Below are 112,290 nucleotides of genomic sequence, written 5' to 3'. Positions count from 1 at the left end.
ATCGGCGAAATCTGCGCGGCGATGAAGCTGACCAAGGGCGCGATCACCGCGGAGGCGATCCCGGTGCTGCGCGATGAACTGCTGAAGGCCAAGCGCATCGAGGACATCCTGTTACCCGGGCTGTCGTCGGAACGCCGGCCGATCATCGCCGGCGGCATCCTGGTGCTGGAGGCGGCGTTCCAGGCACTCGGACTGGAGAGGCTGATGGTCAGCAAGGCCGCGATGCGCGAAGGCATCCTCTACGACATGCTCGGCCGCGGCGGTGCGGACGATCCGCGCGACGGCTCGGTGAGCGCACTGATGCGGCGCTACGGCATCGACGAGAACCAGGCCGACCGCGTCGCCGCCACCGCGCAGCGGTTGTTCGATCAGGTCGCCGAGACCTGGACGCTGGATGCCGACGACGCACGTACGCTCGGCTGGGCCGCGCACCTGCACGAACTGGGCCTGATGATCGCGCACAGCCAGTACCACGTGCACGGCGCCTACGTGCTGGAGAACTCCGACATCCCCGGTTTCTCGCGCCAGGAGCAGCAGGTACTGGCGGCGCTGGTGCGCACGCACCGCCGCAACGTCTCCAAGACCGCATTCGACGCCCTGCCCGACCGCCTGCTGCTGGCGGCCAAGCGCAAGGCCGCGCTGCTGCGGCTGGCGGTGCTGCTGCATCGCGCCCATGAATCGGACCCGATCCCGACCCTGGAACTGCAGGCACAGGACAACCAGCTCTCGCTGATCCTGTCGCAGAGCTGGATCGACTCACGCCCACTGCTGCGCGCCGACCTGCTCGGCGAAGTCGAGGGCATGGCGGGATTGGGGATTGCTTTCAAGCCGTTTGTGGCTTGAAACGGCCGGGATTGGGGAGCCGGGATTGGGGATTCGCAAAAGCGCTTCTGCTCTGACGAATCCCCAATCCCGACTCCCCAATCCCGGCCTGTCACTCAACAGACGCAAAAACGCCACATCGCTGCCACCGCTCCCCGCCAAGCTTGTGCAAACGGAGAACGGCCATGCGCTACGCGATCGTCACCGAAACCTATCCTCCTGAGGTCAACGGCGTCGCCCTGACCGTGCACGGGCTGGAAACCGGCCTGCGTGCGCGTGGCCATCAGGTCGAGGTGGTGCGGCCGCGCCAGGTGGCCGATCAGGATCCGGAAAACACCTTGCTGGTGCGTGGCGCGGGGCTGCCGCGCTATCCCGGCCTGCGCTTCGGCCTGCCGGCCACCCAGCGATTGACCCGTCATTGGCGAGATACCGCGCCGGATGCGATCTATGTGGCCACGGAAGGCCCCTTGGGCTGGTCGGCGGTGCGTGCCGCGCGCCGGCTCGGCATCCCGGTCGCCACCGGCTTCCATACCCGTTTCGACGAATACCTGCCCGAGTACGGCGCGGCCTGGCTGCAGGGCGCTGCACTGCGCTGGATGCGGCGCTTCCACAACCAGGCCATGGCTACGCTGGTGCCGACCCGCGAGCTGCAGCAGTTCCTCACCGAGACCGGTTTCGAGCGCGTGCGCCTGCTGGCACGTGCGGTGGACAACCTGCAGTTCGATCCCGTGCGCCGCGATCCGGCGCTGCGTGCCGAATGGGGCATCGAGGGCGAAGGCTTCGCGGCAATCTACGTCGGCCGCATCGCCGGCGAGAAGAACCTGCCGCTGGCGGTGCGCGCGTTCCGCCAGCTCCAGCAGATCCGTCCCAAGGCCCGCTTCGTCTGGGTCGGCGACGGTCCGCTGCGCGAGAAGCTGGCGCACGAGAACCCGGACTTCATCTTCTGCGGGATCCAGCGCGGCGACGCACTGGCGCGCCACTTCGCCAGCGGCGACCTGTTCCTGTTCCCCAGCCGCAGCGAGACCTTCGGCAACGTCACCCTGGAAGCGATGGCCAGCGGCGTGGCCACGGTCGCCTTCGACTACGGCGCCGCGCGTGAGCACCTGCGCAACGGCATGACCGGTGCGACGGTGGACAGCGACGAGGCCTTCATCGAGGCCACGGTGCGACTGACCGACCAGGACGAGTTGCGCCGCTCGATGGGCGCAGCGGCTCACATCGCGATGAAGAAGCTGCATCCGGACCGGGTCGTCGCTGACTTCGACACGATGCTGCAAGGCCTGCGTGGGCCGAGGGGGCACTATGCTGTCGACGCCGCTTGAACTGCTGCGCGGGCGCGAAACGCGCTGGTGCCGCCTCGCCAATCGCTGGTGCCGCCGGCAGCGCGTGCGCCGCTTCTTCGCCGCGGTCAGCCGGCTCGGCGACGGGGTGTTCTGGTATGCGCTGATGGGCCTGCTGATCGTGGCCGATGGCCTCGACGGCATCGGCGCCTCCGCACACATGGCCGCCACCGGCGTGGTCGCGCTGACCTTGTACAAGACGCTCAAGCGCTGGACGCGCCGTCCGCGCCCATATGCCGCGCACCCACGCATCCGCGCCTGGGTGGCCCCGCTGGACGAGTTCAGTTTCCCGTCCGGGCACACGCTGCACGCGGTGTCCTTCAGCATCGTCGCACTGGCCTACTACCCGTGGCTGGCGCCGCTGCTGGTGCCGTTCACCGCCTGCGTGGCGCTCTCGCGCGTGGTGCTGGGGCTGCATTATCCGAGCGACGTGCTCGCCGCGACCGCAATTGGCGCGTTGTTGGCGGGACTGTCGCTGTGGCTGCTGAGGATGTGACGGGGGGGCAGGGGCCGGGGAAAAGCGCGCTCCCCCGGCTTCTGACCTCTGGTCCCTGGCCCCTGCCTTACAATGCCCGGATGACCACCCTGTTCATCTCCGACCTGCATCTGGATCCGGCGCGTCCGGCGATCACCGAGCTGTTTCTGAAGTTCCTGCGCGAGGAAGCCTTCAGCGCCGATGTGCTGTACATCCTCGGCGACCTGTTCGAAGCCTGGATCGGCGACGACACGCCCTCGCCCGCCGCCGATGCGGTCGCCACCGCACTGCATGAAGTCGCCGATGCCGGCGTGCCGGTCTATTTCATGCCGGGCAACCGCGATTTCCTGGTCGGCGAGGATTACGCGCGCCGCGCCGGCTTCCGCATCCTGCCCGACCCGACCGTGATCGATCTGTACGGCCAGCCGGTGCTGCTGTTGCACGGCGACCTGCTGTGCACCGACGACACCGCCTACCAAGCGTTCCGCGCGCAGACCCGCGATCCGGCCTTCATCGCGCAGTTCCTGGCGCAGCCGCTGCCCGCGCGTATCGCCTTCGCGCAGCAGGCGCGCGCCGCCAGCCAGGCTCGGCAGTCCGAGTTGAAGCAGGACAGCAACGCGCAGTTCGAGACCATCACCGACGTCGCGCCGGCCGAGGTCGAGGCCTGGTTCGCGCGCTATGGCGTGGAGCGGATGATCCATGGCCACACCCATCGCCCGGCGATCCATTCGCTGACGGTCGTCGAGCTGCCGCGCACGCGGATCGTGCTGGGCGACTGGTACGAACAGGGCTCGGTGCTGTACGCCGATGCCGATGGCCTGCGTCTGGAAGCGCTCGGCGCCTGATCCGCATGAAGCATGCGCCCGGCACTGCGAGGTGCCGGCGCTCGCTGTTGGCGCAATCTCCCCAGATGGGGAAGACAACAAACCCACGCATCACCCGCCCAGGCGTGCGCGCAGAAACTCGATGAAGCGTTGCGTTTTCGCCGGCAGCAATCGGGTTTCGGTGATCGCGTAGACCGGCATCGGCTTGCCGTGCCATTCGGGCATGACCCGGCGCAGCGTGCCCCGTGCCAACTCATCGGCAACGACTTCTTCCGGCATCAGGATCACCCCCATATCCAGCGTCGCCAGACGCCGGATCATGCCGACGCTGTTGATCACGAAACGCCCGCCCACCGACACCGTATCGGCACGCTTGCCATCGTGCAGCGTCCACGAACCGTCCTTGAGGATGTTCAGACACTCGTGCCGTTGCAGATCGGCCGGCTTGCCCGGCTCACCGGCGCGCATGAGGTAACCCGGCGAGGCGTACAGGCGTGGCTTGAGTGAGGCCAACGGGCGCGCGATCAGCTGCGAGTCCTCCGACTCGCCCATGCGGATCGCCACATCGAACGGCTCGCTGACCAGATCGACCCGGCGCGGCGTCAGATCGAAGTCGAAAGTGATGCCGGGATACAAACTGGCGAACTCGGTGATCAACGGTGCCAGATAGGTCACAGCGAAATCCACCGGCAACGAGGCCCGCAGCACCCCGCTTGGCTGGGCGAGCATCTCGCCGAGCTGCTCGTGCGCCAGCCGGGCTTCATCAACGATGCGTTTGCAACGCTCGAAGTAGATCTGGCCGGCCTCGGTCAGTTCGATCTTGCGTGTGGTCCGGTGCAGCAGGCGCAACCCGATGGCTTTTTCCAGCACGCTGATCCGTCTGGACACCGTTGAGTTCGGCATCCCCATCACCTCGGCGGCATGCCGGAAGCCCTTGGCTTTGACGACCTCCACGAACAAGGCCATGTCGTTCAACAGCTCCATTACATTGCTCCACTGAAGGATCAATGTTCTGCAAATTATCATATTTATCCCGCATGGGAAGCGGACGATGATGCCTGCATCCGACATCAGAGGCTGTCGGCGTCAGCTCCCCAGCCCGCCTCTGTCATCCATCACATTCAGAGGATTTCATCGTGAACAGCTTGTTCGATTCCATCCGTGTTGGCCGCTACACCCTGCGCAACCGTCTGGTCATGGCGCCGATGACGCGTTCACGCGCGCAGTACGACGGCACGCCGGGCGAGCTGGCCGCCGACTACTACGGCCAGCGTGCCAGCCTGGGCCTGATCGTCAGCGAAGGCACGCAGCCTTCCGACGATGGCCAGGGCTACCTGACCACGCCAGGCATCTACACAGACGCGCACGTCGCCGGTTGGAAGAAGACCACCGACACGGTGCATGCACGAGGCGGCCATCTCTTCATCCAGTTGATGCACGCCGGCCGCATGTCGCATCCGGACAACACCCCGCATCACCGCCAGGGCGTTGCGCCGTCGGCGATTGCGCCGGGCACGGGGATGTTCACCGCCACCGGCATGCAGGACATTCCAGCACCGCGCGCGCTCAGCACTGAAGAAGTACGCCAGACCGTGCAGGACTTTCGCCATGCCGCCCGCCGCGCGATCGAAGCCGGCGCCGACGGCGTCGAAATCCATGGTGCGAATGCCTACTTGATCCAACAGTTCTTCGCGCCGAGCGCCAACACACGCAGCGACGCGTACGGCGGCTCGATCGAAAACCGTGCCCGCTTCGCGATCGAAGTCGCAGCGGCGATTGCCGAGGAAATCGGCGCCGACCGGACCGCGATCCGCCTCTCGCCCGGCACCACCTTGTGGGGCATCGATGAAGGCGCGCAAGGCCCGGATCTGTATCGCTATCTGGTCGCCGAACTGGACAAGCTGGGGCTGGCCTACCTACACGTGATGCATCAAGGCAACGAGCCGCTGCTGGCCGACATCCGCACGCTCTGGAAGCGCACGCTGATAGTGAATCGCCCGGGTCGCCTGCGCGAGCAGGTCGGCGCCGACGTGGCCTCAGGAATGGCCGATCTGGAGGCTTACGGCCAGATGGTGCTGGCGAATCCGGATTTCATCGAACGCTTGAGGACCGATGCAGCGATGAACGAAGCCCATCGCAATAGCTTCTTCGGCGGCAGCGCACAGGGTTACATCGATTACCCGACGTTGAGTGCGGCCCAGAAGACTGAGTCCAACGTTCTTTCATGAGCCCTCGCTTCTACCCCTTCTCCCACAAACGAGAGAAGGGAAGAAGCCGAGCTTTCGTCGAGGAAGGGCAGTCGCTACGGTGAAACCTCTCCCATCCCACGACCGACCAGAACGGCCGGCCGTGGGACCATCACTCAACGGAAGCCGGCAATCGTGGCCTTGGTGTTGACCAGCACGCGCTGGTTGTCGGCCGTGCTGGCATTGCCCATCGGCACCCCGCCATAGGAGATGTTGGGGTTGGACCAATAGTTCAGACGCGGGCAGCTGCTGGTGCAGTCGTACGCCATGATCGTGCGCCAGCTGTTGCCATAGCGATAGCCATGGCCATACGCATACGGCGTGGTGCTCGAATCACTGGCAGCGTCATGCCGTGCACTCTGCAGGTGCCCGATCTCGTGCGCGAAGCTGTAGTAGCCGGTCGCGCAACCCCAGTACACCGAAGCGAACGCGGTGGCGGCGGTGGAACCGATCCCCGATGCCAGGCCGCAATAGCTGGTGTTGTTGAGCACGATCACCGCCACGTCGGCGGCGACGGTGTTGCGGCTGGTGTGGATGCTGTCCATGTAGCCATCGCTGGTGCCGCGGAAGCGCGCCAGATCGGTATCAAAGCTGCCGGACTCGGTGTAGCTGGTGGTCTCGTAACCCGCCAGTTCCAGGGTGATGCCGACGTTGCTGTTGATGTAGCCCTGGTTGGACTCGGCCACCGCCAGCTGCACCAGCGACTGCATGTTGCCGCCGTATGCGGCCACCGCCTGGTTGGTCGCCACCACCAGCACGCGGATCGTGGCCGGCGTGCCCGACGAAGCCGCGGCGATACCGATGCGATCGTTCTCCGGCATCGCGATGGTCGGCAACAGCGCGTACTCGGCCGGATGCTCGGCCGGCATGCGGCTCTCGTCGACTTCGACCAGCACGTGACGGCCATCGGCGAGCGGACGCAGGCTGTAGAGCTTGCCGCCACTACGGATGGTGCCGGTGATGGTGTCGCCGGCGCGGACCAGGATCGCCGAGTTGAGCGGATCGATGCCGGACAGACCGCGCATGCGCGCACCTGCCGACGTGGACAGGTTGCCATACCAGACGCTGTTGCCGCCTTCCAACGCCTCGACCTTGGCCTGGGTAGCGGTGATGGTCTTGCCCAGCAATTCGAACTGCAGCTGCTTTTCGCCCTGCGTCACCGCACCGGCGTCCACTTGTACCAACTGCACGGCGGCAGTGGACGGCGAGGACAACAGGTTATCCAGCGCCGGCTCGGCGAGCGCGGTCGTGCTGGCGCGGCTGACATAGGCAGTAGGTTGGAACAAGGGTTTGCCTGCGGCAGCGGCCGATCCGGCCAGGCACATTGCAATCAATCCCATGGCATTGCACATCGACTTCGACGTCATGTCACCTCTCCTTGGATCCTTGGATGAAAAATCGTGGATGTGAAACTCCCGCCCCTGACGGGCTCGCCATTAAGACGCGATATAGGCATGTGAAATCAAGTCGCCCGGCGTCACAAAACGGGGAAATGTGACAGAACGTCGTGATGTTCGATCGACTGATCAAGACGATGTGAAAATCGCCTGCCGCGCATGGGCGGGAAGATCGGGGACAGCAGAGCTGGATGGTGCGTGGAGTCGGTTGCACGCTTGCCACGCCCTTCCAGGGAGAAGGGAATGGAGCAATCTCGAAGCGCTCGAACTCAGCCGGCTTGTTCGACCAGGCTCGCGAGTTCGTCTTCGTCGAAGCCGGCCAACAGCCGCGCTTCGATGTTGAACGGGCCGTGCAGGTAACCGCCGGCGTACTCGCGCAGCAGTTCCTTGAAGCGTGCACGCGGCTCGATCCCGGCGCGCTCGCAATACCAGCGGTACCAGCGCGAACCGGCGGCAACGTGCGCCACTTCCTCGCGCAGGATCAGTTCCAGCACCTGCGCGGTGGCTTCATCGCCGAGCGAGCGCAGCTTGACGATCATGCCGGGGGTGACGTCGAGTCCGCGCGCTTCCAGCACGCGCGGCACCAGTGCCATCCGCGCCAGTCCGTCATGCGCGGTTTTCTCGCACATTTCCCACAGGCCGTTGTGCGCATCGAAGTCGCCGTAATCGCAGCCGTAGTCGTGCAGGCGCTCGCGCAGCAGCATGAAATGGCGCGACTCGTCCGCGGCCACCGCCACCCAATCGGCATAGAACTGCGGTGGCAAGCCACGGAAGCGGTAGACCGCATCCCAGGCCAGGTCGATCGCGTTCAACTCGATGTGAGCAATCGCGTGCAGGAACGCCGAGCGACCTTCGGGCGTGCCCAATCCGCGGCGCGGCAGTTCACGCGGATGCACCAACGCCGGTCGCGACGGCCGGCCCGGCATGCGGATCGGCAACGGCTCCAGCGCCTGTTCCGGCAGCACCAGATCGCCGGCGCGGAACGCGGCGGCATGATGCTGGGTGAGCGCAACCTTCTCGACCGGGTCGGCGGCGTCGAGGCAGGCGCGGGCGGCGTCGAACAACGAGGTCATGGATCAGGGGCCAGAGGTCAGGGGCCAGGGAAAAGCGAGACGACGGGCCAGTCCTCTGGCCCCTGGTCCCCGACCCCTGCCTTCAAGCCCGGCGCTTGCGCTTGGATTCATCCGAGCGCAACTGACGGATACGTTCGAAGTAACCCGGTTCGATACCGGTGGTGTACTCGCCGTTGAAGCACGACGAATCGAACTGCTTCAGCTCCGGATTGCCCTCGCGCACCGCCGATTCCAGGTCTTCCAGATCCTGGTAGATCAGCCAGTCGCAGCCGAGGAATTCCTGGATTTCCTGCTCGCTGCGGCCGTGTGCGATCAGTTCCTCGGCCGCCGGCATGTCGATGCCGTAGATGTTGGGGTAGCGCACCGGCGGCGCGGCACTGGCCAGGTAGACCTTGCGCGCACCGGCTTCGCGCGCCATCTGCACGATCTGGCGGCTGGTCGTGCCGCGCACGATCGAATCATCGACCAGCAGCACCACGCGATTGCGGAATTCCAGATGGATCGGATTGAGCTTGCGACGCACCGATTTCACCCGCTCGCCCTGCCCCGGCATGATGAAGGTGCGGCCGACGTAGCGGTTCTTGACGAAGCCCTCGCGGTACTTCACCCCGAGCACATTGGACATCTCCAGCGCGGCATCGCGCGAGGTGTCCGGGATCGGGATGATCGTGTCGATGTCGTGATCCGGGCGCAGCCGCAGGATCTTCTCGCCGAGCTTCATGCCCATGCGCATGCGCGCCTTGTGCACCGAGACGTTGTCGATCATCGAGTCCGGGCGCGCGAAGTACACATACTCGAAAATGCACGGGGTGTGATCGGTGTTGGTGGCGCAGACCTCGGAGAACAGCTCGCCGCGCGCGGTGATCACCAGCGCCTCGCCGGGACGCACGTCGCGCACGCGCTGGAAGCCGAGGATGTCCAGCGTCGCCGATTCGGAAGCGACCACGTACTCGTCGCCCTCCGCACCCTCGCGCTTGCCCAGCACCAGCGGACGGATGCCGTGCGGATCGCGGAACGCCACCAGGCCCAGGCCCAGCACCACGCTGACCACCGCGTAGCCGCCCTTGCAGCGGCGATGCACGCCGGCCACCGCGCGGATCGCCGCTTCCGGCGTCAGCATGCGCTGCGCATCCAGCTCGTAGGCGAACACGTTCAGCAGCACTTCGCTGTCCGAGTCGGTGTTGACGTTGCGGCGGTCGGCCTCGAACACCTGCTGGCGCAGCGCCTCGGTGTTGATCAGGTTGCCGTTGTGCGCCAGCGCGATGCCGTAGGGCGAGTTGACGTAGAACGGCTGCGCTTCGTCCATGCCTTCCGAACCGGCGGTCGGATAGCGGCAATGGGCGATGCCGACGCGGCCTTCCAGCACCGCCATGCGCTTCTCGTCGAAGACGTCCCGTACCAGGCCGTTGGCCTTCTGCACGCGCAGCCGGGTGCCGTCGGCAGTTGCTATACCCGCCGCGTCCTGGCCGCGATGCTGCAGGACGGTCAGGCCGTCATAAAGCTGCCCGGCGACGTTCTGGTTGCCGACGATACCGACGATGCCACACATGTTGCGCGTCTCCGCTTGAGCTGGCGCTCTTATTGGGAAGGTGGCCGTGCCTGGCCATGGGATTCGATCCGTTTCGGATCGCTTTCCCCGGCGCGGACCTGCGCCGGGTCTATGTTGCTGGGCAGTACCTGCGCCGGATCACCCTGCGGGACGCTGTCGCCGGCCGGTGTCCGGCCCAATGCACGCTGGATCGTCTCCTGCATTGCGGAGACCGAAAGTGTCTTGTCGAGGCCGACATTATCGCCTGTAATCGGCAGCTTGCCCAAATCCATGTTCGGCAGATTCCGCAGATTCACCTCCGGCATGGACCAATCCGGCAGTTGCGCGCGCATCCAGTTCGCACCGGGCTGCAGCAGCGGCAACACGCGCGACTCGCGCCAGGCCGGCTCGCGTGTGAGTGGCGTGAAGCTGCCCAGCAGCACCAGCACGCAACCGAAAAACGCGCCGCGCACCACGCCCAGGCCGAGACCGAGCATCCGGTCGGTGCCATTCAGCCGCACCGCGTCCACACCGGCGCGGATCACCATGCCGACCACCGCCACGATCACCAGCACGCCGACGAACACCAGCGCATAGCCGCCAAAGGACTCGGTGGTCGAAGGATGCGCGCCTTTGGCCAGCCAATGCCCGGCCGCGCCACCGAACTGGAACGTCGCCCAGCCGGCCAGCAGCCACGAGACGGTGCCGACCACGATGCCGACGAAGCCGCGGAACAGCCCCAGCAACGCCGACAGGCCGATCACCACCAGCAGCACCATATCGATCATGCCGGCACTCCGGTGCCCACGACGGGCCGCGTGTTCTTGATATCCAGCCCGGTATCCAGGTTCATGCGTCTACCCTCTCCATGGGTGCTGCGTTGCGTCCGCTCAAGGATGCGGACGCACCATGCCCGTGATACCGACCTTGGCCGCCACCTGCGCCTTCAGCTGCTCGGCGTCGCCGCGATTGGCCACCGGCCCGACCCGCACCCGGTTCAGGGTGCCGTTGTCGGTACGGACCTGCTCGACGAAGGCGCTGAAGCCAGCCGCGCGGACCTTGTCGCGCAAGGCGTTGGCGTCCTCGACGCGACCGAACGCCCCCAACTGCACGGCGAAACCGACACCGCTGGCGGCCGGGGCCGCAGGTGGCGCGGGCTTGGGCGGCTGCGGCTTGGCGGGTTCGGGCTTGACCGGGGCCGGCACCGGCTTTTCGACCGGCTTGCTGACCGCGGCCACCGGCGTTGCGGCCACCGGCTTGGCCGGCTGTGCCGGCAACGGCTCGATCCTGCTCGGCGCGGGTTCGGGCGCTGCTGTCGTCGGGGCCGGGGCAGCCGGCTGCGCGTCGAGCGTCACCACCTGGGCGTTGACGTCGCTGCGCACCTTGACCGCCTGCAGGCGTACCGCCTCGGCCTGGGCCTGGCTGGCATACGGACCGATCCGCACCCGCCATGCCGGCTTGCCACCGATCTGGGCCGGCTCGCTGAAGCCCGGCAGCTGCGATTGCTTCAACCGCGCGATCACCTTGTCGGCATCGGCCTGGCTGGCATAGGCGCCGAAGTTCACCGCGTAGTTGCCGGCGGCCGCGCTCGGCGGCAAGGCCTCGCCCGGCGCTGCCGCCAGATCGGCCGCATCCGGGTTGTCCTGGACCGGCGCCGGAGCGGTCGGTGCGCTGCCGGCCATGCCGACCGCGCCACCGGCCGGGGTATTGCCCGGCGTCACCAGCGGCAGTTCGCGGGTCTCGAACTGGCCATTGGACGGCGCCGCGGGTGCGGTGATCGGCACATCGGATACGCCGCTGTCGGGCGCCGGGCCCTTCACCAGCATGGGCAGGAAAATCACGGCAAGCGCCACCAGGACGGCGGCGCCAATCAGACGCTGTTTCAGGGTCGTATCCACGTGGGAATCGGCAACGCGACGGAATGTGCGGCGATTATAAGGCCAGGGCGCGGGTCACTCCGGCGAGTATCGATGCGTTCGTTACAAACCCTGAACAGGCGTGTTGCGGGAAGCTCCTGGACCGATGTCGGGGGTGATCGTGCTTTGCGCGGAAGGCTGTCACGACTGAAGTCGCTCCCACAGGGCGGCGGGGGCGATGCGCTTACTCCGCGCCGACGGGTGGATGCGACATCGCTCAGCCGGTCGAACCCAGCAGCGGCAGCGCTTCGGCCACGGTATGGAACGAACCGAACACCAGCACGCGATCGCCGGGCGCCGCGTGGGCCAGCGCATCGTCCAATGCTTCGGCGACGCTGCCGAAACGGGTCGCGGTCCCGGCGGGTGTGCCCTGCAGGCGCGCGGCCAGTGCGTCCGCGCTCTGGCCACGGGCACCGTCGAGTCCGGCGATGCGCCATGCGTCGACCCGCTCGCCCAGGGCCTCGGCCACGCCGACCACGTCCTTGTCGGACAACGCTGCGTAGACCGCATGGGTGCGGCCGGTGGCTGGGCGCGCCTGCAACGCCGCGGCCAGCGCGCGCGCCGCCTGCGGGTTGTGGCCGACATCGACCAGCACCTCCACGTCCCCCCGATGGAACGCCTGCAGGCGGCCGGCGATGCCGGCCTGGGCGACGCCTTCGGCCCAGGCGGTGCGTGGAATCGGCTCATCCAGTGCGCGCAGCGCGGCGACCGCGCTGGCGGCGTTGGCCAGTTGCACCGGCGCCTGCAGCGCCGGCATCGGCAACTCCATCTGCAGTGAAACGTCACGCCAGCGCCAGCTTTCCGCATCGATCGGCTCGGCGAAGAAATCACTGCCGAAGCGGATCGCGTTGGCACCAAGCAGATAGGCGCGGCGCAGCACGCTCGACGGCGGATCGATCTCGCCCAGGATCACCGGCTTCCAGCCGCGGATGATCCCGGCCTTCTCCTCGCCGATCGATTCCCGGTCGCCGCCGAGCCAGTCGGTGTGGTCGATGTCGACGGTAGTGATCACCGCGACATCGGCATCGACGATGTTGACCGCATCCAGACGCCCGCCCAGGCCGACTTCCAGCACCGCCAGATCCAGGTCGGATTGACTGAACAAGTGCAGCGCGGCGAGCGTGCCGTATTCGAAGTAAGTCAGCGGGATCTCGCCGCGTGCAACCTCGACCGCAGCGAATGCGGCCACCAGCGCCGCATCCTCGGCCTCGCGCCCGTCGATGCGCACGCGCTCGTTGTAGCGCAGCAGATGCGGCGAGGTGTAGGTGCCGACCTTCCAGTCGGCAGCACGTGCGATCGCCTCGATGAAGGCCACCGTCGAGCCCTTGCCGTTGGTGCCGGCGACGACGATGGTTTTTTTTGCGATCGGCCTGCCCAGATCCAGCCGGGCCGCGACGTCGCGCACGCGCTCCAGCCCCATCGCGATCGATTGCGGATGCTGGCGCTCGATGAAGGCCAGCCATTCGGAAAGGGTGTTGGTTGCGTTCACAGGGCAGAGATGGGCGGAAAACTGCGCCATTATCGCGGTTTTCGCGCGTCACTCAGAAGCGGGCGCGTCCCGCCGCCTTGGCCACGTACATGGCGCGGTCCGAGGCGCCCATCCAGTCGTCGAGACCACGATGGTGCGGCGCCAGCAGGGCCACACCGATGCTCACGCCGACCTGCACGTCGGGCCAGCGCGGCAATTCCAGCGCGGCCACTGCGTGGCGCAGCCGCGCCGCCGCCGCTTCGCCTTCCGACAGGCCCACCGGCAGCAGCAAGGCGAATTCGTCACCGCCGATCCGCGCGGGAAATCCCTTGGTTCCGGCCTGTTCGCGCAGCAGACGGGCGACTTCGCGCAGCACCTCGTCGCCGGCACCATGGCCGTGCCGGTCGTTGATCGCCTTGAAGCGATCGACATCGAGCAGCAACAGCACCGTCTCGCCCTTGCCGGCCCGCGAGGAAGCGACCAGATCGCCGGCGCGCGCGTTGAAATAGCGCCGATTGGGCAGGTCCACGCCGGGATCGGTCAGGATCAGCCGCTCCAGTTCACGGTTCTGCTGCGCGATCCGGCGCGTCAGCTGATGACCGACGTGGCTCAGCGCCAGCATGTACACCACCACCGACGGCAGCGCGAGCAGCATGGTGCGCACCGACGCCTGTGGATGGAACGGCCAGCCGAGCATCCAGCCGCTGATGAGGAAGCTGACCACGCCGGCCAGCGTCGCCCGCAACAGCAGCGGCCAACTGCCTGCCGCCAGCCGATCGGCCGCCAGGATGCTGATCATCGCCGCCGCCGGCACCAGGCTGACCTTGGAAGCGGCGATCCAGAACGCGCCGAACGCTGCGTCGATCACCAGATTGCGGAATTCGGCCTTCATCGGGTCGCGCGCCGAGTACGCGCGCAGGAACGCCACGTGCGGCCACACGAGCACGTTCAACACCACCAGAATCCAGTACGGCCACGCCGCGCCCTGCTCGTGAAGCACGGAGGCATACGGCAGGGTCAGCAGCAGCAAGCCCAGGTTGCGCATCGGATAGACACGCTTGACGAACGCCAGTGCGCGCACCCGGGGATCGTCGTTGGCCGCGATGAGGTCTTTTTTATTGTGACCATAGTCACGATAACTACCATGGTCGCTGGCACGGTCTTCGGAAAACAGCGGAAGCGGAGCGCTCATGCCCGTGCCTGTACCCGTGTGATGAGGCGATATATACGCCGATTCCCGCCATACGATGCGTGCAGTCGCGTCGACGAATTGCGACGAACACGCTCGACCACCAGAAACGACAACTGCGAAACGACCCGGCGCCTGATCATCATCGCGTCGGGTAGACCCGTTCGAACCGCGTACCCAATGCGGAACGCTTCCCTGCGAGCATCATCGAAACCTGCTGTTCGGGATGACGCCGATAGAAGCTTTCGTCGATGCAGCGATAGTCAGGAAACGCGTGCTCCACCGGCCCACCGCGCAACCGACAGTCGCAGGAACGCCGGTGTTGGTGATGCACATGCACGAACAGCCGTGCGGCAAGCGCGATACCGAGCAGCAGCCACTGCCGGCCGTACAGAAACGGCGCGGACAGGAAATCGACGAACAGGCCCAGCATCACCAGGCCCAACACGACAAGCACCGCGAGCACCCTGCCCGCTTCGCTGCGCGAGGGCTCTGCCGACCCGACCCATGTTTTCTTCCAACCCATCAACCACCTCCCTGTGGCTTGACTCAAAGCGCGCGGTGCTTGGCCTCGCCGAAGAACGGGGTGTGGTGCGCGCAATCATTCAGACGCACCACTTCCAGGTTTTCCACGTCGCTGCCTTCGAGCAGGTTGAGCGTGGTCGGGGCCTGGCGGAAGGTCCACAGCCGCGACAATGGAATGCCGAGCACCTTGCACAGGATCACGCGATTGACCGCGTCGTGGGCGACGACCAGCAGCGTGTCCTCGTCACCGAGTCCTTCGGCAGCGCGCGCCAGACCGCGCCAGCTGCGCTCAAGTACCTGTCGCAGCGATTCGCCGCCGGGCATCAACACGGTATCGGGTTCTTCGCGCCAGGCACGCAGGCGCGCCGGATCCTTGTCGTGGATCTCGCTGGCCAGCAGACCTTCCCATTCGCCGTGCGCGATTTCCTGCAGCTCGGCATCGAGCTGCAGCATCGACTCGCGTGCCGGCCCGAGTGCGAAACGTGCGGTGGTCTGCGCGCGGCTCAGCGGCGAGGCCACCGCGCGCGCGATCGGCAGATCCTTCAGGCGCTCGCCGAGCGCTTTGGCCTGACCCTCGCCGACCGGCGAAAGCGGAATGTCGATCTGGCCCTGGTAGCGGCCCTCGGCGTTCCACGGCGTCTCGCCGTGTCGGGCAAGCAGGATGCGCATGCTCGGGAAGTCCTCGTAGACGTGGGGATGAACGTGGGGGACCCGATCGCCGACGGCGACGGGAGCGGCATCATACCCGCTCGCTCCGGTTGCAGCGGAAACCACGGCGTCTGTCCACAGAGGCCCTGCAGCCGTCATTCCCGCGAAAGCGGGAATCCAAGGACGTGACTCGCAAGCATCAACGTCCATGGATTCCCGCTTTCGCGGGAATGACGAGCAAAAACCCGTGGAACATCTCCGCGGATGCCAGATAGCACGAAGCCGCCCGTAGGCGGCTTCGTGGAACGGCAATCGCTGGTTCCGGCTCAGCGCACCAGATTCAGCTCCTTCAGCAACTGCGGCGCCGGCGCGACCTCGGTCATGATCCACTGCAGGTAGCGCGAATCGACCGAGATCATCCGGGTCATGCTCGGGTCGAACACCCAGTTGCTGCTCACCGACTCCCAGTTGCCGTCGAACGCCAGGCCGACCAGCTTGCCGTGCGCGTCCATCACCGGCGAACCGGAGTTGCCGCCGGTGATGTCCAGGTCGGACAGGAAGTTCACCGGCACCGAGCCGAGGCGCTTGTCTTCCAGGCCGGCGTAGCGCTTGGCCTTGACCGCATCCAGCAGTGCCTTCGGCGAGTCGAACGGATCGACGCCGGTTTCCTTGGCCGCCACGCCTTCGAGTGTGGTGAACGGGGTGTACGCCACGCCGTCCTTGGGCGTGTAGCCCTTGACGTTGCCGAAGGTGATGCGCAGCGACAGGTTGGCGTCCGGGTAGACGAACTCGCCCTGGCTCTTCTTGTAGTCGGCCAGCGCCTGCAGGTAGATCGGGCGGTTCTTGAGCAGTTCGCCGGTTTCGATCTTGTCCTGCTTCTCCATCGCCAGCAGTGCCGGCGTCACCGCCACTGCGTACTGGATCGCCGGATCGGTGCTGCTCTCGAACGCGGCGCGATCGGCCTTGAACCACTTCAGGCGCTCATCGGTACTGCCGAGGCGGGTGCCGTCGAGCTTGCTCACTGCCGCATCGACTGCGCTGGCGTTGCTGCCACCCAGCCATTGATCGACCGCTGCGACGCGCTGGCTGGCCGGCAGCTTGACGTACTCGCTCAGCCAGTACTGCTGCAGCTGGCGATCCATCGCCGGGACGTAGCGGCGCTCCATCTGTTTCACCGCGCCTTCGATCGTCGGCAGGTCACGCTCCTGATAGCCGGACTCGCGCTCGGCATCGGGCTTGGCGCGCTCGATCGACAGGCGATACAGCATCACCGCCGCGCCGATCGTGCCGGTACGGTCGAACTGGCCCAGCACCAGATCGCGTTGCTGGGTGCTCTTGCCGTCCTCGACCAACTTGACCAGCGCATCGTGCGCGGCCAGCGCCGGCTTGCCGGCGGCACCCTGGCGCTTCAGCCAGGCCAGCGCGGCGGCTTCCTCGGCCTTCTTCTGGGCTCCGGCGTCGATGCGCTTGAAGCCTTCCAGCTGGCCCTCGTAGTTCTTGCTGGTGTTGTTCCAGCCCGCCATGGTGCTGGCGTACTTCACCTTGATGTCCGGGTTCTGCTTGCCGGCGGCGTCGACCAGCGCGATCAGGTTCTTGTAGTGACGCGCCACGGTCGGGTAAGTCCAGTTGGCGGTGTTCTCGAATTCGGCCACCAGCGCGTAGCGGTTGGTGCGTCCCGGGTAGCCGGCCACCATCACGAAATCCCCGGCGCCCAGCGGCTGGTCGGCGAACTTCAGCCAGTGCTTGGGCTGGTACGGCACGTTGTCCTTGGAAAACGCCGCCGGCTTGCCATCCTTGCCGACGTAGGCGCGGTAGAACGAGAAATCGCCGGTGTGGCGCGGCCACATCCAGTTGTCGATGTCGCCGCCGAACTTGCCGACGCTGCCGGGCGGCGCGTAGACCAGGCGCACGTCCTTGATCTCCAGGTTCTTGAACAAGCGGTAGGCGTTGCCGCCGGAGAAACTGAAGACCTGGCAGCGATAGCCACCGCCCGCCTCGCACTGGGCGACCTGGGCCTTGTTGAATGCTTCCAGCGCCTGGGTGCGCTTGAGCGGATCGTTGCCGGCGCTGGCCATCGCGGCCTTGGCCTGGGCAGTGACGTCGGTGATGGCGTCGAGCACGTACACGCGGGCGTTCGGACCGGCGCTCAGCTCGTCGCCTTCGGTCGGCGCGTTGAAGCCGTCCTTGATCAGGTTCTTCTCGGCCGTGGAGTTGAGCTGGATCGCGCCGTAAGCGCAGTGGTGGTTGGTGACCACCAGGCCCCGCGGCGAGACGAAGCTGGCGGTGCAGCCGCCGAGCGCGACCACCGCGCCCATCGGATCGCCGGTGAGGTCGGCGAGCTGCTCAGGCGAGAGCTTCAGGCCGGCCTTCTGCAGCGGGCCGGCGATCTCCGGCAGTTGCTGCGGGACCCACATGCCTTCGCCGGCGTGAGCAGCACTGGTCGCGCCCAGGGCGGCGACAACGGAGAAGGCGAGCAGCTTCATGCGCATTGGAATGGCTCCATATGTAAGGACATAACAATTCTAGCGATGCCCTTCCGATACCGATCCATGACCTATGGCACGGTCGCGGGGATATGCCCCCGCAGAGCCGAGCTTGTGCTTGCATCCCTTTTCGGGGCTCGGCGGGGGCTTTCCCGGGCAACGCTCCAGCCAAGCAAACTCGGCTCTACCTGCGCCCCAGCGCCGGATCGCTGCGGCTGGCCCGGCCGGTTTCCAGATGCCCGGCCAACCGGCGCCGGAAGGTGCCGTCCGACGAAGCCACCTGCAGGTCGTACCAGTGATCGCTGGCGACCGGGTCGTAGCGGAACTCGGTGCGTCCGCCCGCGGCCAGCGTCACTTCGTGCGGCGCCGGGTCGCCGTAGTCGAGCGCGCGCACCTGCAGCGTGCACGACGCGCTGCCGCGATTGCCGAGTGCGATCACCAGCGTGCCGTGCTCGCTGCGCGCTTCCAACCAGGGCTGTGCACCGCCACCCGCCTTGCTGCGATCGCCGGACAACTCACGCAGGAAACCGTTCGGCCCGTGCACCGCCAGCGCATACGTACCCTCCGTCGGCAGGCCATGCGGCACGTCTTCCAGCGCGCTGCCCGGCAGCACCGTGTAGTACCACGGCCCGGCTTCGCTGCCCGGTGCGTAGACGTTGAAGACCGCGGCAGCCGAACCTGCATTGACGAAGCGCAGTCGCAGCGCGTTGTCGTGCATGGTCTCGGCATGCACGTGCAGGTCGTACGGCAGCGCGCGCGCCGGCCGCTGCCCCGGCTCCTGACGCGGCATGTCCTCGTGAAGCGGCGGCTTCGGATCGGGCAGTTTCGCGATCGCGGCGGTGCGTTGCCGGTAATCGGATACGTCCGGCAGTGCCGACAGCGCCGCGCGATCCGGGTCACGGAAATCGAACACGCTGGCGAGATCACCGGTCACCGCGCGTCGCCACGGGCTGATGTTGGGCTCGGCGACGCCGAAGCGTGTTTCCAGCAGGCGCAGTACCGAGGTGTGATCGAACACCTGCGAGTGCACCCAGCCGCCGCGCGTCCACGGTGACACCACCAGCAACGGCACGCGGATACCCAATCCGACCGGCACGCCGTGATAGGCCTCGCCGCGCGTGTCCACCGCGCTGCGGCCCATCCGTGCATCCAGCGCCGGCAGCGGTGCCGGCACGTGATCGAAGAAACCGTCGTTCTCGTCGTAGTTGATGATCAGCGCGGTCTTCGCCCATACCTCGGGATTGGCGGTGAGTGCGTCGATCAGGCGCGCGGTCAGCGACTCGCCATAGGCCGGCGGCGCTTCCGGATGCTCGCTGTAGGCGGTCGGCGCGATGATCCACGACACCTGCGGCAACCGGTTGGCCTGCACATCGGCGGCGAACGCGGCGACGAGGTGATCGGCGGTGGTCTGTGCGGCGTTCCCGGCGGTCGATCCCGGCACCCAGGCGCGCGCGCGGCGATAACGCTCGTCGCTGGTGTCCAGGCCGCGGTAGTGCGCGAAGTACGCCAGCGAGTTGTCGCCGAAGTTGTCGTACTCCTGGTACACGCGCCAATCGATGCCGGCCGCGCTCAGGCGCTGGCTGTAGGTGGTCCAGCGCATCGCCGCGTAATCGGGCTTGTCGCGCGCCATGTCGGCGGTCCAGTTGCTGTCGTCGGCGTTCTCCACCGCCTGCAACCGATCATCGCCGACGCTCAGGCCGCTGGTGCCTGAGAACAGGAACATCCGGTTCGGGTTGGTCGGCCCGTGGATCGAGCAGAAGTAGCCGTCGCAGATCGTGAATGCATCGGCGAGCGCGTGGTAGTACGGGATGTCGCTGCGCTGGAAATAGCCCATCGTCAGCGGGCCCTTGTACGGCGCCCAGCAGTCGTATTCCTGCCAGCGTCGCGGATCCTGGTCAGGCGCGCCCTTCCACGAGTGATCCAGGCTCTTGATCAGCGGCGCACGCGTGTCGGGGAGAAACCGGAACGGCGCGATCCGGCGCCCGTACTCATCAAGCTGACGCCACACCGGCGAACCGTCGCGCAGGGTCAGCGCACGCGTGTCGTCGAAGCCGCGCACACCGCGCAGCGTGCCGAAGTAATGGTCGAACGAGCGGTTCTCCTGCATGAGGATCACCACGTGTTCGAGATCGGCCAGCGTGCCGGTACGTGATGCGGCCGGCAGCGCCAGCGCGCGGCCGATGGAAGCCGGAATCGCACCGGCGGCGGTCAACGCGGCGAGGCGTCCGAGGAAGTCGCGGCGGGACAGGGCGGCAGTCATGGGGGTAGTCCTGTGGCGGAAATGGAACGACTCCGCCGGGCTCGGGCGGATCGACCGGTATAGACCGCGATTACGACAGTTCCGCGACAACCGCACTGTCGCATCAGCGTCATCAACCTTTCATGCAGCGACGACACGCTGCGCGACTTGCAGTCATGAAACGGCAAGACCGCGCTTTTTTGTGACTCCCTCACAAAACCGCCGCACGTCCCTGTGCGGGTGTCTTCAATTTTTCGCCGCGCCACGAAATCAGGACTCTCCATGCATTCCCCCCGTCCCGCTCTTCGCCCGACCCTGCTCGCCTTCGCCCTGTGCTGCGCCCTGCCCGGCTTCGCCCATGCCGCCCCGGCCGACGATGCCGATGCCGATGCCGCCGCGACACCGACCACCACCAACGCCACCCAGCTCGACGCGATCTCGGTCGTGGCCCAGGGCAGCACCCGCCAGGTGCAGCGCATCACCAAGCAGGACATCGAACGCCTCTCGCCGGGCAGCAGCGCGCTGAAGGCGATCGACAAGCTGCCGGGCGTGCAGTTCCAGGCCGCCGATCCGTGGGGCGCCTACGAGTGGTCCACACAGATCACCCTGCACGGCTTCGACCAGAGCCGACTCGGCTACACGCTCGACGGCATTCCGCTGGGCAACATGAGCTACGGCGTCACCAACGGCCTGCAGGTCACCCGCGCGATCACCTCCGAGAACATCGGCTCGGTCGAACTGGCGCAGGGCGCCGGCGCGCTCGGCACCGCCTCCAACACCAATCTCGGCGGCACCATCCAGTTCTACTCGGCCGATCCGGACAGCGAACCGGGCGTGCGCCTGTCACAGACCCTCGGCAGCGACGCCACCCGCCGCACCTTCGTGCGCGGCGACATCGGCGACCACGACGGCGTGTCGGCCTACCTCTCCTATGCCAACGCCACCACCGACAAGTGGAAGGGCTACGGCGACCAGAAGTCCGAGCAGGCCAACCTGAAAGCGCTGTACCAGTGGGGCGAAGGCAACCGCGTGAGCCTGTTCCTGGACACCTCACGGCGCAAGGAATACGACTACATGGACCTGTCGCTGACCAGCCAGAAAGCCCTGGGCTGGAACTGGGACTACCTGCAGCCGGACTGGGCCACCGCCGTGCAGATGGCACGCGCCTACCAGAGCACCGGCCAGTATGGCGGCACCGCCAACGGCTATCCGTCCTCGCTGGCCGCGCTGCCGGCCGATTACGACTGGCTCGATTCCACCTACTATGCCGGCGGCGGCATCCGTCGCGACAACCTGGCCGGCCTGAGCGGCAGCTTCGTGCTGGCCGACAACCTCTCCCTCGACGCCACCGGCTACTACCACGGCGCACGCGGCGAAGGTCAGTGGGCCACGCCGTACCTGGCGACCTCCAGCACGGTGCCGCTGGCGATGCGCACCACCGACTACGGCCTGGACCGCTACGGCGCCACCGGCGCGCTGAAGTGGACGCTGGGTCATCACGACATCCAGGCCGGCTTCTGGGCCGAGAACGCGCGCACCACGCAGGAGCGCAATTACTTCGCCCTGGGCGCCGACGGCTACACCTCGCTGTACAACTTCTACGAGAGCCAGACCCCGTTCGCGCGCGGCTTCCTGCAGCGCTACACCACCCAGAGCCGCATGTTCTACCTGCAGGACAACGTGCGCCTGCTCGACGAACGCCTGACCCTGAACTACGGCGCCAAGGCGGTCTCGACCCAGACCAGCGCGCAGTCACTGGTGACCACCAGCTCGTTCGCGCAGGGCACGATCAAGGCCGACGACAGCTTCCTGCCGCAGGTGGGCGTCAACTACAAGCTCGATGAGCGCCAGGATGTCTATGCGTCGTACAGCAAGAACATCGCCGCTTATGGCTTCACCCCGTTCGCGACCTCGCAGGCCAACTTCGACAGCAACAAGTCCAAGATCAAGCCCGAGGAATCGCAGACCTTCCAGGCCGGCTACCGCGTCCAGGACGCGCAGTTCCAGGCGTCGGCCGACGTCTACTTCACCAAGTTCTCCAACCGCCTGCTGGTGACCTCACCGTGCAGCGCGATCCAGACCTGCGCCTCGATCCTCAACAACGTCGGCGCGGTGCACAGCACCGGCGTGGACCTGGCGCTGATGTGGAAGCCGGCCGAAGGCTTCAACTGGCTCAACTCGCTGTCGTGGAACACCTCCAAGTACCAGGACGACTACCTCAACAACGGCGTGGTCGCGACCTCCGGCAAATACGTGGTCGGCATCCCGTCGTGGATGTTCTCCTCCAGCGCCAGCTGGCAGCTGGGCAACCTGCGCCTGGACCTGGACGGCAAGTACCTCGGCAAGCGCTACATCACCTACCTCAACGACTCGCAGGTCCCGTCGTACTGGCTGTTCAACGCCGGCGCCCGCTACGACTTCGGCCGCATCGGCGCACTGAGCGACGTCGCACTGGCACTGAACATCACCAACCTGACCGACAAGCACTACTTCGCCAGCACCGGCACCAACGGCTACGTAGCCTCCGACCCGGACGGCTACAACCAGACCCTGATGGCCGGCGCACCGCGGCAGTATTTCCTGAGTCTGGATGTGCGGCTCTGAGGCGAGTGTTGAACGAGTAACAGCCTGATCGGGCCAATCGACCCGAGGCAATGCGAGGTGGTTGCTTGCTGTTGCTGTTGCTGTTGCTGTTGCTGTTGCTGTTGCTCGTGATTTTGACTTTGCAGTTGCCTTGGACTTTGACTTACCCGGGGCCCCCATCCGCAGCGACGGAGCCAGCGGGAAAAACCCGCAGGGCGACGTGCATGGATGCACGTCGTTTTCTGCCGCGGCATGGATGCCGCGTCAGAAAATCCCGCTGGCGCAGTGCACCCGTAGCGCAGCGAAGGGCGCGAGGACTGGGGCGTGCTTTCTTTGGGTTACGTTTCTTTGCACGAGCAAAGAAAGGTAACTCGCTCCGAAGGAGCGAAAGCTGTTGCTGTTGCCGTCACTGCAACTTCAAACCTAGAAGAAACGTCCATGGATCCCCGCTTTCGCGGGGATGACGGTAGAGAGATGGCGCGGAAGTCGCTGGGTCCCCGCCTGCGCGGGGACGACGGTAGCAAGATGGCGCGGAAAGACAGCTCCCAGCCTATCCGAGCGGAGACAGCGGCACACGGACCGGCAGAAAGCCCCCGCCCCCACCCGCACAAACCCAACCAACACCCACCCCCAAGCTATCCGCCCGCCCCCCCCACCCCACCCCCACATCGTAAGTTGCGCCAGCAACTATAATCAGCGCCCATTTCCTTACCCGCCGGCAGGCGATCAATGGCAGAGATGATGAAAGCGCTGGTCAAGCGCCAAGCCACCAAGGGCATCTGGCTGGAACAGGTGCCCGTCCCCGTCCCTGGCCCCAACGAGGTGCTGATCAAGCTCGAAAAGACCGCGATCTGCGGCACCGACCTGCACATCTACCTGTGGGATGAATGGAGCCAGCGCACCATCAAGCCCGGCCTGACCATCGGCCACGAGTTCGTCGGCCGCATCGCCGAACTGGGCTCGGCAGTGACCGGCTACCAGATCGGCCAGCGCGTCTCGGCTGAAGGCCACATCGTCTGCGGCCATTGCCGCAACTGCCGCGGCGGCCGCCCCCACCTGTGCCCGAACACCGTCGGCATCGGCGTCAACGTCAACGGCGCCTTCGCCGAATACATGGTGATGCCGGCCAGCAACCTGTGGCCGATCCCCGACCAGATCCCGTCCGAGCTGGCCGCGTTCTTCGATCCCTACGGCAACGCCGCGCACTGCGCGCTGGAGTTCAACGTGATCGGCGAGGACGTGCTGATCACCGGTGCCGGCCCGATCGGCATCATCGCCGCCGGTATCTGCAAGCACATCGGCGCACGCAACGTGGTGGTCACCGACGTCAACGACTTCCGCCTCAAGCTGGCCGCCGACATGGGCGCCACGCGCGTGGTCAACGTCGCCAACACCTCACTCAAGGACGTGATGAAGGATCTGCACATGGAGGGCTTCGACGTCGGCCTGGAAATGAGCGGCAACCCGCGCGCGTTCAACGACATGCTCGACTGCATGTACCACGGCGGCAAGATCGCCATGCTCGGCATCATGCCCAAGGGCGCCGGCTGCGACTGGGACAAGATCATCTTCAAGGGCCTGACCGTGCAGGGCATCTACGGCCGCAAGATGTACGAGACCTGGTACAAGATGACGCAGCTGGTGCTGTCCGGCTTCCCGCTCGGCAAGGTGCTCACCCATCAACTGTCGGTGGATGAATTCCAGAAGGGTTTCGACCTGATGGAACAGGGCAAGGCCGGCAAGGTCGTGCTGAGCTGGAACTGAGCAGGCTGCTACTTTCTTTGAATCCCCGCACACGGATGTGCGGGCTCCTGCGAAGGACTCGCATAAAAGAACTCGCACAAAAACAAAGGGCGCCTTGCGGCGCCCTTCGTTGTTTTCGCTCAGTAGATTCGCTTACAGCGCGACCGTCGCCGTCACCACCACGCGGCTACCCGCATTGTCGCCGCCGACACGCTCGCCGGCCTTGTCGGTATCGATATAGGCCACCGACAGCGCCAACGGACCGAAGGTCTTGCCGAGGCTCACCGAGTAATCCGAGTAATCCTCGATCCCGGCCTTGTTGCTGAACATGCTGCGGCCATAGCTGGCACCGATCGTGAAGTCGTGCGGCAGCGCCCAGCTCCCGCCGAGCGCGGCGTAGTAACCGTCTTCGTTGGTCGCCCACGAATCGTTGGAGTACGCCAGCGTCAGGCTGTAGGTCTTCAGGAACGTGGTCTTGGTGATCAGCTCGTTCCAGTTCAGGTCGCTGGCACTGCTGTAGGTGTAGCGGTTGACCATGACATCGAAATTGACCTTGTCACCAATGTCGGTGTTGTAGCCGATGAAGAAGTCACGCTCCCAGTTCGGATCGCCCCCGCCGAAATCGACGTTGGACGTCCAGGCGCCGGCGTAGATGCCGACCTTGGAGGTGTAGGTGGCGCCGGCCTGGAACGCCGGATCCTCGCTGGTCTGGGAGATACCGCGCCACACGTAATCGGTGGTCACAGCCAACGTCGCGCTGAAGGGCTTGTATTCGGCAGCGGCCTCTTCGTCCTGGGCGAAAGCGGCAGTGGAGACAGAGGACAGTGCAAGCAGCAGGGCACAAGCGAGTGTGGACGTCTTCATAGGGCCTATATCTCCTTGGGGGCGGTGGGCAGGGAAACTGCACCTCGGGGACAGCGCGACATGTCGCTGCTTCACGGATTTTTAACCGAGCAATCGCTGCAGCGCAACAACCGTTGCATCGGTTACCGTCATTGCCTGTCCTGACCTGTTATAGCCAGGACGCTGCGCTGTCCGCGCTGCGACCGCTCAGGCTCCCGCCGTGACCGGGAAGATCCCGTACCGGCGCGCGGAAAGCGTCAGCCGCTGTCCCGCCGCATAGCTGCCGACACCCGAGGGCAGTTCCAGCTCCACTTCGCCGGCCTGCTCCAGCTGGGCACGTACGCGCAGCCGCGCGCCGCTGCGCTGGGCCGAGACCACCGTGGCCCGCCAGCCTTCGACGGCCGGCACCAGATCCTCCGGCCGCACGTACAGCTCCACCTGCCCCGCGGCGACATCTGTTTCCAGCGGCAGCGACAGGCCGGCCACGTCCAGAAAGCCGCGTTCGACCCGCCCCGCGATACGGTTCACCGCCCCGACGAACGAGTACACGAACGGCGACGCCGGCTGGTCGTAGACCGCCGCCGGGCTGTCGAGCTGCTCGATCCGACCACCGTTGAGGATCGCCACGCGGTCGGCCAGCTCCAACGCCTCTTCCTGATCGTGGGTCACGAACACCGTGGTCAGACCGGTCTGCTCGTGCAGTTCGCGCAGCCAGCGCCGCAGGTCGCGCCGCACCTGCGCATCGAGCGCACCGAACGGCTCATCGAGCAGCAGCACGCGTGGCTCGATCGCCAGCGCGCGCGCCAGCGCCACGCGCTGACGCTGGCCGCCGGAAAGCTGGGTCGGATAGCGCTTTTCCAAGCCTTGCAGTTGCACCAGCGCAAGCAGCTCGCGCACGCGTTCGCCGATGCGTGATTCGGGCAAACGCTCCTGGCCACGACGCACGCGCAGGCCGAACGCGATGTTCTCGTACACGGTCATGTGCTTGAACAACGCGTAGTGCTGGAACACGAATCCGACCCGGCGCGACTGCACGCTCATGCTGGTGGCGTCCTCGTTGCCGAACAGCACCTGGCCCCGGTCGGCGTATTCCAGGCCGGCGATGATCCGCAGCAACGTGGTCTTGCCCGAACCGGACGGACCGAGCAGCGCCAACAACTCGCCGGGACGGATGTCGAGGTTGATCGCGTCCAGCGCAGTGAAGTCGTCGAACTGCTTGCGCAGGTTGTGAATGCGGATGCCGATGCTCATGCGAGGGTTCTCAGTGACGGTGGTTGGCGGCCAGCGATTCGCCGTGGCGCCATTCCAGGTAGGTCTTCAGGGCGAGCGTCAGCAACGCGCTCAACGCCAGCAGCGAGGCGCAGGCGAACGCCGCGCTGTAGGCGTATTCGTTGTAGAGGATCTCCACGTGCAGTGGCAGCGTGTTGGTGCGACCGCGGATGTGGCCGGACACCACCGACACCGCACCGAACTCACCCATCGCGCGCGCGCTGCACAGCAGTACGCCGTACAGCAGGCCCCAGCGGATGTTCGGCAGCGTCACCCGCCAGAACGTCTGCCAACCACTGGCGCCGAGACTGAGCGCGGCCAGTTCCTCATCGCTGCCCTGCTGCTCCATCAGCGGCATCAGCTCGCGGGCGATGAACGGGAACGTCACGAACGTGGTCGCCAGCACGATGCCCGGCAGCGCGAACACGATCTTCGGCAACTGGATCAGGGTCTCGCCCAGGATCGGCAGGTGCACATGCCAGCCCTCGTCGATCAGCGGCCATGCCCAACCCTGGCGCCCGAAGATCAACACGAACACCAGACCTGCCACCACCGGCGAGACCGAGAACGGCAGGTCGATCAGGGTCACCAGCAGACGCCGGCCGGGGAAGCGGTGCTTGCTCACTGCCCATGCCGCCGCCACGCCGAACACCAGGTTCAACGGGATCACGATCACGGTGACCAGCAGCGTCAGCCGGATCGCCGCCAACGCGTCCGGATCGCTGATCGCCTTCCAGAACACCTGTACCCCGCCGCGCAGCGCTTCGGCGAACACCAGCACCAGCGGCAACAGCAGGAAGAACAGCAGGAACGCCATCGCGCCACCGATCAGCAGCCAACGCGCCCAACCCGGCTCGGTGGTGGCGGAGGCAACGATGTCGCGTGACCGGCTGGCCGGCATGGCCTGCTCCTGCAGGGACGTAGGGAGGGAGGATACGACCTGGCTCATGCTGCCCTACTCCCTGCCCTTGCGCTGCAAACGGCCCTGCAGCCCGTTCACCAGCACCAGCACCACGAACGACAGCAGCAGCATCGCCGCGGCGATCGCGGTGGCGCCGGCGTAATCGAATTCCTCCAGCCGGATCGTGATCAGCAACGGCGCGATCTCGGTCAGGTTCGGCATGTTGCCGGCGATGAAGATCACCGATCCGTACTCGCCCACGCCGCGCGCGAATGCCAGCGCGAAGCCGGTGAGCAGCGCCGGCCACAGGCTCGGCAATACCACCCGGAACACCGTCTGCCAGCGTCCCGCGCCGAGCGTGGCCGAAGCCTCTTCCAGCTCACGCTCGCTCTCGGCCAGCACCGGCTGCACCACGCGCACCACGAACGGCAGGCCGACGAACACCAGCGCCACCACGATGCCGAGCTGGGTATAGACCACGCGCACGCCGCCAGCGCCGCTGGCCTGCATCAACAGGCCATAGCCCAGCAGCAGCAGGATCGTCGCCAGGCCTAGGCCAGCTCCCACCGCCAGCCATCCGGCGAGCGCACGCAACACGGCCGGAGCGCCACCGGCCACCCGGCGCAGCACCAGCCAGACCAGCCCCGCACCCAGCGTCGCCGCCAGCAACCGGGGCGAGGCATGCGAGAACGCCGGCAGGCTCTCCTGCAGCGCCTGCGTCGGCTTCTCCAGCCAACGGCCGATCCAGCCATTGCCGCCGTACAGCGCCGTCAGCGCGATGCCGGCCACTGCGGTCGGCAGCGCGAACGGCAGATCGATCATCGCGTCGAACAGGCGCTTGCCGGGGAACGAATAACGCACGAACACCCACGCCACCCACGTTCCCATCAGCACATTGAACGCGGCCGCCGCCAACGCCGTGATGAAGCTCACCTTCAGCGCGGCCAGCACGCGCGGCTCGCTCCATACCTGCCAGATGCCGGCCCAACCCAACCCGCTGGTCTTGATGAACACACCCAGCAGCGGGATCAACACGATCAGCCCGAGCCAGACAAGCGTGATCCCCAGGCTCAGTCCGAGCCCGGGGATCACACGGCGGCGCAGTCGCCTGCGCGCCCAGAAAACCGCACCTGCCAACATGAAATACCCTACTTGCTCGCCTGGATCTGGTCGAAGATCCCGCCATCCGCGAAGTGCTCGGCCTGCGCCTTCTGCCACGATCCGAATGCCTGATCGATCGTCACCAGCTCCACCTTCGGGAAGCGCGCGATGTCGTCCTTGTCGGCGTACTCGGGATGGCGCGGACGGTAGTAGTGCTTGGCCGCGATCTTCTGCCCTTCCGGCGAGTACAGGTACTTCAGGTACTCCTCGGCGACCGCGCGCGTGCCGTGCTTGTCGACGTTCTTGTCGACCAGCGCGACCGACGGCTCGGCCAGGATCGACAGCTTCGGCACCACGATCTCGAACTTGTCCGGACCCAGTTCTTCCTGCGCCAGGAACGCCTCGTTCTCCCAGGCCAGCAGCACATCGCCGATCCCACGCTGGACGAAGGTGGTGGTCGCGCCGCGCGCACCGGTATCCAGCACCGGCACGTTGCGGAACAGCGCGGTGACGCTGCGCCGGATCTTGTCCTGGTCACCCTTGAAGATCCTGTCGAAGTACGCCCACGCGGCCAGATAGTTCCAGCGCGCGCCACCGGAGGTCTTCGGGTTCGGCGTCACCACCGACACACCCGAGCGCAGCAGGTCCGGCCAGTCCTTGATGCCCTTCGGATTGCCCTTGCGCACCAGGAACACGATCGTCGAGGTGTACGGCGCGCTGTTGTCGGGCAGGCGCTTCTGCCAGCCCGGATCGATCAGCTTGGCCTTCTCGGCAATCGCATCGACGTCGTAGGCCAGCGCCAGCGTGACCACGTCCGCCTCCACGCCATCGATGACCGAGCGCGCCTGCTTGCCCGAGCCACCGTGCGAAGTCTCCACCGTGACCTTGTCGCCGTTCTTTTCCTGCCAGTACTTGGCGAAGGCGGTGTTGTAGTCGCGATACAGCTCGCGGGTCGGGTCGTAGGACACGTTGAGCAGTTGCACATCACGCGCGAACGCGCCGCCGACGAATGCGGTCAGCAGCAGCGCGCCGATCCAGGTACGTGCGACGCGCGGGGATACGAGCCAGTTCTTCATTGCGTTCTCCGCCATCAGAAGGAAACCTGCAGCCGGGAGAACACCGTCTTCTCGTCTTCCCGGTCTGCGCCTGCCGCAGCGCCGCCATCAAAGCGGGTCTGCGAGTAATTGACTACCAGCTTGAGATTGCTGGTGAGGTACCAGTTGACGCCCAGCGTCCATGCCGCGGCCCGGCGTGCGGACGATGCGGCATCGGCGAACAGCGGGAATGCCCCATCGTCCACCTCCAGTACACCATACCGTCCCACCACCTCCCATGCACCCCAACCCTCGCCACCGGCGACATATGGCCGCGACGGTTTGACAACACCGCGATAGCCGGCGTCCTCACCGGTCAGCACGTAGCTGCCAGTGGCCTGCCACGCCTTGTTTTCGAGATTCGCCCGCGCGGTCGTGGTCGCCACTTCCTGGCGCGAGACGATGTACTCGGCCTGCAACCCGAAGCTGTTGCGGTAGTAGTAACCCTGCGGCGACCAGCGGGTGCGGTCGCCATCGGCCAGTACCGCGCTGCGATAGCTGAAGAACGTCGCCTGACCGGGCGTGCGATAGCGCGGCAGGAAGTTGTTGCCGCTGCCATGCGTCTCACCGGTACTGGCACCGAGGCCGAAACCCAGTCCCGACCATGCCCCGACGCTGTTCTTGAACGGCTCGAAGAAGATCCGCCCGGCGTACTCGAAATCGTTGTCCGGATTGCTGGTGATCGCGTCACGGCCATCGACCGCGCCGTTGAACACACCCAGCGCATAACTGACCGTCCCGACCTCGCCCTGCACCTGCACGCCGATGTCACGATTGGGTGCCAGCTCGCTCGGCAGCGCGCGTTCGGTATCAGCCAGCGCCGAGGACGACTGCAACCGCTCCAGCCCCACCGGCGAGGTGAACTTTCCCACCCGCACCGTGTACGCCTTGTCGAAGCGCAGATCGGCATAGGCATCGACGATGGTGGCGCTGTCGCCGGCGAACTCCGGCGTCAACCGGAACGCCACCAGCTTGCCGAGCGAGCCTTCGATGATCGGACGCGCGGTGCGGATCAGGAAAGTGTCGTTCTGCGGCTGCTGCTTGTCGTCGATATAGAAGCGGCCATCGCCCTGCAACAGGCCGCGCAACCGGATTTCGTAGGCACCGTCGGCCGACTTGAACGAAGCGCCCTTGTCATTGACCGTCACCACCGGTGCCGACTTGGCCGCCGCAGTGCGCTCCTCGTCCTGCAATTCCAGCCTGCGCTCGATGATGCGCAGGCGCTGGTCCAGATCGGCGACACCGCCATCGGCCGTGGCCGACGTGGTCGGCGCGACCGGCTCGGCGCCCAGGCGGCGTTCGAGCGCCTCCAGACGGCGCTGCAGCTCCTCCACCGTCGGCTGTCCGGCCTGCTGTGCCCACGCCGGCGCGGTCGCCAGCACGCAAGCCAAGGCGAGCAGACTGCGCACTGGTGCCCCGACGCGATGTTTCGTTCCCCTTGGCTCTTGCATGAGTCGGTGATCTCCGTTGCTTCGGATGAAGCCCCCTTCATCCGGGACGCAGATGCTGCAGATGCACATCGGCAGCCGGAAATGACCAATCCGCAGTCGCTTATAGCCATTGCGCATGACGCGCCGGCTCCGGCGGACCGCGACGGGTAAAATCAGGCCTTTCCCCGACCGACACCGCCATGACCGACGCCGCCCCGACCCACCGCTACGCCGAGGAACTCGACGCCATCCGCGACCAGGGGCTGTTCAAGTCCGAACGCATCATCACCGGGCCGCAATCGGCCGAGATCACCCTGGCCGACGGCCGCCGCGTGCTGAACTTCTGCGCCAACAACTATCTCGGCCTGGCCGACCACCCGGACCTCATCCAGGCCGCCAAGGACGCGCTGGACAGCCATGGCTTCGGCATGGCCTCGGTGCGCTTCATCTGCGGCACCCAGGACCTGCACAAGCAGTTGGAGCAGACCATCGCCGACTTCTTCGGCACCGAGGACACCATCCTCTACGCCGCCTGCTTCGACGCCAACGGCGGCCTGTTCGAACCGCTGCTCGGCGAGGACGACGCGATCATCTCCGACGCGCTCAACCACGCCTCGATCATCGACGGCGTGCGCCTGTGCAAGGCCAAGCGCTTCCGCTACGCCAACTGCGACATGGCCGACCTGGAAGCGCAGCTGCAGGCCGCCGACGCCGCCGGCTGCAAGACCAAGCTGATCACCAGCGACGGCGTGTTCTCGATGGACGGCTTCATCGCCCCGCTGGATGAAATCACCGCGCTGGCGAAGAAGTACGGCGCGCTGGTGCACATCGACGAATGCCACGCCACCGGCTTCCTCGGCGCGACCGGCCGCGGCTCGGCCGAGGTCAAGGGCGTGCTCGACAAGATCGACATCTTCACCGGCACCCTCGGCAAGGCGATGGGTGGCGCGCTCGGCGGCTTCACCACTGCCAGGAAGGAAGTGATCGAGCTGCTGCGCCAGCGCTCGCGTCCCTACCTGTTCTCCAACTCGCTGCCGCCGCACGTGGTCGCCGCCGGCATCAAGGCGTTCGAGATGCTGGCCTCCGCCGGCGAGCTGCGCGAGACGCTGGCCGCCAACACCGCCTATTTCCGCGAAAAGATGGCCGCCGCCGGCTTCGACCTGAAACCCGGCGTGCACCCGATCAGCCCGGTGATGCTCTACGACGCGCCGCTGGCACAGCGCTTCGCCGAGCGTTTGCTTGAAGAAGGGATCTACGCGATCGGCTTCTTCTTCCCGGTGGTGCCCAAGGGCCAGGCGCGCATCCGCACCCAGATCAGCGCCGCGCACACCCGCGAGCACCTGGACCACGCGATCGACGCCTTCACCCGCATCGGCCGCGAGCTGGGCGTGATCGCCAGCTGAGGCCTCGCCTCAGCCGCCGGTTCCGGCGGACGCCAGGTTGCTCGGAGCGGTCGCCTTGGTGGCGGCCGCTTTGGTTTTAGCAGCCGCCTTCTTGCCCTTCTTGCCCTTCTTGGCCGCACTGTCGGCCGGAGTGCCCGTGGCAATGCGGATGCCATTGGCCTTCATCCAGGCATCGAACTCATCGGCGGTCATGCGCTTGCCGTTCTGGCTCATGTCGAAGCGATAGGCCCCGCGCGCGTCGCGTGCCGCCACCGGCTTGACCACCACATCCTTCGTCGCCGCCTGCGGCCGGGTCGACGCACAACCAGCCAGCACGGCCAGGCACGCCAGCCCCATCGCCCCACGAAACACACCGCGACCCGCTCGAATCAGATGCATGTCAGATCTCCAGGAATCCAAGCAATCCATCGCGTGTTGTGCATGTTGAAATAAACGGCATCGGCCCTCGTCGTCATTACCGGGCCGACACCACGTTCACCCGGTCCTCGCGGACACGAGCGTCTCGACCTCCCAGGTCTCCAGCGGCCGCCAACCGCCCTTCGCCAGCGTTCCCAACTGCAATCCGCCGATCGCCACCCGCACCAGTCGCAGCACCGCGATCCCCTGCGCCTCCATCAGGCGCCGGATCTGGCGGTTGCGACCTTCCTCCAACGTGATTTCCAGCCAGGCATTGCGCGTGCCCTCGCGCAGCAGCTCGACCCGGCTGGCGCGCAACTGCTCCCCTTCACCGACATCGACACCTTCGTGCATGCGCAGCAGCTGCTGCGCATCGGGAATGCAATCGACCTGCACGTGATAGGTCTTGTCGGGGCCGCGCTCGGGATCGGTCACCGCCGCGGCCCACTCCGGATCGTTGCAGAACAGCAGCAGGCCCTCGCTGGCCTTGTCCAGACGCCCGACCGGTGCCAGCCATGGCAGCCCGGCACCGTCGAAACAGCGATAGACCGTGTCCCGGCTCTGCTCGTCGCGCACGCTGGTCACCAGACCGCGCGGCTTGTTGAGCATCACGTAGTGCCGGACCGCCTCGCCCACCGGCTGACCATCCAGCTCGATGCGCGGCAAAGCCCCCTGCACGATCGGAAATTCGGGATCGCGCACCACCACACCGGCGACGGCAACGCGGCCATCGGCGATCCAGCGCGCGGCCTCGCTGCGCGAGCAGACTCCCAGTTTCGAAAGCACACGCGCCAGACCATGGCGCGGCTGCATCGAACGGCCCGCTGAAGGGGCCGCCCGTCCTGGCCGGGCGGGTGCCGGCAACTTGCGCCGGTTCATCGCCCGCGGCCGAGGCTTACTTGTTATCACCCGGCTTGGCTTCGGCAGCCGCAGGCGCATTGGTTGCCTCGGCAGCGGCCGGGCGCGCCTTGACCACGCGCACGCCGCGCGCCTTCATCCAGGCGTCGAATTCCTCGGCCGTCATGCGCTTGCCGTTCTGGCTCATGTCGAAACGCCACGGCGTGTTGTCGAACGCGGTCTGCGGCTTGTACGCAGCCGGATCGTTCGGATTGACCGCACCCTTGGCCGGCATCGCCTTGGCCACGTCCTGGCAGCCTTCCACACGCAGGCGCAGCAGCACGCGCTCGACCGACTGATCGTTGTCGTAAGGCTGCGCGAGCACGCCACTCGGGCCGCCCAGTTGCACGTTGCGGGTAGAGAACTCGGCTGCGACCGGCGCGATCACGGTCGTGGGCAGCGGCAATGGCGGAGCGATGGCCCCCCCCGAACAATCCGTGGCGGCATGGGCGGCGGGAACGAGGGCGAGGCTGAGCAATCCGGCCGTTGCAAGACGCATCGGGAAGTATCCGTTGGGTGGTCGACGCGGCGAGTGTAGGCAGCCCCTTTCCGCCTTTCAACCAGAACTTCCACTGCCAACGCCAAGTCGTTGTGATGAATGGGGATTCGCCATCGTTCGAACACCTGCCCGATGGCACTGCAGGCAGCATGCCGCCACGGAGGGAAGTTCCAAAAAAACAAAGCCCGGCACGAGGCCGGGCTTTGCTTGAATCAGCGTAGGTCCAATCAGTTCTGGACGTTCAGCTCGGTACGACGGTTCTTCTCGCTCTTGCAGGCCGGGTACGTGGTCGGGGTCTGCTCCAGCGGACGGGTCAGGCCATAACCGATCGGGCCGCTCAGACGCGAGGCGGAAACCCCGTTCTGGGTCAGGTAGTTGTACACCACCGTGGCACGACGCTCGGAGAGCTTCTGGTTGTAGGCCGGCTTGCCGCACAGGTCGGTGTGACCCGCGACTTCAACGCGCAGATCCGGGTAACGACGCAGGATCTCGGTGGCCTCGCTCAGGATCGAGATGGCATCCGGACGCAGGTTGTCCTTGTTGAAGTCGAAGTTCACGCCCTTCAGGTCGATCGACACCGGCACCGGGCAACCGTCCGGACCGATCGTCTGACCCGGCTGCGAGTTCGGGCACTTGTCGTCGCAGTTGTTGACGCCGTCACCGTCGTCATCCAGGTCTGCGCAGCTCGGAGCAACCGGAGCCGGAGCAACCGGAGCCGGAGCGCTCGGCGGCGGGCCCAGCGGGATCACGACGCCGACCGAAGCCAGCACGTCGCCGAACCAATCCTTGTTCGGAGCAGCGATGCTCTGATCGTCGAAATCAGCGCGGTAGGCCACTTCGGCACGCACGGCAACGCGCTTGTCGAAGGTGGTCTGCAGGCCGGCACCGACCTTGGCGGCGAACTCGCCGTCCTTGCGGTCCTTCAGCTCAGCACCGCTCAGGTATTCCTCGGCGTTCTTCTGGTAACCCAGGCCTGCCAGCAGGTAGGGGTTCCAGCCACGGCCTTCACGGATGAAGTGGCGACGCAGGTCGAACGAGATGCCGTACTGGCTCCAGTTCTGATCCTTGTTGGCGTCGAAGTTCGGGTTCTGGTAGTTCAGCTCACCGTCCAGCGACCAGTTCGGGCTGACGAACTTGCCCAGGCCCAGGCTGACGAACGGGGCATCATTGGTGGTGCGGTCGCTGTTCTGGAAGTTGAAGCCGGCCGCGCCGGTCAGATACCAACGATCATCGAACTCCTGCGCGGAGGCTGCCTGGGCTAGGGCCAGACCACCCAGCAACGCGGCAGTGAGGATTTTCTTGTTCATGAATACAGCTCCTTCGTTTCGGGAATAAAACCGATAGAGGCAGGGGGTTCAGTTCAGATGTCTCGTCACATCCAGACGGCCGTTCCACTCGCCATCGCGGCGCAGATTAAGCTCGCATAAGTGAAGACTGCGTTAACAGTCACATAACATGTGAAATCAGTTCCCAAGACGTGAAAGCCTTGGCAGTACAACGTATACAGCTTCATCAAGGGTAACCCTTAATGGGGCTGGACGTCACCGACTCCAGGATGAACGGCGGTGTGAAGCCGTTCGGGGCGGGGCTTGCGCCAGCCCTGCGCGACCAGGATTCGACACCGCAGGAGGCGATCGCGAGCCCCGGCCCGGGCCCTCGGCCGGCCCGGCGGCGACCATATCCAGGCCCGAGGCTCCCCATCCTCCCCCGCTCCCCCGCCCTGCACCGACGGGGTTGCCGCCGCGGCTGAATCAGCGACAATGCGGCATTCCGTACGCCAGCGTATCCACCATGTCGCCAGCCACTTCGCAGTCCGCCGCCGCCCTGCCCGCCGGCCATGCCTACCCGCATCTGTTCGCGCCGCTGGATCTGGGCTTCACCACGCTGCGCAACCGCGTGCTGATGGGCTCGATGCACACCGGCCTGGAAGACCGGGCCAAGGATTTCCCCAGGCTGGCGGCGTACTTCGCCGAGCGCGCGGCCGGCGGTGTCGGCCTGATCGTCACCGGCGGCTTCGCGCCCAGCATGGTCGGCTGGCTCAAGCCGTTCGGCGGCAAGCTGTCATGGCCGTGGGAAGCGCGTCCGCATCGACAGGTGACCGGCGCGGTGCATGCACATGACGCGAAGATCTGCCTGCAGTTGCTGCATGCGGGCCGCTACGGCTATCACCCGCTGCAGGTGGCGCCATCGAAGTTGAAGGCCCCGATCAATCCGTTCACGCCGCGCGCGCTGTCGGCCGCCGGCGTCGAGCGCCAGATCAATGCCTATGCACGTGCCGCGCGCTATGCCCGCGAGGCCGGCTACGACGGCGTGGAGGTAATGGGCTCGGAGGGCTATCTGATCAACGAATTCATCGCGCCGCGCACCAACAGGCGCAACGACGCGTGGGGCGGCACGCCGGAGAAGCGCATGCGCTTCGCGGTGGAGATCGTGCGCCGCGTCCGCGAGGCCTGCGGGCCGGACTTCATCATCATCTACCGTCTGTCGCTGGTGGATCTGGTCGAGGACGGCAGCAACTGGGAGGAGATCGTGCAGCAGGCCAAGGCGGTGGAAGCAGCCGGGGCGACGATCATCAACGCTGGCATCGGCTGGCACGAGGCACGCATTCCAACCATTGCCACTTCGGTGCCGCGCGCGGCATTCGCAGGGGTCACCGCCAAGCTCAAGCCACATGTGAAAGTGCCGGTGGTGGCGACCAACCGCATCAACATGCCCGAGGTCGCCGAACGCATCCTGGCCGATGGCAGTGCCGACATGGTGTCGCTGGCACGGCCACTGCTGGCCGACCCACAGTGGCCCAACAAGGCACGCGCCGGTCAACCGCAGGCGATCAACACCTGCATCGCCTGCAACCAGGCCTGCCTGGATCACGTATTCGAGAACAAGCTGGCCAGTTGCCTGGTCAATCCACGCGCCGTGCACGAGACCGAGCTGGTCTATGCACCGACCAGCACGCCCAGGACGATCGCGGTGGTCGGTGCCGGCCCGGCCGGACTGGCCTGCGCGACGGTCGCAGCCGAACGTGGCCACAAGGTGACACTGTTCGACGCCGCCAGCGAGATCGGCGGGCAGTTCAATGTCGCCAAGCGCATCCCCGGCAAGGAGGAGTTCCACGAGACGCTGCGCTATTTCCGCCACCGGCTGGAGGAAACCGGCGTCGAGGTGCGGCTGGACACGCGGGTGGCTGCCACCGACCTGGCGGGTTTCGACGAGGTGGTGATCGCTGCCGGCATCGTGCCGCGCAAGGTCGATTTCCCCGGTGCGGACCATCCCATGGTGGTGGACTACCTGGACGTGCTGCTTGGCCGCGTGCAGGCCGCCGACAAGGTGGCGATCATCGGCGCCGGCGGGATTGGCTTTGACGTCGGCGAGTTCCTGGTCCATGAGGGGCCGTCGTCGTCGCTCGACATCGCCCGTTGGCAGGCCGAATGGGGCGTGGACCCGGCCTTCGAGGCACGCGGCGCGCTGGCCCGACCCAAGCCCGAAGCCCCCGCACGCCAGGTCTGGCTGCTGCAACGCAGCCCGGGCCGTCCCGGCGCACGCTTGGGCAAGACCACCGGTTGGATCCATCGCGCCACGCTCAAGGCCAAGGGCGTGAAGATGCTCGGCGGCGTGGAGTATCTGGGCGTCGACGACGAAGGCCTGCATATCCGCATCGACGGCAGCGAGCAGACATTGGAGGTGGGCACGGTGGTGATCTGCGCCGGCCAGGAACCGCGCCGCGACCTGTATGCGGCATTGCAGGCGGCCGGCAAGAGCGCCCACCTGATCGGCGGTGCCGACGTGGCCGCCGAACTGGATGCCAAGCGCGCGATCGACCAGGGCAGCCGGCTCGCCGCGACTCTCTGAGGCGGGTCTTCTCGCCAAGCCCTGCACACATTCCCACACACATTTAAGAGTGGCGAAAGCAGCGCGAGCCACCGGCTCGCCCCTCCATTTCACAGACTCTCGACGGCTGTTGCCCCAGAAATGCGGCCGGCCGCCAAGCTGAATGTCAAGCGGGAGCATTCAGGCGGGGTTTCGTCAGGCGTGTCTACCTTGCGCCCACTTTCCGGCCCGCCACCCAGTTCGGCGGACCGCTCCGGCCCCGCTTCCATTTGGCCGGATACCCGGGCGACCCGCTGGTCGCCTCCCCATGACGCCAAGCCGTGCCGCAAGCCCCACCTCTCCGATCCGTTGGCGAGGCAAGCAAGCCTCGGCCCATACGGAGCAAGGAGTTTCATGAAACTGGCTTGGATTCTCTGGTTGTCGCAGTTGTTGCCGCAGCCAGCCGCCGATTCGTTGTGCCTGAGTACCACCGTCTACCTGGAAGCACGCGACCAGACCCTGCGCGGCCAGCAAGCCGTCGCCGAGGTGGCCCTGCGCCGCCTGGACAGTGGCCTGTGGGGTGACTCCATGTGCGAGGTCGTGACCGCGCGCAAGCAGTTCGCCCCGACCCTGGTATCGCCCGGGACCCAGCTGAAGAACGGCGAGGCGTGGACCACTGCGGTCAACGTCGCCTTCGCCGCCGAGCAGAACTGGGCGTTGCCGGTTGGCCAGCGCAAGGAGATCGTGCCGGGCGCGAGCCACTTCGCCGCCAGCGCGATCGCCAGCCCGAGCTGGCGCAACGCCTATCAGGTGGCGACGATCGGCGATCACACCTTCTATCGCGTGCAGAAGCTCAAGCCGCGCACGTCGTAACAATCCGTCACGGCCATGCCGTTGAGGACAGGGAGCCCGCTCTGGGATAGTGCGCGGCCTCCTCTTCCCAGTCCCGACGGAGTCTCCATGAAGCTCTACAGCAAGCCCGGTGCCTGCTCGACCGCCGACCATATCGCCCTGCAGTGGACCGGCCAGCCGTTCGAGGTCGAACTGCTGACCGCGGAAACACTCAAGGCCCCGACGTTCCTGGCGATCAATCCCGCCGCGACGGTGCCGGCCCTGGTCGACGGCGACTTCGTGCTGACCCAGAACGCGGCGATCATGGGCTACATCGCCGACCGCCATCCCCAGGCCGGCCTGGCCGGCGACGGCAGCCCCCGCCAGCGGGCCGAAGCCTCCTGTTGGTTGTCGTTCGTCAATTCCGACCTGCACCCCGCCTTCCGGCCGCTGTTCGCCCCGGCCAGGTTCATCGGCGACGAGTCGCAGTACGAGACGTTGAAGGCCACCGCACACAAGCGCCTGCGCGGGCTGTTCGAGCAGGCCGACAAGCGGCTGGCCGACCGGTCGTGGCTGGCCGGGTTCCGCAGTTTTGCCGACCCCTACTTCTATATGACACTGCGCTGGGCCGCCGGGCTGAAGATCGACCTCACCGGCCTGGAGCACCTCGCCGCATTCAAGCAGCGCATGGAAGCCGACCCGGGCGTCCGGGCCGCGCTGACGGCCGAAGGTCTGAGCTGATCCGCGACGACCTGAACTGGCGTCACCCCAAAGTCTTCAGACGTCGTCCCCGCGCAGGCGGGGACCCAGCGACTTGAAGCCTGTTCAATATCTCCAACGAAACCCAAGCTTTTTGCTCGTCATTCCCGCGAAGCGCTTTACAGCAGCCGAATGGCTGATCAAGCGGGAATGACGAGCAAAGACACTGGATCCCCGCCTGCGCGGGGACGACGGTCGATGGATTACGGGGCTGACCAGAAACCGCATCACACAACGCGCGCCCACATGAGGCCGGCAAATCCCCGGCAAAACAAACGCCGCGTTACGCCGCCCCCTGCGCCAGCGCGCGGCGCACTTCCTCCAGCGCCCCGGGATCATCCAGCGTGGACAGGTCGCCCGGATCGCGATCCTCGGCCAGTGCCTGCAACGAACGCCGCAGCAACTTGCCCGAGCGGGTCTTCGGCAGCGCATTGACGATGTAGACGTGCGCCGGACGCGCCACCGCACCCAGTTGCTTCACCACGCACTGCTGCAATTCCAGTGCGACAGCAGCGGGATCCTGCGGCGCCTGCTTCATCGTTGCGAACACCACCGGCACCTGCCCTTTCAACTCATCCTTGATGCCGATCACCGCCGCCTCGGCCACGCCCGGATGTCCGGCGATCGCTTCCTCGATCTCACGCGTGCCCAGCCGGTGCCCGGCGACGTTGATCACATCATCGGTGCGACCAAGAATGAAGGTGTAGCCGTCCTCGTCACGGATCGCCCAATCCAGCGAGCTGTACAGCAGTTCCTTGAAGTGGCCGAAGTAGCTGTCGAGGAAGCGTTTGTCGTCATTCCACACCGTACTCATGCAACCCGGTGGCAGCGGCGGCACGATCACCAGCACGCCCTTCTGGCCCGGCGCGACCTCTGCACCGGTCTGCTCGTCGATCACCTTCATACGGTAACCGAGATTCGGAAAGCCCGGCGAGCCGAACTTCACCGGTTTCATCTCCACGCCCGGCAGCAACGTCAGCGCCGGCCAGCCGGTCTCGGTCTGCCAGTAGTTGTCGATCACCGGTTTGCCGAGCGCGGTGTTGATCCAGCTCGCGGTCGGCTCGTCGAGCGGTTCGCCGGCGAGAAACAGGTACTTCAGTTGCGACAATGCGTGGCGGCGAATGAAGTCCACATCGGACTTCTTCAGTACCCGGATCGCGGTCGGCGAGGAAAACATCGTGCGCACACCATAGCGCTCGCACAGCGCCCACCAGATACCCGGATCGGGATTAGTCGGCAGCCCCTCGTACAGCAGCGACGTGCAGCCGCCGATCAGCGGACCGTAGACGTTGTAGGAATGCCCCACCGCCCAACCCACATCGGAGGTGGAAAACATCACCTGACCGGGCGCACAGTCGAACACCGTGCGCATCGACAACGCCATCGCCACCGCGTAGCCGCCGACGTCGCGCTGCACGCCCTTCGGCTTGCCGGTGGTGCCGGAGGTGTAGAGCAGATAGCTCGGCTCGTTGGATTCCAGCCATTCCACCGGCACCTGCGCATCACCGACCCCGGCGCGCAGCACGGCGTAATCGACATCGCGACCGGCCAGCTTCGGTTCGGCGGCATCGAGCCCGCGTGAGACGATCAACACCTTCGGCGGCGGATACGCAGCCTCGGCGCAGGCAGCATCGATCAGCGGCTTGTAAGGAATGATCTTGCCGCCACGGCTGCCGGCATCGGCAGCGATCAACAACTTCGGCCTGGCATCGTCGATGCGCAGCGCCAGGTTGTGCGCAGCGAAGCCACCGAACACCACCGAGTGGATCGCGCCGATCCGCGCGCAGGCCAGCATCGCGAACACCGCCTCGGCCATGTTCGGCATGTAGATCACCACACGATCACCACGACCGACATCCAGCGTCTTCAGCACCGCCGCGAACGCGTTGACCTCGCGATGCAGCTCGCGATAGCTGACTTCGCGCGTGATGCCGGTTTCAGTGGACACCGCGATCAACGCGGGTTGATCGCCACGCGCATCGAGATGGCGATCGACCGCGTTGTAGCAGAGGTTGGTTTCGCCGCCGACGAACCAGCGCCGGAAGGGCGGATCGGAATAATCCAGAATCCGTTGCGGCGGCTTGTGCCAATGGATGGCCTGCGCCGCCTCCGCCCAGAATTCTTCCGGCCGCTCGATCGAGCGGCGGTATGCCTCTGCGTAGCTCATCCCGGTCCCTCCCAGAACCTCGGTGCTCGGCCCAGCATAGGCCGGCACGCGCACGCGATCCCTGCGACCTTGGTCGAACGGACAACGCCCCGGATCAGCCACGGGTACGCTGTGTCAGATCATCGACTTGGCGTTCTGCAGCACGTAGTCGCAGGCCTTGTGCTTGACCTTGCCGGACACCGATTTCAGGTCCAGCGACTTGCCGTCGCTACCGGACAGCATGCCCTGCTCACCCTGCTTGTACCCGGAGTCCTGACCATGCTGACCGGACACCTTGCTCAGCAGCTTGTCCTTGATCCCGGCGGCACCGCCGGCGAGATAGTTGTTCTTGATGCAGTACTGCAGGACACCGGCAGCGTTGCCGCCCACGCTCGAATCCATCCCCGGCAACGCAGCACCGCCGAGCATCCCGCTTAGTCCATTCCCACCAGCCTGCTGCTGGCTGGCCTGGTTGCCGCCGAGCTTGTCCTTGAGCCCCTGCAGATCCACCGCGCCCACCGCCGCACTCGCGCACAGCATTCCCAACGACAACAGCACGATCGACGTCTTCATGAGCTGACTCCTGGTTACCGGCAACCGGTGCCCCAGAGCCTAGCGACCCCCACCTTCAGTCCAGGTCAAAAGCTCCGCAGCTCCGTCAAAGGCTCACAAAAAAGCGCCGGACCAGGTCCGACGCTTCGATTCAACACCCCGTGCCGGACAACCAGCCCCCTTTCAGGCCAGGAGCCCCCCTTGAGTCAAGGGGGGCGCGCCGAAGGCGCGGGGGATCTGGAAGCTGGTGAGCCGGGGCCCACGGTTTGCATTGCAAACCGTGGGGCTTTTGCGCGAATGCGCAAAAGCGCAAAAGCGCTTACAGCAGATGCGCGACGCCGCCGCGCTCTTCTTCCAACTCAGCGAGCGTCTTGTCGATGTACTTCTGGCTGAAGTCGTCGACCGACAGGCCCTTCACGATCGTGTACTTGCCGTTCTCGGTGATCACCGGGAAGCCGAAGATCACGCCTTCCGGGATGCCGTAGGAGCCGTCGGACGGCACGCCCATCGTCACCCACTTGCCGTTGCTGCCCAGCACCCAGTCACGGACGTGATCGATGGCGGCATTGGCGGCCGAAGCAGCCGAGGACAGGCCGCGCGCTTCGATGATCGCCGCGCCGCGCTTGCCCACGGTCGGAATGAAGGTGCCCGCGTTCCACTCCTGGTCGTTGATCGCATCGGCGACGGAGGCACCGTCGGCGGTGGCGAAACGGTAGTCCGGGTACATGGTCGGGCTGTGGTTGCCCCACACGATCAGCTTCTCGATGCCGCCGACCGGCTTGCCGAGCTTGATCGACAGCTGGCTCAGCGCGCGGTTGTGGTCCAGGCGCAGCATCGCGGTGAAGTTCTTCGGATCCAGGTCCGGCGCCGACTTCATCGCGATATAGGCATTGGTGTTGGCCGGGTTGCCGACCACCAGCACCTTCACGTCGCGCTTGGCGACCTTGTTCAGCGCCGCGCCCTGCGCGGTGAAGATCTTGGCATTCTCCAGCAGCAGGTCCTTGCGCTCCATGCCCGGGCCGCGCGGACGCGCGCCGACCAGCAGGGCCACGTCGACGTCCTTGAACGCCACTTCCGCATCATCGGTACCGACCACGCCGGCCAGCAGCGGGAACGCGCAGTCTTCCAGCTCCATGATCACGCCCTTCAGCGCGGCCTGGGCCTTCTCGTTCGGCAGCTCCAGCAGCTGCAGGATCACCGGCTGGTCCTTGCCCAGCAGTTCGCCGGCGGCGATGCGGAACAACAGGGCATAGCCGATCTGGCCGGCAGCGCCGGTCACGGCGACACGTACGGGTGCACTCATGGGACTTTCCTCTTCTAAGAAACGTCAGGGGGGAAGGCGCGGCGAAATCGGCTGGCGCCCGGAAACGATGACGGCCGCCCTGCGGCGACCGTCGGATTGCAATCAGGCGGCGAGGATCTTGTTCCACTCGGCCACGCGGTCGGCCTTGGCGGCCAGCACGGCGTCGGTGTCGCCTTCGATCGTCAGCTTGTTGATGGTGTCGCCCTGGGCGACGCTGTCGACCACGTCCAGACCCTCAATCACCTTGCCGAACACGGTGTGCTTGCCATCCAGCCAATCGGTCTTGATGTGGGTGATGAAGAACTGGCTGCCGTTGGTGTTCGGGCCGGCATTGGCCATCGACAGCACGCCGCGCTCGTGGGGCACGCCGTTCTTGGTCTCGTCCTCGAAACGGTAGCCCGGGCCGCCGCGGCCGGAGCCCTCCGGGCAACCGCCCTGGATCATGAAATCGGCGATGACGCGGTGGAAGCTCAGGCCGTCGTAGAAGCCGCGCTTGGCCAGGTTCACGAAATTGGCCACCGTCAGCGGCGCTTTGTCGGCGAACAGCTCGATCTTGATCAGGCCGCGGGAGGTGTCGAAGTTGGCGATCAGGGACATGGAAATCCTCGGGGTTTCAGGGCAGATGCATCAGCCCAATAGAATACACCCGACGCCTCTCCCGGCACCCTTGCCGAGCCGGTCGCCAGGCCCTGTTCCGGGCCGCCTGAACGGGCCGGATCGCCCGGTTTCCGCCTCCACCCCCGTGAAGCGTCATCAAGCGGGTATAATCGGCGGCTTACCTTTTCCTTCCCCGACTTGGCGTCGACCGAGCCCCCTTTCGCATGTCCATCGAAAATCTCCGCAACATCGCTATCGTCGCCCACGTCGACCATGGCAAAACCACCCTCGTCGACCAGCTGCTCAAGCAGTCGGGCACCCTTTCCGAGCGCACCGTGCTGGCCGAGCGCGTGATGGACAGCAATGACCAGGAAAAGGAACGCGGCATCACCATCCTGGCCAAGAACACCGCGATCACCTGGCAGGGCAACCGCATCAACATCGTCGACACCCCCGGACACGCCGACTTCGGTGGCGAGGTCGAGCGCGTGCTGTCGATGGTGGACACCGTGCTGATCCTGGTGGATGCCATGGACGGCCCGATGCCGCAGACGCGCTTCGTGACCCAGAAGGCGTTCGCGATGGGCTTCAAGCCGATCGTGGTGATCAACAAGGTCGACCGCCCCGGTTCGCGCCCTGAATGGGTCGTGGAGCAGGTGTGGGATCTGTTCGACCGCCTCGGCGCCACGCCGGAGCAGATGGACTTCCCGATCGTCTACGCCTCGGCGCTGAACGGCTACGCAGGCCTGGAAGACACCGTGCGCGACGGCGACATGACCCCTCTGTACGAAGCGATCATGAAGCACGCGCCCAAGCCCGAGGTCGATCCGGAAGGCCCGTTCCAGATGCGCATCAGCCAGCTGGACTACAACAACTTCGTCGGCGTCATCGGCATCGGCCGCATCCAGCGCGGCACGCTGAAGAAGAACATGCCGGTCGCGGTGATCAATCGCGAAGGCAAGAAGCGCCAGGGCAAGGTGCTGCAGGTGCTGGGCTTCCTCGGCCTGGAGCGCATCGAACAGGATTCGGCCGAGGCCGGTGACATCGTCGCCATCTCCGGCGTCCAGGACCTGACCATTTCCGACACGCTGTGCGCGTTGGACACCCCGGAAGCGCTGCCGGCGCTGACCGTCGACGAGCCGACCATCTCGATGACCTTCCAGGTCAACAACTCGCCGTTCGCCGGCAACAAGGACCTGTCCGGTGGCAAGTTCCTGACCAGCCGCCAGCTCAAGGACCGCCTCGAGCGCGAGACCGTGCACAACGTCGCGCTGAAGGTCGAACAGCTGGAAGACGCCGACAAGTTCCTGGTCTCCGGCCGTGGCGAGCTGCACCTGTCGGTGTTGATCGAGAACATGCGTCGCGAAGGTTACGAGCTGGCCGTGTCGCGTCCGGAAGTGATCATCAAGCAGATCGACGGCCAGTGGATGGAGCCGATCGAGCAGTTGGTCATCGACGTCGAGGAAGTGCACCAGGGCGGCGTCATGGAAAAGCTGGGCACCCGCAAGGGCCAGCTGAAGAACATGGAGCCGGATGGCAAGGGTCGCGTGCGCCTGGACTATGAAATCCCGGCGCGTGGCCTGATCGGCTTCCAGAACGAGTTCAAGACCCTGACCCAGGGTGGCGGCCTGCTGTTCCACGTGTTCGACCATTACGGTCCGAAGGAGCAGGGCGCGATCGCCAAGCGCCTGAACGGCGTGATGATCGCCAATGCACCGGGTGCCACCCCGGCGTATTCGCTCGGACCGCTGCAGGAACGCGGCAAGCTGTTCGCCGCCGAAGGCGACAACGTGTACGAAGGCCAGCTGGTCGGCATCCACTCCAAGGACAACGACCTGACCGTCAACGCGATCAAGACCAAGCCGCTGACCAACATGCGCGCTTCGGGCAAGGACGATGCGATCCAGCTGACCCCGGCGATCAAGTACTCGCTGGAACAGGCACTGGACTTCATCGACGACGACGAGCTGGTCGAGATCACGCCGAAGGAAATCCGCCTGCGCAAGAAGCACCTGACCGAAAGCGATCGCAAGCGCGCTGGTCGCGGCGGCTGAGTATTTCTTCCCGCCCGTGAAACGCGACAAGCCCTACAACCCGGATCCGCACGCGCATCCGGGTCTCCACTTGATCGCCTTGCTCGAGACGGTCAAGGGCCTGCTGGCCGTGCTCGGCGCGACCGGCCTGGAGTTGCTGGGCCCGCAACCGTTGCAGCACGCGGTCAGCCAGCTGATCACGCGCTTCAATCTGAATCCTGAGCACGGCGCGCTGCCGTCGCTGCTCAAGATGATCAGCCCCGACGCGGTCCACATGGCCGCGGCCGGGATGCTGGCGTACGGCATGCTGCACTTGGTCGAATCCTGGGGCCTGTGGCGCGCCAAGGCCTGGGCCTCGCTGCTGGGCTGCCTGTCGGCGGCGATCTATCTGCCTTTCGACATCTTCGCGATCATCCGCCATCCCGGCTGGGCGTCGTGGAGCGTGCTTGCGATCAACCTGCTGGTGGTCGCCGTGCTCGCACGCGATCTGGTGCGGCGCAATCTGCGTAAGCGGCGCGATCCGCACTGACACCGGCCACGTTGCCAAACGGCAACGAATGCTGCGAAGACTTTCCCGGCTGCGACGCGGCCGCGGCTCCCCACTCTTCTCGAAGTTTCGATGCGCTTGCGCAGCAGTCTGCCTGCCCATTGCAGGCGCCCAGGACGCCTGCTCACCTGACTTCGGAAATCCGGATTACACGCCCCGCGTGCCGATGACCAACGGCGCCTGCCGCTGCTTGCGCACGATCGCCATCGCGATCTCCAGCGACTGCTCGTAATTCAGGCGTGGATCGACGCTCGAGCGGTAGGCGCGCTCGAGATCGCGCTCGGTCAGCTCGCGCGCACCGCCGGTGCACTCGGTGACGTCCTCGCCGGTCAGCTCCAGATGCACGCCACCCAGGCGGGTTCCGGCGGCGGCATGCAGGTCGAACGACGCTTCGACCTCACTCAGGATGTTGTCGAAACGACGCGTCTTGAAGCCATTGCCAGTGCTCTCGGTGTTGCCATGCATCGCATCGCAGACCCACAGCACGCGCCGGCCATCGCGCTTGATCGCGTCCAGCAGCGGCGGCAGCTTCTCGGCGATCTGCGCCGCGCCCATGCGATGGATGAAGGTCAACCGGCCCGGCTCGTCCTCGGGGTTGAGCACGTCGATCAGGCGCAGCAGTTGATCCGGCTGCACCGACGGACCGACCTTGATCGCGATCGGATTGCGGATGCCGCGGAAATACTCGACATGCGCGCCATCCAGCGCCGCGGTGCGCATGCCGATCCACGGATAGTGCGTGGACAGATTGAACCAGCCCCACTGGCGCGGCACCTGCCGGGTCAACGCCGCCTCGTACGGCAGCAGCAATGCTTCGTGCGAGGTGTAGAAGTCGATCCGGTTGAGGTTGTGCACTTCCGAACCCGACAGCGTCTCCATGAAGCGCACCGCATCACCGATCGAGGCCACCATCTTCTGGTAGTCCTCGGCCAGCGGCGAATAACCGACCCAGTTGAGGTTCCAGTACTCCGGATGATGCAGGTCGGCGAAGCCGCCATCGATCAGCGCCCGCACGAAGTTCATCGTCATCGCAGAACGCGAGTGCGCGGTGATCATCCGGCGCGGATCCGGCGCGCGCGCCAGCGCGGTGAACTCCGGCGCATTGATCACGTCGCCGCGATAGCTCGGCAAGGTCACCCCATCACGCGTTTCGGTATCGGCCGAACGTGGCTTGGCGTACTGGCCGGCGAAGCGCCCCACCCGCACCACCGGCACGCGCAGGCCGTGCACCAGCACCAGGCTCATCTGCAACAGCACCTTGAGCCGGTTGGAGATCATGTTCGACTCGCAGTCGACGAAGTTCTCCGCGCAGTCACCGCCCTGCAGCAGGAAACGCTTGCCTTCCTGCGCTTCGGCGATCTGGCGCTTGAGCGCGAAGATTTCCCACGAGGTCACCAGCGGCGGCAGTTGCCGCAACTCGGCAAGCGCCTCTTCCAACGCGGTCGCGTCGGGATAGGTCGGCATCTGCAGCGCCGGACGCGCACGCCAGCTGTCGGGATTCCATCCGGAATCGGGAACTTCGACCAGGCGCGCGGGGGATGACGGATTCATGGGAGGACTCCTTGACAGCCTGCCATCATCGCAAAGCCCGGCGCAGCGGCAAAGCGCCGCCCCATTCCGACATTTTTCCGAGGTCGCTAAACCCCAGGCAAAGCCTGCAATACGGATATGACTTTCGGGCTAGGCAGACCGTACCCTTAAGGAGGATTGTTACGGAGTAACAACACCTCCTCCTCCCCTCCAGCCGGACACCGATGAATACCCGTCGCCTGCTTGCCTCCGCCATTTCGCTGGCGATCGCCTCCATTCCCGCGCTCGCCATGGCCGACGATGCCGCCACCAGCGGCAACACCGTCACCAACCTCGACGCAGTCCAGGTCACCGCCAAACTGGAGGCCGCTCGCAACGCGCTGTCACCGGACATCGGCAGCAGCCAGTTCACGATCTCCGCCGAGGACATCGAAAAGCTGCCGATGGGTGCCTCGACCCCGCTCAACCAGGTACTGCTGCAGGCCCCGGGCGTCGTGCAGGACTCGTACGGCGGCATCCACGTGCGTGGCGACCACGCCAACCTGCAGTACCGCGTCAATGGCGTGATCCTGCCCGAGTCGATCTCCGGCTTCGGCCAGACCCTGGATCCGCGCACGATCAAGAGCATCCGCCTGCTCGATGGCGCACTGCCGGCACAGTTCGGCGACCGCACCGCGGCGGTGGTCGACATCACCACCAAGAGCGGAACCGAGCTGGGCAACGGCGGCAGCGTCGGCATCACCACCGGCTCGTTCGGCAAGGTCAACCCGTTTGCTTCCTGGTGGGGCAGCTCGGGCCGCTGGAGCTGGTTCGTCACCGGCAACTATGACCAGGACAAGGTCGGCCTGGAAAACCCGACCGACAGCCGCACCCCGGATCACGACAAGACCCACCAGGGCAAGGGTTTCGCCGATCTCACCTATCTGATCAACGACGACACCCGCATCAGCCTGATGACCGGCTTCGCCAACAACCGCTTCCAGATCCCGAACAATCCCGGCCAGACGCCGGTCTACGATTATCTGGGCACCACCGACTTCGACTCCTCGAAGCTGGACGAAAACCAGCGCGAGAACACCCGCTTCGCCACGCTGGTGCTGCAGGGCCTGCTCGGTGAAACCTCGTATCAGTTCTCGGCCGGGCAGCGTTACAGCAGCGTCGCCTTCTCTCCCGACGTCGCCGGCGACCTGATCTTCAATGGCGTCGCCTCGAACGTGGAGCGCGCCAATCGCGCCAACACCATACAAGCCGATTTCTCCACCCCGCTGGGCGACTCGCACACGCTGCGCTACGGCCTGTACGGCAGCTTCGAGACCGCCAGCACCCACAACAATTCCTGGGTATTCCCGGCCGATGCCGACGGCAACCAGACCAGCAACGTGCCGGAGCTGATCCCTGACGCCGGCCGCTTCCACGCCAGCACCACCGCGCTGTACCTGCAGGACGAGTGGAAGATCGGCGACGACTGGATCGTCAACTACGGCGTGCGTGGCGACCGCTACAAGGCATTCGGTCGCAGCGAAGGCCAGCTCAGCCCGCGCCTGGGCGTGGTCTGGAACGCCACCGACAGCACCACCGTGCATGCCGGTTACGCCCGCTACTTCACCCCGCCGGCGTCCGAGCTGATCTCCACCACCGACATCGCGCTCTACGACGGCACCACCAACCAGCAGGTCGCCGCTGGCGCCACCACACCGCTGAGCGAGCGCAGCAACTACTACGACATCGGCGTCTCGCAGGCCATCGGCGATCACCTGACCCTGGGCCTGGACGCCTACGACCGCCGCGCCAACCGCCTGCAGGACGAAGGCCAGTTCGGCGCCGCCTACATCTACTCGACCTTCAACTACCGCTACGGACACATCCGTGGCCTGGAGTTCTCGGCCGACTACGACAACGGCCCGTTCAGCGCCTACTTCAACGCCGCCTACAGCAAGGCGATGGGCAAGCAGGTGATGACCGGCGACTACAACTTCGATCCGGACGCACTGGCCTACGTCGCCGAGAACTGGATCCACCTGGACCACGACCAGAAACTGACGTCCTCCGGCGGCGTCAGCTACAGCTTCGCCGGCAGCAACCGCGTGGGCGCCAACTACCTGTTCGGCAGCGGTCTGCGCACCGACACCGATACCGTGCCCAACGGCGCCTCGCTGCCGTCCTACTTCCAGCTCAACCTGAGCGCCTCGCACGACTTCAACGTGGCCGGCCACCCGCTGCATGCGCAACTGGCGGTGGTCAACGCACTGGACCGCAGCTATCAACTGCGCGACGGCGGTGGCATCGGCGTGTTCGCACCGCAATGGGCGCCGCGGCGCGGCGCTTACCTGACCCTGCAGCAGGACTTCTAAACAGATCGGGGCCGCCTACCAGCGGCCCCATCTGCTTGTTGCCTCGTAGAGCCGAGCTCGCTCGGCTGAAGCCTTCCCGATACAGCCCCAGCCGAGCAAGCTCGGCTCTACGGCCAAACGCCAGCCTCAGCCCGATCTCTCAGAAAAGCGAAGGACGCCGCCGCGCGCGAAAGCCCGCGTACAGCGCCCAAAGCGCCAGCAGCACGAACCAGACCAGGCTCCACATCGGCATCGAAAGCCCCAGGAAGCGCCAATCGATGTTGCCGCAGTCCGCAGTACCGGTCAGCACCGTGCGGAACACCTCGAACGGCCCCATCTGCTCGCTCAGGAACGCCAACGGCGGACCGCAGGACGCCATCGCGTCACGCGGCATCACCTGCACCCACACGTGACGCCCGGCAATGCCGATACCGACGGCCGCGGCCACAAAAGCCAGCACCCCGTAGAACTTGCGCCCGCCGCTGCCACGCGGCCCATGCAGCGCCCCGATCAGAAACAGCACGCCGAGCGCCGCGAACGCGATGCGCTGGAAGATGCACAGCGGACAGGGCTCCAGCCCCTCCTTGATCTGCATGAAGATCGCAAAGCCCAGCAGGCCCGCACAAATCACGAAGCCGAGCGCGAACTGCGCACGGAAACCCCAGCGTAACGGATTCATCGAAGCGGCTTGAGCGGTGAATGAATCCCGATTATCGACCATGCCGCGCCGCCTGACCACGCATTCGACGGCATCAATAACGAAACACACCTGGCCCCATCTGGGCGGCGCGCACCTCCCTGTGGGAGGAACTCTGGGTGGCCTGAGGCCATCCAGAGTCCCTCCCACAAGGTCGGCGTCAACACAACCGCGCCCAAACGAAAAAACCCGGCACGAGGCCGGGTTCTTCGGGATTCGCAGTGCGAAAGCGGCGAGTCTTACTCGGCCACTTCCTCAGCCACGCCGCCGGCCGGACGATCGACCAGCTCGACGTAGGCCATCGGCGCGTTGTCGCCCGCGCGGAACCCGCACTTCAGGATGCGCAGGTAGCCACCCGGACGGGTCTGGTAACGCGGGCCCAGCGTGGTGAACAAGGTGCCGACCGCTTCCTTGTCGCGCAGACGCGCGAACGCCAGACGGCGGTTGGCAACGCTGTCGATCTTGGCCAGGGTGATCAGCGGCTCGGCGACGCGGCGCAGTTCCTTGGCCTTCGGCAGGGTGGTCTTGATCAGCTCCTGCTTGATCAGCGAAGCCGCCATGTTCTTGAACATCGCCTCGCGATGGGCGCTGGTACGGCTGAACTTACGGCCAGATTTCTGGTGGCGCATGATGTCTGTTTCCTAGATTGAATATTGGAACTACTGGGGATCGTTGTCGCCATCCCGGCGTTGCTACTCGGACTGCGGATGGTCCTGGCCGTCCCTCCTGGACAACCTGCCTCGGGCTTTGCCCGGTGGCTTTTTACTGCAGTACTGCGCTACTTCAAGGCCACGCCCCGCACGGTCACCGTGCAGGGCGTGCCAGACTTCATCAGCCGAGCATGCCGTGCTGGGCGATACCGGCCGGCGGCCAGTTCTCCAGCTTCATGCCGAGCGACAGGCCGCGCTGGGCCAGCACTTCCTTGATCTCGGTGAGCGACTTCTTGCCCAGGTTCGGGGTCTTGAGCAGCTCCACTTCGGTCTTCTGGATCAGATCGCCGATGTAGTAGATGCTCTCGGCCTTCAGGCAGTTGGCCGAACGCACCGTCAGCTCCAGATCGTCGATCGGGCGCAGCAGCACCGGATCCACACCGCCGGTCTGCGGCTTCGGCGCGCCGCGATCGCGGTGCGTGAAGTCGCCGAACACCGACAGCTGGTCGCTGAGGATGTCGGCCGCGGTGCGGACGGCTTCCTCGGCGTCGATCGTGCCGTTGGTCTCGATATCGATGACCAGCTTGTCCAGATCGGTGCGCTGCTCCACGCGCGCCGCTTCCACGGCGTAGGCAACGCGACGCACCGGCGAGAACGAAGCATCCAGCACGAGACGACCGATGGTGCGGGTCTCCTCGTCCGGACGACGACGCGCAGCTGCCGGCTGGTAGCCGAAGCCGCGCTCGATCTTCAGACGCATGTTGATCGCCGTGTCCTTGGTCAGGTGGCAGATCACATGATCGCCGTTGACGATCTCGACGTTGTGGTCGGTCTTGATGTCATCGGCAGTAACAACGCCCGGGCCCTGCTTGGACAGCGACAGCGTGGCGCTGTCACCGCTGTGCATGCGGATGGCGACGTCCTTGAGGTTCAGCAGGACATCCAGCACGTCCTCCTGCAGACCCTCGACCGTGGTGTACTCATGCAGCACGCCATCGATCTCGACTTCAGTGATGGCGAAACCCGGGATCGACGACAGCAGCACGCGACGCAGGGCATTGCCCAGCGTATGGCCATAACCGCGCTCCAACGGCTCGATCACGACCTTGGCGCGGTTGTCGGTAAGGCGTTCGATCTGCGGTCCACGGGGACGCAGAACCTGGTTGGCGGTAACCGTCATGTTGCGGGGTCTCCTGCGAACCTCCGGCAGCCGCCGGAGGCTCTCCAATGTGAATTACTTCGAATACAACTCGACGATCAGCGCTTCGTTGATATCCGCAGGCAGGTCGGCGCGATCCGGCACGGCCTTGAAGATGCCGCTGAACTTGCTCGAATCGACTTCGACCCACGACGGGCTCAGGTCATGCTGAGCGGCCACGGTCAGGGCTTCCTGAACGCGCAGCTGCTTGGCAGCCTTCTCCGACAGGGCGATCGCGTCGCCGGCCTTGACCTGGTACGAAGCCAGGTTCACAGACTTGCCGTTGACGGTGACGCCACGATGCGAAACCAGCTGACGGGCGGCCGGACGGGTAACAGCAAAACCCATGCGGTAGACGACGTTGTCAAGACGGGTTTCCAGCAGCTGCAGGAGGTTCTCGCCGGTGTTGCCCTTCTTGGTCGAGGCCTTCTTGTAGTAGTTGCGGAACTGACGCTCCAGCAAGCCATAGATACGCTTGACCTTCTGCTTCTCGCGAAGCTGGGTGGCGTAATCAGACAGCTTGCCCTTGCGGGCTGCGCCGTGCTGGCCGGGCTTCTGCTCCAGCTTGCACTTGGAGTCCAGCGCACGGGCCGGGCTCTTGAGGGAAAGGTCGGCGCCTTCGCGACGCGCGAGCTTACAGGTAGGACCGATATAACGAGCCATTTCTTATCGCTCCTTTAGACGCGACGCTTCTTCGGCGGACGGCACCCGTTGTGCGGGATTGGCGTCACGTCGATGATGTTGGTGATCTTGTAGCCGACGTTGTTCAGCGAACGCACGGCGGACTCGCGGCCCGGACCCGGACCCTTGATGCGCACTTCCAACGACTTTACGCCGTAGTCGAGCGCAGCACGGCCGGCCTTCTCGGCAGCAACCTGAGCAGCGAACGGAGTCGACTTACGCGAGCCGCGGAAACCCGCGCCGCCCGAAGTCGCCCACGACAGTGCATTGCCCTGGCGGTCGGTGATCGTAACGATGGTGTTGTTGAAAGAAGCATGGACGTGGGCGACGCCGTCGGTGACGACGCGCTTGATCTTCTTCTTGGTCTTGGCAGCAGCTGGCTTGGCCATTGTTCTTTATCCCTTACTTCCTGATCGCCTTGCGCGGTCCCTTGCGGGTGCGGGCGTTGGTACGGGTGCGCTGGCCACGCAGCGGCAGGCCACGACGATGACGCAGGCCGCGGTAGCAGCCCAGGTCCATCAGACGCTTGATGGCGATACCGATCTCACGGCGCAGATCGCCTTCGACGATGTACTTGCCGACCTCGGCGCGCAGGCGCTCGATTTCCGGCTCCGACAGGTCGCGGATCTTGGTGGTCGAGGTCACGCCTGCGGATTCGCAGACCTTCTTCGAACGGGTACGGCCGATGCCGTAAATGCTTTGCAACCCGACCCAGGCATGCTTCTGGGCTGGCAGGTTGACGCCTGCAATACGCGCCATGACGCGATTCTCCAACTGAGTGATGGCCCGACAGCGCGCCATGCGCCATCCGGCAGGATGGATCAAAAAGTGAACTGACGATTGTAGCAAGGTCTCGGGTTACTTGGAAGCGCATGGAACCAGAGGTTCCACAAGCCCGGCGTGGGGAGTGTGCCCATGCTCCGGCGCCGGACGACATTGACTTCGGACCAACCGCTTCCGCTGCCGCTCGGACTACTCCCGCCCGAGACCATGTCGCCACACCCGCGCGCGAGACGCCGCGCGAGCCGCCCTTCTGATCGGAAGGCCTGCCACCCGGGAACCGGGTGCGCCTTCACGCAATGAAGAACAATTATATCAGTTAACCGCGGGCAAAACCGCCGCGCGAGCCGCCCTTCAGGTTGGCCTTCTTCAACAGGCTCTCGTACTGGTGCGACATCAGATGCGCCTGGATCTGCGCGATGAAGTCCATGATCACCACCACCGCAATCAGCAGCGAGGTACCACCGAAGTGGAACGAGGTGCCAAGCTGGGCGCGCATCACTTCCGGCAGCAGGCAGACGATCACCAGGTACAACGAACCGGCAGCCGTCAGACGGGTCAGCACGCCATCAACATAGTCGGCGGTCGACTTGCCCGGACGGATACCCGGGATCAACGCACCCGACTTCTTCAGGTTGTCGGCGGTTTCCTGCGAGTTGAACACCAGCGCGGTGTAGAAGAACGCAAAACCGATGATCAGCCCCGCGAACACCAGCATGTGCACCGGCTCGCCCGGGCCCAGTGCATTGGCGATCTTCTGCAGCCAAGTGGCCGAGGTCGCCTGACCGGACCACATCGACAGCGTGGCCGGGAACGCCAGGATGCTCGAAGCGAAGATCGGCGGAATCACGCCGGCCATGTTGAGCTTCAGCGGCAGGAACGAGGTCTGGTTCATGTACGCGTTGCGACCGCCCTGGCGGCGCGCGTAGTTCACCGTGATCCGGCGCTGCCCGCGCTCAACGAACACCACGAAATAGGTGAAGGCCAGGATCACCAGCGCGATCAGCAGCAGCGAGATGAAGCTCATGTTGCCGTCGCGGTAGGCCTCGACGGTCTGGATCGTGGCTGCCGGCAGGCCGGCCACGATGCCTGCGAAGATGATCAGCGAGACACCATTGCCGATGCCGCGCTCGGTGACCTGCTCACCCACCCACATCAGGAAGATGGTGCCGGCCGTCAGCGCGATCACTGCGGTCAGCACGAAGCCCATGCCCGGCGCGTATACCACCGGAGCACCGCCCGGGGCGGTCTGGTTCTGCAGCGCCAGCGCGATGCTGCCGCCCTGCACCACTGCCAGCAATACCGCACCGATGCGCGAATACTGGGTGATCTTGCGTCGGCCCGACTCGCCTTCCTTCTGCATCGCCTTCAGCGCGGGGAAGATGTGCGTGGCCAACTGGATCACGATCGATGCCGAGATGTACGGCATCACGTTCAGCGCAAAGATGCTGAAACGGTGCAGGGCGCCGCCCGAGAACATGTTGAACATGTCCACGATGCCGCCGCCCTGCGCCTGCATCAGCGCAAGCATGGCTTCGGGATTGACGCCCGGCACCGGCACGTAGCAGCCGATGCGATAGACGATCAATGCGCCGACGACGAACAACAAGCGCTGGCGAAGTTCCGTGAACTTGCCGAGCCCGCCGCCGAGGTTTCCGATGCCCGCTTGCGCCATGTTGCAATTACTCCTGAATGCTGCCGCCGGCAGCTTCGATCGCAGCCTTGGCGCCAGCCGTGGCCGCCACGCCCTTCAGCACGAACGCCTTGGTCAGTTCGCCCTTCTTGACGATCTTGGCCTTCTTGGCGGTCGACGGGACCAGCTTGGCTGCACGCAGCGCAGCGAAGTCGATCTCACCGGCTTCCAGCTTCTCCAACTGGTAGGACAGCACTTCCGCGGTGTCCTTGATCAGCTTCGAACGGAAGCCGATCTTCGGCAGACGGCGCTGCATAGGGGTCTGGCCGCCTTCGAAGCCGGCCTTGATCTTGCCGCCGCCCTTGCGAGCGAACGAACCCTTGTGGCCGCGACCGGCCGTCTTGCCCAGGCCGGAACCGATACCGCGACCGACGCGGGTGCGCTCGGTGCGGGCGCCCTCGGCGGGCTTGAGGTCATTGAGACGCAGAGTCATGGTCGATTACTCCTCAACCTGGACGAGGTACTGAACCTTGTTGATCAGGCCGCGTACCTGCGGGCTGTCCTTCAGTTCACGCACATCGTTGAGCTTGTTCAGGCCCAGCGCACGCACCGACAGGCGGTGACGCGACTGGGTACCACGCAGGCCACGCACCAGGCGCACCTTCACGGTCTTGTTGGACACATCAGCCATGGCCAAGTTCCTCCACCTTCTTGCCGCGCTTGGCCGCAATGCGGGTCGGCGACTGCATGTCTTCCAGGCCCTTCAGCGTAGCGCGGACCAGGTTGATCGGGTTACGCGAACCAACGGCCTTGGCCAGCACGTTCTTGACGCCAACGGCTTCCAGCACGGCGCGCATGGCACCACCGGCGATGACACCGGTACCTTCCGAAGCCGGCATCATGAACACGCGGGCTGCGCCGTGGCCGGCCTTGACCGGGTGCCACAGGGTGCCGTTGTTCAGATCAACGTTGGACATGCTCTTGCGGGCATATTCCATCGACTTCTGGATCGCGACCGGCACTTCACGCGCCTTGCCGTAACCGAAGCCAACCTTGCCTTCGCCGTCACCGACCACGGTCAGTGCCGTGAAGGTGAACTGGCGGCCGCCCTTGACGGTCTTGCTGACGCGGTTGACCGCGACCAGCTTCTCGATCATGCCGTCGTCGACTTTCTCTTCGCGGTTGCGATCACGATCGCGGCCCCGCGGGGCACGTTCTTCTGCCATGTTGATATTCCTGGATTATGGGATATGTACGGCTTGGAGGCCGCTTATAGCTGTGGATTGGAACGGTGTAACCGGGATCGTTGCAGAAGAACGAAGCGGCCCGGCAGCCCTTGCCGGCAGGTTGGACACGCCCCGAAGGACGCGCCCAGGAAATCTCTTAGAACTGCAGACCGCCTTCACGGGCTGCATCGGCCAGCGCCTTGATGCGGCCGTGGTAGCGGTAGCCCGAGCGATCGAAAGCGACCTTCTCGATACCGGCAGCCTTGGCGCGCTCGGCGATCAGACGACCGACCTTGCTGGCCGCATCGCTGTTCTTGCCGTTCTTCAGGCCTTCCTTGACATCGGCCTGCAGCGTGTTGGCAGCGGCGATGACCTTCGAGCCGTCGGCGGTGAACACCTGCGCGTACAGATGCTGACCGGTACGCAGCACGGTCAGGCGAGCCACACCGAGCTCACGGATGTGCGCACGGGTCGACTTGGCGCGACGCAGACGGGCAATGTTCTTGTTGATGCTCATGATTTGATTCCTATGAAAGCTGAAGGAAACAGGCTTCGGCATTGAGAAGTCCGGCGATGAATGGCCGGACTCCTTGCTGAAGGACCCGAATTAGGCCTTCTTGGCTTCCTTGCGAATGATGACTTCACCGGCGTACTTCACACCCTTGCCCTTGTAGGGCTCCGGCGGACGGAAACCGCGAATCTTGGCGGCAACTTCGCCGACGCGCTGCTTGTCGTTGCCCTGGACCAGGATTTCGGTCTGGGTCGGGGTCGACAGGGTGATGCCCTCCGGTGCGACGAACACCAGCGGGTGCGAGAAACCGAGCGACAGGCTCAGATCCTTACCCTGCATGGCGGCGCGATAACCGACGCCGACCAGCTCGAGCTTGCGCTCGAAGCCATCGGTAACACCCTTGATCATATTGGCCAGAATGGCGCGCACGGTGCCGGTGATGGCGATCTGCGACGGATCATTGGCCGACAGCGTGGCGACATCGCCATCAATGGCGATCTCGACACCCACCGGCTTCGGCAGCGACAGCGTGCCCTTCGGGCCCTTGACGCTGACCAGCTCCGGCTGGACGTTGACTTCGACACCCTTAGGCAGGGAAACCGGCTTCTTGGCTACACGGGACATGTTCTGCTCCTTCCCTTAGGCCACGAAGCACAGGACTTCGCCACCGACGCCGGCCTGACGGGCCTGCGCATCGGTCATGATGCCCTTCGACGTGGAGATGATCGCGACACCGAGGCCACCCAGGACCTTCGGCAGTTCAGTCTTGCCACGGTACTGGCGCAGACCCGAGCGCGAGACACGCTTCAGGGTCTCGATGACCGGGCGGCCTTCGAAGTACTTCAGCACGATTTCCAGCTCGGCCTTGTTGTTCTCGGCCGGGGTCACGCGCAGGTCGGCGATGTAACCCTCGTCCTTCAGGACCTGGGCGATCGCAACCTTGATCTTGGAGGACGGCAGCTTCACCGTCGGCTTGCCAACCGCGGCCGCATTCTTGATGCGGACCAGCAGGTCGGCGATGGGATCAGTCATGCTCATATAAATACCTTTGAGTGCACCGATATCCGCTTTCGCGAAAATCTTGTGTTTCCTGGGATGGGCCAGGCCCCTTGACGCAGTCCGGCCGCGCCGGCGGCAAGACAGAAGCGGGATTATACGACAAAAAAGGGCCGCGCACAGCGATGTGCGCCGCTCCCGTGGGGACCCACAAACAAGGACACCGGCACAAGGAGGTGCCGCGCTCTTGTGAAGGACTCACGAAAAAGAGTCCGACGGACGCCGGACTCTTTTGCTGAACAGGAGACCTGTCCAGATCGGGGCAGCGGTGCGAACACCCTGCCCCGTCGTGGGTTTACCAACTGGCCTTGCGCAGGCCCGGCACGTCGCCACGCATGGTGGCTTCGCGCAGCTTGTTACGACCCAGGCCGAACTTGCGGTAGACACCGCGCGGACGACCGGAAATCTCGCAACGGTTGCGCTGGCGGCTCGGCGAAGAATCGCGCGGCAGCTTCTGCAGCTTGGTCACTGCCTCAGACTTCTCCTCGTAGGACGCATCCTGGCTGGAGATGATCTTCTTCAGGGCCTCGCGCTTGTCAGCGAACTTCTTGGCCAGCTTTTCCCGCTTGACGTCGCGGTTGACCATGGAGGTCTTTGCCATGTCTCTTTCCTCGACTATCAGTTACGGAACGGGAACTTGAACGCTGCGAGCAGCGCCTTCGCTTCCGCATCCGTCTTGGCGGTGGTGGTGATGGCGATATCCATGCCGCGGATCGCGTCGACGGCGTCGAAGTCGATTTCCGGGAAGATGATCTGTTCCTTCACACCCATGTTGAAGTTGCCGCGACCATCGAACGAACGACCCGAGATGCCGCGGAAGTCACGCACGCGCGGCAGCGAGATGTTGATCAGGCGGTCCAGGAACTCGTACATCTTGGCGCGACGCAGCGTGGTCTTGCAGCCGATCGGCCAACCATCACGGATCTTGAACGATGCAACCGAAACCCGCGACTTGGTCACCACCGGCTTCTGGCCGGAGATCTTGGTCATGTCGCCAACGGCGTTTTCCAGGATCTTCTTGTTGGTGGCAGCCTCGCCCACGCCCATGTTCAGCGTGACCTTGACCAGCTTCGGCACTTCCATCGGATTGGTGTAACCGAACTCCTTCATCAGGGCCGGAACCACTTCTTCCTTGTAGATTTTTTCGAGACGAGAAGTCATGACCTCATTCCTCAGGCGTCAAGCGCCTCACCGCTGGAGCGGAACACACGCAGTTTGCGTCCATCCTCCAGCACCTTGAAACCAACGCGCTCGCCCTTGCCCGAAGCCGGGTTGACAATGTTCACGTTGGAGATATGGATCGAAGCTTCACGCTCGACCACGCCGCCGGCGATGCCCGCCTGCGGGTTCGGCTTGGTGTGGCGCTTGACGACGTTCACGTTGGAGACGATCACACGATCGCCGTCCACGCGAATCACTTCGCCCTGCTTGCCCTTGTCCTTGCCGGTGTTGATGGCGACCTGGTCGCCCTTCTTGATACGGTTAGCCATTGTTATCTCCTTCGCTCACAGAACTTCGGGAGCGAGCGAAACGATCTTCATGAACTTCTCCGAGCGAAGTTCACGGGTAACCGGCCCGAAGATGCGGGTGCCGATCGGCTCCTGCTTGTTGTTCAGCAGGACGGCGGCGTTGCCATCGAAGCGGATCAGCGAGCCGTCCGGGCGACGAACGCCCTTACGGGTACGCACGACGACCGCGTCGTAGACTTCACCCTTCTTCACCTTGCCGCGCGGAATCGCATCCTTCACGGTGACCTTGATGATGTCACCAATGCCGGCGTAACGGCGCTTCGAGCCGCCCAGCACCTTGATGCACATCACTTCCTTGGCACCGGAGTTGTCAGCGACATCGAGGTAGCTCTGCATCTGGATCATGATTCAGATCTCCCTTATTCGGCCGCGCGGGTGACGATTTCCACCACCCGCCAGTTCTTGGTCTTGGACAGCGGCGCAATCTCCGTCACGCGCACCACATCACCTTCGTTGCAGGCGTTGTCGGCGTCGTGGGCGTGGAGCTTGGTCGAGCGCTTGATGTACTTGCCGTACAGTGCGTGCTTGACCAGACGCTCCACCAGAACGGTGACCGTCTTGTCCATCTTGTTGCTGACGACACGGCCTTCGACCGTGCGCAGCGCGTTCTTTTCAGTGTTCTCGCTCATCGCGGCGGTCCTTACTTGGTGCTGCCGATCAGGTGCTTGACGCGAGCAATCTCGCGGCGCACCCGACGGGTTTCGTGGGTCTTCGGCAGCTGGCCAGTGACCTGCTGCATACGGAGCGAGAACTGCTCCTTACGCAGGTCAGTCAGGTGGGCCTTCAGTTCGTCAGCCGACTTCTCGCGGAGTTGTTTGATGTCCATCAGCGCACCGTCCGGGTCACGAAAGTGGTGGTGACCGAAAGCTTGGCGGCGGCCAGGCGGAACGCCTCGCGAGCCACGTCTTCGGTAACACCCTCGATTTCATAGATCATGCGGCCGGGCTGGATCTGGGCCACCCAGTACTCCACGTTGCCCTTACCAGAACCCATTCGGACTTCGATGGGCTTCTTGGTGATCGGCTTGTCGGGGAATACACGGATCCACATCTTGCCGCCGCGCTTGACGTAGCGGCTGATCGAACGGCGAGCCGCCTCGATCTGGCGCGCGGTCAGCTGACCGTGCGCCGTTGCCTTCAAGCCGTACTCGCCAAAGCTGACGGCATTTCCGCTCCAGCTCAGGCCATCGTTACGGCCCTTGTGCATCTTGCGGTATTTGGTTCGCTTGGGTTGCAACATTGCCGTTACCTCGCTTCACGAGCCGGGCGCGACGGACGGTCACCACGGTCGCCGCGATCATTACGATCGTTGCGCGGGCTGTCGTCCTGCTTCTCCTGGCCAACCTGGGAGAAGTCGAAGACCTCGCCCTTGTAGATCCAAACCTTGATGCCGATGATGCCGTAGGTCGTCTTGGCTTCAGCGAAGCCATAGTCGATGTCGGCACGCAGCGTGTGCAGCGGCACGCGGCCTTCGCGGTACCACTCCGAACGGGCGATTTCAGCGCCGTTCAAGCGGCCTGCGACATTGACCTTGATGCCCAGGGCACCCAGGCGCATCGCGTTGCCGACCGAGCGCTTCATCGCGCGGCGGAACATGATGCGACGCTCCAGCTGCTGCGCGATCGACTCGGCGACCAGCTGCGCATCCAGCTCAGGCTTGCGCACTTCGCTGACGTTGATGTGCGCCGGAACGCCCATCAGGTCGCTGACTTCCTTACGCAGCTTCTCGATGTCCTCGCCACGCTTGCCGATCACCACGCCCGGGCGGGCGGTGTGGATCGTCACACGTGCGGTCTTGGCCGGACGCTCGATCAGGATCTTGCTGATGCCCGCTTGAGCCAGCTTCTTGCGAAGCATGTCGCGGACCTTCAGGTCGGCCGCCAGATAACCAGCGAACTCGGCCTTGTTGGCGTACCACTTGGAGTTCCAGTCCTTGGCAATACCCAGGCGGATACCAATCGGATGAACTTTATGACCCATGGTCTTTTCCTTTCCGCTTACTTGGCGGCGCCCACAACCACAGTGATGTGGCTGGTGCGCTTGAGAATGCGGGTACCGCGGCCCTTGGCCCGCGCCATGAAACGCTTCAAGCTCGGACCTTCATCAACCATGATGGTCTTGACCTTCAGCTCGTCGATGTCGGCACCCTGATTGTTCTCGGCGTTTGCAATAGCCGACTCCACCACCTTCTTGATCAGGTGGGCAGCCTTCTTGTCCGAGAACTTCAGCAGGTTGACCGCACGCTCGGCGGACAACCCACGCACCTGGTCAGCGACCAGGCGGGCCTTCTGGGGGGAGATGCGCGCAGTGCGCAGGATTGCTTTCGCTTCCATAGTCATCTCTCCTTACTTACCCGACTTCTTGTCGCCGCCGTGACCCTTGAAGGTACGGGTGATGGCGAACTCGCCGAGCTTGTGGCCGACCATGTTCTCGTTGACGAGCACCGGAACGTGGTTCTTGCCGTTATGCACAGCGATCGTGAATCCCACCATTTCCGGCAGGATCATGGAGCGACGCGACCAGGTCTTGATCGGGCGCTTGCTACCGGCCGCGGCCTCCACCTTCTTGACGAGGTGGTGATCGACGAACGGGCCTTTCTTGAGTGAACGTGCCATGGTCGATTAGCCCCTACGATCGCGGACGATGAACTGCTGGGTGCGCTTGTTCTTGCGCGTCTTGTAACCCTTGGTCGGAACACCCCACGGGGTGACCGGATGCGGATTACCCTGACCGGCCTTCGCCTCACCACCACCGTGCGGGTGGTCGACCGGGTTCATGGCAGCACCACGAACGGTCGGGCGGACACCGCGCCAGCGCTTGGCGCCAGCCTTGCCCAGCTTTTCCAGGTTGTGCTCGTCGTTGCCGACCTCACCGATGGTGGCGCGGCACTCGGCGGGCACCTTGCGCATTTCGCCCGAGCGCAGACGCAGCGTGGCGTAAACGCCTTCGCGAGCGACCAGCTGGACGGCAGCGCCGGCGGCGCGAGCGATCTGAGCGCCCTTGCCCGGCTTCAACTCGATGCCGTGCACCGTCGTGCCGACCGGGATGTTGCGCAGCGGCAGGGTATTGCCGGTCTTGATCGGCGCGTTGGCACCGGCAATGACCTGATCACCGGCCTTCAGACCCTTCGGGGCGATGATGTAGCGGCGCTCGCCGTCGACATAGCACAGCAGGGCGATATGGGCGGTGCGGTTCGGATCGTATTCGATCCGCTCCACGCGCGCCGGGATACCTTCCTTGTTGCGCTTGAAGTCGATGAGGCGGTAGTGCTGCTTGTGACCGCCGCCGACGTGACGCGTGGTGATGCGACCGTGATGGTTGCGACCACCGGACTTGCTCTGCGACTCGACCAGGCCCGCGTACGGCGCGCCCTTGTGCAGATCGGGAGTGACCACGCGCACGGTCGAACGACGACCGGGGGAAGTGGGCTTAAATTTCATCAATGGCATGGGTTCTTACCTCAGGCCTTAGCCGTGACGTCGATGGACTGACCATCGACCAGGCGGACATACGCCTTGCGCCAATCGCCGCGACGACCAACACGGTTACGGAAAGACTTGTTCTTGCCCTTCACGTTGACCACGTTGACAGCCTTGACCTTGACGTCGAACAGCTGCTCAACCGCGGCCTTTACATCGGCCTTGGTGGCTTCGCTCGAAATTTCGAAGACGTACTGGTTGGACACTTCCTGCAGGCGCGCGGTCTTTTCGGAGACTCGCGGAGCGCGCAGCACGCTGAAGATTTTTTCGTTGCTGCTCATGCCAGCCACTCCTCGATCTTCTTGACCGCATCGGCGGTGATCACGACCGTGTCGGCACCGACCAGCGAGACCGGATCCAGACCCTGCACATCGCGCACTTCAACGTACGGCAGATTGCGGGCCGACAGGTACAGATGCTCAGAGGCTTCTTCGGTCACGATCAGCGGGCGCTTGCCCACGTCCAGACCCTTCAGCTTCTCGATCAGACCCTGGGTCTTGGTTTCACTGACATCAAATGCCTCGACAATCTTGAGGCGACCCTGACGGTTCAGCTCGGAGAAGATCGCGCAGATCGCAGCGCGATACTGCTTGCGATTGACCTTCTGCTCGAAGCTGCGCGGCTTGGCCGCGAACGTCACACCGCCGCCGACGAAGATCGGAGCCGTCAGTGCGCCATGACGCGCGCCGCCGCCCTTCTGCTTCTTCGACTTCTTGGTGGTGCCGTTGACTTCCGAACGGGTCTTCTGAGCCTTGGTACCGGCGCGTCCGGCGTTGCGATAGGCAACGACGACCTGGTGAACCAGATCTTCGCTGAATTCGCGACCGAACACGGCTTCGGAGACCGAGACCTTATTGCTACTGCCGGTGATGGCGAGTTCCATCGTCATCTCTCCTTATGCCTTGCTAGCCGGACGGACGATCACGTCGCCGCCAGCAGCGCCTGGAACGGCGCCGCGAATGGCAATCAAGCCACGCTCGACGTCGACCTTGACCACTTCCAGGTTCTGCGTGCTCTGCTGCACGGCACCCATGTGACCGGACATCTTCTTGCCCGGGAACACACGACCCGGGGTCTGACGCTGACCGATCGAACCCGGCGCGCGATGCGACAGCGAGTTACCGTGGGTGGCATCGCCCATGCGGAAGTTATGCCGCTTGATCGTGCCCTGGAAGCCCTTACCCTTGGTGACGCCCTGGACGTCAACCTTCTGACCGACTTCGAAGATGTCAGCCTTGATCTCGCCACCGATGGCGAAGTCACCCAGCTTTCCGTCTTCGACGCGGAACTCCCACAGACCGCGGCCGGCCTCGACCTTGGCCTTGGCGAAGTGGCCGGCTTCCGGCTTGTTCACCAGGGCGGCGCGACGCGCACCGACAGTCACCTGCACGGCGCTGTAGCCGTCAGCTTCGACGGTCTTGATCTGCGCGATGCGGTTCGGGGTAGCTTCAATCAGGGTTACCGGGATGGAACGACCATCCTCGGTGAAAACGCGGCTCATGCCAGCCTTGCGGCCCACGAAGCCCAACGAATATTTCTTCGTCATGGTCGTAGTCCTCAGGTCAGCTTGATCTGAACGTCAACGCCCGCCGCGAGCTCGAGCTTCATCAGCGCGTCCACGGTCTTGTCGTTGGGGTCGACGATGTCAAGCACGCGCTTGTGCGTGCGGGTCTCGTACTGGTCACGCGCATCCTTGTCGGCGTGCGGGGAGACGAGAATGGTGTAGCGTTCGATCTTGGTCGGCAACGGGATCGGGCCGCGCACTTGCGCGCCAGTCCGCTTTGCCGTCTCGACGATCTCGCTGGCCGAACGGTCGATCAAGCGATGATCGAACGCCTTCAGCCGAATCCGGATCTTTTGGTCCGCCATGACGGGGTTCCTTCGTTAAAAGAGCGACGGGCTAAGGCCTCTGGGATGCCTGCCCCGAATATTCCTGAACACTTGAATCACCCCGCTTCCTGCGGGTGATGGGCACTTCCTCCGCCCAAAAACTGAGGCAGACCAGTCACCCGGCCTGCCCAGACGGAAAAGTATAATGCGCAACCAGAGCAACGTCAACAGCCTGCGCTGCTGAGTGCTCCTTGCTACGCGACCTTCCCGGTCTGGCGAACACGAGCGGCTTCCTGCCTCTCTTTTCGCTGTGTATCGCCGACATCCTACCCAGGAATGCCGGGGCGCGAATTATACGCAAGGAAAATTCGCCTGCCAAGCCCCTCGGGCATGAAATCACAGGAACGGTGGCCGGCAGAGCCGAGCTTGCCCGGCTGGGCGTTACCGGGAGGCTTCAGCCGAGCAAACCCGGCTCTACAAACACCCCCGGAAAACACAAAGGGCGGCCCGAAGGCCGCCCTTTGCTTTCTGGATCCCCACCTGCGCGGGGATGACATTCCGGCAAAGGCGTTCGCACCTGGGTGCGAACGCGCCGTCACGTCACTTGGTGATCTTGGCCACCACGCCGGCGCCGACGGTACGGCCACCTTCGCGGATCGCGAAGCGCAGGCCTTCGTCCATCGCCACCGGGTTGATCAGCGTCACCGCCATCTTCACGTTGTCGCCCGGCATCACCATCTCCACACCTTCCGGCAGCGTCACCGCACCGGTGATGTCGGTCGTGCGGAAGTAGAACTGCGGACGGTAGCCCTTGAAGAACGGGGTGTGACGGCCGCCTTCATCCTTCGACAGCACATACACTTCGGCTTCGAAGTCGGTGTGCGGCTTGATCGAACCCGGCTTGCACAGCACCTGACCACGCTCGACGTCGTCACGCTTGGTGCCGCGCAGCAGCAGACCGGCGTTGTCGCCTGCCTGGCCCTGCTCCAGCAGCTTGCGGAACATTTCCACGCCGGTCACGGTGGTCTTCTGGGTCGGACGGATACCGACGATTTCGATTTCTTCGCCGACCTTGACCACACCGCGCTCGATACGACCGGTCACCACGGTGCCGCGGCCCGAGATCGAGAACACGTCTTCCACCGGCATCAGGAACGGCTTGTCGATGTCGCGCTCCGGGGTCGGGATCCAGGTGTCCAGCGCCTCGACCAGCTTGATGATCGCCGGCACGCCGATGTCGCTCTGGTCGCCTTCCAGCGCCAGACGGGCCGAGCCGTGGAGGATCGGGGTGTCATCGCCCGGGAACTCGTACTTGCTCAGCAGCTCGCGCACTTCCATTTCGACCAGCTCGAGCAGCTCGGCGTCGTCGACCATGTCAGCCTTGTTCAGGAACACCACGATGTACGGCACGCCGACCTGACGCGACAGCAGGATGTGCTCGCGGGTCTGCGGCATCGGGCCGTCAGCGGCCGAGCACACCAGGATCGCACCGTCCATCTGAGCGGCGCCGGTGATCATGTTCTTCACATAGTCGGCGTGGCCCGGGCAATCCACGTGCGCGTAGTGGCGGTTCGGGGATTCGTATTCGACGTGTGCGGTCGAGATCGTGATGCCGCGCGCCTTCTCTTCCGGCGCCGCGTCGATCGCGTCGTATGCCTTGAATTCGCCACCAAAACGCTCGGCGCCGATCTTCGTCAGCGCAGCCGTCAGCGTGGTCTTGCCATGGTCGACGTGGCCGATGGTGCCGACGTTGACGTGCGGCTTGGTACGTTCGAACTTACCCTTGGACATGGATGTAGAACCTCTAATTTCGGATTTGGGAAAGTGCGGCCACACATGGCCGCTGCTTGATCTTCGCGCCCACGGATGAGCGCATCACCTTTTAGAAGTGCGGCCACGGATGTGGCCGCTTTCCGTTCTTCGCGCTCAGGACGAGCGCACAAGTCAGGCCTTCTTGATGACGGTATCGGCGATGTTCTGCGGAGCCGGCTCGTAGTGATCGAACTCCATGGAGAACGTCGCACGACCCTGCGTCATCGAACGCAGCTGGGTGGCATAGCCGAACATTTCACCCAGCGGGATCATCGCGTTGATGATCGTGCCGGAGACGTTGGCATCAGAACCCTGCAGCACGCCGCGACGACGGCTCACGTCGCCCATCACGTCACCCTGGTAATCGTCCGGGGTCACGATCTCGACCTTCATGATCGGCTCCAGCAGCACCGGCTTGGCCTTGGCAAAGCCCTGCTTGAACGCCATCGACGAAGCCAGCTTGAACGCCATTTCCGACGAGTCGACGTCGTGGTACGAACCGAACACCAGCTTGACCTTCACATCCACCACCGGGAAGCCGGCCAGCGGGCCGCTGGTGATGGTCTCGCGCAGACCCTTCTCGATCGACGGGATGAATTCCTTCGGAATCACACCACCGGTGATGTCGTTGACGAACAGGAAGTCGTCCTTGATGTCGCCGGCCAGCTTCTCGTTCGCACGGTCTTCGGCGGTCAGCGGCGACAGCTCGATCACGACGTGACCGTACTGCCCCTTACCACCGGACTGCTTGGCGTGCTTGTAGTCCGACTTGACGTCGGCCAACTGGATGGTTTCGCGGTACGCAACCTGCGGCTTGCCGACATTGGCCTCGACGTTGAACTCGCGTTTCATGCGGTCAACGATGATGTCCAGGTGCAGTTCGCCCATGCCCGAGATGATCGTCTGGCCGGATTCTTCGTCGGTCTTGACGCGGAACGACGGGTCTTCCTGCGCCAGACGGCCCAGGGCCATACCCATCTTTTCCTGGTCCGACTTGGTCTTCGGCTCGACCGCCATCGAGATCACCGGCTCCGGGAACACCATGCGCTCCAGGATGATCGGGTGGTCCAGCGAGCACATGGTGTCACCGGTGGTGACGTCCTTCAGGCCCACGGCAGCGGCGATGTCACCCGCACGCACTTCCTTGATCTCGGTACGATCGTTGGAATGCATCTGCAACAGACGGCCGATGCGCTCCTTCTTGCCCTTGACCGAGTTCAGCACCTGGTCGCCGGCATTCAGCACGCCCGAGTAGACACGGAAGAACGTCAACGCACCCACGAACGGGTCGGTGATGATCTTGAACGCCAGCGACGAGAACGGAGCCTTGTCGTCCGACTCGCGGGTCAGCTGCTTGGACTCGTCATCGACGTCGGTACCGGTCACGGGCGGCACGTCGACCGGCGACGGCAGCAGGCGCACCACGCCGTCGAGCATGGCCTGCACGCCCTTGTTCTTGAACGCCGAGCCGCAGAACATCGGCACGATTTCGGTCGACAGCGTGCGCACGCGCAGCGCTTCGATGATCTCGGCCTCGCTCAGCTCTTCGCCGCCCAGGTACTTTTCCATCAGCTCTTCGCTGGCTTCAGCAGCCGACTCGACCATGAAGGCACGGGCTTCGTTGGACTTCTCGACCAGGTCGGCCGGGATGTCGCGGTATTCGAAGGTGGTGCCCTGCGAAGCGGTATCCCAGTGGATGGCCTTCATCTTCAGCAGGTCGACCACGCCTTCGAAACCGTCCTCGGCACCGATCGGCACCTGCATCGGCACGGCGATCGCGCCCAGGCGCGTCTTCAGCTGGCCCACGACCTTGTCGAAGTTGGCACCGGTACGGTCCATCTTGTTGACGAACGCGATGCGCGGCACGTGGTACCGGTTGGCCTGACGCCACACGGTCTCCGACTGCGGCTGGACGCCGCCGACGGCGCACAGCACGAACACGGCACCATCGAGCACGCGCAGCGAGCGCTCGACTTCGATGGTGAAGTCAACGTGCCCGGGGGTGTCGATGATGTTGAAGCGATGCTCCTCCATCGACTTGTCCATGCCCTTCCAGAACGCGGTGGTGGCAGCGGACTGGATCGTGATGCCACGCTCCTGCTCCTGCTCCATCCAGTCCATGGTGGCGGCGCCGTCGTGCACTTCACCGATCTTGTGGCTGACGCCGGTGTAGAACAGGATGCGCTCGGACGTAGTGGTCTTGCCGGCATCGATGTGGGCCATGATGCCGAAGTTGCGATAACGCTCGATGGGTGTGGTACGGGCCACGGGAGCCTCTCAAATTTCTCGGATTTCGGATGGCCGAACGCCGCCTTTCGGCGGCCTTCGGATTGAAGTGGCGCGCTGCGCGCCACATACCGGCACCTATATGGTGCCGGGGGGCCTTGTTGCCAAGGCCCGTTGCATCACCAGCGGTAGTGTGCGAACGCTTTGTTCGCTTCCGCCATACGGTGGGTTTCTTCACGCTTCTTGATAGCGCCGCCACGATTCTCAGAGGCGTCCAGCAGCTCGGCAGCCAACTTGCGCGGCATCGAGTTCTCGCCGCGCTTGCGGGCAGACTCGATGATCCAGCGCATTGCCAGAGCCATCTTGCGGGAGGCGCGAACCTCGACCGGCACCTGATAAGTCGCACCGCCGACGCGGCGTGACTTCACTTCGACTGCCGGGGCCACGTTGTCCAGTGCTTTCTGCACCAGGTCAGTGGCATTCGGATTCTTTTCGCCGATGACGTCCATTGCGCCATACACGATTTTCTCTGCAACCGACTTCTTGCCACTTTGCATCACCATGTTGATGAAGCGGGCAATGGTTTCGCTGCCATGCTTGGGATCAGGCAGGACGTTGCGCTGCGGAGTAGAACCTTTACGAGACATTGATTAATTCCTTAGCTCTTCGGGCGCTTGGCGCCGTACTTGGAACGACCCTGACGACGCTTGGCGACGCCAGCGGCGTCCAGCGAGCCACGGACGGTGTGGTAACGAACACCCGGCAGATCCTTGACGCGACCGCCGCGGATCAGGACCACGGAGTGCTCCTGCAGGTTATGGCCTTCGCCGCCGATGTAGCTGATGACCTCTTCCTGGTTGGTCAGGCGAACCTTTGCAACCTTGCGGAGGGCCGAGTTCGGCTTCTTCGGAGTGGTGGTGTAAACGCGCGTGCACACGCCACGACGCTGCGGACATTTGTCCAGCGCCGGGGAGGCACTCTTGTAGGTGGTCGCCTGCCGAGGCTTGCGAACCAGCTGATTGATTGTCGCCATCAGTGGATTCTTCTGATTGGTAAGGCCGTCGGGCCTTGTGTATGAAAAAAACGACAGCAGGCCGAATTCCGGCCCACTGAGACAGAGGAGTATAGCTGGCAGGCCAAATTCCCGTCAATACAACGGGTTCCCAGCCTGCTGGCCCATCCGGGGCCGGAAAACGGAGGGCATCCTGCCCTCCCTTTCTCTGGTATGCGGCGGCCTGTTCAGCCGCCGCCAGGTGCGGCTTATTCCTCGTCGGCCGCTTCGACCACCGCAGCAGGGGCCTCGACAACCGGAGCGGAGGAGCCGGACAGCGTCTCCATTTCCGAATCGGTCAGACCCGAAGCACGGCGACGACGCAGGCTGTGGTAGGCCAGACCGGTACCGGCCGGGATCAGGCGACCGACGATCACGTTCTCCTTCAGGCCGCGCAGGTTGTCGCTGGTGCCACGGACCGCCGCCTCGGTGAGGACGCGGGTGGTCTCCTGGAACGATGCAGCCGAGATGAACGACTCGGTCGCCAGCGAGGCCTTGGTGATACCCAGCAGCACCGGGTCGAAGCGGGCCGGCAGCTCGTTGCGCGAGTTCAGACGGACGTTCTCTTCGATGACACGCTGACGCTCGACCTGCTCGCCATTGAGGAACTTGCTGCTGCCCTGGTCGGTGATCTCGACCTTGCGCAGCATCTGGCGGGTGATCACTTCGATGTGCTTGTCGTTGATCTTCACGCCCTGCAGGCGGTAGACGTCCTGGATTTCCTTGACCAGGTAGGCGGCCAGCGGCTCCACACCCAGCAGGCGCAGGATGTCCTGCGGGCTCGGCTCGCCGTCCACCACGGTCTCGCCCTTGGTCACGTGTTCGCCTTCGAACACGATGATCTGGCGATACTTCGGAATCAGCTCCTCATGCTCGTTGCCATCCGTGTCCTTGATGATCAGGCGCTGCTTGCCCTTGGTGTCCTTGCCGAAGCTGATGATGCCCGAGCGCTCGGCCAGGATCGCCGGATCCTTCGGCTTGCGCGCTTCGAACAGATCGGCAACGCGCGGCAGACCACCGGTGATGTCGCGGGTCTTGGACGCTTCCTGCGGGATCTTGGCCACCACGTCGCCCACGCCGACGGCGGCGCCGTCCTGCAGGTTGACGATCGAGCGCGGCGGCAGCAGGTACTGCGCCGGCAGGTCGGTGCCCGGGATGGTCAGGTCGTTGCCGGCCTTGTCGATGATGCGCACGATCGGACGCAGGTCCTTGCCCATCGAACCACGACGCTTCGGATCGGTGATCTCGCGCGAGGCCAGGCCGGTCAGTTCGTCGGTCTTCTCGATGACGGTGACGCCGTCGATGAAGTCGATGAAGCGCACGAAACCCGCCACTTCCGACACGATCGGGTGGTTATGCGGATCCCAGTTGGCCACGGTCTGGCCCGCCTTGATCTCCGCGCCATCCTTGACCGAGATGTTGGCGCCGTAAGCCAGCTTGTAGCGCTCGCGCTCGCGGCCGTGGGCATCGAGCACCGAGATTTCGCCCGAACGCGACACCGCCACCAGCGTGCCGTTGGCATGCTCGACCGACTTGAGGTTGGTGAACTTCACCGAACCGGTGGTCTTGACGGTGATGTTGTCCACCGCCGCCGCACGCGAAGCCGCACCACCGATGTGGAACGTACGCATCGTCAGCTGGGTACCCGGCTCACCGATCGACTGGGCGGCGATGACGCCGACCGCTTCGCCGATGTTGACCTGATGACCACGGGCCAGATCGCGGCCGTAGCAGCGTGCGCACACGCCAAACGGCGATTCGCAGGTGATGGTCGAACGCACCTTCACCGACTGCACGCTGGCTTCTTCAAGCTTGGCCACCCACTGCTCGTCGAGCAGCGTGTTGCGGGTGACGATCGGCTCTTCGTCGTTGCCCGGCAGGAACACGTCCTCGGCCACGACACGACCCAGCACGCGGTCCTTCAACGGCTCCACGACGTCGCCGCCTTCCACGATCGGGGTCATGGTCAGGCCTTCGACGGTGCCGCAGTCGACTTCGGTGATCACCACGTCCTGCGCGACGTCGACCAGACGACGGGTCAGGTAACCCGAGTTCGCGGTCTTCAGCGCGGTATCGGCCAGACCCTTACGGGCACCGTGGGTGGAGTTGAAGTACTCCTGCACGTTCAGGCCTTCGCGGAAGTTCGCCTTGATGGGCGTCTCGATGATCGAGCCATCCGGGCGAGCCATCAGGCCGCGCATACCGGCCAGCTGACGGATCTGCGCCTGGCTACCACGCGCACCGGAGTCGGCCATGATGTACAGCGAGTTCATCGACTTCTGGTCGATGGTCTCGCCCTTGGCATTGACGACCTTCTCGGTACCGATGGTGTCCATCATCGCCTTGGCGATGCGCTCGTTGGTACGCGACCAGATGTCCACGACCTTGTTGTAGCGCTCGCCGGCGGTGACCAGACCCGACTGGTACTGCTCCTGGATTTCCAGCACTTCGGCCTCGGCCTCGGTGAGGATGTCCTTCTTCTCGGCCGGGATCAGCATGTCGTCGATGCCGATCGACACGCCAGCGCGGGTCGCGTAGGCGTAGCCGGTGTACATCAGCTTGTCGGCGAACACGACCGTGTCCTTCAGCCCCAGCATGCGGTAGCTGGAGTTGATCAGGCGCGAGATGTTCTTCTTGGTCATCTCGGTGTTGGCCAGCACGAACGGCAGGCCTTCCGGCAGGATCTCGCTCAGCAGCGCACGGCCGACCGTGGTGTCCACGATCGTGGCCTTGCTCTGCTTGTCGCCGTTCTCGTCGGCCAGCACTTCGGTGATGCGGACCTTGACCTTGGCGTGCAGTTCCACCACGCGGTTGTCGTAGGCGCGCTTCACTTCGTTGGTGTTGGCGAACACCATGCCCTCGCCCTTCTTGTTCTCCAGGGCGCGGCTCATGTAGTACAGGCCCAACACCACGTCCTGCGACGGCACGATGATCGGCTCGCCGTTGGCCGGCGACAGGATGTTGTTGGTCGACATCATCAGCGCACGCGCTTCCAACTGGGCTTCCAGCGAGAGCGGCACGTGCACGGCCATCTGGTCACCGTCGAAGTCGGCGTTGAACGCGGTGCAGACCAGCGGATGCAGCTGGATGGCCTTGCCTTCGATCAACACCGGCTCGAACGCCTGGATGCCCAGACGGTGCAGGGTCGGCGCACGGTTCAGCAGCACCGGATGCTCGCGGATGACTTCTTCCAGGATGTCCCAGACGTCGCCTTCTTCGCGCTCGACCAGCTTCTTGGCAGCCTTGATGGTGGTGGCCAGACCGCGACGTTGCAGCTTGGCGAACACGAACGGCTTGAACAGCTCCAGCGCCATCTTCTTCGGCAGGCCGCACTGGTGCAGCTTCAGGTACGGACCGACGGTGATGACGGAACGACCGGAGTAGTCCACGCGCTTGCCGAGCAGGTTCTGGCGGAACCGGCCCTGCTTGCCCTTGATCATGTCGGCCAGCGACTTGAGCGGACGCTTGTTGGTACCGGTGATCGCACGGCCACGACGGCCGTTGTCCAGCAGCGCATCGACCGATTCCTGCAACATGCGCTTTTCGTTGCGCACGATGATGTCCGGCGCGTTCAGCTCGAGCAGGCGGCGCAGGCGGTTGTTGCGGTTGATGACGCGGCGGTACAGGTCGTTCAGGTCGGAGGTCGCGAAACGACCGCCGTCCAGCGGCACCAGCGGACGCAGGTCCGGCGGCAGCACCGGCAGCACGGTCATCACCATCCATTCCGGACGGTTGCCCGACTCCAGGAACGCCTCGACCAGCTTGATCCGCTTGGTCAGACGCTTGAGCTTGGTCTCCGAACCGGTGGCGGCGATCTCCTCGCGCAGGCGGGTCATTTCCGACTGCAGGTCGATCGTGCGCAGCAGCTCGTAGACCGCCTCGGCGCCCATGGCGGCGTCGAAGTCGTCACCGTGCTCCTGACGCGCGGTCAGGTACTGCTCTTCGGTCAGCAGCTGGCGGCGCTCCAGGGCGGTCAGGCCCGGCTCGGTCACCACGTAGGCTTCGAAGTACAGCACGCGCTCGATGTCGCGCAGGGTCATGTCCAGCATCAGGCCGATGCGCGACGGCAGCGACTTGAGGAACCAGATGTGCGCGACCGGCGAGGCCAGGTCGATGTGGCCCATGCGCTCGCGACGCACCTTGGCCAGGGTCACTTCGGTGCCGCACTTCTCGCAGACCACGCCGCGATGCTTCATGCGCTTGTACTTGCCGCACAGGCACTCGTAGTCCTTGATCGGGCCGAAGATGGCGGCGCAGAACAGGCCGTCACGCTCAGGCTTGAAGGTACGGTAGTTGATGGTTTCCGGCTTCTTCACTTCGCCGAAGGACCACGAACGGATCAGGTCCGGCGAGGCCAACGCGATCTTGATCGCGTCGAAATCCAGCGTCTGGCGCTGTTGATTGAAGAGATTGAGCAGGTCTTTCATTTTGATCTCCGGGATTCGGAATGCGAGATTGGGGATTCGTCAGAGCGGGAGTTCGGGCCTTCGGGAATCGCTTGCGCGAATCCCGAATCCCGAATCACCAATCCCGAGCCTCAGGTCTCTTCCAGTTCCATGTTGATGCCCAGCGAGCGGATTTCCTTCACCAGCACGTTGAAGGATTCCGGCATGCCCGCGACCATCTCGTGCGCACCGTCGACGATGTTCTTGTACATCTGGTTGCGGCCCTGCACGTCGTCGGACTTCACCGTCAGCATTTCCTGCAGGGTGTAGGCCGCGCCGTAGGCTTCCAGCGCCCAGACTTCCATTTCACCGAAGCGCTGACCACCGAACTGCGCCTTGCCGCCCAGCGGCTGCTGGGTGACGAGCGAGTACGGACCGGTCGAACGGGCGTGCATCTTGTCGTCGACCAGGTGATTCAGCTTCAGGTAGTGCATGTAGCCGACCGTGGTCTTGCGATCGAACGCCTCGCCGGTGCGACCGTCGTACAGCTGGGTCTGACCACTGCTCGGCAGCTCGGCCAACTCGAGCATGCGCTTGATTTCGCGCTCGCTGGCGCCGTCGAACACCGGGGTCGCCATCGGCACGCCGTCGGTGAGGTTCTTGGCCAGGTTCAGCAACTCATCGTCGCTGAACTGCGACAGGTCCACGCGCTCGGCAGCGGTGGCGCTGTCGTGGTTGTAGATGTCGTCCAGGAACTTGCGCAGTTCGGCAACCGCGGTCTTGGCTTCGAGCATGCGCTGGATCTTCTGGCCCAGGCCCTTGGCAGCCCAGCCCAGGTGCACTTCCAGAATCTGGCCGATGTTCATACGCGACGGCACGCCCAGCGGGTTCAGTACGATGTCCACCGAGGTGCCGTTCTCCATGTACGGCATGTCCTCGACCGGCACGACGTTGGACACCACACCCTTGTTACCGTGGCGACCGGCCATCTTGTCGCCCGGCTGGATGCGGCGCTTCACGGCCAGGAACACCTTGACCATCTTCAGCACGCCCGGGGCGAGATCGTCACCCTGGGTGATCTTGCCGCGCTTGTCGGCAAAACGGGCTTCGAATTCCTTCTCGTGCACCTGGATCTGCTTCTGGGCACGCTCGATTGCGTCGGCCGCGTCCTCGTCCTTCATGCGCAGCTGGAACCAGTCGGACTTCTTCAGGCCGTCCAGGTAGGCGTCGCTGACGGTGTCGCCCTTCTTCAGGCCGGCGCCGCCATTGGCGACCTTGCCGACGATCTGCGAGCGCAGACGCGCATAGATCGCCGCTTCCAGGATGCGGAACTGGTCGTCGAAGTCCTTCTTGACGCGCTTGATCTCGGATTCCTCGATCTGGCGCGCGCGCTTGTCCTTCTCGATACCGTCGCGGGTGAAGACCTGCACGTCGATGACGGTGCCGTCCATGCCCGGCGGCACGCGCAGCGAGCTGTCCTTAACGTCGGACGCCTTCTCGCCGAAGATCGCACGCAGCAGCTTCTCTTCCGGGGTCAGCTGGCTCTCGCCCTTCGGCGTGACCTTGCCGACCATGATGTCGCCGGCACGCACTTCCGCACCGATGTACACCACGCCCGACTCGTCGAGGCGGTTCAGCGCCTGCTCGGAGACGTTCGGGATGTCGGCGGAGATTTCCTCCGGCCCCAGCTTGGTATCACGCGCGACGCAGGTCAGCTCTTCGATGTGGATCGTGGTGTAACGATCCTCCTCCACCACGCGCTCGGAGAGCAGGATGGAGTCTTCGAAGTTGTAGCCGTTCCACGGCATGAACGCGATCAGCATGTTCTGGCCCAGGGCCAGCTCGCCGATGTCGGTGGACGGACCGTCCGCCAGCACGTCGCCACGCGCCACCACGTCACCCACGTTCACCAGCGGACGCTGGTTGATGCAGGTGTTCTGGTTGGAGCGGGTGTACTTGATCAGGTTGTAGATATCCACGCCGGCATCGGTGGCGCCAACGATCTCTTCCTCGTTGACCTTGACCACGATGCGGGCTGCGTCGATCTGCTCGATCACGCCACCACGACGGGCATTCACGGTCACGCCGGAGTCACGCGCCACGGCGCGCTCGATGCCGGTACCGACCAGCGGCTTCTGCGAACGCAGCGTCGGCACGGCCTGGCGCTGCATGTTCGCGCCCATCAGTGCGCGGTTGGCGTCATCGTGCTCCAGGAACGGCACCAGCGCCGCGGCGACCGACACGGTCTGCATCGGCGAGACGTCCATGAAGTGCACTTCCGCCGGCGGCTTGAGCAGCGACTCGCCCTGGAAGCGGCACGGCACGAACAGCTCAGTCAGCGTGCCCTTGGCGTCGGTCAGCGCGTTGGCCTGGGCGATGACGTACTCGTTCTCTTCGATCGCCGACAGGTACTCGATGTCGTCGCTGACCTTGCCGTCCAGCACCTTGCGGTACGGCGTCTCAAGGAAGCCGTACGAGTTGGTGCGGGCGAACACCGCCAGCGAGTTGATCAGGCCGATGTTCGGGCCTTCCGGCGTTTCGATGGTGCAGACGCGGCCGTAATGGGTCGGGTGCACGTCGCGCACTTCGAAGCCGGCACGCTCGCGGGTCAAACCGCCCGGGCCCAGCGCCGAGACGCGACGCTTGTGGGTGACTTCCGACAGCGGATTGTTCTGGTCCATGAACTGCGACAGCTGCGAGGAGCCGAAGAACTCCTTGATGGCAGCGGCGACCGGCTTGGCGTTGATCAGCTCCTGCGGGGTCAGGCCTTCCGACTCGGCCATCGACAGGCGCTCCTTCACGGCGCGCTCGACGCGGACCAGGCCGACGCGGAACACGTTCTCGGCCATTTCGCCGACCGAACGCACGCGACGGTTGCCCAGGTGATCGATGTCGTCGACCACGCCGCGACCGTTGCGGATCTCGGTCAGGACCTTGATCACGTCCAGGATGTCGGACGACTCGCCATGCGCGGCGACCAGGCGCTTGGCCTCTTCGTCGTTACGCTCGCCGAAGTACTTCTGGTCGTACAGCACGGCTTCGCCGGTGGTTTCCTTGCGGCCCACGCGACGGTTGAACTTCATGCGGCCGACCGTCGACAGGTCGTAGCGCTCGAAGGTGAAGAACAGGTTGTGGAACAGGTTCTGCGCCGCATCCTTGGTCGGCGGCTCGCCCGGACGCATCATGCGGTAGATCTCGACCAGTGCCTCGAGCTGGGTCTTGGTCGGGTCGATGCGCAGGGTGTTGGACAGGTACGGGCCACGATCCAGATCGTTCACCCACAGCGTACCGACGGCATCGACACCGGCCTTGCGGAACGCCTGCAGCTGGTCTTCGCTGATCTCGTCGTTGGCATTGGCCAGCAGTTCGCCGGTCGAAGCATCGACCACGTCGTGCGACAGGATGCGGCCGAGCAGGTACTCGTCCGGCACGGCCAGCGCGGCGACGCCGGCGGCTTCCAGCTGCTTGACGTGACGTGCGGTGATGCGCTTGCCGGCCTCGACGATCACGCGATCGCCATCGGCCAGGTCGAAGTTCAGCGTTTCGCCGCGCAGGCGCTCAGGCACCAGCTCCAGCTGCACACCCTCGTCCGGGTTGATGTGGAACGTGTTGATCTCGAAGAACTCGGCCAGCATCTCCTCGTTGGAGTAGCCGAGCGCGCGCAGCAGGATCGACACCGGCAGCTTGCGGCGACGGTCGATACGGGTGAACAGCGCATCCTTCGGGTCGAACTCGAAGTCCAGCCACGAACCGCGGTAAGGGATGATGCGGGCGCTGTACAGCAGCTTGCCCGAGCTGTGGGTCTTGCCGCGGTCGTGATCGAAGAACACGCCCGGCGAACGGTGCAGCTGCGAGACGATGACGCGCTCGGTACCGTTCACGATGAAGGTGCCGTTCTCGGTCATCAGCGGGATCTCGCCGAGATAGACCTCCTGCTCCTTCACATACTTGATCGCCTTGGTCGACGACTCGCGGTCGTAGATCACCAGGCGCACGGTCACGCGCAGCGGCGCGCCGTAGCTCATGCCACGCTGGCGGCACTCGCGCTCGTCGAATACGGGCTCGCCCAGCTTGTAGCCGACGTATTCCAGCGCGGCGTTGCCGCTGTAGCTGACGATCGGGAACACCGACTTCAGGGCCGCATGCAGACCGAGATCCTTGCGCTTGCTCGGCTCGACGTCTTCCTGCAGAAATTCGCGGTAGGAATCCACCTGGATCGCCAGCAGGAACGGCACTTCGAGAATCGAGCGCTGTTTGCCGAAGTCCTTGCGGATACGCTTCTTTTCGGTGAACGAATAAGTCGTCATAAGGTCTTCCACCTTGGGCTGTACGGGCCACGCGTCCGTGGCCGTGAAATAACAAAAAGAACCCCGCACATGGGTGTGCGGTTGCTCCTGCGAGGACTCACAAAATTGAACCCGCGCACATGGATGTGTGCGCTGCTCTTGTGAGGGACTCACGCTTAAGTTGTCAGTTGGAAGTCGCTGGTATTGCCGGCACCAGCACGCCATCTCCCGCTACTTCCAACTACCAACTCCATGAATTGCAAGTTGGGGTTTCGCTCGCTACGGGCCGTTGGATCCCGTAACGGCCAAAGGCCGGGGGCTTTCGCCCCCAGCCTTCAGTGCATCACCGTGAACGGCTGGCGATGCAAGATGCTGCTTACTTGACTTCGACAGTCGCGCCGGCAGCTTCCAGGTCCTTCTTGAACTTCGCGGCGTCGTCCTTCGACAGGGCTTCCTTCAGGACGCCACCGGCCTCGGTGAGGTCCTTGGCTTCCTTCAGGCCCAGGCCGGTGATGGCGCGGACAGCCTTGATGACGTCGACCTTCTTCTCGCCGGCGCTCTTCAGGATCAGGTCGAACTCGGTCTGCTCTTCGACAACGGCAGCCGGGCCAGCAGCAGCAGCAGCGACGACCGGAGCGGCAGCGGAAACGCCGAACTTGTCTTCGATGGCCTTGACCAGCTCCATCACTTCCATCAGGGACTTCTCGGCGATGGCGTCGACGATCTGTTCGTTGGTAAGGGACATTGTGATTACCTTCTAAAAATTTTCTGGATGGTGGTTCAGATCATTGAACCGCTAGAACATCGAACTCAGGCAGTCTCGACGACCGGCTCGTCAGCAGCAGCGGGGGCTTCTTCGCCACCACCCTGCTTGTCGGCCACGGCCTTGACGGCACGCGCGAACATGGCGGCCGGCTCGGCCAGGACGCGGGCCAGCATGGCCAGAGCCTGATCACGGGTCGGCAGCGAGGCCAGCACATCGACATGGCTCGGCGGGAACACCGAACCACCGATCGCTACGACTTTCGCCTGCAGCTTGTCGTTGCCCTTGGCGGCGTCCTTGATCAGGCGACCGGCTGCGCCGGGCTCCTCGAGCGAGAACGCATACAGCAGCGGACCGACCAGCTTGTCCTGTGCGCATGCGAAATCGGTGCCTTCGACGGCACGTGCGGCCAGCGTGTTCTTGACAACCTTCAAGAAAACACCGGTTTCACGAGCCTGCTTACGCATCGCGGTCATTTGAGCGACCGTGGTGCCAGCGTATTCGGCGGCGATCAAGGAGTGGGCCTTGGCGGCGATGTCTGCCAGCTCGGCGACTACTTCTTGCTTCTGGGACAGATTGAGAGCCATTGCACTCCTCCGTTAAAGCGGGGGTTCGGGATTGGGAATTCGGGATTCGTCAAAGCCGCGGTGCGACGCTGGCGAATTCCGTTCCGGCACTCGGATCCCTGCTTCAAACAAACTCCGCTCACGGCTCCTGCCGTTTACGGTCCTGGGCGGCATCCGTCCTGGACGCCGGGAACATCAGCTGATGTTCCGTTGGTGGCCGTTCTAGACCTGGAGTGGGCCAACCTGGGGTATCCCAGACGTGCGTGAACCAGAAAACTCCAGAAGGGCGACACCATCTGCGCAGGCCTGTCCCTCACGGGACGAATTAAGCGACCCCGCTGGATCGACGGCGACTCCCTGCCGTGTCGAGCTTCCATGCCCGTCGTCGATCTGCGCGGACCGCACCTGCGGTCTTTGACGGCTACCGCCAGCGTGGGCCGGCGATCGCCTTCAAAATGCCCTCCCCCGTTGCCGGGATCGGACGCCGCTCGCGGAAAACCGGAAGCGGGGTGAATCGTTTACTGCAACGAAAAGTCGAGCGCATGACAGCGCCCGACTTCCCGCTGATTACTTCAGTGCCAGCGAGGACTGGTCGACGGTGACGCCCGGACCCATGGTCGAGCTCAGCGACACCTTCTGCAGGTAGGTACCCTTGGAGGTGGCCGGCTTGGCCTTGATCAGGTCGGCCAGCAGCGCCTGCAGGTTCGACTTCAGGGCCTCGTCATCGAAGCTCACCTTGCCGATCGTGCAGTGGATGATGCCGGCCTTGTCGGTGCGGTAACGGACCTGACCCGACTTGGCGTTCTTGACCGCTTCGCCCGGGTTGGCCGACACGGTGCCGACCTTCGGGTTCGGCATCAGGCCGCGCGGGCCCAGCACGGTGCCGAGCTTGCCGACGACGCGCATCGCGTCCGGCGTGGCAATGACCACGTCGTAGTTCAGATCGCCGGCCTGCATCTTCTCGGCCAGGTCGTCCATGCCGACGGCTTCGGCGCCAGCCGCCAGGGCTTCGTCAGCCTTGGCACCGGCCGGGGCGAACACGGCAACGCGCACGCTCTTGCCGGTACCGGCCGGCAGCACGGTCGAACCGCGCACCTGCTGGTCGGACTTCTTGGCGTCCACGCCCAGGCGCACCGCGACGTCGACGGACTCGACGAACTTGGCCTTGGTGACGGTCTTCAGAATCTTGATTGCGTCCTCGAAGGCATACGACTTGCCCGGGACGATGGCGGCCTGGATGGCCTTCTCACGCTTGGTCTGTGCCATCTGATTAACCCTCCACCACGAGGCCCATGGAACGGGCCGAACCTGCAATCGTACGCACCGCTGCATCCAGATCGGCTGCGGTCAGGTCGGGCTCCTTCGCCTTGGCGATGTCCTCGAGCTGCTTGCGGGTGACCTTGCCCACCTTCTCGGTGTTCGGGCGCTTGGAACCGGAGGTGATACCCACGGCCTTCTTCAGCAACACCGAAGCCGGGGTCGACTTGGTCACGAAGGTGAAGGTACGGTCCGAGTAGGCCGTGATGATGACCGGGGTCGGCAGACCCGGCTCGAGCTTCTGCGTGGCAGCGTTGAACGCCTTGCAGAACTCCATGATGTTCAGGCCGCGCTGACCCAGCGCAGGACCGACCGGCGGCGAGGGGTTGGCCTGACCGGCCTTCACCTGCAGCTTGATGTAACCGACAACTTTCTTTGCCATTTTGAGTGTCTCCGGGTGCTAGCGCCTTGACCGCAGGCTCCCCATCGCGCCGGGAAAATCACGCGTCCCGACATCGCGTTTTCTACCATTCGAATCACGCGCAAGGCCGCCCAGGAGGCGGCCGCAGCGTGACGCGGATCAGATTGAGCCGCGCATCATACCAGTCATTGCACCGGCCAGCCTGAATGGCCGACCGGACGGGTCAGCTCTTCTCGACCTGCCCGAATTCCAGCTCCACCGGGGTGGAACGACCGAAGATCAGCACTGCCACGCGCAGGCGGCTCTTCTCGTAATTGACTTCCTCGACCACGCCGTTGAAGTCGTTGAACGGACCGTCGGTGACGCGCACCATCTGACCCGGCTCGAACAGCACCTTCGGACGCGGCTTCTCGACACCTTCCTGAACACGGTCCAGGATGGCTGCTGCCTCTTCGTCACGGATCGGCAGCGGACGATCGGCGGTACCGCCGATGAAGCCCATCACGCGCGGAGTCTCCTTGACCAAGTGCCAGCTCTCGCTGTCGATGCGCGGAATACCGGCTTCCTCATGGGTCTCGATCTGCACCAGCACATAGCCGGGGAAGAACTTGCGCTCGGAACGGCGCTTCTGGCCGGAGCGCATTTCCACGACCTCTTCGGTCGGCACCAGCACTTCACCGAAGCGCTCCTGCATCTCGTTGCGGACGATGCGGTCGCGCAAGGCCTGCGCCACCGACTTCTCGAAGCCGGAGTAGGCGTGAACGACGTACCAACGCTTCACTGAACGATTCTCCTCAACGCGCCAGGAACCACTGCGTGAGCTTCTGGATCACGAAATCGAAGCCCCCCAGCAGCAGACTCAGGATGATGACTGCGACAATGACCACCCAGGTGGTGCGAATGGCTTCCTGACGGGTCGGCCAGACCACCTTGCGCAGCTCGAAACGCGATTCGGACAGGAATTCGCGCGTGTAGCGCCCCTTGGCCGTCCCCAGGAACACGAAAGCCGCGGCCACCAGCCCAACCACGACGGCCAAGCCACGCAGCTGCGGTGTCCACGATCCCAACTGACTGGCACGCTCCGGAGCGGAGAACCAGAACCATACGAACAACCCCGCCAGCAACAGCAATGCGGAAATGACGTACTTGGCAATGTCGCCACTGGAGGCGGCACCCTTGGAAGGTTCGATTTTGCTGTTCATCCGGCTCTGGTTACCGATCTGGCCCGGTTTTTCGGGGCGGGACAGCGTGAGTGGCACGCCAGGAGGGACTCGAACCCCCAACCTGCGGTTTTGGAGACCGCTGCTCTGCCAATTGAGCTACTGGCGTATGAACTCTTTATCGCTAACCCTTAGACAACGAAGGCGGACCGATGTTCAGCCGGTCCGCCACACTCTTCGCCAGTTCATCCGACCTTGCCTTGGCAGGGCCGGCAAACCGACAAAGCCGGGCGCGACATGCGCGCCCGGGCCGGTTCATTACTTGGTGATCTTGGCCACCACGCCGGCGCCGACGGTACGGCCACCTTCGCGGATCGCGAAGCGCAGGCCTTCGTCCATCGCCACCGGGTTGATCAGCGTCACCGCCATCTTCACGTTGTCGCCCGGCATCACCATCTCCACACCTTCCGGCAGCGTCACCGCACCGGTGATGTCGGTCGTGCGGAAGTAGAACTGCGGACGGTAGCCCTTGAAGAACGGGGTGTGACGGCCGCCTTCATCCTTCGACAGCACATACACTTCGGCTTCGAAGTCGGTGTGCGGCTTGATCGAACCCGGCTTGCACAGCACCTGACCACGCTCGACGTCGTCACGCTTGGTGCCGCGCAGCAGCAGACCGGCGTTGTCGCCTGCCTGGCCCTGCTCCAGCAGCTTGCGGAACATTTCCACGCCGGTCACGGTGGTCTTCTGGGTCGGACGGATACCGACGATTTCGATTTCTTCGCCGACCTTGACCACACCGCGCTCGATACGACCGGTCACCACGGTGCCGCGGCCCGAGATCGAGAACACGTCTTCCACCGGCATCAGGAACGGCTTGTCGATGTCGCGCTCCGGGGTCGGGATCCAGGTGTCCAGCGCCTCGACCAGCTTGATGATCGCCGGCACGCCGATGTCGCTCTGGTCGCCTTCCAGCGCCAGACGGGCCGAGCCGTGGATGATCGGGGTGTCATCGCCCGGGAACTCGTACTTGCTCAGCAGCTCGCGCACTTCCATTTCGACCAGCTCGAGCAGCTCGGCGTCGTCGACCATGTCAGCCTTGTTCAGGAACACCACGATGTACGGCACGCCGACCTGACGCGACAGCAGGATGTGCTCGCGGGTCTGCGGCATCGGGCCGTCAGCGGCCGAGCACACCAGGATCGCACCGTCCATCTGAGCGGCGCCGGTGATCATGTTCTTCACATAGTCGGCGTGGCCCGGGCAATCCACGTGCGCGTAGTGGCGGTTCGGGGATTCGTATTCGACGTGTGCGGTCGAGATCGTGATGCCGCGCGCCTTCTCTTCCGGCGCCGCGTCGATCGCGTCGTATGCCTTGAATTCGCCACCAAAACGCTCGGCGCCGATCTTCGTCAGCGCAGCCGTCAGCGTGGTCTTGCCATGGTCGACGTGGCCGATGGTGCCGACGTTGACGTGCGGCTTGGTACGTTCGAACTTACCCTTGGACATGGCGGCTTCTTCTCGGTGCTCGTTGAATGTAATGGCGACTTGTATATGGTGCTCACGAAAGGAATCGAACCTTCGACCTCCTCCTTACCAAGGAGGTGCTCTACCGACTGAGCTACGTGAGCGTAGTTGTCTATTGTGCCATGCAATTCAGTCCAATGGAGCGGGAGACGGGAATCGAACCCGCACCATCAGCTTGGAAGGCTGAGGTTCTACCGTTGAACTACTCCCGCCTCGGGATCACTGCACATCACAACAAAAACTGGTGGAGGGAGGTGGATTCGAACCACCGAAGGCGTAAGCCAGCAGATTTACAGTCTGCCCCCGTTGGCCGCTTGGGTATCCCTCCATTTTCCACCCTGGCGACCGGCCCGGAGGCAAATCGTGATGGGGTGAAAGAGCCCGCAATTCTGGGCTCACTTCACAATCATGTCAACAGAAATTTTCCACTTTTCTGCCTGCCCGCAGCTGGGATGAATACGGCCAGGCGCGCGTCGATCAGACGTTGAAACGGAAATGCAGGACATCGCCTTCCTGCACGCGATATTCCTTGCCTTCCAGGCGCAGGCGACCGGCATCGCGCGCACCCGACTCGCCCTTGTACTTGATGAAATCGTCGAAGGCGATGGTCTCAGCGCGGATGAAACCCTTCTCGAAATCGGTATGGATCACCGCCGCTGCCTGCGGCGCGGTCGCGCCAGCCTTGACCGTCCAGGCGCGAACTTCCTTCACGCCCGCGGTGAAGTAGGTCTGCAGTCCCAGAAGCTGGTACGCCGCGCGGATCACACGATTCAGGCCCGGCTCGCTCAGCCCCAGATCCGTCAGAAAGGTGTCGCGATCCTCGTCATCGAGCTGCGACAACTCCTCCTCGATCGCCGCCGATACCGGCACCACCTGCGCGCCCTCGCCTTCGGCACGGGCACGCACGGCGTCCAGGTGCGGGTTGTTCTCGAAACCGTCCTCGAGCACGTTGGCGATGTACATCACCGGCTTGAGGGTGAGCAGGAACAGGTCGCGAACCAGCGCCTTCTCGTCCTCATCCAGCCCCACGCTGCGACCCGGCTTGCCGTCGGACAAGGCCGCCTGCAACTTGGCCAGCACCGGCTTGCGCGCGGCCGCGTCCTTGTCGCCCCCCTTTGCAGCGCGTTCGGCACGGTTCAGCGCCTTCTCGACGCTGTCCAGATCGGCCAGCGCCAGCTCCAGGTCGATGATCTCGATGTCGGAGATCGGATCGACCCGGCCGACCACGTGCACGATGTCGCCATGCTCGAAGCAGCGCACCACGTGTGCGATCGCATCGACCTCACGGATGTGCGCGAGGAACTTGTTGCCCAGACCCTCGCCGCTGGCGGCACCGGCCACCAGGCCGGCGATGTCGACGAACTCGACCGCGGTCGGGATCAGCTTCTGCGGCTTGACGATCTCGGCCAGCTGATTGAGACGCGGATCCGGCACCGGCACGATGCCGACGTTCGGCTCGATCGTGCAGAACGGGAAGTTGGCCGCAGCGATACCCGCCTTGGTCAGCGCGTTGAACAGGGTCGACTTGCCGACGTTGGGCAGGCCGACGATGCCGCATTTGATACCCATGACTTCACTTCCGTGATTCGTGATTCGTGATTGGTGATTCGAAGGAGCGGGAACAGCTCCTGCAAATCGACAATCACCAATCACGCCTTCGAAGTATGCAGGCGCTTCATCGCCTCGTTGAAGTCGCCGGTGATCGCCAGCGGCAGCACATCGATCGCATCGTCGATCGCACGATCGATCAGCGCGCCGTCCGCAGCCGTCTGCCGGCCCAGCACCCACCCCACCACGCGATCCTTGTGACCGGGATGGCCGATGCCGATGCGCAGGCGATGGAACCTGGCATGACCGAGCAGGCGAATGGTGTCGCGCAAGCCGTTCTGGCCGCCGTGGCCGCCATCGAGCTTCAGCCGCGCACTGCCGGGCGACAGATCCAGCTCGTCGTGCGCGACCAGCATCTGCTCCGGCTCGATCTTCCAGAAGCGCAACGCGGCGGTGATCGACTTGCCGCTGAGATTCATGAAGGTGGCCGGCTTGAGCAGCCAGACCGACTGGCCGGCGATGGCGACCTTGGCCACTTCACCGAACAGCTTGGATTCCAGGCTCCAGCGTGCACCTTCGCGCTGCGCAAGGGCCTCGACGAAATGAAACCCGGCGTTGTGCCGGGTTTGGGCGTGTTCCGGACCGGGATTGCCGAGTCCGACGATCAGTCGCAATCCAGACATGCCGAATGCATCGCTACGATCCCCGCGCCGGTGGGCGCGGGGATCGCAAGGCGATTACTTGGCCTCGCCTTCGCCCGCCGCCGGCTCTTCAGCCGCAGCGTGCTTGGCGATGACCACCGCCACGTCGTGCTCCTTGCCCAGCTTCAGCGACGGCAGCTCGACGCCGGCCGGCAGCTTGATGTCGGACAGGTGGACCACCGCGCCGATCGCCAGGGCCGACAGGTCGACCTCGATGAACTCCGGCAGGTTCTTCGGCAGGCACTGCACCTGGACTTCGTTCAGCTCGTGGGTGATCACCACGCCAGCGGTCTTGCCGGCCGGCGACTTCTCGCCGTTGACGAAGTGCAGCGGGATCGAGGCGTTCAGCGACTCGTTCTCGTTCACGCGCTGGAAGTCGATGTGCATGATCAGCTGCTTGTACGGGTGACGCTGCAGGTCACGCAGCAGCACCTTCTGCACGTCGCCGTTGAGGTTCAGGTCCAGGATCGAGGAGTAGAACCACTCGTTCTGCTGGGCCAGCCACACGACTTCGTGGTTCAGCTGGATGTTGACCGGCTTGAGATCGCCACCGTAGACGATTGCCGGGATCTGCCCCGCGTGACGCAGGCGGCGGCTCGCACCCTTCCCCTCGTCTTCGCGGCGCGCGACCTTGATTTCATGAGTCTTTGACATTTTTTCACTACCTAGGTTGATGAACCGCCTCGCGGCGGTTTGAACGACTCTTCCGCGACCAGAAGAGTCTTGGTGAAGCCGGGAATCGGGGAAATCGGGAGTCGGGAATCGCAAGGCGAAACCATGCTTTTCCTATTTCCGATTCTCCATTCCCGGCCCTAATCCACGTACAGCGAGCTGACCGACTCACCGAAGGCGATCCGTCGGATCGTCTCGGCCAGCAGTTCGGCGACGCTGAGCTGACGAATCTTGGTGCACACACGCGCCGCATCCGAGAGCGGAATCGTGTCGGTGACCACGAGTTCATCGAGTTGCGAATTGTTGATGTTGTCCACCGCCGGGCCGGACAGCACCGCATGGGTGATGTAGGCCACGACCTTGGTGGCGCCGCGCTGCTTCAGCGCTGCGGCGGCTGCACACAGGGTGCCGGCGGTATCGACCAGGTCGTCGACCAGCACGCAGGTCTTGCCCTGCACGTCACCGATGATGTTCATCACCGTGGCGACGTTGGCACGCGGGCGACGCTTGTCGATGATCGCCAGGTCAGCGTCGTCCAGGCGCTTGGCGACCGCACGGGCGCGCACCACGCCGCCGACGTCCGGCGAGACCACGATCAGGTTGTCGGTGCCGTAGGCGCGCCAGATATCGGCCAGCAGCAGCGGCGAGGCGTAGACGTTGTCGACCGGCACGTCGAAGAAACCCTGGATCTGGTCGGCGTGCAGGTCCACGGTCAGCACACGATCAGCGCCGATCGCGCTGATCATCTTGGCGGCGACCTTGGCGGTGATCGGCACGCGCGAGGAGCGCATGCGGCGATCCTGCCGCGAGTAACCGAAGTACGGAATCACCGCGGTGACGCTGCCGGCGCTGGCGCGCTTGAGCGCGTCGACGATCACCAGCAGCTCCATCAGATGCTCGGCGCTCGGCGCGCAGGTCGGCTGCACGACGAACACTTCCTGACGACGCACGCTTTCCTCGATCTCGACCTGGACTTCACCATCGGAGAAGGTCGAGACCAGTGCCTTGCCCATGCGGATGCCAAGCTCTTTGCAGATGCTCTGCGTCAAGGGCTTGTTGGCATTGCCGGAGAACACCAGCAAATTGCGTTCGTCTTGCATTGGAAAGGTCTCTGGGGCGGCGGCGGAGAGCGTGCGGCGGAGGACGTGAATCTGAAGAAGCGTCTTGTCGAACCAAGCCCAGTATCCGAAGCCGGCCTCTAGACAACCAGCCCAGCATCCAACCCAGGCTTTTCGTTACTGAATCCCCGTACATGGATGCACGGGCTTTTTGCGAGGGACTCGCATGCATGACTCGCATACATGGCAGGGGCGGTAGGATTCGAACCTACGAATGCCAGGATCAAAACCTGGTGCCTTGGGCCTCTTGGCGACGCCCCTGCATCAAAACTGCATTGCTTCCAGCGCGGCGAGCAACGGTGAGCGTGCAACGCCCTCCACCACCCACGCATCCAGATCACCCGGCAAAGCGACCCGCGCCCGCTCGGCGGCGGCACGTGTGTCGAATTCGACGAAGCAACCACTGCCCGAGCCCGTCAGACGCGGCCTGCCGACCCTGGACAACACCTGGAACGCGGCTTCAACCGCAGATTCCCGGCGACGCAGGACCGGCTCGAACGCGTTGTCGAGCTGAGCTCCGGAAGCGAAGTCCGCTATTTTCACGGGCGCAGCATCCCGCGTCAAATCCGGGGCTCGAAAAAGTTCAGGCGTGGGGACGTGCACCCCCGGGGCGAGCAGCAGATAAGCCGCCGCCGGCAGGTCCATCGCCGTCAGCTGTTCGCCCACGCCTTCGGCCCAGGCATTGCGACCGCGCACAAATACCGGGACATCGGCGCCGAGGCGCAAGCCCAGCTCGGCCAGCGCGTCCTCGTCCAGTCCGGCGCCCCACAGCGCATTCAGCGCGACCAGTACGGTCGCCGCGTCGGATGAGCCACCACCGAAGCCACCGCCGGCCGGAATGCGCTTTTCGACGCTGATGTCGGCACCTTGGTCGCTTTTAACCACCTCCTGCAGCAGGCGGGCCGCTCGCACCATCAGATCATCGGCCTCGGCAACGCCAGCCACCGACTCGCCTTCACGCCGGATCAGGCCGTCGTCACGCACACGCAGGTGCACCGTATCGCCCCAGTCCAGCAGCCTGAATACGGTCTGCAGCAGGTGGTAGCCGTCGGCGCGACGCCCGGTGATGTGCAGGAACAGATTCAGCTTGGCCGGCGCAGGCCACGCCGACCAGCCCCGCTCGATGGCACTCATTGCGCGGGAACGTCCCACTGGTCGAGCATCAGCCGCACCTTGGCGTCGCCGTTGCGGGCCTCGATCCGGCGCGGCAAGGCCGGCCGCCCGTCCTGGGCCGGGTACCACTCCAGGAATTCAATGGTCCAGCCCTGCTGCTGCAAGGCCCGGGGCCGCCCTTCGGCATCGAAACCAAGCTCACCAGCGCCCTCCGCAACCTGGCCGCGTACCCACCCGGGAAGCTGGTTGACCGGAATCTGCCAGCCCGTGGCTTCCAGCAATACCTGCTCGGCATCGGCGCCCGCACGCGGGCCGCCGTCCAGGCCTTCCAGGCGGCCGGCGCCACTGCGCAGATCGCCATCCAGCGTCCAGCTCTGGCGGGTGACCGGAGCACTGAGCTGGATCCGGTAGCGGTCGGCGTGCTGCTGCCAATCGACCCGACCGCTGCCGCCGTTGCGCCCCTTGGCGATCGCTGCGCGACCCTGGAACGACCAGTCCGGATGCGCGACCAGCCAGGCCTGCCGCTCGGTCTCGGCCTGGCGGGCCTCCGGCGAGACACTGGCAACGACCTCGCCCGCAGGCGGCGCCTGACGCCCGGACATCGTCGAACAGGCGGCAAGCGCGAGCATGGCCGCCAAGACCGGCAGCCGCAGGAACATCGCGCCGTTCATAGGCCCAGCTTCTCCTGTGCGCGCTTCAGCGAGCGGTTGTCCGGATCGAGCTTGCGCGCCTCGTCGAAGTAGCGCCTGGCCTCGTCCTGATTACCGCCAACCCACAGCACCTCGCCGATATGCGCGGCGATCTCCGGATCCTTGAACAGGCTCCAGGCACGACGCAGTTGCACCAGCGCCTCGCGGGTGCGGCCCATGCGATAGAGCACCCAGCCGTAGCTGTCGATGATCGCGGCGTTGTCCGGCTCGGCGGTGCGGGCACGGTCGATCAGCGCCAGCGCTTCCTTGTAGCGGGTGGTGCGGTCGGCCAGGGTGTAGCCGAGCGCGTTCAGCGCGGCGACGTTCTCCGGCTCGGTCACCAGGATCTTGCGCAGGTCGGCCTCGGCGCGGGCGATGTCGTCGCGACGCTCCCAGGACAGGCCGCGCGCATACAGCAGCGCGCTGTCGTCGGGATAGGCCGACAGGCCGCGCGCGAATACGTCCAGCTCACCGGCATCGTCGTCGGCACGCTGGCGCAGCTCGGCTTCCAGCACGTAGGCGTCGCGGCGCGCGTCGTCGTCCGCGTCGGCATCGGCCTGCAAGGCGTGCAACTGGTCGAACGCCTCCTGCTTGCGATCCAGTTGGAACAGCGCGCTGGCCGCGCGCAGTTGCGCCTCACTGCGCAGCGGACCACCCGCCACGCCGCGGTACCAGTCCACGGCCTCCGGGTAGCGCTTCAGGTACTCAGCGATCTTGCCGAGCAGCAGCCGGCGATCCGGCTGGGGATTGGCCGAATCGGCCTTGAGCTCCCCGTACAGCGCGACCAGGCCGGCATTGTCCTGCTCCTTGGCCAGCAGCGAGGCGCGCAGGCCGTAGGTCTGGGTGTCCTGGGGGCCGACCGCGAGCACGCGTGCGGCGTCGGAGACGTCGCCCATGGTGTCGTAGGCCAGCGCGAGCGCGCCGCGCAGGTCCGAATCGCCGACTGCCTTCGGCTCGACCTCCGCCAGCAGCGCGCGGGCCTCGTCACGATGGCCCGACTGGCTGAGCTGGGTGGCGTGCAGCAAGGCCACGCGTGGTTCGTTCGGGAAGCGGCGCACGACCTCGTCGACGATGCGCTTGGTCAGCTCCGGCTTCTCCATCCGCAGCGCCAGCCGGCCGAACTCCTGCCAGGCCTCGATCTGGTTGGGGATCGCATTGGCCTTGACCAGGTCGGCGAGCGCCTTGGCCGACACGTCCGGATCACGGGAATTGGCCAGCGCCACCAGCGCGAAGCGCCAGCCGCGCGGGTCCGGATCGCGCAACAGCGCCAGCAGGTCGCGCCGGGCCAGCCGCAAGTCGCCCTTGCGCAATGCCAGCGAGGCCTCGGTGCTGCGCATCGCCAGCGACTGCGGCGCGCGCTGGCGCCACAGCACCAGGGCCTGGGACGCACGCGCGTCGTCATTGGCCAGCATCGAGATGCGGGCGGCGCGCTCGGCCAGTCCAGCGTCGCCGGCCTCGGCCTGGGCCGCCTGCAGGTACCAGCGCGCGGCATCGTCCAGCTGCCCCGCCTGCAAGGCGAATTCGCCGGCCAGTACCGGCTCCATTACCCCGCCCCCGTCGGCGACGGGGGCCGTCTTCGAAGGGGCTGCCCAGGCCGTGCAGGCCAATGACAGCAATAGGGAAACACTAAGGATGCGAATCGATACGGGCATCGGACACGACCGGGCCGTAAAATGGTGGCCCTGAATGGCCAGCAGCTTATCGCAAGCGACTGAACGAATGACGTTGTGGGTGCTCGGACTGAACCACCAGAGCGCGCCAGTAGACCTGCGCGAACGCGCAGCGTTTGCCGGCGAGGCGCTGCCGGGCGCGTTGGCGTCGCTGCGCGCGTTGCCCGAGGTCAGCGAAGTCGCGCTGCTGTCCACCTGCAACCGCACCGAGCTGTATGCGATCGCCGGCGACGAGCCCGGGCAGTTGGCGCAGTGGCTGGACAGCCACGCGCCGGGACTGTCGGCCTATCTGTACCAGCACCATGACGCCGCCGCGGTACGCCATCTGTTCCGGGTCGCGACCGGGCTGGACTCGATGGTGCTGGGCGAGCCGCAGATCCTGGGCCAGGTCAAGGACGCCTGGGCGACCGCGCGCGCGCATGGCGCACTCGGCAGCCGCCTGGACCGGCTGTTCCAGCAGACCTTCTCGGTCGCCAAGCGCGCGCGCACCGATACCCGTGTCGGCGCCAATCCGGTTTCGGTCGCCTCGACCGCGGTGCGGCTGGCGCAGGAGTCGTTCGCGCGGTTGAGCGAATCGACGGTGCTGCTGGTCGGCGCCGGCGAGACCATCGAACTGGCCGCCAAGCATCTCAGCGAAGGCCGGGTCCGCCGGCTGCTGATCGCCAACCGCACCCTCGCCCACGCCCAGACCCTGGCCAGCCAGCACGGCGGCTATGCGCTGCCGCTGGAGGAACTGGAGCGCCATCTCGCCGAAGCCGACGTGGTGTTCTCGGCCACCGCCAGTCCGGTACCGGTGCTGAGGCGCGTGCATGTCGAACAGGCGCTGCGGCAACGCAAGCGCAAGCCGATGCTGTTGTTCGACCTGGCGGTGCCACGCGACATCGAACCCGAGGTGGCGCAGTTGGCTGACGCCTATCTGTACACCGTCGACGACCTGGAGCGCGCCGTCGAAGACAATCGCCGCAGCCGCCGCGAAGCCGCCGATGCGGCCGAGGAGATCATCGATCTCCAGGTCGCGCACTATCTCGAAACCCAGCAGGCCAGCGCGCGCCAGGCCCCGCTCAAGCGCCTGCGCGCCTACGGCGACAGCACCCGCGACGAGCTGCTGACCAAGGCCCGCCAGCAATTGGCCAACGGCAAGCCGGCCGACGAGGTGCTGGAGCTGCTGGCACACTCGCTGACCAACCGCCTGCTGCATCCGCCGACCGCGGCGCTGCGCGAGGCCGCGCTCAATGGCGATGCCGAACTGGCGCGTGCCGCCGATCGGCTGTTCCCGGAAAAACCCGGTTACCGCCATCCCCCTATCAACACCCCAATCGTGAGGACTGATGACGCCGACCCTGCGCCGTAAGTTGGAAGCGCTGGCCGAGCGCCGCGAAGAACTTGAACGCCTGCTCTCCGACCCGGACGTGGTCGGCGACAACACCCGCTTCCGCAACCTGTCGCGCGAGTTCTCGCAACTCGAACCGGTCGCCAGTGCGCTCGCCGACGAAGCCCGCGCCAAGGCCGATCTGTCCGCGGCCGAAGCGATGCGTGCCGATCCCGAGATGCGCGAGCTGGCCGAGGAGGAAATCACCGCGGCGCAGGCACGCCTGAGCGAGCTGGAAGCGCAGCTGTTGCTGCTGCTGGTGCCGCAGGATCCGCGCGATGAAGGCAATCTGTTCCTGGAAGTACGCGCCGGCACCGGTGGCGACGAGGCGGCGATCTTCGCCGGCGACCTGTTCCGGATGTACGCGCGCTATGCCGAACGCCAAGGCTGGAAAGTCGAGGTCGAATCCGACAGCCCCGGCGAGCACGGCGGCTACAAGGAAGTGGTGGCGCGCGTGGTCGGCCGTGGTGCGTATTCCAAACTGAAATTCGAATCCGGCACCCATCGTGTGCAGCGCGTGCCGGCGACCGAATCGCAGGGCCGCATCCACACTTCGGCGGCGACCGTGGCGATCATTCCGGAAGCCGACGAGGTCGAGGACATCGAGATCAATCCGGCCGACCTGAAGGTCGACACGTTCCGTTCTTCCGGCGCGGGCGGCCAGCACGTCAACAAGACCGAATCGGCGATCCGCATCACCCACGTGCCGAGTGGCGTGGTGGTCGAGTGCCAGACCGAGCGCAGCCAGCACGCCAACCGCGACAAGGCGATGAAGCGACTGAAAGCGCAGTTGGTCGAAGCCGAGCGCAGCAAACAGGCCGCCGCCGAGGCGCAGACCCGCAAGCTGCAGGTCGGCAGCGGCGACCGCAGCCAGCGCATCCGCACCTACAACTTCCCGCAGGGCCGGATCACCGATCACCGCGTCGAAGGCCTGACCCTGTACGACCTGCCCAACATCATCGAGGGCGATCTGGATGCGCTGGTCGGCCGGCTGCTGCAGGAGCACCAGGCCGATGAACTGGCGCGCCTGGCCGAAGGAACATGAATCTCGCAGCGCGACTCCTGTGGGAGGGGCTTCAGCCCCGACGGGGCTTGGCCGGTAAAGCGTCGGGACTAAAGTCCCTCCCACAAGAACAACCATGAATAGCTACGCCACACTGCCGCAGGAATTGCTGCAGCTACGCGAAGCGGTACGCCGCAATCCGCAGGATTTCGTCGCCTGGCTGATGCTCGGCGACACCGAAATGGGCCTGGGCGCGGTCGCAGCCGGCGAGGCGGCGGTACAGCGCGCGCTGATGCTGCGGCCTGGCCATCCGGAAGCCTTGGCGCGGCTCGGCCGCGTACGCTGGATGCAAGGACAGTATCGTGAGTCGGCCGATCTGCTGCGGCAGGCGGCAGCGCTCGCCCCGCAGCATCCGGGCATCGCGCTGTGGCTCGGACATTCACTGGAAGACGCCGGCGAGGCCGAAGCCGCCGCCGCGGCCTACGAACATGCGCACCGGCTGCTGCCGGATGAACCCTACATCGCCGCGCAACTGCTCAACTGGCGCCGCAAGTTGTGTGACTGGCGTGATCTCGATGCGCTGTCGCGACAGGTGCGCACGGCGGTGGCACAGCGGCATCCCGGCGTTGAGCCGTTTGCCTTCCTCAGTGAGGACGCCACTCCAGCCGAGCAACTGGCCTGCGCGCGACTGCGCGCAGCACCGCTGGCACAGTCGATCCGGCCATTGCCACCGACGCAGGTGCGCGGCGAAGGACCGCTGCGGATCGGCCTCCTGTCCAACGGTTTCGGTGCGCACCCGACCGGATTGCTGACAGTGGCGTTGTTCGAGGCACTGCGACGTCGCCACGCCGACACACTGCAGGCACACCTGTTCGCGTTGAACCGTGACGACGGCAGCGTCATCCGCCAGCGTCTCAGCGCGGCCACCACGCTGCACGACGTCGCCGGTCTCGACCACATGCGCACCGCCACCACCATCCGCGAACGCGGCATCGACGTACTGGTCGATCTGCGCGGCTGGGGCGGAGGTGGCGCGCCGGAAGTGCTGGCGCTGCGGCCCGCGCCGGTGCAGGTCAACTGGCTGGCCTATCCGGGCAGCAGTGGCGCGCCGTGGATCGACCATGTCATCGGCGATGCGTTCGCGCTGCCGCCCGCACTGGAGCCGCACTACAGCGAGCGCGTGCTGCGTCTGCCGCGCGCATTCCAGCCTTCCGACAGCACCCGTGAGGTCGCCGAGCCACCGTCGCGACGCGAGTGCGGGCTGCCGGAGCAGGGCTTCGTGTTCTGTTGCTTCAACAACAGCTACAAGCTCAACCCGCGCAGCTTTGCGCGGATGCTGGCAGTGCTGCGCGAGGTCGAGGGCAGCGTGCTGTGGCTGCTGTCCGGACCGGGCCAGGCCGACACCCGGCTGCGCGCCGCCGCGCAGGCGCAGGGCGTGGCAGCGCAGCGACTGGTATTCATGCCCAAGCTGCCGCACCCGCAGTATCTGGCGCGCTATCGGCACGCCGGGCTGTTCCTCGATACCGATCCCTACAACGCTCATACCACCGCCTCGGACGCGTTGTGGGCCGGCTGCCCGGTGTTGACCATGCCGGGGGCGAGCTTCGCCGCGCGGGTTGCCGGCAGCCTCAATCACCACCTCGGCCTGGATGCACTGAACGTCGCCGACGATGCCGCTTTCGTTGCGACTGCCGTCCAGCTAGCGCGCACACCGCAAGCACTTGAGGAACTGTGTGGCCGGCTGGAAGCGGAGCACCACCGCGTCGGCGGATTGTTCGATATGGATGCGTTCGCCGATGATTTCGTTGCCTTGCTGCGGCAGGCAGCCCGGCCACGGCTGTCGTAGAGCGGCCCCCCGAAAAGGGATGCCAGCACAAGCTTCGCTCTACACGATTCATGCGCCGGACGGTTTCACGCGCCAGTGCTGGTCCCGACGCACGCGCCGGGCTAGGCTTCGGCCATGACCAACTCTCCCGACTTCATCCCGCTGCGCCTGTGCCTGCTGACCGTCTCCGACACCCGCACGCTGGCCAACGACAGCTCCGGCGACTATCTCGCCAATGCACTGACCGAAGCCGGCCACCACCTGCACGAACGCGCGATCGCGCGCGATGACCGCTACCGCCTGCGCGCGATCGTCTCGGCCTGGATCGCCGACCCCGCCGTGGACGGTATCCTGGTCAGCGGCGGCACCGGCTTCACCGGCCGCGACAGCACGCCCGAGGCCCTGGAACCGCTGCTCGACAAGACCATGCCCGGCTTCGGCGAGTTGTTCCGCGCGATCAGCTTCGAGGAGATCGGCACCGCGTCGCTGCAATCGCGCGCCTTCGCGGGGCTGGCCAACGACAGTTTCGTGTTCTGCCTGCCGGGTTCGACCTCGGCCTGCCGCACCGCATGGGAGGGCATCATCCGCGCCCAGCTCGATGCGCGCACCCGCCCCTGCAATCTCGCCACGCTGCGCCCGCGCCTGCGCGAGTGACCCGACCGCCACTGGAGACCGCTGCATGTCCACGCTCAAGGGAAAGGACTACAAGAAGCTGCTCAAGCCGATGCAGTTGGAACTGGTGGCGATGGCCCGTTGGCTGGAGCACAGCGGGCAACGCGCGCTGGTGTTGTTCGAGGGCCGCGACACCGCCGGCAAGGGCGGCGCGATCCAGGCCGTCTCCGAGCACCTCAATCCGCGCCAGTGCCGGGTGGTGGCGCTGCCAAAACCCAGTGACCGCGAAGCCACGCAGTGGTATTTCCAGCGCTACGTCGCACACCTGCCGGCCGCCGGTGAACTCGTGCTGATGGACCGCAGCTGGTACAACCGCGCTGGCGTGGAACGGGTGATGGGTTACTGCACCGATGCGCAGTACCACGCGTTCCTGGAACAGGTGCCGCGCTTCGAACAATTGCTGGTCGATGACGGCATCCTGCTGTTCAAGTACTGGCTCAGCGTCGACCAGCGCGAGCAGGAAGCACGCTTCGCCGAGCGCCACCAGGACCCGCTCAAGGGTTGGAAGCTGTCACCGGTGGATCTGCAATCGCGCGACAAGTACACCGACTACACCCGCGCACGCGAAGCGATGCTGCAGGCCACCCACACCGCGCATGCGCCGTGGACACTGGTCGACTTCAACGACCAGAAGCGTGGACGACTCACCTTGATCCACGACCTGCTGCACCGGATGCCGGACACCTCGGTGCCGGAAGACGAGCTGCCGCTGCCTCCGCTGCGCGGCAAGCTGCACAAGGAAAAGTTCGCGGTGCTGGAACCGATCGACAATTACGCCGTGGAATCCTGATTCCCCTGCGGCAGCCCCAGCCGTTCGCTGCGTTCGGCCGTATCGGCCAGCACGACCAACCGCGCCAACGTGTCGTGCAGCAGCGACACCATGCCCGCATGCAGCCCACGCAGGGCCTCGACGTAGCCGATCGCATCCCCGCCCTCTTCCTGCGCGGAAGCGTCGCAACGCGCTAGCAGGAACGCATCCAGCCGCATCGTGCCGCTGGCGAGCCTGACGCCGGTCGCGCGCTGCAGCCATTGCGCCATCTCGGTGCGATATTCCTCGGCCAACGCATAGCCGACTTCGACCTGATCCAGATCGATCTGCTCGTTCCAGGCCAACGCCAGCACCACCTGCGAACGCGCCTCCAGATGCCGCTCCTGCGCGGCCAGTGCCTGCAGGTCGGCGAACAACTGCCATTGCGCCAGCGCATCGGCGCGCGGGGACTCGGGCATCACTTCCAGCGCGAACGCGATGCGGCGCGCGAACAGCGCCGACACTTCGGTCAGCACGTCCGGCCCCTGATCGGCCTCCAGCAACAAACGTTCGGTACGAAGCGCCGCCACCTCCGGCAGCGTACCGTCGTGCAGCGCGCGCACCACACCGCGATCGAACAGTTGCAGGACGGTTTCCAGCCAGAGCAGACGCGGGACCCGCGCCACGCGCACGGCCTGTGCCACCTGCCAGTTGTCGCGCAGATCATGCAAGCGATCGATGCAGCCCTGCCAATCCAACGCCGGCACCCCGGCCGCAGCCGGATCGACCCGCAAGGGATCGAGCATGCCTTGTCCGTATCGCTGCCAGATCGGCGACGGCGGGGGAACCAGCTCCTCGCGCAGTTCGAACGACACCGGCAGGTTGGCAGCCCCGCCGTCATCGAACGGGACCGCCCACGCAGGAACGAGCCGCCAGACATGGCCCGCCAGCCAGAGCAGACCGATCGCGAGCCCTGCCCAAGCCAGCCACTCCAACATCAGCAATCCCGACGTCGGTGGCAGGAAGTCCGGCTGCCAACTCACCAGCGCCAACCAAGCGATCGCCAGCGCCCCGACCGCATACAGCCAGATCCGCAAACCCAACATGGGAGACCCCGCGATCGCGGTGACGGCGAGCGACGGACGATCGGCGGCCTGCTGCATGGTGCGCATTCCTGCTACGAAGGGAGTTACAGGGGGGATCAGGTTGTCAGCCTATTATCGGCCGCAATCGACGAGTCTTTCATACTTCTTCACATTAAATTGACGACGAAACCTGTTGGGCCCTGGGTTACGCCCTCCAGATGTCCGACCTCCGTCACATTGGCGAACCGCGACCGGGCAGGAACCGGCGGCGCGGCGCCCCCAACCTCTTACCCCCGGTTACCCGCCGGCCTAGAACCATCGCCCGTCACCGTGCCTGCGGGTTCTGATCGACCGGAACGCGAAGTCACTGGGTCCCCGCCTTCGCAGGGACGACAGGGAAAGGTTCTTTTGGGCTGAAACCACCATGACGGTCCCAGCCATGCTTCTGCCGTTGCCGTTGCCGTTGCCGTTGCTGTTGCCGTTGCTGTTGCTGTTGCTGTTGCTGTTGCTGTTGCTCGTGATTTTGCCTTTGCTTTGCCGCTTTTATGGGGCCCCCATCCGCAGCGACGGAGCCAGCGGGAAAAACCCGAAGGGCGACGCACATGGATGTGCGTCGTTTTCTGCCGCGGCATGGATGCCGCGTCAGAAAATCCCGCTGGCGGAGTGAACCCGTAGCGCAGCGGAGGGCGCGAGGACTGGGGCGTGCTTTCTTTGGGTTACCTTTCTTTGCACGAGCAAAGAAAGGTAACTCGCTCCGAAGGAGCGAAAGCCTTGGCTGTTGCTGTTGTCTTTGTCGTTGCTGTCACCGCAACGCCAAACCCAACAAGCAACGTCCATGGATCTTCGATCCCCGGCCATCGGGCATAGCCAGGACGACGAAGGAGAGATAGCGAGGGGAAACTCCGATTTCCGGCCTATACCAGGATGACGACTGAAAGATCCCGTGCCCCCGTGAACTCAGTAAAACCCGATAAGCAGGGATACAAGCACAAGCCCTGACTCTACGAGGCGCAGTAGAACGCCCCTCCGGGGCATACCCGTCAGCCCACCTTCCCCCCAGCCGCAGTCACCGCCGCCTCAATATCATGCGCACTGATCGGCCCAAGAAACTGCTTGGCCACCGTCCCATCCGGCGCAATCAGATAGCTCATCGGCAAGCCACGCGGCGTGGCGAAATCCTTCGGCGGCGCGTACGTATCCAGGATCGCAATCGGATAGGACACCGGATGCTCCTTCAGGAACGCCTGCATCTCGGCCGGCTCGATGTCCTCGTAAGCCAGCCCCACCACCTTGATGTGGTCGCGCATCGTGTGCAGAGCAGACAGCTCGGGCATCTCCTTCAGGCACGGCGCGCACCAGGTCGCCCAGAAGTTCACCACCACCCACTTGCCGCGTTGCGCGGCCAGATCGTAGTGCCCACCATCGACGGTCGGCACCACCAACGTCGGCCGCTCGGCGGTGCTCTGCACGACACCCACCGACGGTGCCGCCGGCGCGCTGTCGGTAGCCGGCGTCGGAGTCTGGGCGTGCGGAGCGGGAGCCGGCGCAGGGGCAGGCGTTTCGGGCGCGCGGTTGCATGCCGCCAGCGCCATCAGCAGCGGCACGGCGCAGATCGAAAAACGGGGGGTCATGCGGTTTCTCCGGGCAGGTGTCGGTAGATATCGGCGACCGGGCGCGCCAACTGCTCGCGCAATGCCAGTCTTAGTTGGTCGAGGGCGTCGCCAGCGACGCGGCCGAGTGGATCGTCGCGGCAGGGCAACGGCCGCTCGTCCACGGCGATGCGCAACTGGCAGTTCTCGTAGAGCTCGGCCAGCGTCACTTCATCGAGGTTGCGCGCCAGCAGCCACTCACCGCGTTCATCACGGCGCAGCAGGCGAATCCGCTGCAGCTCACGCAACAGCTCCTGCTGCAGCGCGTCGCTCAACATCGGCTCCAGCCGCAGCATGGTGTCTTCATCCAGCCCGCTACCACCGCGCCGCGCCAGCTGGAAACGTCCAAGCAGGCGCAGCAAGGCATAGAACTCGTAGCCCGCCGGCAAGCGCATCGCCTTGGGCTGGTAACGGAACGCGGCAATCGAGGACGCCAGCGAGGCACCGAACAGCACCGACACCCAGCTGAGGTAGATCCACAGCAGCAGGATCGGCAGCGCCGACATCGCGCCATACATGCGCTGGTAGGTCTGGAAGTTGCCCAGATACAGGCCCAGCCCCCACTTCACCGTTTCCAGACTCAGCACCGCCAGCAGCGCGCCCGGCACCGCATGCCGCAGGCGCACGCTGTGCTGCGGCACCACCCGGTAGATCATCACGATGCCGGCGAATTCCACCAGCATCGGCGTCAACCGCCACGTCACATGCGCCACCCACTTGCCTTCTGAAGTGTGGAACAACGGCAGCGCGAACACGTAGGCCGCCATCGCCATCGAGGCAGCGGCCAGCATCGTGCCGAGCGTGAGCACGGTCCAATAGATCAGGAAGCGGGTGAACTGCGGCCGCGCCGAAGCCACGCGCCAGATCCGGTTGAAGGTCTGCTCGACGCTGTGCAGCGTGATCAGCAGCGAGACCACCAGCGCGATCACGCCGGCCGCGGTGAACGTGCCGACGTCCTTGATCGAGTTGTTGATGAAGTCCTGCACCGAGCGCGCCGCGCCGGGGACGAAGTTGTTGAAGATGAAGTCGGTCAGCGCGCCCTGCCAGCGCTCGAACGCCGGGAACGCCGAGAGCACCCCGAATGCCACGATCGCCAGCGGCACCAGCGCGAACACCGTGGTGTAGGCCAGCGAGCCGGCGGCCTGGAACAGGCGATCGTCGAGGAAGCGCTTCCACAGGAAGCGCCCGAAGCTGGTCATGCGGGCGCGATCGCGCAACCGCTCCTTCCATCTGTCCATGGTGTCTCTGGGCGCCATCTAATAAGCGTACCCGATGCACCGCGAAGCCCGCATCGCCGATACTGGGCGTTCTCGTAGCGAATGGAAGGACGATGGCGGAGATCCTGGTGCTGTACTACAGCCGCGGTGGATCGGTGGCGCGGCTGGCGCGGCAGATCGCGCGCGGCGTCGGCGAGGTGCCCGGCATGCAGGCGCGGCTGCGCACGGTGCCGCCGGTCTCGGCGGTGACCCAGCCGCTGGCGCCGCAGGTACCGGACGATGGCGCGCCCTACGTGGACGCGGCCGATCTGGTCGAATGCACCGGCGTGATCCTCGGCAGCCCGACCCGCTTCGGCAACATGGCCGCGCCGGTGAAGCACTTCCTCGACGGCCTCGGCGCCGAATGGGCCAACGGCACATTGGTCGGCAAGCCGGCGGCGGTGTTCACCTCGACCGCCTCGATGCACGGCGGCCAGGAATCCACGCTGCTGTCGATGCAGCTGCCGCTGCTGCATCACGGCTGCCTGATCGTCGGCATCCCGTTCACCGAACCCGGGTTGAGTCACACCCGCAGCGGCGGCACGCCGTACGGCGCCAGCCATGTCGCCGGCCAAGGCGACGATCCGCAGCCGACCGACGATGAGGCGCTGCTGGCGCGCGCGCTCGGCCGCCGTGTCGCCGACATCGCCCGCAGGCTGGGTGCACCTTGATCACCCACATCGCCCGCATCGTGTTGTGCGGCGCGCTGCTGGCGCTGGCGCTGCTGTACACGGCGTGGTTCCACGACGACCGCCATCGTGTCGCGGCGCTGCTGGTGTTCGCGCTGCCGCCGCTGCTGCTGGCACTCGGCGCCTGGCGCGGCGCGCGCTCGCGCTTCTGGGCCGGGGTGCTGGCGCTGGCCTGGTTCAGCCACGGCGTGATGTCGGCCTGGAGCCATCCGGAAACCCGAGTGCTCGCACTGGCGGAAATCGTGCTGGCGCTGGTGGTGATCGGCGCGGCCAACTGGGCAGGGCTGCGGGCAAAGTTCGGGAAGCGTCCGACATCGACCTGAATCCTGTGGGAGGGGCTTCAGCCCCGACCGGCATCACCGGGAAAGCCTGTCGGGGCTGAAGCCCCTCCCACAACAGCCAGTGCAGGCCGCCGGATCGGTATCATGTCGCCCCCGCCGCCGCGTGCGACGGCCAAGACAGCCAGGAACGAGAGATGGACGAGCTTCTGATCGTCACCACCGGTGGCACGATCGACAAGATCTACTTCGACGACAAATCCGATTACCAGATCGGCGATCCGCAGATCGGCATGATCCTGCGCGAGCTGGGCGTGACTTTCCGCTTCAGCGTGATCCCGATCCTGCGCAAGGACTCGCTGCACATCACCGATGCCGACCGCGAACTGATCCGCGCCACCATCGCCGCACAGCCCACCCGCCATGTGCTGGTTACTCACGGCACCGACAGCATGGTGCAGACCGGCGCGGTGCTGAAGTCGATCACCGACAAGACCATCGTGATGACCGGTGCGCTGAGCCCGGCACGCTTCCGTGGTTCGGATGCCGAGTTCAACATCGGCTGCGCGATCGGCGCAGTGCAGAGCCTGCCGAGCGGCGTGTACATCGCGATGAACGGCCGCATCTGGGATCCGGCCAAGGTGCGCAAGAACGTCGCCGAAAACCGCTTCGAGTCGGTCTGAACTATCGATCGTGCAGGCTGGCAGCCCCAAGCGGGCGGCGCCTGTGCACCCGGGTACCGCATCGGTGCCCGCGAATGGAGTCATCGCAACCCGATAGAACACGTGGCCCCACCTTCCTGGCGGGGCCACGTGGCGGCATCCATGCCGCATGGAACGTCAGTAGGTCGCGGTCAAGGTGACGCCGGAGAAGGTGCTGTAGGCCTTCACCCGGATGTAGTACGTCCCGTTGATCGGCGAGCTGATGGTGCAGGTCTCGCTGTTGCCGCTCAGGTACGGCCGGCAGACATACACCGAATCCGTCGGAGCAGTGGTCGGATTCACGTACAGGTCGGCATCACCGCTGCCGCCACTGATCGCCACCGTCAACGTGGTGCGCCCGGCCGGCACCGCGATGGTGTAGTTCAGATCAGCCCCGGTGCTGGCACCCAGGCCGGTCACCGGCGTACCGCTGGTCAGCGCAGTACCGGTACCGCCACCGGTGCTGCCCGATATCGCAGCGGTCACCGCGGCATTGGCATCAAGCAGACCGGCGCCGCAGCCCTGTGTGCAGCTGAAGCTGGCAGCGGAGCTCTTGATGATCGACTCGACCTGCGCCGGGGTCAGCGTGGTCGGCGCAACCGACTGCATCAGCGCGACCACGCCGGCCACATGCGGCGTCGCCATCGAGGTGCCGCTGTAGGACGCGTAGGTCGGATCGGCCGGCACGGTGGTGCCGCTGTTGAGCGTGGACAGGATGCTCGAACCCGGTGCGGAGATGTCGATGCCCGTGCCGTAGTTGGAGTAGCTCGCCCGAGCGCGCGACGAGGTGGTGGCCGCCACCGCGATCACGTTCGAACAGTTGGCCGGCACCGCCGTGGACACGTTGGCGTTGCTGTTGCCCGCCGCCACCACGACCGTGGTGCCGCGCGAGACGGCGCCGTTGATCGCAGTCTGGTAGGTGGACGAACAGGTGCCGCTGCCGCCCAGCGACATGTTGATCACCTCGGCCGGATACGGATTGGCCGGCACGCCGCTGACGGTGCCGCCCGACGCCCAGACGATCGCATCGACGATGTCGGAGGTGTAGCCGCCGCAGCGGCCGAGCACGCGCACCGGCACGATCTTGGCGTTGAAGGCGGTGCCGGCCACGCCGACGCTGTTGTTGGTGACCGCGGCAATGGTGCCGGCCACGTGGGTACCGTGCCAGCTGGAATTGGACACCGGCGAACCGCTGTAGCACTCACCGGCCACCGGGTTCCAGTCGCCCGGGTCGGATGGGTCGGCGTCACGCCCGTCACCGTCGCGCGAGACGAAGGTGTCGGTGATGAAGTCGTAACCCGGCAGGATGTTGGCGTTGAGATCCGGGTGGCTGGTGATGCCGGTATCGATCACCGCCACGACCACGCCCTGGCCGGTGGACTGATCCCAGGCCGGACGCACGTTGATGCCGGCGGTGGTGCCGGCGGTGCCGGTGGCGAAGGCCCACTGTTCGGACAGGCGCGGGTCGTTGGGGGTCAGGGTCGGCCGCATCAGCTGATCGACTTCCACGGTGACCACGTTCGGGTCGGCCGCGAGCTGGCGCATCAGGGTCTCGGACTCGGCACGGTCGAGCGGACGGTCGGCCTTGACCAGTTCCGGACCGGTCGCCAGCCGGCGCAGCTTGTCCAGGCCGAGGGCACGCCCGTTCTTGGCGGGCAACACGCGCGCGGCGCTCTTCAGGGATGAGGTCAACGCGGTGGCACTGGTCGACTGGGTGCTGCCGTCACGGTAGGTGACGATGAAGCGCTGATGGGTCTGGGCCGAGTCCAGGCCATCCAGATTGACCTCGCCGGCCATCGCCGGGAAGGTCAGCAACAGGGAGGTCAGTGCAGAAGCTCCCAGAACAGTCCAAGCGCGGGTAAGCGGGTGGTGATGCTTGGTGGACATCGAATTTCCTTTTCCAGATGGAGTTGCCGACAAATGGCGTGACTCCAGCGGGTCCATCGCGCTGCGAAGAACTGACAGACCTGCCGGAGGATCCCGGACCGCCCCTGTTTCAGGCCCGTTCAGGAAAGCTAGCCGGCCCGCCTCAACCGCACAATGGGTGCAAACGGTTTCGTTGATAACCTTTTCTAAATTCGTGACAGGTTTCGGCAAATTTCTGACAAATTAATGCCGAAAAAAGTCAAAAACCCTCCGCCGGCCCGATCGGGCACATGAAAAACCCCGCCGGAGCGGGGTTTTGGGTATCACTGAAGCCAGAGACTGGAGCCTTCAGCCCAGCCGCACCAGCCAGCCGTGACGGTCGGGGATACGGCCGTACTGGATGTCGGTCAGCTCCTGGCGCAGCGACAAGGTCACCTCGCCGGCCGGGGCGTTGATATCGCCGACCGCAAAGCCCTCGCCCTTCAGCTCGCCGATCGGGGTGACCACCGCGGCGGTACCGCAGGCGAATACCTCGGCGATCTCGCCGGAGGCCACGCCCTGCTTCCACTCGTCGATGGTGACCTTGCGCTCCTGTACCTGCATGCCGCGGTCGCGCGCCAGTTGCAGGATGCTGTCGCGGGTGATGCCTTCCAGGATGCTGCCGGACAGCTCCGGCGTTACCAGGGTGCCGTCCCTGTAGACCAGGAACACGTTCATGCCGCCGAGTTCCTCCAGGTACTTGCCCTCGACCGGGTCGAGGAACAGCACCTGCGAGCAGCCCTGCGCATACGCCTGCTGCTGCGGCAGCAGCGAGGCGGCGTAGTTGCCGCCGCACTTGGCGGCACCGGTGCCGCCCTTGGCAGCGCGCGCGTAGTCGGTCGACAACCAGATCGACACCGGCGCAACGCCCTTGGCGAAATAGGCACCGGCCGGGCTGGCGATCACGTAGTACGAGGCCTTCTGCGCCGCGCGCACGCCCAGGAATGCCTCGTCGGCGATCATGAACGGGCGGAAATACAGGCTGGTTTCCGGCGCCGAAGGCACCCAGCGCTGATCGACAGCGATCAGCTGCTTGAGCGATTCGGTGAACAGCTCCACCGGCAGTTCCGGCAGCGCCAGGCGCCTGGCCGAGCGCTGCAGACGCGCGCCGTTGGCTTCCGGGCGGAAGGTCCAGATCGAGCCGTCGGCATGCCGGTAGGCCTTGATGCCTTCGAAGATCTCCTGGCCGTAGTGCAGCACCGAGGCGGCCGGATCCAGCTGCAGCGGGCCGTACGGACGTACTTCCGCGCCATGCCAGCCCTGTTCCTTGTCCCAGGAGATGGCCACCATGTGATCGGTGAAGTGCACGCCGAAGCCCGGCGCGGCCAGGATCGCGGACAGCTCGTCGGCGCTGCGCGGCGAAGAAGAAGGGGTCGAACGGAAGGAAACGGACACCGGAAATTCCTGTTCTGCTTGCTGAAAGTGGCGGACGCGCGCTGCGGGCTCTAAAGCATCCCGGTTTCGAGTCGGGCGGCCTCGGACATCATATGCCGGCCCCACGGCGGGTCGAAGACCAGCTCGACGTCGGCCTCGACCACGGTCGGGATCATCTCCAGCTTGCTGCGCACGTCGTCGACCAGGATTTCGCCCATGCCGCAGCCCGGCGCGGTCAGGGTCATCTTGACCTCGATCAGGCGCTGGCCGTCCTCGCGGTGATTGACCTGCACCTCGTAGACCAGGCCCAGGTCGACGATGTTGAACGGGATCTCCGGATCGAAGCAGGTCCGCAGTTGCTGCCAGACCAGCGCCTCGACTTCCTCATCGCTGGCGTTCTCGGGCAGATCCAGCCCCGGCGGCGGCTCCTTGCCGATCGCATCACCGTCCTTGCCGGCGATGCGGAACAGGTTGCCTTCGACGAACACCGTATAGCTACCACCCAGTGCCTGGGTGATATAGCCATAGCTGCCTGCGGGAAGAGTCACCGAATCGCCTTGCGGGACCATCACGGCCTCGCAATCGCGTTCGAACTGGACGGGTTCGCTGCTGCGGGAATACATGGGGAGGAAATGGGGACCAGACCCCGGATGAGCAAGCCGTACATTTTAGGGACTAATTCGGTCCAGTCCCACCGCGACGGGCGGAATGCGCTGTCGCAGCGACCGGCATGACCTCCGGATGATGGAACCGGTGGCCTCAGGCCTTATCCTGCCGGACCTATTTCAGGAACACCCGATGCCCCCCAAGACCGCGTCTGCCAGAACCGCGCACTGGCTCTGGCCCCCGCTGCTGCTGTTGGGGAGTGTGACTGCCGTGATCGCCTGGATCCTGTTGGCCCTGACCACAGGCCGGCAATGCGGCTGGATGGCGCTGCTGGGCGCGCTGGAAATCGTGTGGATGCTGCGGATGGGGACGTTGCCGGCCGGCCGGCTGCGCATCGGCGTGGCGACGACCGCCACGCTGCTCCTGATCGTGGTTGCCAACTGGGGCATCGCCTCGGCCCAGATCGGTGGTTCGGTGGGACTGGATCCATGGGCCTCGGCAATGAAGATGGGCCCGAACCTCGCCTGGAACCTGCTGTCGCTGGCCAACAGCGGTTTCGACTGGGTCTGCTACCTGCTGGCGCTGGTCATTGCGGCCTGGAGCGCGCGTTAAACCGTAGGAGCGGCTTCAGCCGCGATGGGGCTTTACCGGTAAGACCCCATCGCGGCTGAAGCCGCTCCTACACGTTCATCGCGGCCTCAATGTCCGCCGCCATCCAGCGCCTTCAACTCGCTGACCAGCGCACTCGCCGCCTCGGCGCCGTCGCCGTAGAGCATGTGGGTGTTGTCGGCGTAGAACAGCGCATTCTCGATGCCGGCAAACCCCGTGCCCTTGCCGCGCTTGATCACGATGACATTCCTGGTGTTGACCACGTCCAGGATCGGCATGCCGTAGATCGGGCTGGTCGGGTCGGTCTTCGCCACCGGGTTGACCACGTCGTTGGCGCCGATCACCAGCGCCACGTCGGTCACCGGGAACTCGGGATTGATGTCGTCCATGTCGGCGATCAGGTCGTAGGGCACGCCGGCCTCGGCCAGCAGCACGTTCATGTGCCCGGGCATGCGCCCGGCGACCGGGTGGATCGCGAACTTCACCTTGACCCCGCGTTCGATCAAGCGCTGTGCCAGCTCCCATATCTTGTGCTGCGCCTGCGCCACCGCCATGCCGTAGCCGGGCACGATCACCACGCGCTCGGCGAAGGCCATCATCGCCGCCACGTCCGGCGCCTCGATCGGCTTCTGGCTGCCGGTGATTTCCGCGCCCTGCCCGCCGCCGCCGAAGTTGGAGAACAACACGCCGCTGATCGGCCGGTTCATCGCCTTGGCCATCAAGCGGGTCAGCAGAATGCCGGCCGCGCCGACCATCATGCCGGCGATGATCAGCGCCTCGTTGCCGAGTACATAGCCCTCGAACGCCACCGCCAGGCCGGTGAATGCGTTGTACAGCGAGATCACCACCGGCATGTCGGCGCCGCCGATCGGCAGCGTCATCAGCACGCCCAGCGCGAGTGCCGTCACGAAGAACGCGATGATCGCCACCGGCTGCAGCGTCAACGCCGCCCATGCGCCGAGCACCACGACCGCCAGCGCCACCAGCAGGTTGAATGCCTGCTGGCCGGGGAAGGTCACGCGTCGGTCGAGGCGGCCGTCGAGCTTGGCCCAGGCAATGATCGAGCCGGACAGCGACACCGCACCGATCGCCGAGCCGATCACCGCCAGCACCACGGTAGTCGTCCCCGGCTGGCGCGCGGCCAGCTCGGCCAGCGCCTGCGCGCTCCAGTGGCTGGTGTCGCGATTGGCGAGGAATGAGAAGCGCAGCAGCTCGACCGCACCGATCGCCGCCGCCGAACCGCCACCCATGCCGTTGTACAGCGCGACCATCTGCGGCATGTCGGTGATCGCGACCTTGTTGGCCGACACCCACGCCAGCGCGGTGCCGATCGCCACCGCCGCAATGATCAGCGGCACGTTGTGCAGCTCAGGCAGGAAGAACGTGGCGATCGTCGCGATCAGCATGCCCAGACCCGCCCAGCGGATGCCGCTGCGCGCAGTCATCGGCGAGGCCATGCGCTGCAGACCGAGCAGGAACAGCGTGGCGGCGACCAGATAGCTGGCCTTCACCAGCCAGGAAAGCACTTCGGCCATGGACATGCTCACGCCTTGTCTCCCTTGCCACCAGGCTTCTTGCTCGACTTGAACATGTCCAGCATCCGCTCGGTCACCACATAGCCGCCGGCCGCGTTACCGGCGCCAAGCGCCACCGCCACGAAGCCGATCACCTTCTCCAGCGTGGTATCGGCATGACCGAGCACGACCATCGCGCCGATCAGCACGATGCCGTGGATGAAGTTGGAACCGGACATCAGCGGCGTGTGCAGGATCACCGGCACCCGCGAGATGATCACGTGGCCGGCGATCGCCGCCAGCATGAAGATGTACAGCGCTACGAACCCGTCGCTCATCGCTTTTGCCCTGTCCCATGGCCCGAGGCGGCCGCCCGGCATCATAACCAGCTCTGAACGCGGCGCGGCGGGGGCGCTGTCAACCACGGCCACTTCCATCCGTTTATCCCGTCATTCCATCCGGGAAGCTACGCTGTGCTGGTGGGTACCCCTCTCGATTCACAATCAACGGAACCGCAGGCGGACGCGCCGGCGTCGCTGGAAGCATTCCTGGCCAGCATCGGCCCGCGTGCCTTCCGTTTCGCCGAGGCCGGCCTGCGCCATCGTGAGGACGCGCTGGATGCGGTGCAGGACGCCATGGTCAAGCTGCTCGGCTACCGCGAGCGCCCGGCCGGAGAGTGGACCCCGCTGTTCTGGAGCATCCTGCGCAGCCGCATCATCGACCTGCAGCGCCGGCGCAACTTCCGCCTGAAGTTCTGGGCCCCGGCCGAGGACTACGACGAGGACAGCCGCATCGACTGGGCCGACGCCGGCGCCGGCCCGGCGCAGCGGCACGAGCAGCGCGAGGCCTACACCCGCCTGGTGGCCGCCCTGCGCACGCTCCCGGCACGCCAGCGCGAGGCGTTCACTCTGCGCGTGCTGGAAGAACTGGACGTGGCGACCACCGCGCGCGTCATGGGTTGTTCGGAGGGATCGGTGAAGACACACCTTTCGCGCGCCCGTGAGGCGCTGCAGAAGCAACTCGAGGAATTCCGCTGATGAACCACCCTCCATCCCAAGACAGCTTCGACGCGCGCATGCGGCAGCTGCATGCGCAATCGCTGACCGCGATGTCGCAGCCGACCCTGGCCCGGCTGCGCTCGGCACGCACCGACGCACACCGATCGCCCCGGCGCCTGCCCACCTGGCTGCTGGCGACCGCCTGCTCGACACTGCTGGCGGTCGGTTTCGGCGTGCAACTGCACCGAACCGGCGAAATCGGCCCCTCGCCCTTGCCGCAGGCGCCGAGCACAGCGACTGCCTCGGACGACGACACGCTCGACCAGAACCCCGACCTGTACGTCTGGCTGGGTTCGGACAACGCCCTAGCCATGGAGTGACCACGATGAAGCATTCGACCCGCCTGCTGCTGGTGATCCTGCTCACCAGCGCCGCCACTGCGCCGGCATTGGCCCAGTCCGCCCCGGCTACGCCACCGGCCCCGACCGCCGAAGCCCCGCTGCCGGACTGGGAGCACCTCACCCCACAACAGCGCGACACGCTGATCGGCTCCCTGCGCCAACGCTGGAACGACACCCCGGAACAGCGCCAGAAAATGCTCCGCCACGCCGAACGCTGGCAGAACATGACCCCGGAGCAACGCCAGAAAGCCTCGGACGGCATGCGCCGCTACGAGAACATGTCCCCGCCGCAACGCCGCCAGGCCAAGGCCCTGTTCGAACAGATGCGCAACCTCCCCCCCGACCAGCGCGACGCCCTACGCCAACGCTGGCAGTCGATGAGCCCGCAGCAACGCGATGATTGGGTCAAATCTCATTCGAGCGCGGATGACTAAGGCAAGCACACACTCACAGCCACGCTGTTGCCGTTGCCGTTGCCGTTGCTCGTGATTTTGCCTTTGCTGTTGCCTTGGACTTTGACTTTCCCGGGGCCCCATCCGCAGCGACGGAGCCGGCGGGAAAAACCCGAAGGGCGACGCACATGGATGTGCGTCGTTTTCTGCCGCGG

Annotated in this window: 110 protein-coding genes and 5 tRNA genes (1 of these 115 only partly in view); 27 read left to right on the top strand and 88 right to left on the bottom strand. The window is 65.1% G+C overall.

The window, feature by feature from the left end; translation table 11 throughout:
• The 4 genes from ppx to lpxH form a co-directional block, all read left to right on the top strand.
• Nucleotides 1–843: the 3' portion of an exopolyphosphatase gene (gene ppx / locus AC3WJE_RS08100; protein ID WP_493730270.1), read on the top strand. The gene continues 684 nt to the left of window position 1, outside the view; the window shows 843 of its 1,527 coding nt (coding positions 685–1,527); its start codon lies beyond the left edge, outside the window; its stop codon occupies nucleotides 841–843.
• 164 nt (nucleotides 844–1,007) lie between these two features.
• The gene (locus AC3WJE_RS08095; RefSeq protein ID WP_493730269.1) at nucleotides 1,008–2,144 is read left to right on the top strand and encodes a glycosyltransferase family 4 protein; all 1,137 of its coding nucleotides are present in this window, start codon (nucleotides 1,008–1,010) and stop codon (nucleotides 2,142–2,144) included.
• A complete protein-coding gene (locus AC3WJE_RS08090; protein ID WP_493730268.1) occupies nucleotides 2,125–2,658 on the top strand; it encodes a phosphatase PAP2 family protein in 534 nt (177 codons plus the stop codon). The genes AC3WJE_RS08095 and AC3WJE_RS08090 overlap by 20 nt, the downstream gene beginning before the upstream one ends.
• Before the next feature lie 80 nt (nucleotides 2,659–2,738).
• Nucleotides 2,739–3,482: a UDP-2,3-diacylglucosamine diphosphatase gene (gene lpxH, locus AC3WJE_RS08085; RefSeq protein WP_493730267.1), complete on the top strand. Its 744-nt coding sequence runs from the start codon at nucleotides 2,739–2,741 to the stop codon at nucleotides 3,480–3,482.
• Nucleotides 3,483–3,572: 90 nt separating this feature from the next.
• Here the strand turns inward: lpxH and AC3WJE_RS08080 are convergent, their stop codons facing one another.
• Nucleotides 3,573–4,445: a LysR family transcriptional regulator gene (locus AC3WJE_RS08080; protein WP_493730266.1), complete on the bottom strand. Its 873-nt coding sequence runs from the start codon at nucleotides 4,443–4,445 to the stop codon at nucleotides 3,573–3,575.
• A 152-nt stretch (nucleotides 4,446–4,597) separates the two neighbouring features.
• Here AC3WJE_RS08080 and AC3WJE_RS08075 point away from each other — a divergent pair, with 152 nt between their 5' ends.
• The gene (locus tag AC3WJE_RS08075; RefSeq protein ID WP_493730265.1) at nucleotides 4,598–5,689 is read left to right on the top strand and encodes an alkene reductase; all 1,092 of its coding nucleotides are present in this window, start codon (nucleotides 4,598–4,600) and stop codon (nucleotides 5,687–5,689) included.
• A 134-nt stretch (nucleotides 5,690–5,823) separates the two neighbouring features.
• Here the strand turns inward: AC3WJE_RS08075 and AC3WJE_RS08070 are convergent, their stop codons facing one another.
• The 11 genes from AC3WJE_RS08070 to AC3WJE_RS08020 form a co-directional block, all read right to left on the bottom strand.
• Nucleotides 5,824–7,074, bottom strand: a complete 1,251-nt coding sequence (locus AC3WJE_RS08070) for a zinc-dependent metalloprotease (protein WP_493730264.1) — start codon at nucleotides 7,072–7,074, stop codon at nucleotides 5,824–5,826.
• A 299-nt stretch (nucleotides 7,075–7,373) separates the two neighbouring features.
• The gene (locus tag AC3WJE_RS08065) at nucleotides 7,374–8,177 is read right to left on the bottom strand and encodes a ferritin-like domain-containing protein (protein WP_493730263.1); all 804 of its coding nucleotides are present in this window, start codon (nucleotides 8,175–8,177) and stop codon (nucleotides 7,374–7,376) included.
• Between the two features lie 82 nt (nucleotides 8,178–8,259).
• The gene (gene purF, locus AC3WJE_RS08060; RefSeq protein WP_493730262.1) at nucleotides 8,260–9,726 is read right to left on the bottom strand and encodes an amidophosphoribosyltransferase; all 1,467 of its coding nucleotides are present in this window, start codon (nucleotides 9,724–9,726) and stop codon (nucleotides 8,260–8,262) included.
• A gap of 29 nt (nucleotides 9,727–9,755) precedes the next feature.
• Nucleotides 9,756–10,493 (bottom strand): CvpA family protein, encoded by a 738-nt coding sequence (locus tag AC3WJE_RS08055; protein ID WP_493730261.1) that lies wholly within the window; start codon nucleotides 10,491–10,493, stop codon nucleotides 9,756–9,758.
• Between the two features lie 102 nt (nucleotides 10,494–10,595).
• Nucleotides 10,596–11,603 (bottom strand): SPOR domain-containing protein, encoded by a 1,008-nt coding sequence (locus AC3WJE_RS08050; protein WP_493730260.1) that lies wholly within the window; start codon nucleotides 11,601–11,603, stop codon nucleotides 10,596–10,598.
• A 235-nt stretch (nucleotides 11,604–11,838) separates the two neighbouring features.
• A complete protein-coding gene (gene folC / locus AC3WJE_RS08045; RefSeq protein ID WP_493730259.1) occupies nucleotides 11,839–13,110 on the bottom strand; it encodes a bifunctional tetrahydrofolate synthase/dihydrofolate synthase in 1,272 nt (423 codons plus the stop codon).
• A gap of 52 nt (nucleotides 13,111–13,162) precedes the next feature.
• Nucleotides 13,163–14,281, bottom strand: coding sequence for a sensor domain-containing diguanylate cyclase (locus AC3WJE_RS08040; RefSeq protein WP_493730258.1), 1,119 nt, complete (start codon nucleotides 14,279–14,281; stop codon nucleotides 13,163–13,165).
• 139 nt (nucleotides 14,282–14,420) lie between these two features.
• A complete protein-coding gene (locus AC3WJE_RS08035; RefSeq protein WP_493730257.1) occupies nucleotides 14,421–14,804 on the bottom strand; it encodes a hypothetical protein in 384 nt (127 codons plus the stop codon).
• 23 nt (nucleotides 14,805–14,827) lie between these two features.
• Nucleotides 14,828–15,472, bottom strand: coding sequence for a histidine phosphatase family protein (locus AC3WJE_RS08030; protein ID WP_493730256.1), 645 nt, complete (start codon nucleotides 15,470–15,472; stop codon nucleotides 14,828–14,830).
• Nucleotides 15,473–15,777: 305 nt separating this feature from the next.
• Nucleotides 15,778–17,934 (bottom strand): S46 family peptidase, encoded by a 2,157-nt coding sequence (locus AC3WJE_RS08025; protein ID WP_493730255.1) that lies wholly within the window; start codon nucleotides 17,932–17,934, stop codon nucleotides 15,778–15,780.
• A 184-nt stretch (nucleotides 17,935–18,118) separates the two neighbouring features.
• A complete protein-coding gene (locus AC3WJE_RS08020; RefSeq protein WP_493730254.1) occupies nucleotides 18,119–20,194 on the bottom strand; it encodes a phosphocholine-specific phospholipase C in 2,076 nt (691 codons plus the stop codon).
• 261 nt (nucleotides 20,195–20,455) lie between these two features.
• On the opposite strand from AC3WJE_RS08020, the gene AC3WJE_RS08015 reads away from it, so the two are divergent.
• The gene (locus AC3WJE_RS08015; protein WP_493730253.1) at nucleotides 20,456–22,777 is read left to right on the top strand and encodes a TonB-dependent receptor; all 2,322 of its coding nucleotides are present in this window, start codon (nucleotides 20,456–20,458) and stop codon (nucleotides 22,775–22,777) included.
• A gap of 708 nt (nucleotides 22,778–23,485) precedes the next feature.
• Nucleotides 23,486–24,520 (top strand): L-threonine 3-dehydrogenase, encoded by a 1,035-nt coding sequence (tdh, locus tag AC3WJE_RS08010; RefSeq protein WP_493730252.1) that lies wholly within the window; start codon nucleotides 23,486–23,488, stop codon nucleotides 24,518–24,520.
• Nucleotides 24,521–24,652: 132 nt separating this feature from the next.
• Here the strand turns inward: tdh and AC3WJE_RS08005 are convergent, their stop codons facing one another.
• The 6 genes from AC3WJE_RS08005 to AC3WJE_RS07980 all read right to left on the bottom strand — a co-directional run bounded on the left by AC3WJE_RS08005 (nucleotide 24,653) and on the right by AC3WJE_RS07980 (nucleotide 31,116).
• Nucleotides 24,653–25,363, bottom strand: a complete 711-nt coding sequence (locus AC3WJE_RS08005) for a TorF family putative porin (protein WP_493730251.1) — start codon at nucleotides 25,361–25,363, stop codon at nucleotides 24,653–24,655.
• A gap of 186 nt (nucleotides 25,364–25,549) precedes the next feature.
• Entirely contained in the window at nucleotides 25,550–26,587 is a 1,038-nt protein-coding gene (locus AC3WJE_RS08000) for a sulfate/molybdate ABC transporter ATP-binding protein (protein WP_493730288.1), read from the bottom strand.
• A gap of 16 nt (nucleotides 26,588–26,603) precedes the next feature.
• Entirely contained in the window at nucleotides 26,604–27,512 is a 909-nt protein-coding gene (gene cysW / locus AC3WJE_RS07995) for a sulfate ABC transporter permease subunit CysW (protein ID WP_493730287.1), read from the bottom strand.
• A 54-nt stretch (nucleotides 27,513–27,566) separates the two neighbouring features.
• Nucleotides 27,567–28,652: an ABC transporter permease subunit gene (locus tag AC3WJE_RS07990; RefSeq protein WP_493730250.1), complete on the bottom strand. Its 1,086-nt coding sequence runs from the start codon at nucleotides 28,650–28,652 to the stop codon at nucleotides 27,567–27,569.
• An 8-nt stretch (nucleotides 28,653–28,660) separates the two neighbouring features.
• A complete protein-coding gene (locus tag AC3WJE_RS07985; RefSeq protein WP_493730249.1) occupies nucleotides 28,661–29,689 on the bottom strand; it encodes a sulfate ABC transporter substrate-binding protein in 1,029 nt (342 codons plus the stop codon).
• A gap of 14 nt (nucleotides 29,690–29,703) precedes the next feature.
• Entirely contained in the window at nucleotides 29,704–31,116 is a 1,413-nt protein-coding gene (locus AC3WJE_RS07980) for an OprO/OprP family phosphate-selective porin (RefSeq protein ID WP_493730248.1), read from the bottom strand.
• Between the two features lie 221 nt (nucleotides 31,117–31,337).
• Between AC3WJE_RS07980 and kbl the strand changes: the two genes are divergently transcribed.
• Nucleotides 31,338–32,540, top strand: coding sequence for a glycine C-acetyltransferase (gene kbl / locus AC3WJE_RS07975; protein ID WP_493730247.1), 1,203 nt, complete (start codon nucleotides 31,338–31,340; stop codon nucleotides 32,538–32,540).
• Between the two features lie 9 nt (nucleotides 32,541–32,549).
• On the opposite strand, the gene AC3WJE_RS07970 is transcribed toward kbl, so the two are convergent.
• The 4 genes from AC3WJE_RS07970 to AC3WJE_RS07955 form a co-directional block, all read right to left on the bottom strand.
• Nucleotides 32,550–32,918: a hypothetical protein gene (locus AC3WJE_RS07970; RefSeq protein ID WP_493730246.1), complete on the bottom strand. Its 369-nt coding sequence runs from the start codon at nucleotides 32,916–32,918 to the stop codon at nucleotides 32,550–32,552.
• A gap of 96 nt (nucleotides 32,919–33,014) precedes the next feature.
• Nucleotides 33,015–33,749, bottom strand: a complete 735-nt coding sequence (locus tag AC3WJE_RS07965) for a pseudouridine synthase (RefSeq protein ID WP_493730245.1) — start codon at nucleotides 33,747–33,749, stop codon at nucleotides 33,015–33,017.
• 82 nt (nucleotides 33,750–33,831) lie between these two features.
• On the bottom strand, nucleotides 33,832–34,332 hold the full coding sequence (locus AC3WJE_RS07960) for a hypothetical protein (RefSeq protein WP_493730244.1): 501 nt from the start codon (nucleotides 34,330–34,332) through the stop codon (nucleotides 33,832–33,834).
• Between the two features lie 227 nt (nucleotides 34,333–34,559).
• Nucleotides 34,560–35,639: an OmpA family protein gene (locus AC3WJE_RS07955; RefSeq protein ID WP_493730243.1), complete on the bottom strand. Its 1,080-nt coding sequence runs from the start codon at nucleotides 35,637–35,639 to the stop codon at nucleotides 34,560–34,562.
• Nucleotides 35,640–36,156: 517 nt separating this feature from the next.
• On the opposite strand from AC3WJE_RS07955, the gene AC3WJE_RS07950 reads away from it, so the two are divergent.
• The 3 genes from AC3WJE_RS07950 (at nucleotide 36,157) to AC3WJE_RS07940 (ending at nucleotide 39,711) form a co-directional block, all read left to right on the top strand.
• The gene (locus tag AC3WJE_RS07950) at nucleotides 36,157–38,181 is read left to right on the top strand and encodes an oxidoreductase (RefSeq protein ID WP_493730286.1); all 2,025 of its coding nucleotides are present in this window, start codon (nucleotides 36,157–36,159) and stop codon (nucleotides 38,179–38,181) included.
• 372 nt (nucleotides 38,182–38,553) lie between these two features.
• Nucleotides 38,554–39,012, top strand: a complete 459-nt coding sequence (locus AC3WJE_RS07945; protein WP_493730242.1) for a cell wall hydrolase — start codon at nucleotides 38,554–38,556, stop codon at nucleotides 39,010–39,012.
• A gap of 87 nt (nucleotides 39,013–39,099) precedes the next feature.
• On the top strand, nucleotides 39,100–39,711 hold the full coding sequence (locus AC3WJE_RS07940; RefSeq protein ID WP_493730241.1) for a glutathione S-transferase N-terminal domain-containing protein: 612 nt from the start codon (nucleotides 39,100–39,102) through the stop codon (nucleotides 39,709–39,711).
• Nucleotides 39,712–40,012: 301 nt separating this feature from the next.
• Here the strand turns inward: AC3WJE_RS07940 and prpE are convergent, their stop codons facing one another.
• The 4 genes from prpE to AC3WJE_RS07920 form a co-directional block, all read right to left on the bottom strand.
• Nucleotides 40,013–41,896 carry a propionate--CoA ligase gene (prpE, locus tag AC3WJE_RS07935; RefSeq protein WP_493730240.1) on the bottom strand — a complete coding sequence of 628 codons (1,884 nt, stop codon included), beginning with the start codon at nucleotides 41,894–41,896 and terminating at the stop codon, nucleotides 40,013–40,015.
• 114 nt (nucleotides 41,897–42,010) lie between these two features.
• Complete coding sequence (locus AC3WJE_RS07930) at nucleotides 42,011–42,448, bottom strand: DUF2501 domain-containing protein (RefSeq protein ID WP_493730239.1); 438 nt, start codon at nucleotides 42,446–42,448, stop codon at nucleotides 42,011–42,013.
• 298 nt (nucleotides 42,449–42,746) lie between these two features.
• Nucleotides 42,747–43,730 (bottom strand): malate dehydrogenase, encoded by a 984-nt coding sequence (locus tag AC3WJE_RS07925; RefSeq protein ID WP_493730238.1) that lies wholly within the window; start codon nucleotides 43,728–43,730, stop codon nucleotides 42,747–42,749.
• Between the two features lie 102 nt (nucleotides 43,731–43,832).
• Nucleotides 43,833–44,327: a peptidylprolyl isomerase gene (locus AC3WJE_RS07920; RefSeq protein ID WP_493730237.1), complete on the bottom strand. Its 495-nt coding sequence runs from the start codon at nucleotides 44,325–44,327 to the stop codon at nucleotides 43,833–43,835.
• A 224-nt stretch (nucleotides 44,328–44,551) separates the two neighbouring features.
• Between AC3WJE_RS07920 and typA the strand changes: the two genes are divergently transcribed.
• Both typA and AC3WJE_RS07910 read left to right on the top strand, forming a co-directional pair.
• A complete protein-coding gene (gene typA / locus AC3WJE_RS07915; RefSeq protein ID WP_493730236.1) occupies nucleotides 44,552–46,381 on the top strand; it encodes a translational GTPase TypA in 1,830 nt (609 codons plus the stop codon).
• 16 nt (nucleotides 46,382–46,397) lie between these two features.
• Nucleotides 46,398–46,889 carry a DUF2127 domain-containing protein gene (locus AC3WJE_RS07910; RefSeq protein WP_493730235.1) on the top strand — a complete coding sequence of 164 codons (492 nt, stop codon included), beginning with the start codon at nucleotides 46,398–46,400 and terminating at the stop codon, nucleotides 46,887–46,889.
• A 165-nt stretch (nucleotides 46,890–47,054) separates the two neighbouring features.
• Here the strand turns inward: AC3WJE_RS07910 and AC3WJE_RS07905 are convergent, their stop codons facing one another.
• Nucleotides 47,055–48,458: a class II 3-deoxy-7-phosphoheptulonate synthase gene (locus tag AC3WJE_RS07905; RefSeq protein ID WP_493730234.1), complete on the bottom strand. Its 1,404-nt coding sequence runs from the start codon at nucleotides 48,456–48,458 to the stop codon at nucleotides 47,055–47,057.
• A 203-nt stretch (nucleotides 48,459–48,661) separates the two neighbouring features.
• On the opposite strand from AC3WJE_RS07905, the gene AC3WJE_RS07900 reads away from it, so the two are divergent.
• The gene (locus AC3WJE_RS07900) at nucleotides 48,662–50,788 is read left to right on the top strand and encodes a TonB-dependent receptor (protein ID WP_493730233.1); all 2,127 of its coding nucleotides are present in this window, start codon (nucleotides 48,662–48,664) and stop codon (nucleotides 50,786–50,788) included.
• A gap of 139 nt (nucleotides 50,789–50,927) precedes the next feature.
• Here the strand turns inward: AC3WJE_RS07900 and AC3WJE_RS07895 are convergent, their stop codons facing one another.
• From AC3WJE_RS07895 to AC3WJE_RS07635, 53 genes are all read right to left on the bottom strand, one after another.
• Nucleotides 50,928–51,446: a disulfide bond formation protein B gene (locus AC3WJE_RS07895; RefSeq protein WP_493730232.1), complete on the bottom strand. Its 519-nt coding sequence runs from the start codon at nucleotides 51,444–51,446 to the stop codon at nucleotides 50,928–50,930.
• 257 nt (nucleotides 51,447–51,703) lie between these two features.
• On the bottom strand, nucleotides 51,704–52,093 hold the full coding sequence (rplQ, locus tag AC3WJE_RS07890; protein ID WP_493730231.1) for a 50S ribosomal protein L17: 390 nt from the start codon (nucleotides 52,091–52,093) through the stop codon (nucleotides 51,704–51,706).
• A 202-nt stretch (nucleotides 52,094–52,295) separates the two neighbouring features.
• Nucleotides 52,296–53,294 (bottom strand): DNA-directed RNA polymerase subunit alpha, encoded by a 999-nt coding sequence (locus tag AC3WJE_RS07885; protein ID WP_493730230.1) that lies wholly within the window; start codon nucleotides 53,292–53,294, stop codon nucleotides 52,296–52,298.
• 54 nt (nucleotides 53,295–53,348) lie between these two features.
• Nucleotides 53,349–53,975 (bottom strand): 30S ribosomal protein S4, encoded by a 627-nt coding sequence (gene rpsD / locus AC3WJE_RS07880; protein WP_493730229.1) that lies wholly within the window; start codon nucleotides 53,973–53,975, stop codon nucleotides 53,349–53,351.
• A 14-nt stretch (nucleotides 53,976–53,989) separates the two neighbouring features.
• Nucleotides 53,990–54,382: a 30S ribosomal protein S11 gene (gene rpsK / locus AC3WJE_RS07875; protein ID WP_003470632.1), complete on the bottom strand. Its 393-nt coding sequence runs from the start codon at nucleotides 54,380–54,382 to the stop codon at nucleotides 53,990–53,992.
• A 13-nt stretch (nucleotides 54,383–54,395) separates the two neighbouring features.
• Entirely contained in the window at nucleotides 54,396–54,752 is a 357-nt protein-coding gene (gene rpsM / locus AC3WJE_RS07870; protein ID WP_493730228.1) for a 30S ribosomal protein S13, read from the bottom strand.
• A 340-nt stretch (nucleotides 54,753–55,092) separates the two neighbouring features.
• Nucleotides 55,093–56,448 carry a preprotein translocase subunit SecY gene (secY, locus tag AC3WJE_RS07865; protein ID WP_493730227.1) on the bottom strand — a complete coding sequence of 452 codons (1,356 nt, stop codon included), beginning with the start codon at nucleotides 56,446–56,448 and terminating at the stop codon, nucleotides 55,093–55,095.
• 7 nt (nucleotides 56,449–56,455) lie between these two features.
• Nucleotides 56,456–56,893 (bottom strand): 50S ribosomal protein L15, encoded by a 438-nt coding sequence (gene rplO, locus AC3WJE_RS07860; protein WP_493730285.1) that lies wholly within the window; start codon nucleotides 56,891–56,893, stop codon nucleotides 56,456–56,458.
• A 12-nt stretch (nucleotides 56,894–56,905) separates the two neighbouring features.
• Nucleotides 56,906–57,097, bottom strand: coding sequence for a 50S ribosomal protein L30 (gene rpmD / locus AC3WJE_RS07855; RefSeq protein ID WP_493730226.1), 192 nt, complete (start codon nucleotides 57,095–57,097; stop codon nucleotides 56,906–56,908).
• Complete coding sequence (rpsE, locus tag AC3WJE_RS07850) at nucleotides 57,090–57,632, bottom strand: 30S ribosomal protein S5 (protein ID WP_493730225.1); 543 nt, start codon at nucleotides 57,630–57,632, stop codon at nucleotides 57,090–57,092. Before rpsE ends, rpmD begins: the two co-directional genes overlap by 8 nt.
• 157 nt (nucleotides 57,633–57,789) lie before the next feature.
• The gene (rplR, locus tag AC3WJE_RS07845) at nucleotides 57,790–58,149 is read right to left on the bottom strand and encodes a 50S ribosomal protein L18 (protein WP_493730224.1); all 360 of its coding nucleotides are present in this window, start codon (nucleotides 58,147–58,149) and stop codon (nucleotides 57,790–57,792) included.
• Nucleotides 58,150–58,239: 90 nt separating this feature from the next.
• Complete coding sequence (gene rplF / locus AC3WJE_RS07840) at nucleotides 58,240–58,767, bottom strand: 50S ribosomal protein L6 (RefSeq protein WP_493730223.1); 528 nt, start codon at nucleotides 58,765–58,767, stop codon at nucleotides 58,240–58,242.
• Nucleotides 58,768–58,782: 15 nt separating this feature from the next.
• A complete protein-coding gene (rpsH, locus tag AC3WJE_RS07835) occupies nucleotides 58,783–59,181 on the bottom strand; it encodes a 30S ribosomal protein S8 (protein WP_493730222.1) in 399 nt (132 codons plus the stop codon).
• A 313-nt stretch (nucleotides 59,182–59,494) separates the two neighbouring features.
• Complete coding sequence (gene rpsN / locus AC3WJE_RS07830) at nucleotides 59,495–59,800, bottom strand: 30S ribosomal protein S14 (RefSeq protein ID WP_493730221.1); 306 nt, start codon at nucleotides 59,798–59,800, stop codon at nucleotides 59,495–59,497.
• Between the two features lie 17 nt (nucleotides 59,801–59,817).
• Nucleotides 59,818–60,360 carry a 50S ribosomal protein L5 gene (gene rplE / locus AC3WJE_RS07825; RefSeq protein WP_493730220.1) on the bottom strand — a complete coding sequence of 181 codons (543 nt, stop codon included), beginning with the start codon at nucleotides 60,358–60,360 and terminating at the stop codon, nucleotides 59,818–59,820.
• Nucleotides 60,361–60,371: 11 nt separating this feature from the next.
• On the bottom strand, nucleotides 60,372–60,689 hold the full coding sequence (rplX, locus tag AC3WJE_RS07820) for a 50S ribosomal protein L24 (protein ID WP_493730219.1): 318 nt from the start codon (nucleotides 60,687–60,689) through the stop codon (nucleotides 60,372–60,374).
• Nucleotides 60,690–60,704: 15 nt separating this feature from the next.
• On the bottom strand, nucleotides 60,705–61,073 hold the full coding sequence (rplN, locus tag AC3WJE_RS07815; protein WP_140723587.1) for a 50S ribosomal protein L14: 369 nt from the start codon (nucleotides 61,071–61,073) through the stop codon (nucleotides 60,705–60,707).
• A gap of 14 nt (nucleotides 61,074–61,087) precedes the next feature.
• Nucleotides 61,088–61,357, bottom strand: coding sequence for a 30S ribosomal protein S17 (gene rpsQ, locus AC3WJE_RS07810; RefSeq protein ID WP_493730218.1), 270 nt, complete (start codon nucleotides 61,355–61,357; stop codon nucleotides 61,088–61,090).
• Between the two features lie 11 nt (nucleotides 61,358–61,368).
• Complete coding sequence (gene rpmC, locus AC3WJE_RS07805) at nucleotides 61,369–61,554, bottom strand: 50S ribosomal protein L29 (RefSeq protein ID WP_054657204.1); 186 nt, start codon at nucleotides 61,552–61,554, stop codon at nucleotides 61,369–61,371.
• Entirely contained in the window at nucleotides 61,554–61,967 is a 414-nt protein-coding gene (rplP, locus tag AC3WJE_RS07800) for a 50S ribosomal protein L16 (protein WP_493730217.1), read from the bottom strand. The genes rpmC and rplP overlap by 1 nt, the downstream gene beginning before the upstream one ends.
• Before the next feature lie 5 nt (nucleotides 61,968–61,972).
• Nucleotides 61,973–62,707: a 30S ribosomal protein S3 gene (gene rpsC / locus AC3WJE_RS07795; protein WP_493730216.1), complete on the bottom strand. Its 735-nt coding sequence runs from the start codon at nucleotides 62,705–62,707 to the stop codon at nucleotides 61,973–61,975.
• Between the two features lie 17 nt (nucleotides 62,708–62,724).
• Nucleotides 62,725–63,060, bottom strand: a complete 336-nt coding sequence (rplV, locus tag AC3WJE_RS07790; RefSeq protein ID WP_493730215.1) for a 50S ribosomal protein L22 — start codon at nucleotides 63,058–63,060, stop codon at nucleotides 62,725–62,727.
• A 12-nt stretch (nucleotides 63,061–63,072) separates the two neighbouring features.
• Nucleotides 63,073–63,342 carry a 30S ribosomal protein S19 gene (rpsS, locus tag AC3WJE_RS07785; RefSeq protein WP_493730214.1) on the bottom strand — a complete coding sequence of 90 codons (270 nt, stop codon included), beginning with the start codon at nucleotides 63,340–63,342 and terminating at the stop codon, nucleotides 63,073–63,075.
• Nucleotides 63,343–63,348: 6 nt separating this feature from the next.
• On the bottom strand, nucleotides 63,349–64,176 hold the full coding sequence (rplB, locus tag AC3WJE_RS07780; RefSeq protein WP_493730213.1) for a 50S ribosomal protein L2: 828 nt from the start codon (nucleotides 64,174–64,176) through the stop codon (nucleotides 63,349–63,351).
• Between the two features lie 11 nt (nucleotides 64,177–64,187).
• Entirely contained in the window at nucleotides 64,188–64,487 is a 300-nt protein-coding gene (gene rplW / locus AC3WJE_RS07775) for a 50S ribosomal protein L23 (RefSeq protein ID WP_493730212.1), read from the bottom strand.
• Complete coding sequence (gene rplD / locus AC3WJE_RS07770) at nucleotides 64,484–65,089, bottom strand: 50S ribosomal protein L4 (protein WP_493730211.1); 606 nt, start codon at nucleotides 65,087–65,089, stop codon at nucleotides 64,484–64,486. Before rplD ends, rplW begins: the two co-directional genes overlap by 4 nt.
• A 12-nt stretch (nucleotides 65,090–65,101) precedes the next feature.
• Nucleotides 65,102–65,752: a 50S ribosomal protein L3 gene (rplC, locus tag AC3WJE_RS07765; RefSeq protein ID WP_493730210.1), complete on the bottom strand. Its 651-nt coding sequence runs from the start codon at nucleotides 65,750–65,752 to the stop codon at nucleotides 65,102–65,104.
• A gap of 11 nt (nucleotides 65,753–65,763) precedes the next feature.
• Complete coding sequence (gene rpsJ, locus AC3WJE_RS07760; RefSeq protein ID WP_011036122.1) at nucleotides 65,764–66,075, bottom strand: 30S ribosomal protein S10; 312 nt, start codon at nucleotides 66,073–66,075, stop codon at nucleotides 65,764–65,766.
• A gap of 561 nt (nucleotides 66,076–66,636) precedes the next feature.
• Nucleotides 66,637–67,827: an elongation factor Tu gene (tuf, locus tag AC3WJE_RS07755; RefSeq protein ID WP_493730209.1), complete on the bottom strand. Its 1,191-nt coding sequence runs from the start codon at nucleotides 67,825–67,827 to the stop codon at nucleotides 66,637–66,639.
• Nucleotides 67,828–67,980: 153 nt separating this feature from the next.
• A complete protein-coding gene (gene fusA, locus AC3WJE_RS07750) occupies nucleotides 67,981–70,116 on the bottom strand; it encodes an elongation factor G (RefSeq protein ID WP_493730208.1) in 2,136 nt (711 codons plus the stop codon).
• Between the two features lie 137 nt (nucleotides 70,117–70,253).
• Nucleotides 70,254–70,721, bottom strand: coding sequence for a 30S ribosomal protein S7 (gene rpsG, locus AC3WJE_RS07745; protein WP_493730207.1), 468 nt, complete (start codon nucleotides 70,719–70,721; stop codon nucleotides 70,254–70,256).
• Nucleotides 70,722–70,732: 11 nt separating this feature from the next.
• Nucleotides 70,733–71,107, bottom strand: coding sequence for a 30S ribosomal protein S12 (gene rpsL / locus AC3WJE_RS07740; protein WP_003469157.1), 375 nt, complete (start codon nucleotides 71,105–71,107; stop codon nucleotides 70,733–70,735).
• A gap of 227 nt (nucleotides 71,108–71,334) precedes the next feature.
• A complete protein-coding gene (gene rpoC, locus AC3WJE_RS07735) occupies nucleotides 71,335–75,552 on the bottom strand; it encodes a DNA-directed RNA polymerase subunit beta' (protein ID WP_493730206.1) in 4,218 nt (1,405 codons plus the stop codon).
• A 110-nt stretch (nucleotides 75,553–75,662) separates the two neighbouring features.
• Nucleotides 75,663–79,817, bottom strand: coding sequence for a DNA-directed RNA polymerase subunit beta (rpoB, locus tag AC3WJE_RS07730; RefSeq protein WP_493730205.1), 4,155 nt, complete (start codon nucleotides 79,815–79,817; stop codon nucleotides 75,663–75,665).
• Between the two features lie 355 nt (nucleotides 79,818–80,172).
• A complete protein-coding gene (gene rplL, locus AC3WJE_RS07725; protein WP_493730204.1) occupies nucleotides 80,173–80,541 on the bottom strand; it encodes a 50S ribosomal protein L7/L12 in 369 nt (122 codons plus the stop codon).
• A 65-nt stretch (nucleotides 80,542–80,606) separates the two neighbouring features.
• The gene (rplJ, locus tag AC3WJE_RS07720; RefSeq protein WP_493730203.1) at nucleotides 80,607–81,146 is read right to left on the bottom strand and encodes a 50S ribosomal protein L10; all 540 of its coding nucleotides are present in this window, start codon (nucleotides 81,144–81,146) and stop codon (nucleotides 80,607–80,609) included.
• A 546-nt stretch (nucleotides 81,147–81,692) separates the two neighbouring features.
• The gene (gene rplA / locus AC3WJE_RS07715) at nucleotides 81,693–82,391 is read right to left on the bottom strand and encodes a 50S ribosomal protein L1 (RefSeq protein ID WP_493730202.1); all 699 of its coding nucleotides are present in this window, start codon (nucleotides 82,389–82,391) and stop codon (nucleotides 81,693–81,695) included.
• Nucleotides 82,392–82,395: 4 nt separating this feature from the next.
• The gene (gene rplK, locus AC3WJE_RS07710) at nucleotides 82,396–82,824 is read right to left on the bottom strand and encodes a 50S ribosomal protein L11 (protein WP_493730201.1); all 429 of its coding nucleotides are present in this window, start codon (nucleotides 82,822–82,824) and stop codon (nucleotides 82,396–82,398) included.
• A 202-nt stretch (nucleotides 82,825–83,026) separates the two neighbouring features.
• A complete protein-coding gene (gene nusG, locus AC3WJE_RS07705; protein ID WP_493730200.1) occupies nucleotides 83,027–83,584 on the bottom strand; it encodes a transcription termination/antitermination protein NusG in 558 nt (185 codons plus the stop codon).
• Nucleotides 83,585–83,597: 13 nt separating this feature from the next.
• On the bottom strand, nucleotides 83,598–84,005 hold the full coding sequence (gene secE, locus AC3WJE_RS07700) for a preprotein translocase subunit SecE (RefSeq protein ID WP_493730199.1): 408 nt from the start codon (nucleotides 84,003–84,005) through the stop codon (nucleotides 83,598–83,600).
• Between the two features lie 51 nt (nucleotides 84,006–84,056).
• Nucleotides 84,057–84,132: transfer RNA gene (locus tag AC3WJE_RS07695), tRNA-Trp, on the bottom strand.
• Between the two features lie 149 nt (nucleotides 84,133–84,281).
• Nucleotides 84,282–85,472 carry an elongation factor Tu gene (tuf, locus tag AC3WJE_RS07690; RefSeq protein WP_493730198.1) on the bottom strand — a complete coding sequence of 397 codons (1,191 nt, stop codon included), beginning with the start codon at nucleotides 85,470–85,472 and terminating at the stop codon, nucleotides 84,282–84,284.
• 46 nt (nucleotides 85,473–85,518) lie between these two features.
• Nucleotides 85,519–85,594 (bottom strand) — tRNA-Thr (locus tag AC3WJE_RS07685).
• Between the two features lie 34 nt (nucleotides 85,595–85,628).
• A tRNA-Gly gene (locus AC3WJE_RS07680) sits at nucleotides 85,629–85,702 on the bottom strand.
• Between the two features lie 30 nt (nucleotides 85,703–85,732).
• Nucleotides 85,733–85,818 (bottom strand) — tRNA-Tyr (locus AC3WJE_RS07675).
• 149 nt (nucleotides 85,819–85,967) lie between these two features.
• Nucleotides 85,968–87,059: a redox-regulated ATPase YchF gene (gene ychF, locus AC3WJE_RS07670; RefSeq protein WP_493730197.1), complete on the bottom strand. Its 1,092-nt coding sequence runs from the start codon at nucleotides 87,057–87,059 to the stop codon at nucleotides 85,968–85,970.
• 80 nt (nucleotides 87,060–87,139) lie between these two features.
• Entirely contained in the window at nucleotides 87,140–87,721 is a 582-nt protein-coding gene (gene pth, locus AC3WJE_RS07665; RefSeq protein ID WP_493730196.1) for an aminoacyl-tRNA hydrolase, read from the bottom strand.
• A gap of 54 nt (nucleotides 87,722–87,775) precedes the next feature.
• Nucleotides 87,776–88,393 (bottom strand): 50S ribosomal protein L25/general stress protein Ctc, encoded by a 618-nt coding sequence (locus AC3WJE_RS07660; RefSeq protein WP_493730195.1) that lies wholly within the window; start codon nucleotides 88,391–88,393, stop codon nucleotides 87,776–87,778.
• Nucleotides 88,394–88,551: 158 nt separating this feature from the next.
• Nucleotides 88,552–89,511, bottom strand: a complete 960-nt coding sequence (locus AC3WJE_RS07655; protein WP_493730194.1) for a ribose-phosphate diphosphokinase — start codon at nucleotides 89,509–89,511, stop codon at nucleotides 88,552–88,554.
• A 202-nt stretch (nucleotides 89,512–89,713) separates the two neighbouring features.
• Nucleotides 89,714–89,790: transfer RNA gene (locus AC3WJE_RS07650), tRNA-Gln, on the bottom strand.
• 3 nt (nucleotides 89,791–89,793) lie between these two features.
• Nucleotides 89,794–90,663, bottom strand: coding sequence for a 4-(cytidine 5'-diphospho)-2-C-methyl-D-erythritol kinase (gene ispE, locus AC3WJE_RS07645; RefSeq protein ID WP_493730193.1), 870 nt, complete (start codon nucleotides 90,661–90,663; stop codon nucleotides 89,794–89,796).
• Entirely contained in the window at nucleotides 90,660–91,313 is a 654-nt protein-coding gene (gene lolB, locus AC3WJE_RS07640; RefSeq protein ID WP_493730192.1) for a lipoprotein insertase outer membrane protein LolB, read from the bottom strand. The genes ispE and lolB overlap by 4 nt, the downstream gene beginning before the upstream one ends.
• Nucleotides 91,310–92,875 (bottom strand): tetratricopeptide repeat protein, encoded by a 1,566-nt coding sequence (locus AC3WJE_RS07635; protein WP_493730191.1) that lies wholly within the window; start codon nucleotides 92,873–92,875, stop codon nucleotides 91,310–91,312. The genes lolB and AC3WJE_RS07635 overlap by 4 nt, the downstream gene beginning before the upstream one ends.
• Nucleotides 92,876–93,050: 175 nt before the next feature.
• Between AC3WJE_RS07635 and hemA the strand changes: the two genes are divergently transcribed.
• The 5 genes from hemA (at nucleotide 93,051) to ppk2 (ending at nucleotide 98,660) form a co-directional block, all read left to right on the top strand.
• The gene (gene hemA, locus AC3WJE_RS07630) at nucleotides 93,051–94,352 is read left to right on the top strand and encodes a glutamyl-tRNA reductase (protein ID WP_493730190.1); all 1,302 of its coding nucleotides are present in this window, start codon (nucleotides 93,051–93,053) and stop codon (nucleotides 94,350–94,352) included.
• Nucleotides 94,330–95,415 carry a peptide chain release factor 1 gene (gene prfA, locus AC3WJE_RS07625; RefSeq protein WP_493730189.1) on the top strand — a complete coding sequence of 362 codons (1,086 nt, stop codon included), beginning with the start codon at nucleotides 94,330–94,332 and terminating at the stop codon, nucleotides 95,413–95,415. The genes hemA and prfA overlap by 23 nt, the downstream gene beginning before the upstream one ends.
• Nucleotides 95,416–95,509: 94 nt before the next feature.
• Nucleotides 95,510–97,219, top strand: coding sequence for an O-linked N-acetylglucosamine transferase, SPINDLY family protein (locus AC3WJE_RS07620; RefSeq protein ID WP_493730188.1), 1,710 nt, complete (start codon nucleotides 95,510–95,512; stop codon nucleotides 97,217–97,219).
• Nucleotides 97,220–97,333: 114 nt separating this feature from the next.
• On the top strand, nucleotides 97,334–97,852 hold the full coding sequence (gene moaB, locus AC3WJE_RS07615) for a molybdenum cofactor biosynthesis protein B (protein ID WP_493730187.1): 519 nt from the start codon (nucleotides 97,334–97,336) through the stop codon (nucleotides 97,850–97,852).
• A 25-nt stretch (nucleotides 97,853–97,877) separates the two neighbouring features.
• Complete coding sequence (gene ppk2, locus AC3WJE_RS07610) at nucleotides 97,878–98,660, top strand: polyphosphate kinase 2 (RefSeq protein WP_493730186.1); 783 nt, start codon at nucleotides 97,878–97,880, stop codon at nucleotides 98,658–98,660.
• Here ppk2 and AC3WJE_RS07605 read toward each other — a convergent pair.
• Entirely contained in the window at nucleotides 98,642–99,781 is a 1,140-nt protein-coding gene (locus AC3WJE_RS07605; protein ID WP_493730185.1) for a hypothetical protein, read from the bottom strand. The two genes, ppk2 and AC3WJE_RS07605, sit on opposite strands and share 19 nt — an antisense overlap.
• Before the next feature lie 361 nt (nucleotides 99,782–100,142).
• On the opposite strand from AC3WJE_RS07605, the gene AC3WJE_RS07600 reads away from it, so the two are divergent.
• Nucleotides 100,143–100,370, top strand: coding sequence for a hypothetical protein (locus tag AC3WJE_RS07600; RefSeq protein ID WP_493730184.1), 228 nt, complete (start codon nucleotides 100,143–100,145; stop codon nucleotides 100,368–100,370).
• A gap of 373 nt (nucleotides 100,371–100,743) precedes the next feature.
• Here AC3WJE_RS07600 and AC3WJE_RS07595 read toward each other — a convergent pair whose 3' ends face one another.
• Nucleotides 100,744–101,334 (bottom strand): TlpA family protein disulfide reductase, encoded by a 591-nt coding sequence (locus AC3WJE_RS07595; protein WP_493730183.1) that lies wholly within the window; start codon nucleotides 101,332–101,334, stop codon nucleotides 100,744–100,746.
• Nucleotides 101,331–102,590 (bottom strand): YihY family inner membrane protein, encoded by a 1,260-nt coding sequence (locus tag AC3WJE_RS07590; RefSeq protein WP_493730182.1) that lies wholly within the window; start codon nucleotides 102,588–102,590, stop codon nucleotides 101,331–101,333. The genes AC3WJE_RS07595 and AC3WJE_RS07590 overlap by 4 nt, the downstream gene beginning before the upstream one ends.
• 92 nt (nucleotides 102,591–102,682) lie before the next feature.
• Here AC3WJE_RS07590 and wrbA point away from each other — a divergent pair, with 92 nt between their 5' ends.
• The 3 genes from wrbA to AC3WJE_RS07575 all read left to right on the top strand — a co-directional run bounded on the left by wrbA (nucleotide 102,683) and on the right by AC3WJE_RS07575 (nucleotide 104,258).
• The gene (gene wrbA / locus AC3WJE_RS07585; protein WP_493730181.1) at nucleotides 102,683–103,279 is read left to right on the top strand and encodes an NAD(P)H:quinone oxidoreductase; all 597 of its coding nucleotides are present in this window, start codon (nucleotides 102,683–102,685) and stop codon (nucleotides 103,277–103,279) included.
• On the top strand, nucleotides 103,276–103,620 hold the full coding sequence (locus tag AC3WJE_RS07580) for a DUF2069 domain-containing protein (protein ID WP_493730180.1): 345 nt from the start codon (nucleotides 103,276–103,278) through the stop codon (nucleotides 103,618–103,620). The genes wrbA and AC3WJE_RS07580 overlap by 4 nt, the downstream gene beginning before the upstream one ends.
• Nucleotides 103,621–103,772: 152 nt before the next feature.
• On the top strand, nucleotides 103,773–104,258 hold the full coding sequence (locus AC3WJE_RS07575) for an asparaginase domain-containing protein (protein ID WP_493730179.1): 486 nt from the start codon (nucleotides 103,773–103,775) through the stop codon (nucleotides 104,256–104,258).
• A gap of 156 nt (nucleotides 104,259–104,414) precedes the next feature.
• On the opposite strand, the gene AC3WJE_RS07570 is transcribed toward AC3WJE_RS07575, so the two are convergent.
• The 3 genes from AC3WJE_RS07570 to sufT all read right to left on the bottom strand — a co-directional run bounded on the left by AC3WJE_RS07570 (nucleotide 104,415) and on the right by sufT (nucleotide 108,178).
• Complete coding sequence (locus tag AC3WJE_RS07570) at nucleotides 104,415–106,163, bottom strand: S8 family peptidase (RefSeq protein WP_493730178.1); 1,749 nt, start codon at nucleotides 106,161–106,163, stop codon at nucleotides 104,415–104,417.
• 327 nt (nucleotides 106,164–106,490) lie between these two features.
• Nucleotides 106,491–107,576, bottom strand: coding sequence for a branched-chain amino acid aminotransferase (locus tag AC3WJE_RS07565; protein WP_493730177.1), 1,086 nt, complete (start codon nucleotides 107,574–107,576; stop codon nucleotides 106,491–106,493).
• Nucleotides 107,577–107,626: 50 nt separating this feature from the next.
• On the bottom strand, nucleotides 107,627–108,178 hold the full coding sequence (gene sufT, locus AC3WJE_RS07560) for a putative Fe-S cluster assembly protein SufT (protein ID WP_493730176.1): 552 nt from the start codon (nucleotides 108,176–108,178) through the stop codon (nucleotides 107,627–107,629).
• A 175-nt stretch (nucleotides 108,179–108,353) separates the two neighbouring features.
• Between sufT and AC3WJE_RS07555 the strand changes: the two genes are divergently transcribed.
• Nucleotides 108,354–108,773: a hypothetical protein gene (locus AC3WJE_RS07555; RefSeq protein WP_493730175.1), complete on the top strand. Its 420-nt coding sequence runs from the start codon at nucleotides 108,354–108,356 to the stop codon at nucleotides 108,771–108,773.
• 86 nt (nucleotides 108,774–108,859) lie between these two features.
• On the opposite strand, the gene AC3WJE_RS07550 is transcribed toward AC3WJE_RS07555, so the two are convergent.
• Together AC3WJE_RS07550 and AC3WJE_RS07545 are read right to left on the bottom strand one after the other, a co-directional pair.
• Nucleotides 108,860–110,311, bottom strand: a complete 1,452-nt coding sequence (locus AC3WJE_RS07550) for an NAD(P)(+) transhydrogenase (Re/Si-specific) subunit beta (RefSeq protein ID WP_493730284.1) — start codon at nucleotides 110,309–110,311, stop codon at nucleotides 108,860–108,862.
• Nucleotides 110,312–110,313: 2 nt separating this feature from the next.
• Complete coding sequence (locus tag AC3WJE_RS07545) at nucleotides 110,314–110,622, bottom strand: NAD(P) transhydrogenase subunit alpha part 2 (RefSeq protein WP_493730174.1); 309 nt, start codon at nucleotides 110,620–110,622, stop codon at nucleotides 110,314–110,316.
• 141 nt (nucleotides 110,623–110,763) lie between these two features.
• Between AC3WJE_RS07545 and AC3WJE_RS07540 the strand changes: the two genes are divergently transcribed.
• Genes AC3WJE_RS07540 through AC3WJE_RS07530 form a run of 3 tightly spaced genes read left to right on the top strand, consistent with a single transcriptional unit; the run spans nucleotide 110,764 to nucleotide 112,117 of the window.
• Nucleotides 110,764–111,321 (top strand): RNA polymerase sigma factor, encoded by a 558-nt coding sequence (locus AC3WJE_RS07540; protein WP_493730173.1) that lies wholly within the window; start codon nucleotides 110,764–110,766, stop codon nucleotides 111,319–111,321.
• Nucleotides 111,321–111,662, top strand: coding sequence for a hypothetical protein (locus tag AC3WJE_RS07535; protein WP_493730172.1), 342 nt, complete (start codon nucleotides 111,321–111,323; stop codon nucleotides 111,660–111,662). The genes AC3WJE_RS07540 and AC3WJE_RS07535 overlap by 1 nt, the downstream gene beginning before the upstream one ends.
• Before the next feature lie 5 nt (nucleotides 111,663–111,667).
• Entirely contained in the window at nucleotides 111,668–112,117 is a 450-nt protein-coding gene (locus AC3WJE_RS07530) for a DUF3106 domain-containing protein (protein ID WP_493730171.1), read from the top strand.
• Nucleotides 112,118–112,290 lie beyond the last annotated feature (173 nt).

This window comes from Pseudomonas sp. GW821-FHT07E12 (genome assembly GCF_058986605.1).
The sequence above is the reverse complement of the archived record's forward strand: the minus strand, read 5'-3'. Positions and strand labels throughout refer to the sequence as shown.

Bases quoted from the DNA above. Each gene is read 5' to 3' on its own strand.
- AC3WJE_RS08095 (WP_493730269.1), top strand. From the start codon at position 1,008: ATGCGCTACGCGATCGTCACCGAAACCTATCCTCCTGAGGTCAACGGC.
- AC3WJE_RS08090 (WP_493730268.1), top strand. From the start codon at position 2,125: ATGCTGTCGACGCCGCTTGAACTGCTGCGCGGGCGCGAAACGCGCTGG.
- lpxH (WP_493730267.1), top strand. From the start codon at position 2,739: ATGACCACCCTGTTCATCTCCGACCTGCATCTGGATCCGGCGCGTCCG.
- AC3WJE_RS08080 (WP_493730266.1), bottom strand. From the start codon at position 4,445: ATGGAGCTGTTGAACGACATGGCCTTGTTCGTGGAGGTCGTCAAAGCC.
- AC3WJE_RS08070 (WP_493730264.1), bottom strand. From the start codon at position 7,074: ATGACGTCGAAGTCGATGTGCAATGCCATGGGATTGATTGCAATGTGC.
- AC3WJE_RS08065 (WP_493730263.1), bottom strand. From the start codon at position 8,177: ATGACCTCGTTGTTCGACGCCGCCCGCGCCTGCCTCGACGCCGCCGAC.
- purF (WP_493730262.1), bottom strand. From the start codon at position 9,726: ATGTGTGGCATCGTCGGTATCGTCGGCAACCAGAACGTCGCCGGGCAG.
- AC3WJE_RS08055 (WP_493730261.1), bottom strand. From the start codon at position 10,493: ATGATCGATATGGTGCTGCTGGTGGTGATCGGCCTGTCGGCGTTGCTG.
- AC3WJE_RS08040 (WP_493730258.1), bottom strand. From the start codon at position 14,281: ATGAGCGCTCCGCTTCCGCTGTTTTCCGAAGACCGTGCCAGCGACCAT.
- AC3WJE_RS08035 (WP_493730257.1), bottom strand. From the start codon at position 14,804: ATGGGTTGGAAGAAAACATGGGTCGGGTCGGCAGAGCCCTCGCGCAGC.
- AC3WJE_RS08030 (WP_493730256.1), bottom strand. From the start codon at position 15,472: ATGCGCATCCTGCTTGCCCGACACGGCGAGACGCCGTGGAACGCCGAG.
- AC3WJE_RS08025 (WP_493730255.1), bottom strand. From the start codon at position 17,934: ATGAAGCTGCTCGCCTTCTCCGTTGTCGCCGCCCTGGGCGCGACCAGT.
- AC3WJE_RS08020 (WP_493730254.1), bottom strand. From the start codon at position 20,194: ATGACTGCCGCCCTGTCCCGCCGCGACTTCCTCGGACGCCTCGCCGCG.
- AC3WJE_RS08015 (WP_493730253.1), top strand. From the start codon at position 20,456: ATGCATTCCCCCCGTCCCGCTCTTCGCCCGACCCTGCTCGCCTTCGCC.
- tdh (WP_493730252.1), top strand. From the start codon at position 23,486: ATGGCAGAGATGATGAAAGCGCTGGTCAAGCGCCAAGCCACCAAGGGC.
- AC3WJE_RS08005 (WP_493730251.1), bottom strand. From the start codon at position 25,363: ATGAAGACGTCCACACTCGCTTGTGCCCTGCTGCTTGCACTGTCCTCT.
- cysW (WP_493730287.1), bottom strand. From the start codon at position 27,512: ATGCCGGCCAGCCGGTCACGCGACATCGTTGCCTCCGCCACCACCGAG.
- AC3WJE_RS07990 (WP_493730250.1), bottom strand. From the start codon at position 28,652: ATGTTGGCAGGTGCGGTTTTCTGGGCGCGCAGGCGACTGCGCCGCCGT.
- AC3WJE_RS07985 (WP_493730249.1), bottom strand. From the start codon at position 29,689: ATGAAGAACTGGCTCGTATCCCCGCGCGTCGCACGTACCTGGATCGGC.
- kbl (WP_493730247.1), top strand. From the start codon at position 31,338: ATGACCGACGCCGCCCCGACCCACCGCTACGCCGAGGAACTCGACGCC.
- AC3WJE_RS07970 (WP_493730246.1), bottom strand. From the start codon at position 32,918: ATGCATCTGATTCGAGCGGGTCGCGGTGTGTTTCGTGGGGCGATGGGG.
- AC3WJE_RS07965 (WP_493730245.1), bottom strand. From the start codon at position 33,749: ATGCAGCCGCGCCATGGTCTGGCGCGTGTGCTTTCGAAACTGGGAGTC.
- AC3WJE_RS07960 (WP_493730244.1), bottom strand. From the start codon at position 34,332: ATGCGTCTTGCAACGGCCGGATTGCTCAGCCTCGCCCTCGTTCCCGCC.
- AC3WJE_RS07955 (WP_493730243.1), bottom strand. From the start codon at position 35,639: ATGAACAAGAAAATCCTCACTGCCGCGTTGCTGGGTGGTCTGGCCCTA.
- AC3WJE_RS07945 (WP_493730242.1), top strand. From the start codon at position 38,554: ATGAAACTGGCTTGGATTCTCTGGTTGTCGCAGTTGTTGCCGCAGCCA.
- AC3WJE_RS07940 (WP_493730241.1), top strand. From the start codon at position 39,100: ATGAAGCTCTACAGCAAGCCCGGTGCCTGCTCGACCGCCGACCATATC.
- prpE (WP_493730240.1), bottom strand. From the start codon at position 41,896: ATGAGCTACGCAGAGGCATACCGCCGCTCGATCGAGCGGCCGGAAGAA.
- AC3WJE_RS07930 (WP_493730239.1), bottom strand. From the start codon at position 42,448: ATGAAGACGTCGATCGTGCTGTTGTCGTTGGGAATGCTGTGCGCGAGT.
- AC3WJE_RS07925 (WP_493730238.1), bottom strand. From the start codon at position 43,730: ATGAGTGCACCCGTACGTGTCGCCGTGACCGGCGCTGCCGGCCAGATC.
- AC3WJE_RS07920 (WP_493730237.1), bottom strand. From the start codon at position 44,327: ATGTCCCTGATCGCCAACTTCGACACCTCCCGCGGCCTGATCAAGATC.
- typA (WP_493730236.1), top strand. From the start codon at position 44,552: ATGTCCATCGAAAATCTCCGCAACATCGCTATCGTCGCCCACGTCGAC.
- AC3WJE_RS07905 (WP_493730234.1), bottom strand. From the start codon at position 48,458: ATGAATCCGTCATCCCCCGCGCGCCTGGTCGAAGTTCCCGATTCCGGA.
- AC3WJE_RS07900 (WP_493730233.1), top strand. From the start codon at position 48,662: ATGAATACCCGTCGCCTGCTTGCCTCCGCCATTTCGCTGGCGATCGCC.
- AC3WJE_RS07895 (WP_493730232.1), bottom strand. From the start codon at position 51,446: ATGAATCCGTTACGCTGGGGTTTCCGTGCGCAGTTCGCGCTCGGCTTC.
- rplQ (WP_493730231.1), bottom strand. From the start codon at position 52,093: ATGCGCCACCAGAAATCTGGCCGTAAGTTCAGCCGTACCAGCGCCCAT.
- AC3WJE_RS07885 (WP_493730230.1), bottom strand. From the start codon at position 53,294: ATGACGGTTACCGCCAACCAGGTTCTGCGTCCCCGTGGACCGCAGATC.
- rpsD (WP_493730229.1), bottom strand. From the start codon at position 53,975: ATGGCTCGTTATATCGGTCCTACCTGTAAGCTCGCGCGTCGCGAAGGC.
- rpsK (WP_003470632.1), bottom strand. From the start codon at position 54,382: ATGGCCAAGCCAGCTGCTGCCAAGACCAAGAAGAAGATCAAGCGCGTC.
- rpsM (WP_493730228.1), bottom strand. From the start codon at position 54,752: ATGGCGCGTATTGCAGGCGTCAACCTGCCAGCCCAGAAGCATGCCTGG.
- secY (WP_493730227.1), bottom strand. From the start codon at position 56,448: ATGGCGCAAGCGGGCATCGGAAACCTCGGCGGCGGGCTCGGCAAGTTC.
- rpmD (WP_493730226.1), bottom strand. From the start codon at position 57,097: ATGGCTGATGTGTCCAACAAGACCGTGAAGGTGCGCCTGGTGCGTGGC.
- rpsE (WP_493730225.1), bottom strand. From the start codon at position 57,632: ATGGCAGAAGAACGTGCCCCGCGGGGCCGCGATCGTGATCGCAACCGC.
- rplR (WP_493730224.1), bottom strand. From the start codon at position 58,149: ATGAGCATCAACAAGAACATTGCCCGTCTGCGTCGCGCCAAGTCGACC.
- rplF (WP_493730223.1), bottom strand. From the start codon at position 58,767: ATGTCCCGTGTAGCCAAGAAGCCGGTTTCCCTGCCTAAGGGTGTCGAA.
- rpsH (WP_493730222.1), bottom strand. From the start codon at position 59,181: ATGAGCATGACTGATCCCATCGCCGACCTGCTGGTCCGCATCAAGAAT.
- rpsN (WP_493730221.1), bottom strand. From the start codon at position 59,800: ATGGCAAAGACCTCCATGGTCAACCGCGACGTCAAGCGGGAAAAGCTG.
- rplE (WP_493730220.1), bottom strand. From the start codon at position 60,360: ATGACTTCTCGTCTCGAAAAAATCTACAAGGAAGAAGTGGTTCCGGCC.
- rplX (WP_493730219.1), bottom strand. From the start codon at position 60,689: ATGGCTAACCGTATCAAGAAGGGCGACCAGGTCGCCATCAACACCGGC.
- rplN (WP_140723587.1), bottom strand. From the start codon at position 61,073: ATGATCCAGATGCAGAGCTACCTCGATGTCGCTGACAACTCCGGTGCC.
- rpsQ (WP_493730218.1), bottom strand. From the start codon at position 61,357: ATGAGCGAGAACACTGAAAAGAACGCGCTGCGCACGGTCGAAGGCCGT.
- rpmC (WP_054657204.1), bottom strand. From the start codon at position 61,554: ATGGACATCAAACAACTCCGCGAGAAGTCGGCTGACGAACTGAAGGCC.
- rplP (WP_493730217.1), bottom strand. From the start codon at position 61,967: ATGTTGCAACCCAAGCGAACCAAATACCGCAAGATGCACAAGGGCCGT.
- rpsC (WP_493730216.1), bottom strand. From the start codon at position 62,707: ATGGGTCATAAAGTTCATCCGATTGGTATCCGCCTGGGTATTGCCAAG.
- rplV (WP_493730215.1), bottom strand. From the start codon at position 63,060: ATGGAAGCGAAAGCAATCCTGCGCACTGCGCGCATCTCCCCCCAGAAG.
- rpsS (WP_493730214.1), bottom strand. From the start codon at position 63,342: ATGGCACGTTCACTCAAGAAAGGCCCGTTCGTCGATCACCACCTCGTC.
- rplB (WP_493730213.1), bottom strand. From the start codon at position 64,176: ATGCCATTGATGAAATTTAAGCCCACTTCCCCCGGTCGTCGTTCGACC.
- rplW (WP_493730212.1), bottom strand. From the start codon at position 64,487: ATGAGCAGCAACGAAAAAATCTTCAGCGTGCTGCGCGCTCCGCGAGTC.
- rplD (WP_493730211.1), bottom strand. From the start codon at position 65,089: ATGGAACTCGCCATCACCGGCAGTAGCAATAAGGTCTCGGTCTCCGAA.
- rplC (WP_493730210.1), bottom strand. From the start codon at position 65,752: ATGACGAAGAAATATTCGTTGGGCTTCGTGGGCCGCAAGGCTGGCATG.
- rpsJ (WP_011036122.1), bottom strand. From the start codon at position 66,075: ATGGCGGACCAAAAGATCCGGATTCGGCTGAAGGCGTTCGATCATCGC.
- tuf (WP_493730209.1), bottom strand. From the start codon at position 67,827: ATGTCCAAGGGTAAGTTCGAACGTACCAAGCCGCACGTCAACGTCGGC.
- rpsG (WP_493730207.1), bottom strand. From the start codon at position 70,721: ATGTCTCGTAAAGGTTCTACTCCGCAGCGCAACGTCCTGCCTGATCCC.
- rpsL (WP_003469157.1), bottom strand. From the start codon at position 71,107: ATGGCGACAATCAATCAGCTGGTTCGCAAGCCTCGGCAGGCGACCACC.
- rpoC (WP_493730206.1), bottom strand. From the start codon at position 75,552: ATGAAAGACCTGCTCAATCTCTTCAATCAACAGCGCCAGACGCTGGAT.
- rpoB (WP_493730205.1), bottom strand. From the start codon at position 79,817: ATGACGACTTATTCGTTCACCGAAAAGAAGCGTATCCGCAAGGACTTC.
- rplL (WP_493730204.1), bottom strand. From the start codon at position 80,541: ATGTCCCTTACCAACGAACAGATCGTCGACGCCATCGCCGAGAAGTCC.
- rplJ (WP_493730203.1), bottom strand. From the start codon at position 81,146: ATGGCTCTCAATCTGTCCCAGAAGCAAGAAGTAGTCGCCGAGCTGGCA.
- rplA (WP_493730202.1), bottom strand. From the start codon at position 82,391: ATGGCACAGACCAAGCGTGAGAAGGCCATCCAGGCCGCCATCGTCCCG.
- rplK (WP_493730201.1), bottom strand. From the start codon at position 82,824: ATGGCAAAGAAAGTTGTCGGTTACATCAAGCTGCAGGTGAAGGCCGGT.
- secE (WP_493730199.1), bottom strand. From the start codon at position 84,005: ATGAACAGCAAAATCGAACCTTCCAAGGGTGCCGCCTCCAGTGGCGAC.
- tuf (WP_493730198.1), bottom strand. From the start codon at position 85,472: ATGTCCAAGGGTAAGTTCGAACGTACCAAGCCGCACGTCAACGTCGGC.
- ychF (WP_493730197.1), bottom strand. From the start codon at position 87,059: ATGGGTATCAAATGCGGCATCGTCGGCCTGCCCAACGTCGGCAAGTCG.
- pth (WP_493730196.1), bottom strand. From the start codon at position 87,721: ATGTCTGGATTGCGACTGATCGTCGGACTCGGCAATCCCGGTCCGGAA.
- AC3WJE_RS07660 (WP_493730195.1), bottom strand. From the start codon at position 88,393: ATGTCAAAGACTCATGAAATCAAGGTCGCGCGCCGCGAAGACGAGGGG.
- AC3WJE_RS07655 (WP_493730194.1), bottom strand. From the start codon at position 89,511: ATGCAAGACGAACGCAATTTGCTGGTGTTCTCCGGCAATGCCAACAAG.
- ispE (WP_493730193.1), bottom strand. From the start codon at position 90,663: ATGAGTGCCATCGAGCGGGGCTGGTCGGCGTGGCCTGCGCCGGCCAAG.
- lolB (WP_493730192.1), bottom strand. From the start codon at position 91,313: ATGAACGGCGCGATGTTCCTGCGGCTGCCGGTCTTGGCGGCCATGCTC.
- AC3WJE_RS07635 (WP_493730191.1), bottom strand. From the start codon at position 92,875: ATGGAGCCGGTACTGGCCGGCGAATTCGCCTTGCAGGCGGGGCAGCTG.
- hemA (WP_493730190.1), top strand. From the start codon at position 93,051: ATGACGTTGTGGGTGCTCGGACTGAACCACCAGAGCGCGCCAGTAGAC.
- prfA (WP_493730189.1), top strand. From the start codon at position 94,330: ATGACGCCGACCCTGCGCCGTAAGTTGGAAGCGCTGGCCGAGCGCCGC.
- AC3WJE_RS07620 (WP_493730188.1), top strand. From the start codon at position 95,510: ATGAATAGCTACGCCACACTGCCGCAGGAATTGCTGCAGCTACGCGAA.
- moaB (WP_493730187.1), top strand. From the start codon at position 97,334: ATGACCAACTCTCCCGACTTCATCCCGCTGCGCCTGTGCCTGCTGACC.
- ppk2 (WP_493730186.1), top strand. From the start codon at position 97,878: ATGTCCACGCTCAAGGGAAAGGACTACAAGAAGCTGCTCAAGCCGATG.
- AC3WJE_RS07605 (WP_493730185.1), bottom strand. From the start codon at position 99,781: ATGCAGCAGGCCGCCGATCGTCCGTCGCTCGCCGTCACCGCGATCGCG.
- AC3WJE_RS07600 (WP_493730184.1), top strand. From the start codon at position 100,143: ATGCTTCTGCCGTTGCCGTTGCCGTTGCCGTTGCTGTTGCCGTTGCTG.
- AC3WJE_RS07595 (WP_493730183.1), bottom strand. From the start codon at position 101,334: ATGACCCCCCGTTTTTCGATCTGCGCCGTGCCGCTGCTGATGGCGCTG.
- AC3WJE_RS07590 (WP_493730182.1), bottom strand. From the start codon at position 102,590: ATGGACAGATGGAAGGAGCGGTTGCGCGATCGCGCCCGCATGACCAGC.
- wrbA (WP_493730181.1), top strand. From the start codon at position 102,683: ATGGCGGAGATCCTGGTGCTGTACTACAGCCGCGGTGGATCGGTGGCG.
- AC3WJE_RS07575 (WP_493730179.1), top strand. From the start codon at position 103,773: ATGGACGAGCTTCTGATCGTCACCACCGGTGGCACGATCGACAAGATC.
- AC3WJE_RS07570 (WP_493730178.1), bottom strand. From the start codon at position 106,163: ATGTCCACCAAGCATCACCACCCGCTTACCCGCGCTTGGACTGTTCTG.
- sufT (WP_493730176.1), bottom strand. From the start codon at position 108,178: ATGTATTCCCGCAGCAGCGAACCCGTCCAGTTCGAACGCGATTGCGAG.
- AC3WJE_RS07555 (WP_493730175.1), top strand. From the start codon at position 108,354: ATGCCCCCCAAGACCGCGTCTGCCAGAACCGCGCACTGGCTCTGGCCC.
- AC3WJE_RS07550 (WP_493730284.1), bottom strand. From the start codon at position 110,311: ATGTCCATGGCCGAAGTGCTTTCCTGGCTGGTGAAGGCCAGCTATCTG.
- AC3WJE_RS07545 (WP_493730174.1), bottom strand. From the start codon at position 110,622: ATGAGCGACGGGTTCGTAGCGCTGTACATCTTCATGCTGGCGGCGATC.
- AC3WJE_RS07535 (WP_493730172.1), top strand. From the start codon at position 111,321: ATGAACCACCCTCCATCCCAAGACAGCTTCGACGCGCGCATGCGGCAG.
- AC3WJE_RS07530 (WP_493730171.1), top strand. From the start codon at position 111,668: ATGAAGCATTCGACCCGCCTGCTGCTGGTGATCCTGCTCACCAGCGCC.